This window comes from Stenotrophomonas sp. GW821-FHT02D01 (assembly GCF_059421765.1).
In genome coordinates this window covers 390,287-503,861 of the sequence record NZ_JBWKVP010000002.1, presented here as the reverse complement: position 1 = coordinate 503,861, position 113,575 = coordinate 390,287, and the positions used below count along the sequence as shown (strand labels likewise).

The following is a 113,575-nucleotide window of genomic DNA, read 5'->3' as shown; positions in this document are numbered from 1 at the left end:
CCACCACCAGCAGCAGCGGTATCGCCAGCAGGACCAGTACTGCCAGGACCAAGAGTGCTTCCATTCCTCGCCTTCCAATGCGATCCCGCGCCACGATGGCGGCGGTCGACGGGCCCATGCTACGTCAGGCCGGGCCCCTTAAACGACGAACCCCGGCCAGGCCGGGGTTCGCGCGACGATCTTCGCAGGCCTTACTTGGCTGCGACGACCTTGGCCATTTCCAGGCACTTGTTGGAATAGCCCCACTCGTTGTCGTACCACGACACGAGCTTGACGAAGGTGCCGTCCAGGGCGATGCCGGCGTCGGCGTCGAACACCGAGGTGTGGGTTTCACCGCGGAAATCGGTGGCCACCACCTTGTCTTCGGTGTAGCCCAGGATGCCCTTCAGCGCGCCTTCGCTCTGTGCCTTCACTTCGGCGCAGATCTCGGCGTAGGTGGCTTCCTTTTCCAGCTCGACGGTCAGGTCGACCACCGACACGTCCGAGGTCGGCACGCGGAAGCTCATGCCGGTCAGCTTCTTGTTCAGTTCCGGAATGACCACGCCGACGGCCTTGGCTGCACCGGTGGAGGACGGAATGATGTTCTCCAGGATGCCGCGGCCGCCGCGCCAGTCCTTGTTGGACGGGCCATCGACGGTCTTCTGCGTGGCGGTGGCCGCATGCACGGTGGTCATCAGGCCGCGCTTGATGCCCCACTTGTCATTGATGACCTTGGCCAGCGGCGCCAGGCAGTTGGTGGTGCACGAGGCGTTGGAGATGATCGCCTGCCCGGCATAGGTCTTGTCGTTCACACCGAACACGAACATCGGCGTGTCGTCCTTCGACGGTGCCGACAGGATGACCTTCTTGGCGCCGGCATCGATGTGCTTCTGCGCGCTGACCTTGTCCAGGAACAGGCCGGTGGCTTCGAGCACGACGTCGACGCCGACTTCGTCCCACTTCAGGTTGGACGGATCGCGTTCCTGGGTCAGGCGGATCTTCTTGCCGTTGACCAGCAGATCCTTGCCATCGACGGCTACGTCGGCCTTGAAACGGCCGTGCACGGAGTCGTACTTGAGCATGTAGGCCAGGTAATCCGGCTCCAGCAGATCGTTGATGGCCACGATTTCGATGTCGTCGCCGAAGTTCAGCACCGCCGAGCGCAGGACGTTACGCCCGATGCGACCGAAACCGTTGATACCAACCTTGATTGCCATGTTCTCAAGCTCCTGCAGCCGCGACAGGTGCGGCGGGGTGGATAGGGCCCACAAGTCTAGCAGGCCGGCCTTGACCACCGCCGGCCAAGCCCGCCGCCGGGACGGGGGCCGGACAGGATTTGATCCGGATCAAAGCGTTAGCGCGGCGTGAGGCCGAGACTGGCCACATCCACCCCGCAACGAGATCACCCCCATGCGCAAGACCTCCCCCCTGATCGTGGCCAGCCTGGCCGCCGCCCTGTCGTTGGCCGCCGCCCCGGCCATGGCCCAGTCCAAGGGCGACTGGACCCTTTCCGCTGGCGTGCACCAGGTCGCGCCGAAGTCGAACAACGGCTGGCTGGCCGGTGGCACCCTGAAGGTCGACGTCGACAACGACGTCAAGCCGACCATCACCGGTGAGTACTTCATCGCCGACAACCTGGGCATCGAAGTGCTGGCGGCGCTGCCGTTCAAGCACGACATCAACATCAACGGCCTCGGCCGCGTGGGCAGCACCAAGCAGCTGCCGCCGGTGGTCACCCTGCAGTACCACTTCAACAGCAAGGGCAAGGTGTCGCCGTTCGTGGGCGCCGGCCTGAACTACACGACGTTCTTCAGCGAAGACACCACCGGTGCGCTGGCCAACAGCAAGCTGAAGCTGCAGGATTCTTGGGGCCTGGCCGCGCATGCGGGCATCGACTTCGCGATTGGCGAGAAGGGCGCCCTGCGCGTGGACATGCGCTGGATCGACATCGACAGCAAGGTGAAGCTGGATGGCGAGAAGATCGGCACGGTCAACATCGATCCGCTGGTCTACGGCGCGTCCTACGTCTTCAAGTTCTAAGGGGTTGATTGGCGGGGGCTGCGCCCCCGCTCCCCCGCTACAGGCAAAACCCTCGCAGCATGTTGCCCCGGTATGTGTGTGCCGGGGCTTTTTTGTTGGTGCAGAGCGCGGATCTGCGTTTGGGCGGGGCAAGTGAGTTGCTCAGGACACGCCGTAAATACGTCCATGTAGGCTCGATCGCCGCATCCATGCGGCGAACGGTCCTGAGCAACTCACTTGCCCCGCCCCTTCCATTTTTCCGCGCGCGCAGGCGCAAGCAGAAGCCAGCACCCGCATGACCCAGTTGCCATCGGCCGGATGCGATCCTGCATTTGACTCTGATTCTGCTTCTGACGTTTGCATCCGCCACCGCGGCCACGTTGGAGGTGTGCGGTCGGGGCAGGTAGAGCGGGACCGTTGGCGCCATGGATGGCGCCATCGAGCCCCCAAGCATGGGTTTACGGCGTGTCCCGCACTGCCTGCCCCGGCCGCACACACCCCGACGACAATGAACGCGCCGCTTTCCATCAACCACCCATCTCCCCCGCTGGCTAGAATGAGCGGATGAAAGCACTGCACTCCCTGTTCCTCGCCGCCGCCCTCGCGCCGGCCCTGCTGACCCTGTCCGCACCCGCCCATGCCTGGGGCGCGCAAGGCCACCGCCTGGTCGCCGAAGTCGCCGACAGCCGCCTCAACCCGACCACGCGCGCTGAAGTCGACCGCCTGCTGGCCACCGAACCCGGCGCCACCCTTGCCAGCATCGCGCCCTGGGCCGACCAGCTGCGCGCCAAGGACCCGGGCCTGGGCCGTCGCTCGGCCGGTTGGCACTACGTCAACATCGCCGAAGATGGCTGCCACTACGAGGCGCCGAAGCACTGCAAGAGCGGCAACTGCATCGTCGAAGCGCTGAAGGCGCAGAGCGCGATCCTCGGCGACCGCAGCCTGACCGATGGCGAGCGCCTGCAGGCACTGAAATTCGTCGTGCATCTGGTCGGTGACATCCACCAGCCGATGCACGCCGGCTACGGCCACGACAAGGGCGGCAACGATTTCCAGCTGCAGTTCGGCAACCGCGGTACCAACCTGCACTCGCTGTGGGACAGCGGCATGCTCAATACCCGCAAGGTCGACGATGCCGGTTACCTGCCGGTGCTGCGCGCACTGCCGGCGCCGAAGCTGGCGCGTCAGTCCAACCCGCAGCGCGATCCGGTCAGCTGGGCTGAAGCCAGCTGCCGCATTTCGGTGCAACCTGGCGTTTACCCTGCCTCGCGTAAGATCGGCGACGACTACACCACGCGCTACCGGCCGGTGGCCGAAGCGCAGCTGCGACTGGCCGGTGAAAACCTGGCGCAGTTGCTGAACCGCGTGCTCGCCACACGCTGAGGAGTGCCCGATGTCGGTCCAGGTGCAATCGTTCTTCCACCGTGACAGCAACACCTTCAGCTACCTGGTCAGCGACCCGGCCAGCAGCGAGGCCGCGCTGATCGACCCGGTACTGGATTACGACCCGGATACCGATGCCAGCAGCGAATCGCCGGTGCGCGCGATGCTCGATGCCATCGCGCAACAGCAGCTGCACGTGCGCTGGCTGCTGGAAACCCACGCCCATGCCGACCACGTGTCGGCAGGACGTCGGCTCAAGCAACGGTTCCCGGATGCGACGCTGGCCATCGGCGAAGGCATCCGTGCGGTGCAGGCCACGTTTGCACCACGCTATGGCCTGCAGCTGCCCGAGGAACATGCGGTCTTCGATCACCTGTTCGCCGATGGCGAGACTTTCGCACTGGGTGAACTGCAGGGGCGCATCATCGCCGTACCCGGCCACACCAGCGACAGCATCGCCTATCTGATCGACGATGCGCTGTTCACCGGCGATTCGTTGTTCATGCCCGATGGCGGCACCGCGCGCTGCGATTTCCCCGGCGGCGATGCTGCGCAGCTGTACCGCTCGATCCAGCGCCTGCTGGCCCTGCCCGATGCCACCCGCGTATTCGTCTGCCACGACTACGGCCCGGGCGGACGCGATTTCGCCAACGAAACCACCATTGGTGAACAGCGCGCGCACAACATCCACGTGCATGAAGGCGTGGCCGAGGCGGAGTTCGTCAGCGTGCGCCAGGCGCGTGATGCGACGCTGGCAGAACCGCAGCTGATGCAGCCGGCGGTGAAGGCCAACATCCAAGGCGGCGCGTAGGGCCCGCACGGTCGCCTCATCGCGCCAGCAATGACACCGCGTCATTTACCCTGCGTGCGCACCACATGCTGGCCCTTCACGATCTCGAAGGTGAAGGCATACAGCAGGCTCACCGGCACCGGTTCGACGCGCTCGGCGCCTTGGCAGTCGCCACGGTCGCTCGGCACCTCGCCGGGGGCGAAGTGGCATACCGCGGCGGGCGAATACTTCCACATCGCCACCGCCTCCTGCGCAGCCTGCAACAGCGGCGCATTCTCGCTCGCCGCGCCTGCAGCGCATTCGCTGCGGTCGACCAGCGCCAGACTTCGCTCGACAGCACCTTCAGCATCGATCACCACCTGCAGGCAGATCGTGGTCGGCGCCAGCTCGGTGCGCGGGTCACGATCACCAATCTGCGGATCCGGCGCCGCGTACAGCTGCGGCATCCGATAGCCTTCGGTCGCTCCCAGCGTGTACGCCTGCACCTGGCCGCTGCCGCCCTTCCCTTCCGCATGCAGGCGTTGATGGCCGACACTCTCATTGCGGGTATCGACGGTGGTCAACCGTTCCTGGGTGGCGCAGCCTGCCAGCATCCCCACTGCCAACAGCAGCGCGATGCGCATCACCTGGCGGTCTCCGTCACGTCGTCGCTCTCATCCATGGCGAAGGTGATCGGAATGCGTACAGCGCCCGCCACCGGCTTGCCGTTCTTCAGCGCCGGGCGATAGGTCCAGCTTCGCGCTGCTGCAATCGATACCGCTTCGAACACGCCCGGGTTGGTGGCACTCACTACACGCACATCGCTGACCGCGCCCTGCGCATCGACGTCGACGCGGAGCACCACCACGCCTGTCTGGCTCTGCTCGAACGCGCTCTTCGGGTAGCTCGGTGGTGGCATCTTGTCGACCCGGATCTCGCGATCCATGACGGCCACGGTTGGGCCGGCCGCCATTGCTCCACCCTGGCTGGCCCACGCCACTGCCCCCACGCCCAGGCACAACCCGACCACCAGCACCTGCCCCGACACCCACGGCAATGCCTTCCGCTTGGACTGCTTCAACATGGCGATACGCTCCTTCAACACGGGTTGGCTGCGCCAGTGGCATACCGCCGGCGCAACCGGGTGGACCAGCTGCGCCTTCAGCAGCGTGCTGGCGTAGAGGCCGCGCAGCGCAGGCTGCGGGGCAATGGTGCGGGCGTCGCAGGCCAGTTCCTGGTCACGCAGGAAACGGCGTGCGGCCCATGGCAGCAGCGGGTGGAACCAGAACACCGCGCGCATCAGCAGCAGTACGCCGTTGGCCCAGTGATCGCCATTGCGACGATGGCTGCGCTCGTGCTGCAGGATCAGTGCCTGCTCCTGTGCAGTGAACTGCTGGTCGAAATCGGGGCCGACCACGATGCGCGGCCGCCACAGGCCCACCAGCGCCGGCAGCCCGGGATCGCCACTGGCCTGCCAGCAGCCATCGGCGCGTGGCCGCAGGCCGCCCATGCCGCGTTCGAAGCGGCGTTGTGCGCGCAGGTCGCGCAACAGGCAGACGCCCGCGCCCAGCGCCCACACCACCAACAGCAGCAAGGGCCATTGCAGGGATGACGCAGGCAGGCCCTCGACCGCTTCGGGCACCACCTTCAGCGGCAAGGTCGGCACATGCTGCAACAGCGCGACCTGTGGCAGGGGAATCAACAGCGTGGCCAACATCAGGGGCAGCAGCCACCAGCTACGGTAGGCCAGCCCGGCGCCGCCCAATCGCACCAGCAACGGCCGTGTCACCGCCAGCAGGATCACGCCCACCGCCAACCACAAGCTGGCCTGCCACAGTCCGTCGAGCAGCTCATTCATTGTCCAGCTCCTGGATCAGCTTCTTCAGTTCGGCGATGTCCTGTGCGCTGAGCTGGCCGCGTTCGCTGAAGTGCGCGACCAGCGGTGCCACCCGGCCCTCGAAGACACGGCCGATGAAGTCCTGGCTCTGCGCCTCCACCCAGGCCTGGCGCTGCAGCAGCGGCCGGTACAGGTAGCGCCGGCCATCGCGCTCGGCGGCGATCGCGCCCTTGCTCAGCAGGCGGTTGAGCAGGGTCTTGATGGTCGGCTCAGCCCAGTCGCGGTGCGCCAGTGCGGCCACCACCTCGTCGGCGCTGCGCGGTGCCTGCTGCCACAGCACCTCCATCACAACGGCTTCGGCTTCGCTGATCGGGGTCATGGTTTACATCCGTAATCGACGATTCGATTACGCGCGTAATCGAATCGACTGTCAACCCCTCGACCGGTAATTCATCACGCCTGCGCCAGCATGGGGGCCTTCACCGCAGGTACCGGCATGAAGCCCTTGCGCAAACGTGACTTCCCGGTCGAGCAGGCTCGGCGTTTCCTCGAGCCCGGCCCCATCGTGCTGGTCAGCACCGCCTGGCAAGGCCAGCGCAACCTGATGACGATGGGCTGGCACATGGTGATGGGCTTCTCGCCCTCGCTGGTGGCCACCTACCTGTGGAACGAGAACCATAGCTTCAGCCTGGCCCGCAGCAGCGGCGAATGCGTGATCAACATCCCGGGCGTGGAGCTGCTGGACACCGTGGTGGACATCGGCAACTGCAGCGGCCGTGACGTGGACAAGTTCGAACGGTTCGGCCTGGATGCGATGCCAGCACGGCAGGTAGGAGCACCGCTGGTGGGCCAGTGCCATTCCAGCTTCGAGTGCCGCCTTTACGACGACAGCCAGGTCGAATCGAGCAACCTGTTCATCTGGGAAATCGTGCGCGCCCACGTTGCGCCTCGCCCAAAGCTGCCGCGCACGGTGCATTACCGGGGTGATGGGCAGTTCATGGTGTCCGGCGCCGAAGTCTCGCGTCGACGGCGGTTCAAGCCCGACATGCTGTAATGCCAGCACTCCCCCAAGCAGGACCGCCCCGGATGACCGAACACCTCACCGACCTCGACGCCGCCGTTGACTGGCTGTTTGCGCGCGTGGATGGGCCGCTGCGGATCGGTGCGCCGCTGGCGCTGGGTAAACCACACCGCCTGCTCAACGCCCTGTATGCGCGCGTCGAACACGACCCGTCGCGGCCGCTGCAGCTGTATACCGCGCTGTCACTGAACCCGCCGCAGGCAAAGGGCAACGGCCTGGAAGCGCGCTTTCTGGCACCGTTCGCGGCCCGCCACTTCGGTGAAGACTTCCCGCGCCTGGCCTACGCCGATGCGATCGCCCGCGATGCGTTGCCAGCGCATGTGCAGGTGGAAGAGTTCTACATGCAGTCCGGTGCCCTGCTCGGTTCGCGGCAGGCGCAATCCAGCTACACCAGCCTCAACTACACCCACGCTGCCGACGCCGTCGCCCAGCGTGCGCCGCAGGTGATCGTGCAGAAAGTGGCGATGCGCCCGGACGACCGGCGCCTTTCGCTGTCGTGCAACAACGACATCACCCAGGACACGCTGGACGCGATGACCGCACGCGGCCTGCCACGCCCGCTGCTGGTCGCCGAGATCGATCCGCAGCTGCCGTATCTGGGCGGCACCGCCACGGTCGACGTGTCCTTCTTCGATCTGGTCATCACCCCGCCAGCGCCGTATCCGGCGTTGTTCGGCCTGCCACGGCAACCGGTAGCCGACGCCGACTACGCCATCGGCCTGTATGCCAGCACCCTGGTGCGCGACGGTGGCACCCTGCAGATCGGCATCGGCACCCTGGCCGATGCACTCAGCCACGCATTGGTACTGCGCCACACCGACAACGCACGCTACCGCCGCGTGTTGAACGCGCTGGATCCGCAACTGGCCAGCCATCCGCTGGTACAGGAGATCGGCGGACTGGACCCGTTCGAGATCGGCCTGTACGGCTGCAGCGAAATGCTCAACGAGGGCTTCCGCCGGCTGGTGCAGACCGGTGTGATCAAGCGCAAGGTGCATGACGATCTGGCACTGATGCAGCGCATCGAGAACGGCAGCACGCTGTCCATCGACCATGCCACGCTGGAGGCCGAGGGCGAATACCTGCACGGCGCGTTCTACCTGGGCTCATCCGAATTCTACGAATGGCTGCGCACCCTGCCCGAGGACGAATGCCGGGCGATCGGCATGCGCCGCATCAGCGAGATCAACCAGCTGTACGGTGGCAACGAAACGCTGGAGCGCCTGCAGCGGCGTCACGCCCGCTTCTTCAATTCCTGCATGATGGCCACCGCGCTTGGCGCGGCAGTATCCGATGCACTGGAAGATGGCCGTGTGGTTTCCGGCGTGGGCGGCCAGTACAACTTCGTGGCGATGGCGCACGCCCTGCCGGAAGCGCGCAGTGTGCTGATGTTCCGCGCTGCCCGTGATGACCGCGGCCAGCGCGAATCCAACGTGCGCTGGAACTACGGGCACACGACCATTCCGCGCCACCTGCGTGACATCTATCTCAACGAGTACGGCATCGCCGACGTGCGTGGCCTGACCGACGACGACTGTGTGCACGCGATGGCGGCCATCACCGAAGCGCCGTTCCAGGGCGCGCTGCTGCAGCAGGCCTTTTCGGCACGCAAGCTGGCCGCTACGGCGCAACCTGATGCGCAGCGGCGCCAGCGCAATACACCCCTGGCCCTGGCGGCGGCGCTGGCGCCGTTCCGCAACGATGGCACCCTGCCCGATTACCCGTTGGGCAGCGACTTCACCGAGATCGAACAGGTGCTGGTGAAGGCACTAGGCTGGTTGAAGGCCAATACACAGACGCGCGGCAGCAAGCTGCGTACCGTGTGGGACGCGCTGTGGCAGCCTGCAGGTGATGGTGACGCGGTGTATCTGCAGCGGATGGAACTGCAGTCGCCCAAGGACTTCGGCGAACGGCTCAATGCAAGGTTGTTGAGGCTGGCCCTGGCGCGCACCGCGTGATCGCGCGGAGGGTAGCGCCGGGCCATGCCCGGCGGACAACGACCAGTGCCAACCAAGGTTGGCACCTGCCGCAGTAGCGCAGCGCGCTATCCTGTACCGATGAACGACGATTCCCGTTTTCTGCATGATCTGCAACGCCGCCAGGCCGATGGCGAGCACCTGCGTTATCTGTGCTTCTGGGGCCACCAGCCGCCGCGCATGGGCGTGGCGGCGTCGTGTTTCAGCCAGTGGTACGACGCGGGTTTCAACATCGACGGCGTGCACTACCCCACTGCCGAGCACTTCATGATGGCCGGCAAAGCGCGACTGTTTGGTGCCACCGACATCCTCGAACAGGTTCTCGCCAGCCGCAAGCCTGACAAGGTGAAAGCGCTGGGCCGGAAGATCGAGGGCTTCGATGAGGCTCTCTGGGCGCAGGCGCGCTACGCCCTGGTGGTCGAAGGCAATCGGGCCAAGTTCTCGCAGAATGCGGCGCTGGGCGATTTCCTGCGCGCCACGGAAGATCAGGTACTGGTCGAAGCCAGTCCGGTGGATTTTGTCTGGGGAATCGGCCTGGCCAAGGATCACGCCGACGCGCACAACCCGGCGCAGTGGCGCGGACTGAATCTGCTGGGCTTTGCGCTGATGGAAGTGCGGGACACGATGTAACGCGCATCCACGCGTGGCGTGGATCTACGGGCACGGCGGGCGATCCGTTTCGCCCCGCAAAGAAAAGGCCGGCTTTCGCCGGCCTTTTCCCTAATTCCATTGCAGCGGGACTTACAGCGCCTTGGCTGCTTCCACCACGTGCGCGGTGGTGATGCCGAAGTGCTGGTACAGCTTGTCGGCCGGGGCCGAGGCACCGAAGGTGTCGATACCGATCACTGCACCGTCCAGGCCGACGAACTGGCGCCAGAAGCCGGTGACGCCAGCTTCGATGGCCACGCGCTTGCGCACGGCGTTCGGCAGCACCGATTCGCGGTAGGCCGCATCCTGGCGCAGGAACACATCGGTGGACGGCATCGAGACCACGCGGGTCTTCAGGCCGGCCGCATCCAGCTGTGCCTTCGCTTCGGTCGCCAGCGAGACTTCCGAACCGGTGGCGATCAGGATCACGTCCGGAGTGCCGGCAGCATCGGCCAGCACGTAACCACCGCGCTCGATCTGTGCGATCTGCTCAGCGTCGCGCGGCTGGTGCGGCAGGTTCTGGCGGCTGAACACCAGGCAGCTCGGGCCGTCCTGGCGGGTGATCGCAGCCTTCCAGCTCACGGCCGACTCGACGGCATCGCACGGGCGCCACACGTCATTGTTCGGGATGTAGCGCAGCGAGGCCAGATGCTCCACCGGCTGGTGGGTCGGGCCGTCTTCGCCCAGGCCGATCGAGTCGTGGGTGTAGACGTGGATGGCGTGGGCCGGGATCAGCGCGCTCATGCGCACGGCATTGCGGGCGTAATCGCTGAACACCAGGAAGGTGGCGTCGAACGGGATGAAACCACCGTGCAGGGCCAGGCCATTGGCGATCGCGGTCATGCCGAACTCGCGCACACCGTAGTACACGTAGTTGGCATTGGCATCGTCGGTTGCGACGGATTTGCTGCCCTTCCACAGGGTCAGGTTCGAGTGCGCCAGATCGGCCGATCCGCCCACGATTTCCGGCAGCAGCGGGGCGAACGCCTCGATGGCCAGCTGCGACGCCTTGCGCGACGCAATGGTCTGGCCTTCGGCGGCAACCTGGGCGATGTAGGCGTCGGCCTTGGCGATGAAGTCGGCCGGCAGATCGCCATGCGAGCGGCGGGTCAGTTCAGCGGCTTCGGCCGGGTACTGCGCAGCATACTTGTCGAACTGCTGCTCCCACTCGGCCTGGCGCAGGGTGCCGGTACCGCCGGCACGCCAGCCGGCGTAGATCTCTTCGGGAATCTCGAACGGGCCGTAGTTCCAGTCCAGCGCCTTGCGGGTGGCTTCCAGTTCGTCCTTGCCCAGCGGTGCGCCGTGGCTGGATTCCTTGCCGGACTTGTTCGGCGAGCCGAAACCAATGGTGGTGCGGCAGCAGATCAGGGTCGGCTTGCCGTCCTGCGACAGGGCCGCTTCGATACCGGCCTTGATGCTCTCCGGATCATGGCCATCGACGCCGCGGACCACGTTCCAGCCATAGGCCTCGAAACGCTCCGGGGTGTTGTCGGTGAACCAGCCTTCGGTGTTGCCGTCGATGGAGATGTGGTTGTCATCCCAGAAGCAGACCAGCTTGTGCAGGCCCCAGGTGCCGGCCAGCGAGGCGGCTTCGTGGGAAATGCCTTCCATCAGGCAGCCATCGCCCATGAACACCCAGGTGCGGTGGTCGACGATTTCCAGCTCCGGGCGGTTGAAGCGCTGTGCCAGCAGCTTCTCGGCCAAGGCAAAACCGACGGCGTTGGCGAAACCCTGGCCCAGCGGACCGGTGGTGGTCTCCACGCCCGGGGTCTCGTGACGCTCCGGATGGCCAGCGGTGTGGCTGCCCAGCTGGCGGAATGCCTTCAGCTGCTCGATCGGCAGGTCATACCCGCTCAGGTGCAACAGCGCGTACTGCAGCATCGAGCCGTGGCCGTTGGACAGCACGAAGCGGTCGCGGTTGAACCACTGCGGGTTGTTCGGGTTGTGACGGTGGTAGTCGTTCCAGAGGACTTCGGCGATGTCGGCCATGCCCATGGGCATGCCGGGATGGCCGGACTTTGCGGTTTCAACCGCATCGGCGGCGAGGAAGCGGATGGCGTTGGCCAACTGGCGACGGGTAGGCTGCGTCATGGTTCTGTCGGAATCGGGAGGCGGCCGCGGAACTGCGGGCGGCCTATTGTCCCACAGACGCCCGGCAGGGTCAGGTCGACCAGGGCATTAGTGCCGGCCGTTGGCCGGCAACGTCGTGATCTGCGCTGGATTCCGCATATGAAGAGGGGTCGGATCCCCTTCCTGCGGAAAGGGATCCGACCCCGATCAGGCATTGCCTGGGTCAGTTGTCCAGACGGGCCGCGGCGGCAGCGGCCTCGGCCGGAGTGTCCGGCGCTTCGCCCTTGGCCACCAGCGTGGTCAGGGCCAGGTCGCCGGTCACGTTCAGCGCGGTGCGGCACATGTCCAGGAAGTGGTTCACGCCCAGGATCAGGCCGATGCCCAGCGGATTGACGCCGACCATCGCACAGATCATCGCCACCACCGGCAGCGAGCCGGACGGCACACCGGCCGTACCGATACCACCAAGGATGCAGACCGCCATCACCATGACCTGCTGGCCGATGCTCAGGTCGACACCGAAGAACTGGGCCAGGAAGATCACCGTCACGCCCTCGAACAGCGCCGTGCCGTTCTGGTTGGCGGTGGCGCCCACGGTCAGCACGAAGCGCGACACGCGCTGCGGCAGGCCCATCTGGTCGGCCACGCGCAGCGCGGTCGGCAGGGTGGCGTTGCTGGAGGCGGTGGAGAAGGCCATCACCGTGGCCTCCTGGGTCTGGCGGAAGAACGCCAGCGGTGAACGCCCCGACAGCCACACCGCGGTGCCGTAGGTCACCACCATGTGCAGGCCCAACGCCAGCACCACCACGCCCACGTAGGCGCCGAGGCGGATGATCAGATCGAAACCGAACAGCGCGGCCAGGTTGAACATGAAGCAGGCCACTGCATACGGCGCCAGGCGGATGACCAGGTTGATCAGGGTCATCGAGATCTCAAACACGCCTTCGATGGCGCGACGCAGCGGGGCGACCTTGGCCTCGTCGGTCAGCACCATGCCGATGCCGAACATCAGCGCGAAGAACATCAGCGACAGGATCGCGCCATTGTCGGACGCGGCCTGCAGCACGTTGCTCGGCACGATCGACAGCAGCATGTCCATGCCCTTCGGCGTGCCATGGATGCCAGCAACGATTTCCTTGCTGCGCTCGGCGTTCTCCGACAGCATCAGCGCGGCCACCTGCGGGTCGACGCCGGCACCGGGCTTGAGCAGGTTGACCAGCACCAGGCCGATACCCACCGCGATGCCGGACAGCAGCACGGTGTAGGCCAGCGTCTTCCAGCCGATGCGGCCAAGGGCGCGGATGTCGCCCATCTCCGACACACCCATGATCAGCGCCGAGAAGATCAGCGGCACGATCAGCATGAAGATCAGGTTGAGGAACAGGCCCGACGCCGGGGTGGTTACGTAGTCCATTACCCACTTGGCACCGGTCTGCAGGCCTTCGACGCTGCCGCCCAGGGCATGCACGATCAGTCCCAGGATCAGGCCGATCGCAAAGCCGATGCCCATCTTCCAATGCAGGGGCAACTTCTTCTTGTCGGCAGCAGCTGCTGTCATGCGCGGGATTCCTCGAAAAATGAATCTACTCTAACAAAGCGCGCAAGCCGCGCCGGTTCAGGGTTGCCGCGGCGGATACAGCGGCGGCAGCCCAGTGTCGACGGCGCCGGTGGCAGCCGACCAGTGCGGTCCGTCACGGAAGCTTTCGCGCAGGCGGGCTCGCAGCGCGCTGACATCACCCATCCCGCCCCAGCGCCCCTGCTGCAACGCCTGCAGGGTCTGCCGCTGGGCCGGATCGGCGAGCCGCTCGATCACCTGCTCCAGGCGTTCCACGCCGGCCATTGAACACAGCAGCGCCTCTACCTGGTCGAAGCCCTCGCCATCGATGGCCCGGCGCAGCTCGGCCACGCTGGCACGCGACGACGCCGCAGGAGCAATGGGCCCTGGCCGGGGAACCGGGCGGGTGTGGACGACGGCACGGCGGCCACGTCGCCATCCCCATGCCAGGGTCAACAGCCATAGCAGCGCCAGGCCTGCGGCGGCAGCCATCCACGGCCACGGCCGGGGACCTGCTGCGGTGGGTGCAAGAGAGGATGCAGCGGCGGGTGCGGCGTCTCCCGGCAACGCGGCATCGGTATCGATCGGTTGGGGCACCGGCGCGCCGGCCCGGCCTGCGGCCACGGCCAGTTCCAGATCCGGCAGGCTGGCCTGCTGGGCACTGCCACTGTCCACGTTCCACCAGGCCACGCGCGGCCCCGGCACACGCAGCGATCCAACCTGCCGCGGCACGATCGAGTAGCGACGGGTGATCTTCAGGCGTGGCGTGCTGCCGCTGAAGGTCTCCTCGTACTGGGCAGGTTCGGCGAACACCTGTGCGGCGTCGCCGAGGTCGGGTACGGGCAGATCGGTGAACTGGGCCCGGGTAGCGCCGTTGGCGATCGCTTCGACCATCACGGTGGCCGCTTCGCCCGTGCGCGCACTGCTGGGTGCGGCGGTGTAGCGCAATTGCAGGCTGTGCAGGGGCAGCCACGGCTGCACGGCCTGCGCCGGTTGCGCCTGCACCTGCAACGTGCGTTCGGCACCGACGGCATTCATGCGGCCATCGCCACCGCTCCCGAAGAAGTCATCGAAGAAGCCACCTGCACTGCGGCCGGTGAAGCGCGCGCCCGGCAGGCGCAACGCCCCGCTGCGCTCGGGGATCAGCAGGAAGCGACGTTCGACCACGTTGTAGCGACGGCCGTTGACCTGGCGCACGTCGCTGCGATCCTCCCCCACCCGCTGCAGCGAAGCGCCACTGGGTGTGTCGAGCACCAGTTCGCCCGACGCCAGCTGCGAGGCGAAGTACAGCCTGACCACCACGCCCACGCTCTGCTGCACGTAGGGCGTCGGGTCATCCACCTCGGTTTCGATGAAGGCGGTGGCATTGCTCTGCGGGGTGGCCACCACGGCATCACTTACCTGCAGCACCAAGGGCACCGTGCGTGCTGCGCCTACCTGTAATGAAGGCACCTGCAGCGTACCGGTGCGGCGCGGCGTCAACGCAACCGTATAGAGGTTGCGCTGCTGGACGCCGCCATTGCTCCACTGCACCTGGCGGTTGCTGCTCTGCGCGCTGAGCACGAAATCGGCATTCAACGGTGCATAGTCCGGAGCGCCCTGATCGGTCTCGATGTGCAGGGTGACCGCATCACCGGCGGCGATGCTGTCCTGCTCCAGCCAGGCGCGCGTCTGCGCCATGGCCACCATCGGCAGCCACAGCAGCAGCATCGCCAGCACAGGCAAAGGCCACCGGATTTGCCTGCTCGCCATGCCTGTCATCGCCCTTCCCTCTTTCTACGTTCGTTTTCCAACTGGAACTTGGCCCGCAGCAGTGCCCCCGGGTCGTCCGGCACGCGTCGCATCCACGCCTCTACGGCCTGCTGTTCCTCACGCTGTTGCGGTGTGCCGCCATCGCCGCGCACTGCTGCCTTGCCGGCTTCGCCGGCACGCGCCTGCTGCAGGGCCTGCTGCATGCGCTGACGCTGCTGGGCATCGGCCTGCGCCTGGGCCTGCGCGTCGGCTGCCTGCGGTGGCTCCTGCTTCGCCCCCTGCTGGCCGGAACCTGCAGACGCCGGGTTCTGCTGGCCCTTCTGGCTCTGCGGTTCCTGCTGGCCTTGTTGGCCTTGTTGGCCTTGTTGGCCTTGTTGGCCTTGTTGGCCCTGCTGGCCTTGCTGGCTTTGCTGGCCCTGCTGCGGCTGATTCTGCTGACCTTGCTGGCCCTGCTGCTGATTCTGCTGACCTTGCTGGCCTCGTTGGCCCTGCTGGTTCTGCTGCTGTCCCTGCTGCGGCTTCTGCTGCCCCTTGCCCTGCCCCTGGCTGTTGTTCGACGACGACTTGCGCTTGCGCGCGGCGTCGACCACCGCACGGTTGGCGACGGCGTCGGCCATCTGCGGGTGGCGCGCCAATGCCTTGTCGTAGGCGGCGATGGCACCGTCGTAGTCGCCCTGGCGGGCAAGCACATTGCCGAGGTTGTACCAGCCCGCATCGCTGTCGATGCCTTCGAACTGCTTGCGGGCCGTGGCGAAATCACCTTGACGGTACGCCTGCACGCCCTCAGCCAGGCGTGCATGCTCACGCTGGTCGGCTCGTTCCCACAACGTGCCCGCGGCCGGCGCAGCTGTGGGCGCGCGCGGCTGCGCCTGCAACTGCCCGCTCAAGGGCAGCAGACCCACGGCCAGCACCGCCGCAAGCACCGCGCGACGGCGGAACGCCAGCAGTGCCAGCAGCATCACCGGCGGCAACAACCAATAGCCTTCGTCCTGCCATTGCCGGGCCTGCCCGGGCCGCTCCAGTGCGCCACCTTCGCTGGCATCCTGCACGTCCAGTGCCTCCAGATCGCGATCATCGCTGGCGATGCGCTGGTAACGCCCGCCGCCTGCGGTGGCGACGGCACGCAGGCTGGTTTCATCCAGCGCGGCCTGTGCGATCTGGCCTTGACCATCGCGATAAGCGGCGCCGGACGGCGTGCCCAGGCCCAGCACCGACACCTGCAGGCCGAGGCCGCGCGCCTGCGTCGCCGCAAGCACCGCTTCGCTGTCGGCTTGGTCGCTGATCAGGAGAATCCGGCCGCGCAGGGCACCGGTCTGCCGCAGCAACCGCACCGCCCAGTCGATGCCACGGTCAGCGCGCTGGCCATCACGTGGCATCACCTCCGGCGACAGCGCGTCCAGGTACAGCGCTACGTTGGCAGCGTCGTCAGTCAACGGCGCCACGGTATACGCGTCTTCGGCATACACCACCAAACCCACCTGCCCGCCTTGACGGGCGCGCAGCAGAGCGCCGATCTTTGCCCGCGCCTGCAGCAGGCGCGAGGGTGGCAGGTCGGTCGCGGTGATGCGGCTGGAGAGATCCATCACGACCACCAACGGCGCACTGGCCTGATAGACCGGCTGCGCCTGCTGGCGCCAGCTGGGGCCAGCCATCGCCAGTGCGGCCAGGGCCCAGCCCAGCAGCAACGCCCATGGCAGGCGCACGCGCCGCTTTCCCTCGCCAGCCAGCAAGTGCGACAACAGGTGGGCATCGACCGCCTGCCGCCACGCATCGCTGCGCCGTTGCCGGTATACGGCCACCGCCACGATCAGCGGCAGTGTCGCCAGCATCCACAACCAATCCGGGCGCAGGAAATGCAGCGCGCTCCAATCGAACGTGCTCCACTCGAACGCGCTCCAGTCGGGCATCTTCAGAAAAGTGGCGCTCATCGGCGACGCTCCGGCCATACCCACGCCAACGCACCCAGCAGCAACGCGACAGCCAGCGGCCACGCATAGCGCTCGTTGCGCGGACGCAGTGTCGGTCCCTTCTCGGCGATCGGCTCCAGCCTGTCCAGTTCGGCATAGATGCCAACCAACTGGTCGGTATCACGCGCACGGAAGAATCGGCCGCCGGTCATCTCGGCGATCCTGCGCAGCGTTGCCTCATCCACCGGGTCGCGATCAGCGGCTACGGGAATGCCGAAGAACCGCGCACTACCGTCGCTGCCAAAGGCCACGGTGTGCACGCGCACGCCTTCGGCACGTGCCAGCTCGGCCGCGCGCAGGGGTTCCAGCACGCCGGCGTTGCTGACACCGTCGGTCAACAGGATCAGTACACGCTGCCCTTCGGGCTGGCTGCGCAGACGTTTGACCGCCAGCGCGATGGCGTCACCAATGGCCGTCTCGCGCCCGGCCAGGCCAACCACGCTGTCGCGCAGTTGATCGCGCACGCTGGACAGATCGGCGGTCAACGGTGTGAGAGTGTAGGCACGGTCACCGAACACCAGCAGGCCGACGCGATCGCCGGCACGACGGTCCAGGAAATCGGCCAATACCGCCTTGGCAGCGGTCAGTCGCTCCACCGCCTGTGCGCCGAGCACCATGTCCGGCTCGCTCATGCTGCCGGACACGTCCATCGCCAGCATCATCTGCCGGCCTTCCTGTGGCGGAGTGATCGCCTCACCCAGTTGCTGTGGTCGCGCCATCGCCAGGCACAGCGCCAGCCAGCCCAGCCAAAGCAGTCCACTGCGCAGCCAGGAAACGCCGACACGACCGCCACCGGCCAGTGCTTCCAGTTCGGCAGCGGCGTAGGGCACACGCAGCGCGGCGCCCGGGTCGGCGCGCCGTTTCCACGCAAACATCAGGATCGGCAACGGCAGAGCCAGCAGTGCCAGCGGCCACGCCAGCTGCAGATCCGGCCAGGGCCAGTAAGCTGCCAGCGCGCTCATCGGCGGCGCTCCTGCAGCAACGCCAGGTAGCGTGCCCGCGCCCACGCGCGCACGTCGGCCACGGCAGCGGCATCCACGCTTGGACGATACGCCCCCTCGGCCAGCAGGTTGCGCTGCGCGAGCGACAGGGTGTCCTTGGGATCGACGTACTGCCACCACGCGTCATCGCGCAGGGCTTCGCTACCGGGGCGTGCCTGACGCGCGGCACGCCGCAGCAGGCTGGCGATGACCGCCAGTTCCGACGGCGCGCCGGTCACTGCTGCAATCTCCTGGTCGAACACATGCAACCACTGTCGTCGGCGTCGACGCCGACGCCATGCCACCGCAGCAACGATTGCCAGCAACAACAGAACCAGTGCGATCAGCATCAGCCAGCCAGGTGCCGGCGGCCACCACGTTGGCGAGGCCGGCAACTGCACATCACGCAGCGGCAGGGAGGGACTCATGCCGGCACCTCCGTCGGTGCCGGTGCCAGCCAGGCGTCGCTGGCCGCATCGGTGGAAAGCACCTGCACATCGACGCGACGCGCAGCAAGCTGCGTGCGCAGCTGCTGCAGGGGTTCGACAAAATGCGCCTGCCAGTGCGCCTGCACATCGTGGCGGCGCAGGTCCAAACCGATGCGTTGCTGTGCGGCGAGAAACTGCAAGGGAGCCGCTGGCGGTTGCAGCTCCAGCGGATCAACCAGCAGCAGCAGACTCAGGTCATGGTGTTGGGCCAGTGCGCTCCAGCGCGCCGGCGGAATGCGGATCGCCTGCTGCGGATCGGCCAGCACCAGCATCCGCGCGCCGGGGCGCAGCACCCGCCCGGCATGGTCCAGCGCGCGCTCCAGGCCGAGATCATCGGCGGGTGGCTGCGCGTACCAGCGCGTAAGGGCGTCGAGTACGCGCAATACACCTCGGGCACCGCCGGCCGGCGCGATCGGCGCCTCGCGCTCACTGCCGCGCAATGCACCGATGCGGTCGCCGCGACGCTGTGCAGACCATGCCGCGACGGCACCCGCGCGCGCCGCCTGCACGGACTTGAAGCGCACGCGGGTACCGAAGTACAGCGCAGGCGAAGTATCGGCAACGATCAGGGTGACCCGCTCGCGTTCTGCCTGGAACAGCTTGGTGTGCGTGCGGCCGGTGCGCGCGGTGACGCGCCAGTCGATGTGACGCGCGTCGTCGCCCGCCACGTACTCGCGTGATTCGGCATATTCCATGCCGCGCCCGCGCAGTGGTGAAGGTGCTTGCCCGGCGCTGCCCGCCCGCCCACGACGAGGCGGCGGCGGGCGCTGCGCCAGGCGGCGCAATGCCACCAGCTCGGCAAGCTGCGGTCGCAGACCATCGCCATCACTGGTGCTCGGAGCAGGTTCCTTGGTCGTGCCGGTCATGCGCGCACTCAGGGTGCCGGTACCCGGGCCAGCAGTTCCTGCACCAGACGTTCGCCATCCCAGCCTTCGGCGGTGGCTTCATAGCTGGGCAGAACCCGGTGGCGCAGCACATCGGCAGCCACGGCACGCACGTCATCGGGGGTGACGAAATCACGTCCTGCCAACCACGCCCGCGCCCGTGCGCACCGCTCCAGTGCGATGGAGCCACGCGGGCTGGCGCCCCACGCGATGCGGCGCGCCAGCGAGGTGTCATAGCGCGAAGGGTCGCGTGAGGCCAGTACCAGCTCGATCAGATAGCGCTCCAGCGCGGGGGCCATGTGCAGCTCCAGCACCTCGCGGCGCGCATCGAAGACATCCTGCATCGGCAGCTTTTCCGGCGCCGCTGCGGCCTCGCCAAGCGCGCCGCGGGCACGCTCGCGGGCCAGCCGCAGGATCTCCGACTCGGCCGTCTGGTCTGGATAGCCAATGCGTACATGCATCAGGAAACGATCCAGCTGCGCTTCCGGCAGCGGGAAGGTGCCTTCCTGCTCGATCGGGTTCTGCGTGGCCATCACCAGGAACAGCGACGGCAGTGCGTAGGTGTGGCGGCCAACGGTCACTTGGCGTTCGCCCATCGCTTCCAGCAGCGCGGACTGCACTTTGGCCGGCGCACGGTTGATCTCGTCAGCCAGCAGGATCGGGTGGAAGATCGGCCCCGGTACGAACTCGAAACGACCTTCCTGAGGGCGCCAGATCTCGGTGCCGGTCAGGTCCGAAGGCAGCAGATCCGGAGTGAACTGCACACGTGCGAAGTCTGCTTCCAGCCGTGCCGCCAAGGCCCGGATGGCCGTGGTCTTGGCCAGGCCCGGCGCACCTTCCACCAGCAGGTGGCCATCGGCCAGCAAGGCGATCAGCAGGCGTTCGACCAGCGCCGCCTGGCCGACGATCTCAGCCGACAGTGCATCGCGCAGGTCGCTGAAGGCCGCATGCAGGCGCGAAGTGACGGGGGCAGGCGGTGGAGAAATGGATTCGGGCATCGGCGGAGGCAGGTTCATGGGGGCCTTTGACCGGCGCGGGATGGCTCGGGTTCCCCACATCATCGCAGGCCGCCCGGCTGCTGGCATCAAGAACGGCTGAACAGCCTCCACGCATGGCGTGGATCTACTCGGAGAGGCATGTCGTGGATCTAGCTGCGATGGCGCAAACGACGCGGGGCCGCACGTGGCGGCCCCGGTCGGATACAGCGGCTGCGGCGCCTCAGTTCTGGCGAGCCACGCGCAGGACCTTCGGGGTCACGAACACCAGCAGTTCAGCCTTGTCCTTGTTGCGGCCACGCTTCTTGAACAGGTTGCCGAGGAACGGCACATCGCCCAGGAACGGCACCTTGCTGACACTGTTGCGGTCGGTGAACTCATACACGCCACCGATCACCACGGTCTGGCCATCTTCCACCAGCACGGCGGTGTTGACCTCGCGGCGGTTGATGGACGGCACAGTGCCGTAGCCCTGCAACTGGATCAGCTGATCAACCTCGTCCTTCTTCACCGCCATGTTGAGGAACACGCGGTTGTCGTTGGTGATCGTCGGCGTGACCTTCAGCTCCAGCACTACTTCCTTGAACTGCACGTTCGGGGTCTGTGCGCCGCCAGTACCGCCGCCACTGATGGTCACATAGCCGATTTCCTTGCCCTGCTTGATCAGCGCCTCGCGCTGGTTGGTGGTCACCACGCGCGGATTGGAAATCACTTCACCACGCGACTCTTCCTGCATGGCCGACAATTCCACATCAAGCAGATAGCCCGCGTTGAGGATCGACAGTGCCAGCGAACCCGGGTTGCTGGCCGCTGCCACCGGCAGGTTCCAGTTCAGGCCACGGGTGATCGTAGGACCCACCGGCACCGGTGCCGGCCCGGTCCTGCCACCGGCCACCCATTGATTGAACGCGGTCTGGTTGGCAATGGACGTAGCCACTTCCGACTCGCGGTTCTTCGCATTGGATGCGAGGTCACCGCTGAAGTAGACGTTGTCACGGCTGCCGCTGATGCCGAACTTGGCGCCCAGTTCGCGCGCGAACGTGTCGGTAGCGATGACGATGCGTGCTTCGATCAGTACCTGGTCGACCGGGCGGTCGATGACACTGATCAACTCGCGCATGCGCGCGATCTTCTTCGGAATGTCGCTGATCATCAGCGTGTTGGTGCGCTCGTCGGCGACAATGCGGCCGCGTGCCGACAGGAAACCACTTTCTTCCTGCGAACTGCCACCACCACCGCCACCGCCACCGCCGCCACCACCGCCGATGCCCTTGGCCTCGGTCAGCGCTTTGAAGATCTGCGTGGCGCTGTGGTAGTTGATCTGGACATAGTCGGTCATCAGGTCTTCGCGGTTCTCGATCGCGATGCGCGCGTCTTCCTTCTCCTGTTCGAACTTGGCCAGCTCGGACTGCGGCGCAACCCACACGACGCTGCCGTCACGACGCTTGTCCAGACCCTTGGCACGCAGCACGATATCCAGCGCCTGGTCCCACGGCACGTTGACCAGACGCAGGGTCACATTGCCCTGCACCGAATCAGAGGCCACCACGTTCAGATTCGACTCTTCGGCGATCAGCTGCAGCACGGTGCGCACGGGCACGTCCTGGAAGTTGAAAGTCACCGGTTTGCCGGTGAAGCCGCGCTGCGGGACGCCCTTGGCAGCCTGGGTCACGCTGCCGGCAGTGACTGCGCCAACGGCGGCCTGCGCCTGCCGCGGGCTGATCTCCACCACATACTCGTTGCCACTCTGGTAGGCCAGCGACTCGACCGGACCGCCCGTGCTCAGCACCAGCTGGGTGCCGGCCCCGGACGGCTTGGCGTCGATGCGCTGCACCGGGGTGGCGAAGTCGGTGACGTTCATCGGCTTCTGCAGGTTGGCCGGCAGGCGCGCGTTGCCGACATCGACCACCACGCTGTTGCCCTGGCTACGCAGGTCGGGCATGGCGCCCTGGCCGTCGAACTGCAGGATCAGGCGGCCCGCGCCGTCATCGCCACGCTTGAAGTCGATACGCTGCACCGACAGGCCTGCCGGTGCAGTGGCCGACGTCGCAGCCAGCGCCGTGCCGGCCGGTTTTTCCGACGGTGCGGCAGCCAGCGCCGGAGCGCAGGCCAACATCAACGCGACTCCCAGCGCGCTGATGCGGTTCAAGGTAGAGCGCCGGATGGGACGCAGCCCCTTGGCTTGGTGAAAGGTCATCGTGCTATCCCCAGTAAACGATCATTGATCTTCAAGCGCGAGCGTTGCTGGACGTTCCAGCCAGCCACCCGCGCCATCCGGCACCAGTTCGATCAGCTCCACGCGGTCTTCGAAGACCGCGGTGACCCGCCCGTCGCTCTGCCCCAGGTACCCGCCGGGACGCACCCGATAGGTCACCTTGTCCGGCCCCATCACCAGCGCCACGGTGCCGGCGCCTGTTCCGATGGTGCCGACCATGTCCAGCGCGTCCAGCGGGAAGCCTTCCATCGGCTCCTTGCGCCGGTTTGGATCTGGCCGCAGTCCCCCATTCCCCTGCTGCGGGTTGGTCCAGGCATCGGTGAACGGATCGCGCATGCCCTGCGCGGAGTATTCGAAGGTCTCGAACTGCTGCATCACCGGCAGGGCCTCAATCGACTCCGCCGGTCGTGCGCGCTCGCTCTCGACCCATTTTTCCAGGTTGGGTGCATCACCCGGCGTGCTGGTCACGCCGCGACCGCAGGCGGCCAGCAGCAACACCGTCAATACCATCCCACCGCGTGCAATGAAGGAACCGGTCACTTCTTCTCCTCCTTGCCCGCTTCAGCCTTCTGCTGTTCCTCGACCTCGGCCTCATCCAGGTAACGGTAGGTCTTGACCGTACCGGACAACTCCAGCGCACCGGCGCGGACATTGCCACTGGTCTTGTCCTTCGGCTTGAGGTTGATGTCGTGCATGGTCAGGATCACCACCCGCGGCAACGAGGCCACGCCACTGACGAAGGCGCCGAACTGGTGGTAACTGCCCACCATCCGCAGCTTGATCGGCTTCTCGGCGTAGAACTCCTTGATCTGCTCCTGCTCCGGCTCGAACAACTCGTTGGACAGGCCGCTGGACAACGCGGTCTGCGAGATGTCGATGATCAGGTCGGGCATTTCGGTCTTGCTGGGCAGCTGCCGCAGCATCTGCTGCAGTACCTGCTCCATCTGTGCCAGCTGCTGTTTCAGCGGCTCCAGGTTGACCGCGCGCTTCTGTTCCTTGGTGAACTCCTCGCGCAGCGCGGTTTCCTGCGACTCCAGACTGGCCAGTTCATCGCGCTTGCCACTGATCAGCAGCATCCACGCCACGAACATGATCACCACCGCCAGCAATGCGCAGAAAACGATCTTGGCCTTCTGTGGCCAGTTGCCGATGTCGTTGAAATCGAGGTTCTTGATGTCGACTTTCTTGCTCATGCGCGATCCCCCTGCAGCGGGGCGTGGAAGGCCTGCGGCGGCTGCGCCAGGCGGCTGCCCTCAGGCTTGGTTGCCGGTGCGGCCTGCGCGGGCTTGGCCGGCGCAGGCGTTGCCGCCGGTGCCGGTGCCGTCCCCGACTGCGGTACGGCAGCGGCAGGCGCTGCGGCATCGGGCCCGGCACTGAGCGGTGCGACCGTCGGTGCCATCGGCGCCGTGCCCGCCACACTGCCATCAGGGTTCAGGCCCGGCGTAGTTGCCGCTTCCTCGCTCTGCGCGGGCAGCTTGACCTTGACCTTGAACACATACGGCAATGCCTTGATGTCCGCCACAGGACCGGTCGCGCGCCCTTCCTTGTCCTTTTCCGGCTCACGCGCCTCGATGATCGCCAGCTCCGGATTGGTCATCCAGCCAGAGACCTCAAGGTTGCGCATGTAGGCCGAGACACGCGCATTGGACTGGGTGCGGCCCTCCAGAGTCAGCACGTCGCCTTCCTGCTGCAGGGCGGTCAGCACCACGCCATCGGGGATGGTGCGGACCAACGCATCGAACAGGTGCACCATCTGCGAACGCTTGGCCTGCAGCTGTTCGATCACGGCCTTGCGGGCCAGCAATCGATTCTTCTGCTCGTCGAGGCGGTCGATTTCCTTGTTCTGCTCCTTGACCTTGTCGATCTCGGTCTGCAGGTAGGCGTTGCGATCGCTCTGCCCGCTGACCTGCATGTCGTAGTAGAACCAGATCAACAGCGACAGAAGCAGGCCACCCAGGGCGGCCATGCCCAGCATGATGCCGAACTCGCGCTGGCGTTGCTTGCGCCGTTCGGCGCGCCAGGGCAATAGATTGATGCGTGCCATCAGTCAAAGCTCCTCAGCGCCAGACCGGTCGCGATCATCAGCGCGGGGGCATCCTGGGCCAGCGCGTGCGCCTGTACCTTCGGCCCCAGGGTCATCTGTGCCAGCGGGTTGGCGACCACGGTCGGCACGCCCAGCTGTTCCTCGACCATCTCCGGCAGGCCTGCAAGGGCGGCACAGCCGCCGGCCAGCACGATGTGATCGACCCGGTTGAATTCGCTGCCGGCGTAGAAGAACTGCAGCAGGCGGCTGATCTGCTGGACCGTGGCTTCCTTGAACGGCTCCAGCACTTCCATCTCGTAGCTCTCCGGCAACCCGCCCTGGCGCTTGGCCAGACCGGCTTCCTCGTAGCTCAGGCCATAACGGCGCATGATCTCGTCGGTCAGCTGCTTGCCACCGAACACCTGTTCGCGGCTGTACAGGCTACGGCCACCGCGCAGTACGTTGAGGGTGGTCATGGTGGCGCCGATATCGACCAGCGCAACCACGCCCTCGGCCGAAACCGGCAGCTCGCTTGCCACCAGGGCGAAGGCGTTCTCGACCGCGAAGGCCTCCACGTCCATCACCTTGGCCTGCAGGCCACCCAGTTCCAGTGCGGACTGGCGCAGTTCCACATTTTCCGAACGCGAGGCAGCCAGCAGCACCTGGACCATTTCCGGGTTGTTCGGGATCGCCCCGATCACCTCGAAGTCCAGGTTCACTTCCTCGATCGGATACGGAATGTAGTTGACCGCTTCCAGCTCGATCTGGGCTTCCATGTCGTTCTCGTCCAGGTCGGCCGGCATCGGGATCACCTTGGTGATCACCGCCGAACCAGCCACCGCCGCAGCAGCCAGCTTGGCCTTGCTGCCGGAACGGTTCATCGCCCGGCGGATGGCCTCTCCCACGGCCTCCACTTCGACGATGTTCTTCTCCACCACCGCATTCGGCGGCAGCGGTTCCACGGCATAATGTTCCACACGGAAACGGTTGCCGCTGCGGGAAAGCTGCAACAGCTTTACCGCAGTCGAACTGATGTCGACGCCAATGAGCGGCGACTGACTTTTTGGGATGAGCCCCACGGTTTCTCCCCTGCCGACGGGCACTTGGACGCAAGAGCTGCGTCCGCGCATTAATAACGTATTCTTAGCAAATGGCAACCGCCCTGCTGTGACATCCCTCACAGGATGAACACGCAGCCCCTGGCGTCCCCTTGCACTCCCCAGTGCCGGCCCCAGCCGCCACCTTGCGTAATCTATACTCTGCGACCACGAAATTCGCAATCGGAATCTGACACAGATGACCCGTCTCCGCCGCTGGCTGCGCTGGATCTTTCTTGTTGTCCTGGTCCTGGCGCTGGTCGGAGCGGCCGCCGTTGGCGGCCTGTACTACGCCGTTTCTTCCAAGCTTCCCGACGTGCAGACCCTGCGCGACGTGGAAATGCAGGAGCCGATGTACGTCTACGCTGCCGACGGCAAGCTGATGGCGGTATTCGGTGAGACCCGGCGTACCCCCATCACCATGAAGGACGTCCCGGAGAAGCTGAAGCAGGCGTTCCTGGCCACCGAGGATGCCCGCTTCTACGAGCACGGCGGCGTGGACTACAAGGGCATCGGTCGCGCGGTGTGGCTGCTGGCCACCACCAACGACAAGCGCGTGCCCGGCGGCTCCACCATCACCCAGCAGGTGGCCCGCCAGTTCTTCCTCAGCTCCGAGTACAGCTATACCCGCAAGCTGGCCGAGATCCTGCTGGCGCGCAAGATCGAGTCCGAGCTGAGCAAGGACGAGATCTTCGAGCTGTACCTGAACAAGAGTTTCTTCGGCAACCGCGCCTACGGCGTGGCCGCCGCCGCCGAGTTCTACTACGGCAAGAAGCTGGGCGAGCTGGACCTGGACGAGATGGCCTCGCTGGCCGGCATCCCCAAGTTCCCGTCCTCGGGCAACCCGATCTCCAACCCGGAGCGCGCCCGCCAGCGTCGTGACAACTATGTGCTGCAGCGCATGGCCGACCTGAAGTTCGTCAGCCAGGCCGAGGCCGACGCGGCCAAGGCCGTGCCGATGCATGCCACTGCGCATGAGCCACCGGTGCAGGTCGATGCGCCCTACGTGGCCGAGCTGGTGCGCCAGGAAATGATCGCCCGCTTTGGTGGTGACGTGGTCAACAAGGGCTACCACGTGACCACCACCATCGATTCGACCCTGCAGACCGCCGCCAACCTGTCGGTGCGCGACGGCCTGCTGCTGTACGACCATCGCCACGGCTGGCACGGCGTGGAGAAGCAGGTGCAGTTGGGCGCCGGCGATGATGCCGCGGCCCTGGCCGAGCACCTGCGCGGCATGTTCGGCCAGGCCGGCCTGCTGCCGGCGATCGTCGCCAGCACCGGCGCCGACGGCAGCGCCACCGTGGTGCTGGCCAATCGCAGCGAGATCGTGCTGCCGGCCGGCGCCGCCAAGTGGGCCAACAAGAGCCCGGCCAAGCTGGTACAGCGTGGCGACATCGTGCGCGTGCGCGCCGGCGCCAAGGAGGGCGAGTGGCTGCTCGACCAGCTCCCGCGCGGCCAGTCCGCGCTGGTCTCACTGGACGCCCACAGCGGCGCCCTGAAGGCGCTGGTCGGCGGCTTCAGCTTCTCCGGCAACAAGTTCAACCGTGCCACCCAGGCCCGTCGCCAGCCCGGTTCGAGCTTCAAGCCGTTCGTCTATGCGGCCGCCTTCGACAAGGGTTACAACCCGGCCTCGATCGTGCTCGACGCCCCGGTCGTGTTCCGCGACCGCCGCGGCAAGACCTGGGCACCGCAGAACGACGGCGGCGGCTTCCGCGGCCCGATGCGCCTGCGTGAAGCGCTGGTGCAGTCACGCAACCTGGTCTCGGTGCGCCTGCTTGATGGCATGGGCGTGGACTACGCGCGCAAGTACATCAGCCAGTTCGGCTTTGCCGAATCCGAGCTGCCGCCGAACCTGTCGATGTCGCTGGGTACCGCCTCGCTGACCCCGCTGTCGGTGGCCCGCGGCTATGCCGTGTTCGCCAACGGCGGCTCGCGCGTGGACACCTGGCTGATCGACCAGGTCAACGACCGCGATGGCAACCTGGTGTTCAAGGAAAACCCGGCGATGGCCTGCCGCGACTGCGCCGGCAGCAGCGACCAGCCGGTGAACCAGGTCGTGGACGGCTTCAACTTCGGCGCCCCGGCACCCAAGGTCGATGCCACCGCCGCTGCCAAGCCGGAAGCCAAGACCGAAACGCCGGCCGCACCGGTCAACCCGGATGCGCGTACCGCACCGCGTGCGATCGACGCCCGTACCGCCTACCAGCTGGTGTCGATGATGCGCGACGTGGTCCAGCGCGGCACCGGCGCGCAGGCCAAGGTACTCGGCCGCGAAGACGTGGGCGGCAAGACCGGCTCCACCAACGACCACCGTGACGCCTGGTTCTCCGGCTTCGGCGGCCCGTACGTGACCACCGTGTGGGTGGGCCGCGACGACTTCCGCTCGCTCGGCTACCGCGAATACGGTGGCAAGGCCGCCCTGCCGATCTGGATCGACTACATGCGCACTGCGCTGAAGGACACCCCGATCGCACAGAACGAACCGCCGAGCGGGATGGTCCAGGCCACTCTCAACGGTGCGGTGGAGTGGGTGAAGGTGGAAGACATGGACCGCCTGACCGACTACGACCTCAACCTGCAGAGCACCCCGCAGGCTGACGCGGCCGCGTTCGATATCTTCTGAAGCCAGGCTGGGTGGGTGCCAACCGCTGGTTGGCACCATGGCCCGACGTTGCCCTGGGAGTCGCCAACCTTGGTTGGCGCCGATGCATCCGCCGGGCATGGCCCGGCGCTACCATGCCGCACCCGTCGGGCGCCCTCTCCCGGTAGCGCCGGGCCATGCCCGGCGAGCGCAGCGGCACCTCTGCGAAATACCCACGCAGATGTCACACGCCTGCGCTAGTCTGTGGCCAGGTCGCAACAGGGAGTCATCGCATGCACCGCGCTCACCAGCATGCTGCCAGCCAGACCCGCGAACGGCGTCATCGCCTCGCCCACGAAGCCGCCCGGCTGATGGCCGAAGGTGGAATCCGCGACTTCCACCAGGCCAAACTCAAGGCTGCCAGCCGCCTTGGCATCCACGACGATGCTTCCCTGCCCCGCAACGTCGAGATCGAACAGGCCCTGCGCGAGTACCAGCGGCTGTTCTCCGGCCCACAGCACGGCAGCGAGCTGCAGCGGCGGCGCGAGTCCGCGTTGCGGGCGCTGGAGTTCCTGCACGGGTTTTCGCCGCGCCTGGCCGGACCGGTGCTGGACGGCACCGCCGATGCCAACAGCCCCGTGCAATTGCACCTGCACAGTGACGACCCGGAGGCCGTGCATCGCTTCCTGGACGAACATCGCATCCCCGCCGAATCGCGTACGCGGCGCCTGCGGATGGACCGTGAGCGCAATCTGGATGTACCGGTGTGGGTGTTCAGTGCCGAAGACCTGACCTTCGACCTGGCCGTCCTGCCCTACGATGCGTTGCGCCAGGCCCCGCTGTCGCCGGTGGATGAGAAACCCATGCGGCGGGCGTCGGCCACGCAGTTGCGGCAGCTGCTGGCCGAGATGGAGATCACCGCCTACATCGGCGGTTGATCATGGCAGAGCCGGGCCCACGCCCGGCTCTGCGCCAAGAGCAGTCGAGCATGGCCCGGCGCTACGGGAAGATCAGCTGTTCCTGGGCAGGGGTTGCCAATCGTGCCAGCCACGGCACCGCCGCACGGTACGGGTACTCGGCCATCATGCGCGCATGCATCTTCTGCAGGTCATGCAGGTTCCAGGCATGCGAATACACATCCTGGAAGTCATCCGCCCAGCCACTGCGCACGCGCGTGCGTTCGCCATCAAGGTTCGGCACCAGGTACCACGGCACCTGCAGGATCTCGGCCAGTGCCTTGTTGCGTACCGCACTCTCGTGCCCCGACCGCTGCAGCTGTTCGATGCGGAAACTCACGCGGCGGCAAGGAAAGGGCATGCAGGCACCGGTAGCGTTGATGTAGTCAGCGATGTCGGCGTACATGTCCGCCTGCAGCTTCATCGCCACCGGGTCCTGCAGGGTCTGCCGGACCCGAAGCGTGCGCTGGGTGCTGCCGCGGATCTCCGCAGCACTGTAGAAGGGATCACCCGGCGTCGTACCGCCGTGACGCACCAGCACGATGCGGTGGATCGCTTCGTCGGTCAGCACTTCCACCCGCACGGCAGCGGCCTCCGGATGGATTCGGGGCTGCGGCACGTTCACCACGCGCCAGAACCCCCACACCATCAACCCCATGCAGAGCATCAGCACCAGGCAGGCCAGCGTCCACGTATCCATGTCGTGGGTGAAATAGCGGATGCGGGCGCGCCACAGGTAGTAGCGCCGATAGGTCATGAAGCGGCTCATGAAGCGGTACATTGCAACCTCCTGTGCAATGGCCCCGGCGCGGCGGGGCTCGTTACGCGCACCACACCGGGGCGCCATGGCTTACCAGCCGATGCCCACACCCACGCCCATGCTGCGCTCACCGCTGTTGGTGAAGGCACCATTGAGGCTGAAGGTGGCTGAGCCCTTTTCGTTGAGAACGCGCTGGTAGCCCACCGCCATCGCCGACTCGCCCTCGGCGTAGCCCACACCCGCACCCAGGCGGTTGTAGGTGGCCAGGCCGGCCGTGTTCATGGCCATGGCCGTCTGCGCGCTGCTCATCGCCGCCATGCGGTTGAAGCGCTTGTCCATCTTGTCCAGGCGGCGCTCGAAATTGCTGATCGCCCCATCGGTGTACTCGTTGGCGCGAGCCAGCATCTTCTCCAGATCAGCGGTGTCCACCTGCGGGGTCGGCGCCGGCGCGTCGGCCGGCGCAGGCGTGCCACCGCCGTCAGCACTGGCGATGCCGCCACCGGCACGGCCTGCGGAAGCCGCCGCCGGATCACCCGATGCGCCGGCAGGGCCCTCGGCCTCCGGCGCGGCCGGCGCCGTCGGTGCACTGGCCGACGCCAGCGCCCTGCCCTCCGGCGTGGCATCAACGCGCTGCTCCAGCCCATCGATGCGACCGTCCAGGCGCTGCTCCATGGCATGCAGCTGACCACCGTTGACCGCATCGCGGCTGCCCGGTGCAATCAGGCCGTTGGCCACGTTGCCCAGCACCATGCCGTTGGCGCCGGCGAGGTTGAGCTGGTTGAGGCCATCGCTGCGGGTGGCGGGGCTTTCCTGGAAGACCGAGCGCAGTTGGTTTTCGACCCGATCAACCCGGGTGCCAGCGGTGATCACTGCGCCGTCGAGCGCGTTGAGGGCATCACCCAGGGTGTGCTGCGAGCCGCCCTGCACGTTGAAGGTGGGGCCGACGATGTTGCCGTTGGCATCGACATCACTACCCAGGGTTGCTAGTGCGCCGCGAAGCTGACCGACGGTGGCGGCGTCGTTGGCGTTGCGGCCATTGGCTACGTTTACGATGCGACGCTTGAGCGTGAGGTTGCCCACGGACAACACATTTTGCTCCAGCGCTTCGGAGTACGAGCCCAACGCTACCGAGTTTAGCGCGCCCGACCGCACCTTCGCATAAGGCCCAAGCGCAACACCAAACCGTTGATCGGACTCGGAAGCGCCGCCGATCGCTATACCCAACTGAGCATCTTTTGTAACGAGCGCTCCTCTTCCGACTGCTACAGAGTTGATCGAGAGTGCTGAGGTGTAGCTACCGATAGCGGTACCACCCTCGCTACCTGGTGACGCTATGGCTCCTGCGCCAACAGCCACACCGAACCAACTCGATTCCGCAACATCCGAAGCAATCCCTTCGCCGACAGCAACGTAGCGACTCGCATCCTCAACAGCATTCAATCTCCTATTCGTAGCAAAGAGCTGAGATCCATTAACTACATCCGTGCTGCTCTCTTCGAGTCGACCTTCGGCCACCCCTACCAACCTAGCCCCGCCAAAATCAACGCTTCCGGAAATTTCTGCCTCCGAGAAAGCAGCGGCACCACTCGGCCCGCGACGGAGCTCATCGAGATCGTTTCGATTGCGCTCGATCTTCTGTTCGGCAGCGTAGAGCTGACCACCGTTGACCGCATCGCGGCTGCCCGGGGCAATCAGGCCGTTGGCCACGTTGCCAAGCACCATGCCGTTGGCGCCGGCGAGGTTGAGCTGGCTCAGACCATCGCTGCGGGTGGCGGGGCTGTCCTGGAACACCGAGCGCAGTTGGTTCTCGACCTGATCAACCCGTGAGCCAGCGGTGATCACCGCGCCGTCGAGGACGGCCAGCGCGTCGGCCACATTGTTCTGCGTAGCTCCCTGCATGCGATAGGTAGGCGCAACCACGTTACCGCTTGCATCCATTCCTGCACCGCCACCCAGCGTACCCAGTGCTTCGTGCAACTGTTCTACGGTGGATGCGTCTCCACTCCCCAAGCCGCGGCCGACATTGACGATACGACGCTTCACCCATTCACTACCCACTGACACAGTGTTGGGCTGGTCTGCATAAGAGCCATAGCCCAACGCGACCCCGTTGGTAGCCGTTGCCTTGACCTGGGAGTAAGCACCCAAGGCCACTCCGCCCTCAATTTCGACCCGTGAGCTGGCTCCGAGGGCGAACCCATCTGTGGCATTTACAAGAACGTGGGCTGCTCTGCCGAGCGCCACTGAATTGGTACCCATTGCCTTGGAGAAGCTTCCCACTGCGGTACCGCCCTCCTTTCCGGGGGCAGGCGATGCCTCTGCAGACTCACCGATCGCAACGCCGAACCACCCTGCATCTGCATCCTCACTGAGCGAATCCGTTCCAATCTTGAAGAACCGACGTTGGTGCTCAATGGCCTCCACCCGCTGATTGGTGACGAACAGCTGCCCACCGTTCACAGCATCGGTACTCCCCGCCGAACTGATATCGCCCGCTGCCACGCCGCGTACCTTGCCGCCGTCCATATCGATCGAACCGTCGGCTGCGTAACGGACCACGCCTTCCAGGTCGGGGGCGAAGTTGTCAAACTCGGTACGCAGGTCATCCAGATCCCGTCGGTTGCCGGCAATACGCGCCTCGTGTCCAGCCAGCTCGGTGGCGTGGCTGGCGAGCAGAGACTGATTCGCAGTGACCTTCTGATCGACGGCGAATACCTGTTTGCCCGTTACTGCATCGGTGCTGCTGGTGCTGAGCGTTGCGTCGGCCACGCCCGTCAGCTTGCGATTGGCATTGGACTTGTTGCGCACGTCCAGCACCGTACCGGTGTTTTCACCACCCAGGCGCACGTTACCCGTGGCCGATACCTGGCCGACCAATCCGCCGAGCACATCCGCTTTGGCCAGCGCATTATCGGCGGTCGTCTTGGCAGCGTTGGCCGTCGTTTGCGCGCTGGTGGCTGTGGTGCGAACCGACGCCACTTCCACGTTCGTCGCATTGAGCTGCTTGCCGGTCACCGCCTCCGTGCTGCTGGTGCTCAGCGCGCCATCGGCCAGGTTGACGATCTTCCGCTTCAGGGTACCGTTGCCCACCGATATCTGGTTTGCTGCGGTGGTCTGGGAGCCATTCCCCAGTGCCACGCTACCGGCGTGGGCCGCTACCGCGCGGTCACCCAGTGCCACGGCGCTTTCCGCGCGGGCACTGGCCTGGTTACCCAGCGCCACCGAAAACGTGCCCGATGCAGACGCTTCACGACCGATGGCCGTCGCCTGGCTGGCGCTCGCGGTAGCTTTGTAGCCCGCTGCGGTTGCGTGGGTGGCCGCAGCGTTCGCATCGTTGCCCAGCGCCACTGCGCGGTCGCCGATGGCGCTCGCACGCAACCCGGTGGCGACCGCCCCATTCCCACTGCGGCTGAGTGCGCCAATGGCGACTGCGCCACTGGCCGTGCTCTTGTCCCCCTTGTCATTCACGCCGGCACGGGCGTCGGCGCCCATTGCTACGCCGCTGCCGTTGTACGCCTTGGCCGCCGAACCCAGTGCGGCACTGGCTGTGCTTCCGCTGCCTTCGGCCACGGCCGCTTGACCCAGGGCCACTGCCGCAGCGCCGATACGACCTATGGCAGCATCCGCCGATGCTTTCGCGGCATTGGCGGTGCTGGTGGCGGTGCTCACGCTCTGGTTGGTGGCGTACAGTTGCTGGCCCGTCACCGCATCGGTGCTGCCAGCGCTCACTGCACCATTGGCAACGTTCTGGATGCGGCGCGCCGTACCGTTCCTGTTGGAAACATCAACGATCGTGCCGGTGTTGTCGATACCGACCCGAATCGCGCTGCTCGGGGACGTTTGCGTAACCAACCGGCTGTTGGCAATCGCCTGATCGGCCCTTGTCAGTGCAGTGTTGGCGGTAGCTCGTGCGTTTTCAGCCGTATTGAAGGCGCTATCCGCTCTGCTTTTCACCGAATTCAGCTGCCTGCCGTTGACCGCTTCCGTGCTGGACGTGGTGACGGCACCGTCAGCCAGGTTGACGATCTTGCGCTGCAGCGTGCTGTTACCAACGGAAATCTGATTTGCTGCGGAGGTCGCCGAATTCGCTCCGAGCGCGACCGAGTTCGCGTGACTCGCGTTGGCCTCGGCCCCGAGCGCCATGGCTTTGCCGGTTCCGTGTGCACGCGCTGAACGTCCAAGCGCGATGCTGTCTGCGTACCCCCCTGCAGAAGCCCGGTTGCCGATGGCGATGGAGTGCCGTGAACTTCCATTGGCCACCTCGGCGAAATCGCCCAGTACAATAGCGCCTTCCGCACGGGCCTTGGTGTCCCCGCCGACCGCAATGGCGCCGCTGCCAAGAGCGTAAGCACCACTGCCCAACGCCATTGAGTTGTGTCCCTCAGCACGCGACGCGTTGCCGAGAGAAACCGATCCAACGGAGTGGGCGCGGCTGCCAAAGCCGACGGCCACTGCATGAGAGCCATAGGTCTCGGCTCGGTTACCAACTGCCACACTGTTCGGGCCGGCAGCTTTGGAACGAATGCCTACCGCGATGCTCTCCACGCCACCGGCTTGTGCCTCGGCGCCTACCGCCATCGTCTCCGCTGCCGTTACCAAGCTCCAGCCGGAGGCCGATGTATTGTTGTACACATCCAGCCGATGAACCGCGTTGGTACCTGCCGAGGCTGGCGCTACAGTTCGGGGCTGGAATGCGCTCAGCGTTTGTCGCTCCCACCACTCAAGCTCGTCCTCACTGACGGCACCCTCCACAGCACCCGCTGTCAAAGGCGACGCTGCAAGCGCAGCCGCTAGTGCGGCACCACAACGCACGGTCTGCGCGCGCTTGCCCCGGGTAAACGTCAGTTCACTGGCCACCACCCAGCATTGCCGTGCAGTGGACCATAGGCGACGGTAGATCTTGTTCATCGAACTCTCCTTAACAACGATGTCAACAACGCACCCGCCACGGGAATCTGCGTAGCGGGCGTGGAAAAATCAGGGGGTGAGAGTGGTCACGTGTTCGCGATAGCCATCGCGCGTGAGCCGATAGCGCAGCTGCACGGTGTGGCCGGGCACCACCGTGAAAGGCAGCGCAAGGGAACTGCCGGGATACAGGCTGTGGGATACGTCATGGGCGGTGCAGCGGCTGCCCTCGCAATCGGCGATGCTGGTGATGCCCAGGCGCAGCGTGCCGTCGTTGTAGAGCGCATCGCCCTGCACCCTTGGCTGCACGGTGCCCTCGGCCGGCAGCACATTGACCAGCGCACCCCAGACCAGATTCACACCGATACTGGCCTGCGCACCGTCACCGTCCTCTATGCTGGCTTCCTCGGGCCCACGCACCCCTTCAAAGTAGACGCGGTACGCTGTCTCGGCTTCCACCGGCTGCAGCGGAATCAACCGGATCAGCCGATTGCCGCCGCCAGCCAAGGCGAATTTTCCGGGTGTGATGGCGATGGCCGCCTCGCCCGGCTCGACCTCCACCTCGTGCTCCTGGTCGCTGGCCGGATCTACGATGCGCCGCAACGAGGCCTGGATGTACTGCGGTTGGGTGGACTGTGAATAGATGCGCATCTGGGTGCTGCGCTTGCCATCCACCGAGGCGCGCATTGGATGCACGGTGAGATTGGCCTGGGCCGGCAATGCCAGCAGCAGCGTCAACGGGATGAGGCAGGCGGCGAGTCGTTTCATGCGGCTTCCTGGTGGGATCAGGGGGTGGTGGTGGGCACACGCAGCTCCACCTGCAGCTCGCCGAAGTAAGTGCCGGCCTGCTGGGTGGAAATGGGGACGCGGGGAATATCGAAGGTGATTGGCGTGGGCACGCAGAACACCGGCTGGCTCATGCCCGGCAGGATCACCAGGCGCAACTGGGCACTGTCGATGCCGTGCAGTTGCTGTTCCACGCCGTTGGGCATCCGCACCGTCGCGCCGCTATGGGCGAGGCTGACGGTGTAGTCCAGGCGTCGTGTGTCGTCGGTACCGCCATCGGTGTGCCAGAGCGAGTAGCCGCTGGGACCGGGGGGATGTCCGCCACGATCGCGGACCGTCACGCCGAGATACTGCGCCTGCGAACCGAGGCCGTCGTACAGGCACATGTCCAGCACCGTGCGTCCACCCACGGTCTGCCCGATGGGGTCGTAGGCAGCGTTGAGCTGTACCAGCGGACTAACGTTGTGAAATGCGGGGAAGTAGATCGAAACGGCGTTTCGATCCGTGATCGTCAGGTCGAACGTGAAGGTGAGCGTGGCCAGATCATGGAAGCGCGGCGTACGCACCTGCAGCTCCAACGTGGCAGACCAGACGCCTGCGACCAACTTGCTGAGTTCTCTCCGGCTCAGGCTTAGTTGCCCACCCGTACCTACTGGCCAGTCGAATGCGCAGTTCATGCTGTAATGCGACCAAGGGGCGTAGATTCCGTTGTGCCAGAAGTCCCCAAGGCAGGACCGTCCAGAAAGCGCTCTCTCCACGCCACCTTGGACGGACAGTTCGGTTCGCATTCCTGAACGACGCTCAGTGAACGTCAGTCTGATGTCTCGCAGCCCGAGCGACTGTTCAGCTGTGCCTTCCGTGGGACATGCCACGCGGTCGCTCTCAGACTGTGATCGACACACCAAGTGCAACTCACCGTACTCAAGTGCGCGATCTGTTTGGTGGTAGCCCAGCACGGTCCGCGGCGGCATAAGCTCCACATCAGCCGGTATGCCCGAACGATCCCACGTCATCACGATGTTCTGCGTGGCACTCACCGGGTGGGTTTCCGGCGGCCGCTGCCCCCACGCCTTCGGCATCACCAGCAGCAACGCCATCACCAGCATCACCACCCACACAGCACGCCGGTTCATGGCGTACCTCCAGCGGCGGCGGTCTGCGGCACGGCGGCGATCAGCGCCTGCTCCTGCAGCAGGCGGGTGACCCGTGCCTGCTGGCGGATATCGGCGGGCAGCTGGGCCACGCTCAATGGCGCGCACTCCACCTGGCCCACCAGCATCACGACATTGCGGCGCTCGCGAACCTCCAGCGGGCACTGCAGCAGGTTGTCGTCCTGCAGCAGGTACAGGGTGCGTTCGCGGCGCGGGAAATCGGCGACGAAGCCGCCGTTGGCGCCGGTACCGGGCACCGGCGCATTGAGGATGCGTGCGCCGCGCAGTGGCGCGCCGGCGATGTCGCGGGCGCTGCCGATGAAGGTGTAGGTCACCTCGATCGGTACCGGCATCTGCACCAGCCGGCCGGGAGAGAGGAACAACGGCCTGGCGCCGCCGACGCCGGTCACGCGGATGGCGGCATCGCTGGTCAGCGCGCTCGCATCCTGCACTTCGGCGCGGTGGGTCTGGTAGGCCGGCAGCGGCAGCAGGCGGCGCTCGCCCAGCGCCAGGCGCTGCCGGCGCAACCCGCCCACCTGCAGCTCGGCGGCCACGCCGGTCAGTTCCAGGTCGTCGGTGTCATCCACCTGTACGGCCAGGCCGGCGTCGGCGCCCAGGCCGCCGCCCCAGTAGAAGCCGCGGCGGCCCAGGGCCAGCCCGGAGCTGTGCGTGGCGCTGTAGGCCATCTCGTTGCCACCGCGCTGCTGGTAGTGCGCGAGAGTGGCGCCGGTGTGGCCGATGCTGTTCTGCAGCTGGGCACTGAGCGCGGCACTGTAGCGGTCGTTGTTGTTGCCGCGCAGGTCCAGCGAGGCCTCGCGGTACTGCGTGTCCATCTCCTGGCGCACGGTCTGGCCGGCGCTGTAGTTGACGTCCGGCCGCAGGTGCTGCGGCTGCCGGAAGTCGATGCCATAGCGGCGTTGCGAACTACCGCGGTCGCCGCGTTGCAGGCGGGTCAGGCTGACGTTGAGGTAGATGCCGCGGTCGCGGCCGTCGCGCAGGCTGCTGCGCGTATCCTGCTGCCACAGACCGAGCCGGGTGGAGACACTGAAGTCCTGCCAGCGCTGCACGCGGCTGTAGCTGGCCTGCCAGGTGCGGCTGAGCTGCGGCTCGCGCGTGTAGCGCTGCTGCCACGGGGGCAGCAGCGGGTCGAGCCCGCCCATCGGGTCGTCGATGTCGCCCGGCAGCAGCGAGCCACGGCTCCAGGTCTGGCGGCGGGTATAGGCCATGTAGGCGCTGCCACCGGCAACCGGCAGCGCGACAGAAGCGCTCAGCGAATCGGCGCAGCCCAGGCGGTCGCGCGCGTCATCCTCGAACACACAGGCCTTGCCGCGTACCCGCTGCTGATAGAGATTCCACGAGGCGTGGCGGCGATAGGAGAGCTGGTGCTGCTGGCCGCTGCTGCCGTCGCTGCCCTGCAGGCCGCTGAAGGTGGCGCGGATATCCTGGGTGGCGAAGGCATGGCGCAGGTCCACACGCAGCTCGCCATAGCTGAAGCCGCCGAGGTCGGCGACGCCGGCGGTGACCGCCGTGGTGCGGCCCAGTGGCACGCGCAGGCCGGCCATGGCGGCCATCTCGCCGTCGAAGCGGTCGCTGCGGCGCTCGTTGCGGCGGCCGCCCTGCAGGAACCACTGCACGCTGCTGTTGGTCCAGTCGCCGCCCTTGTCGAACGGCGCGTCTTCGCTGCGCACCAGCACGCCATCTTCATAGATGCGCAGGCTGACGGTGTAGTTGCCGAACGGGAACCGGCGGGTGTCGAGCTCGTTGATGCCGGCCGGCAGGTAGAAGGTCTGCAGCAGACGCTCGCCATCGAAGGCGTCCACCCGCGCATCGCGCGCCAGCAGCACCGTCAGCGGCAGTGCCTGCACGGCGGCATCGGCATCCACGTAGGCCTGGGTGGTGCCCACGCGCAGGCCGGCGAAGCGATCCATCGGCAGCATGCTGAAACTGAAGGTGCCGCCCTGCGGGCTGGACAGGTTGCGGCGGTCCATGCGCCCGGCCTGCAGATAATGCTGCTGGCCCAGGTCATGGCGGTAATAGGCGTTGTCGAACTGGAAATCATCGTGGCGGCGGCCACCGCGGTACTGCTGGCTGTTGAAGTTCCAGTCCACGGCGATGTGGCCACGCTGCAGCACACCCAGCGCACCCGCACCCTGGGCGGTCAGTGCCTGGTAGCCGCGACCACCGCTGAAATTGAGGGTCTGCTGGTGCAGGAACGCGTTCTCGGCGTTGCTGCTGACCTGATGGAAGCGCTCGGCGGCCGGCTCGGCCGCGATCCACTGGCGGGCGACGAACAGGCGCACCGCGCCCTCGCCTTCGTCATAGAGGGCACGCACGGTGTTGGAGTCCTCGGGGGGATCGAGATAGCCACAGCCGGCACTGCCCCCGCCATAGCGGCAGGCGAGATGGCTGTTGCGCGGCAACGGCTGCGACAGCGCGGGCAGCAACGCCGCCTGCGCCTCGGGGGAAAGATCCAGCGCCTGCAGCACGCGCGCGGGGTCTTCCAGCTGCACGTGTTCCAGGGTCACGCGCACCGGCGAGAGCCCGGCCGAGCGACCGAACAGGCGCACGTCGAGTTGTTCGATCTGGCCTTCAACCAGATCCTCGAAGCCGATGGGAACGCCGCGGGCCGCGACCAGCGGCGTGGCCAACGACAAGGCGAGCGCGACCGCCAGCCGAGTGACGGCCGGTACAGGAACTTTCATGGGTGTCATGCCTGAGGCGGCCGGCCCGTTGCCGGGCCGGCGCGGGGTGTTACGGCGAAGCGGTCTTCTGCTTCATGGCGATGCTGACGATGCCCTCGTAGGCACCGGCGACGGTCAGCGGGGCCTTGGTGGCCTGGGCGATATCCAGGTCCATGATGAACGAGGCGCCCGGCAGCGCACCGTCGAAGATTTCCGAGGCCAGGAAGTCCTTCGGCGCTACGGTCAACGGTGTCTTGTTGAGGCTGACGCGCAGCGGCACCGCTGGCGCAGTACCGCTCTGAATGACAAGCATCGGGTCGTGCATCACATTGACTTCAATGTCCTTGCTCTCGTCATTGGTGAAGACACGAACGCGCTCGGTGATGGTGCGCAGGCCATCACCCGGGATATGCGTCATTTCCATCATGTCGGGCAGCGGGCTGCCATCAGCCTTCAGCAGGGCCAGCGACAGGTCGACGTTGGTGTAGACCTTGATGTGGGATTCGGCGGCATTCGCGGACAGCGAAGCGGTGGCCAGCGCTGCAGCGAGCGCGGCCTTCTTGAGAATGGCATGCATGTGTGTCTCTCTCGGACAGGGGGAATATGTAGAGCTCCCCTCCCAAGGAGTAAGGGAGGAAAGCGCCGCCCGTGGAGGTGGTCACGGGCGACGAGAGAATGGTAGGTAGGCCTACCGCACGCTGACCATTCAAGGATTCCTAAATAACTGAACGTTAAGAAGAATCCTTGAAGTCACTCAATGTTTAGGGGTTATGCAATCTTCCTCATGCCGCGTTTGCAACAACCCTCATTGCGGGAGATGCCCTTTGTAGAAACGCACAATGCTCGACGCACGCGTGCACTACCGCCGCCTCAACGCGTGCCGACGATCCGCACATGATCCACGTCGATGTCGGTGGGCTTGAAGCGGTGCGTATCCACTTCACCGTGCAGTTCCACCACGGTGGTCGCGCTGACGGCCTGGTGGCTGGGCAGATCCTTGTCGTCGATTTCCACATCGATCTCGCCGGTTGCGTCCTTGAAGCGGTAGCGCTCGTGGCCGATCTTGGCCACCAGCGTGCCCTGCAGCACCACCGGCTGATCGTCACGCTGGTCGCGCGCCTCGGCAACCGTGGTGACGGCACTGGTGGCGCCCGGGCCGGTGTACTGGGCGAAGGCGCAAGCGCTGGGCAGGCTCAAGGAGGTGGCGATGAGCGCAAGGGTGAGTCGTCGGTTCATGGGGGTCTCCATGCAGGGATCTGTGCCCTCAGCTTCTATCGCCTCGAATGTGATGCCCATGCAATAGATCCGAAAAGATGTGAAAACGACATCCCGTGTCAGAACCATTCATCCCGAACCCGACGCCTCTTTCAGGAACGATTCCATGGCCGCCACCAGGGCCAGCGGCGTCTCGTTCATCGGGTAATGCCCGGCATCCTGCAGGACCGCCATCGTGGCCTGCCGGTAGCGGCGCAGATAGGTGCGCTCCATCAGTGCGCGGTTGAAGGTGGGATCGTGCCCACCCACCAGCACCTTCAACCAATGATTGCCGACGATCTCATTGCTGAAATCGGTATCCGCCCATGCTGGAAGATAGGCGGCAAATGCTGCAGGTGAAGCATGTGCCGCCGAATACGCGGCCTTCCAGTCGAGCCATTGCGCCGGCAGCCGTCCGCCGGTACTGCGATCGATGATGGTCCGACGCACGCCTACGTCCCCGGCTGCCGTTTCCAGCAGGCTTCGCGTCGCGGCGTCATAGGCAATGCCGCCGCAGGGCACCGGCGCAATGGCCACCATGCCGCGTACCCGTTCCGGCGCAAGCACGGCCATGCGTTCAATGGCCACGCCGCCCATCGAATGACCTGCCACGCTGAAGCGCTCGTGGCCCAGGGCGGTCATCAGATCCAATGCATCGGACGCAATCTCGCCGATGGTATAGGCCCCCCGTACATCGCGCATGCCGCCGTAGCCACGACAGTCCATGAAGATGTAGCTGAAGTCGTCGCGCGACAGCCATGGCTCGATGGGCTCGAACGCATGCGCGTCGCCGAACCAGCCGTGCAGCACCAGGACAGCATGGGGTCCGTGTCCCACGCGATGGAAAGTATTGGTCATGTGGCTCCATTACAGCTGAGGGGAGCGTTGATGCTAGACAGCGCGGATCCGGCCCACCGTCGATGACGGGTCAATAGTTATAGAATCCGGGCCATGCGCAATTCGCTGCTTGAACCCTACGAAGACCTGCCACGCGATGTCGTGGTCACCTCGAACGACTACGCAGCCGAGTTCACGTTTCCCCGCCATGCCCATCGGCGCGGGCAGTTCGCGTTCGCTGCGCGCGGCACCATCAGTGTGGCCACGCCGCAGGGGCGGTGGCTGGTTCCCCCACGGCGCGCCTGCTGGGTACCTGCAGGCCTGACGCATGAGATGACCATGCGGGGGCCAGTGACGATGCTCAACGCCTTCCTCTCCGCCGAGGCGGCCGACGCAGTCGCGCTGCCGGCGCACTGCCGGGTGTTCGCGGTCTCTGCGCTGCTGCAGCAGCTGCTGGAGGCGGCGGTGGACCTGCCCCCGCTGTACGACGAGGACGGGCGCGCAGGCAAACTGATGCAGCTGCTGGTGGCGGAAATCGCATCGATGCCGACACTTTCCCTGCATGCACCGCTGCCCGCCGATGCACGTCTCGCACGCGTCTGCCGCGCATTGCTCGACGTTCCTTCGCTGACAGCCCGCCTCGATGACGTTGCCGCCGAAGCAGGCATGAGCCGGCGCACGTTCACGCGCCTGTTCCGCGCCGATACCGGGGTGGGTTTTGCCGAGTGGCGGCAGCAGGTGTGCCTGCTGGTGGCCATCGAGCGGCTGGGACAGGGCCAGACGGTGACGCGTGTGGCATTGGACCTGGGCTATGCAAGCCCGAGCGCGTTTTCTGCTGCCTTCCGGCGTGTGCTGGGATGTTCGCCGAGCCGGTACGCAGAGGCGTAGTACTGGGCCGGTGATTGGCTGTTGTGTGCGCTGCGCGCGTGGGTCGAGCGTGGCTCGACGCTGTAAATGTCCATGCGCAACTGGATGGCATCAGGCCGCCTCGCGGCGGCCTGATGGATCTCACTCAACGACACGATCTCAGAAGAAGATCGCGTACAGGATCAACAGCGGAATCGGCACGCCCAAGAACCAGAGCAGAAGTGTTTTCATGGTAGGTCTCCTTGCATCAGATGCGGGTTACAGGTCGCGGCGACGGCCGCCCCAGGTGGCGCTGAGGCTGGCGAAGAACGCGCCGATCAGCAGGGTGATGAACAGCCACAGTGCGGCATAGGCCGTTGCCTTGCGCGCATCATCGGCAGCTTGCTTGGCGGTGTTCTTGGCCTTTTCCAGCGCAGCACGCATGCGGGTCTGCACGTCGGTCACACGGGCCTGCGCTTCAGCCGGACTCATGCCCGTCTCGCGTGCGATCAGCTGCGACAGGTACTGGGTATCGGCCGGGTCCAGGCCATCCCCCTGCAGACTGTTGACGATGATGCGGTTCACTTCGGCACGGACTTCGCGGCGGTCGCCCATCGGGCCATTGCCCGGCATCGGGCGCGGCGGCGGGGCCGTGCGGGCGTCACGTGGGCCAACGCTGGCGGCGGCCGGGGGCGGCGGCGGTGCGGCCGGGTCCATCGGGCTGGTACCCGGCGCTGCGCCCGCTGCCGGCGCAACCGGAGGTGCACCGGCAGCGTCCGGGCCCGCCATGGTGGCACTGCGGAACAGCGAATCCACCCAGTAGTTGAGGTCGCTCTCCGGTGCGCCTGCAGCAGCGCTGCCAGCTCCGGCCACGGCAGCACCGGCAGTGGTGGCAGCGGCGCCTGCGGTCGCGCCGGCAACCTTTGCGCCGGCGCCCAGCACGCCACCGATGGCCGAGGTCAACAGGCCAGCAGTTAGCAGGGTCGCCACAGCCCAGGACACGAAGCCGTGCGCGGTGTCGCGGAAGTAGGTTTCATCACCGTGCAGCTGCGTCCACTTGGTGCGCAGGCGACCGGCCAGATAACCGCCCAGACCGGAAGCGGCCAGCGCGGTGAAGGTCAACCACGCGACGCTGGTCCAGCCGAAGGTTTCCTTGGACACCCCTTCGAAGGACCAGGGGGACACCGAGGACAGGCCGAGGCCAACGCCCAGGATCAGCAGGATCAGCGACAGTGCGGCGGCCGCAACGGCGCCGGCGAAAATGGCGCTCCAGGACACCGCGCTTTCGCTGGGCGGTGGCACGATGGGAGTGGCCACCACGGTGGCGATGTCAGGACCGAGTGGATCGCGCTCGGGCAGGTCGAAACGGGTACTCATGGGTTGGACGCTCCGTATCAGTGCTGCAGGTGCAGCTGGCGTCCTGAGGCTGCGCGAGCGCTTGTGAAGCTGGTGAGACCCTTGAATCACGCGGCCTTGGCGCGGCGAACATCGTGCCAAGCGCCCGGGCGCAGGAGATCCACGCCATGCGTGGATGGGAAAGCGTGCCAACCAAGGTTGGCCCCCACCAAAGCCGGAGCGCAGTAGATCCACGCCATGCGTGGATGATGTTTCGCGGACGCCGAAAGCTTGCCAACCAAGGTTGGCATCTACCAAAAGCGAAAAAAAAACGCCCCGCAATCGCGGGGCGTCTTCAGCACAACCTACCGCAGGCAATCAGCCCTGGTAGTCACGCACGTCGTGACCGGTGTAGACCTGGCGCGGACGGCCGATCTTCATTTCCGGGTCGACCTGCTGTTCCAGCCAATGCGAGACCCAGCCGGAGGTGCGGCCCAGGGCAAACATGACGGTGAACATCTCGGTCGGGATCTGCAGCGCCTTGTAGATGATGCCGCTGTAGAAATCGACGTTCGGGTACAGCTTGCGGGCGACGAAGTACTCGTCCTGCAGCGCGGCCTGTTCCAGCTTCACGGCCACGTCCAGCAGCGGATCCTGCACGCCCAGCTGCTTGAGCACCTTGCCGGTCATCTCACCGATGACCTTCGCGCGCGGATCGAAGTTCTTGTACACGCGGTGGCCGAAGCCCATCAGGCGGAAGCCGGAAGTCTTGTCCTTGGCCTTCAGCACGGCCGATTCGACGTTGTCGGCCGAACCGATCTCTTCCAGCATCTTCAGCACGGCTTCGTTGGCACCGCCGTGGGCCGGACCCCACAGCGCGGTGACGCCAGCGGCGACCGACGCATACGGGTTGGCACCGGTCGAACCGACCAGACGCACGGTCGAGGTCGACGCGTTCTGCTCGTGGTCGGCGTGCAGGATGAACAGCAGGTCCAGTGCCTTGACCACGTCCTGGTTCAGTTCGTACTTGCCGTCAGCCGACTCGAAGGTCTGCTTCAGGAAGCGGCTGACGTAGTCCAGCGAGGTGTCCGGCTTGTTGGCCGGCAGGCCCTTGCCGTGGCGGTAGATCAGCGCCGACAGGGTCGGGACCTTGGCGATCAGGCGCACGGCGGCCTGGCGGCGCTGTTCGGCGTCGGACAGGTCCAGCGAGGCGTGGTAGATGCCCGACAGCTGCGCGATGGCGGCGGTCAGGATGGCCATCGGATGGGCATCCTTGGCGAAGCTGCCGATCAGGGTGTTGATCGACTCATCGACGTTGGCTTCGGCAGCCAGCTCGTCGGTGAAGGCCTTCAGCTGCTCGGCGCTCGGGCGCTCGCCGTTGATCAGCAGGTAGGCCACTTCGACGTAGCTCGACTTTTCCGACAGCTGCTCGATCGGGTAGCCGCGATACAGCAGCACGCCCTTGTCGCCGTCGATGTAGGTGATGGCGGACTTGCAGCTGGCCGTCGCGGTGAAACCGGAATCGTAGGTGAAATACCCCGTTTCCTTGGTCAGCTTCGCGATGTCGACGCAGTCGTTGCCGAGGGTGGGTTTGATGACGGGCAGAACGACCGACTTATCGCCGGCGTTGAGCGTGACCTGATCAAGATCGGACACTGTGTGCGCTCCTTCATGGGAAGGCGCCTGCCCAAGCGCATTGGTCAGGCACGTGAATGACGTCCTCGGCCTGTGCCGGGGATCAGGTCATTATCGCACAGCAGCATTTGCCGGGCGCTAGACAGAAGTCGTAGACGACAGGCAGCCGGCACCCTGCCAGCGAGCGGCCGGGATCGGCAAAAGCGTTGTCACAAGGACGCAGTGTTCCGTCCATCCAAACGCCCGTTGGGTAGGCGCTGGACAAAAACAAACGGCCGCGCAGAGCGCGGCCGTCGGTTCGAACCGGGTACGACGTATCAGCGCGCGTAGCGCTTCTGGAACTTGTCGATACGGCCCGAGGTGTCGATGACCTTGTGCTTGCCCGTGTAGAACGGATGCGAAGCCGAGGAAATTTCAACCTTCACCAGCGGGTAGTCGTTGCCGTCTTCCCACTTGATGGTTTCCTTCGTGCTCATGGTCGAGCGGGTCAGGATCTTGAAATCGGAGGTGACGTCATGGAAGACGACGTCGCGGTAGTTCGGATGGATATCGGCCTTCATGGGCTCACACCGTAAATGGGCTGGTGGTCAAGAGCGGCATTATAAGCACTGGTTGCCGCCCGGGGCAACCAGTGCGGGGGGCGGATCTCAGTCCGCGCCCAGGGCTTGGCGTACCAGGGCTTCGAAACGCCCTTGGTCGTAGGCCATCAGCAGATCGCAGTTGTCCGGCTGGCCGGTCTGGCGGTTCCAGTCGACGATGGTCGCGCCGCGGCTGAATGTGCCGTTCAGTTCCACATTCAGCGGCCGCGACTCGACCTGCAGCTGCCCTTCCGGGTTCAGCGCCCAGGCCATGGCCAGTGCGTCGGCGGTGTACCAACGGCCGCCCTTGCTGTCTTCGGACAGGCCACGGGTCTTGCGCGAGATCAGCTCATAGAAGCGCGCGCGATCGGAATCTGCGCCCAGCCACTGCTCGGCTTCGGTCAACGGCAGGCCATGGGCAACGGTGGCTTCCCAGTCCGACACCAGCAGGTGCGGGAACGCGGTGAACACCACATGCGCGGCTTCCGGGTCGAAGGCGATGTTGAATTCGGCGGCGGGGGTGATGTTGCCGTGGCAGGTGACTGCGCCACCCATCACCACGATGCGCTTGATGCGCTGGGGCAGGGTCGGATCGAGCTTCAGCGCCAGCGCCAGGTTGGTCAACGGGCCGAGCATCACCAGCATCAGTTCGCCGGCATGTTCGTGCGACAGGCGCAGGATGGCCAGCGCGGCGTGCTCGGCGTCAGCCTCGCGGCTCGGCGGCGGCAGGTCCACATCGCCATAGCCATCGCGGCCATGCACGTGGGCGGCGTCGACGGACGGATGCAGCAGCGGATCGGGGCTGCCGGCGAACACCGGCACGTCGGTGCGGCCGACGATGTCGCAGAGCTTGAGGGCGTTGCGGACGGTGTACTGCAGGCCTACGTTGCCGGCGGCGATGGTCAGGGCGACCACGTCATGCCGTTCATCGGCGAAGGCCATCAGCAGGGCCAGTGCGTCGTCGACACCGGGGTCGGTATCGATCAACAGCGGGATCTTCTTGGTCATCGTTGCCGTCTTCAGATCGGCAACGAAGTGTGGACCGGGAAGATGACCGTTGCAAGTATGGGGGTTCGGCAGGGCTGCGCCCTGCACCTGCAGAGGCGACGTCAACGTCAAAAGCCTGCATTCCGTGGGATGGCGGGGTGGGTCCGGTGGCAGGGGACGCTGCAAGTACGTCCATGTAAGCTCGGTCGCCGCATCCATGCGGCTCACGCCCCCGCAACCGGACCCACCCCGCCTTCGACAGATTTCCGCGGCCTGTCGGAACAGCGTCGTGTACTGGTAGGTGTCGACCTTGGTCGACACATCCACGAGATGGTCGAGAAGGCTGTCTGTAGAACGCGCGCAGCGCGCAGTAGATCCACGCCATGCGTGGATGAGCGCCAGGGCATGGGGTCAGAGCCCTTTGCCATGCAAAGGGATCCGACTCCACAGCTTACGCCGAGGCGTAGCGCACTGCCGTACCGATCCAGCGCTGCACCACGCGATCTGCAAGCGCGGGCTGCTGCGCCAGCAGGCGTTCTGCCAGCTCATGCACGCCCGGCAGCAGGCCGGCATCGCGGGCCAGATCGGCAATGCGGAAACCGGCCAGGCCAGTCTGCCGGGTGCCCAGCAGTTCGCCGGGCCCGCGCAGTTCCAGATCCTTCTCGGCGATGACGAAACCATCGTTGGTTTCGCGCATGGTCTGCAGGCGTTCGCGTGCCATCTGCGAAAGTGGCGCCTGGTACAGCAGCACGCAGCGCGACACCGCCGAACCACGGCCGACGCGGCCACGCAGCTGGTGCAGCTGGGCCAGGCCCAAGCGCTCGGCGTTCTCGATCACCATCAGCGAGGCATTGGGCACGTCCACGCCGACCTCGATCACGGTGGTGGCCACCAGCAGGTCGATGTCGCCGGCCTTGAACGCGACCATCGTCGCCAGCTTCTCGGCCGCTTTCAGCCGGCCATGCACCAGCCCCACGCGCACGCCGGGCAGCAGCGCCTGCAGCGATTCGTAGGTGGCCTGGGCCGGGGTGGCATCCAGTTCTTCGCTTTCTTCGATGAGCGTGCACACCCAGTACACCTGCCGCCCTTCGCGGCAGGCCAGGGCGATGCGCTCGATCAGCTCGGGACGGCGATCGTTGTTCAGTGCCACGGTCTGCACCGGCGTGCGGCCCGGCGGCAGTTCGTCGATGGCCGATACATCCAGATCGGCGTATTCGGACATCGCCAGCGTGCGCGGAATCGGCGTGGCGGTCATCACCAGCTGGTGCGGCACGTTGTTGCCGCCCTTGCCTTTGTCGCGCAGCGCCAGGCGCTGGTGAACGCCGAAGCGGTGCTGCTCATCGACGATGGCCAGCGCCAGATCGTGGAATACCACCGCCTCCTGCATCAGCGCGTGGGTACCCACGACCACCTGCGCTTCGCCGTTAGCGACCTGTTCCATCACCTTTGCGCGCGCCTTGCCGGTGACCTTGCCGGCCAGCCAGGCGATGCGCACGCCCAGCGGCTCCAGCCAGCCGCGCAGGTTGTTGAGATGCTGTTCGGCCAGCAGTTCGGTGGGGGCGGCCAGTGCGACCTGCTTGCCCTGCTCCACCGCCAGCATCGCTGCCAATGCCGCCACCACGGTCTTGCCCGAGCCGACATCGCCCTGCACCAGCCGCAGCATCGGGCTGGGGCGCGCAAGGTCTTCGCGGATCTGCTTGAACACGCGTGCCTGCGCGCCAGTCAAGGCGAACGGCAACTGCTTCAACAACGCCTTGGCCAGCTTGCCGGGACCGGCCAGCGGCGGCGCGTGATGCGCCTGCAGCGCAATGCGCTGGCGACGCAGGCTGAGGTGGTGCGCCAGCAGTTCTTCCATTGCCAGCCGGCGCTGCGCTGGATGGGTACCGGCGGCAAGTGCGGCCAGGTCTGCATCCGGCGGTGGCTGATGCACGGTCAGCAGCGCACTGCGCAGCGATGGCAGGCCGAGGCCCTCGAGCCAGCCGGTCGGCAGCAGTTCCAGCGTGCTTTCTTCCGGCAGGCGATCAAGCGCCTGGCCGATCAGCTTGCGCATCGTCATCGGGCCGACGCCTTCAACGGTGGGATACACCGGGTCGAGGCGGTCGCCGAGATCGGGATCGTCGTTGCGTCCCAGCACCTGGTAACTGGGATGGACAATTTCCAACCCGAGGTGCCCCGGTTTGGGCGTACCGAAGCAGCGCAGGCGGTTGCCGACCGCGAACTGGCCGACCTGCTGCTGGCGGAAATGGAAGAAGCGCAGCACCAGGGTGCCCTGCCCTTCGTCCTCCACCGCTACTTTCAGCATCGGCCGGTAGCGCATGCCGCGCTCGACGGCGACCACCCGCACTTCAACCTGCGCCGGAATGCCGTTGCGCAGGTCTTCGATGCGGGTCAGCCGGGTGCGGTCTTCATAGCGCAGCGGCAGGTGCAGCCAGAGATCCTGCAGGGTGGCCAGGCCACGCGCCTGCAGCTTGGCGGCCACGGCCGGCCCGACGCCGGCGAGCATCGCAAGCGATGCTTCACCGGACGGTGCCAGTGCCGGGGTGACCGCCGCCTTGCGTGCCACGTGGCGGTCAGTCGATGACCATCACCGCGTCGACCTCGAAGTTGGCGCCCTTCGGCAGGCCGGAGACTTCGATGGTGGAACGGGCCGGGAACGGGGCCTGGAAGTAGTCCTGCATCACCGCGTTGACCTTGGCGAATTCGGCCAGGTCGGTCAGGTACAGGCCCAGGCGCACGACCTTGTCCAGCGAACCGCCGGCGGCTTCGGCCACGGCCTTGAGGTTGTCGAAGGCACGACGGGCCTGCGCTTCGACGTCACCGACGCCGACGATGTCGCCGGTGGCCGGGTCGAGCGGAATCTGGCCGGAGAAATACACGGTGTTGCCGGCGCGCACGGCCTGCGAGTACGGGCCGATGGCGGCCGGGGCCTTTTCGGTGTTGATGATCTGGCGGGACATGGGTCGCTCCGGTGCGTTGGGGGAAAACAGAGCGGTGATTGTACCGGCTGGGGGCAATGTCGGCTGGGGTCGGATCCGTTTCCCGGCGGGAAACGGATCCGACCCCGTGCGTTGTGTGCGCGGAACGTCATCCACGCATGGCGTGGATCTACTGCCGGCGAACGGACTGCACGACCGACAGGCGACGCAGGCGACGCATCACTTCAGCCAGATGGTTGCGGTCGCGTACCTGGATGTTGAACGCCAGCACTGCGGCGTTGAAATCGCGGTCCAGGTAATCCACGCGCTCGATGTTGGAATGGCTCTGCGCGATCGCCGCGGCCAGCTGTGCAAGCACGCCGGTACCGTTCTCCACTTCCACCACCAGCGAGGTGTCGTAGTCGCCGGATACGGTGGTATCCCAGCCGATCAGCACCCATCGCTCGGGCGACTTGCGCAGTTCGGCCAGGTTCGGGCAATCCATGCGGTGCACCACGATGCCCTTGCCGGCCGTGTGGTAGCCCATGATGTCGTCGCCCGGAATGGGCTGGCAGCAGCCGGCAAAGGTGACCACGCCACGCTCGCTGCCGTTGATCAGGATCTTTTCCTGCGAACTGTGGCGCGAATGCGCGCCCCCGCGCAGTTCGGCGTAGGCCATCAGTGCCTGCGCGGCCTGGGTCGGCATCCAGTTGCCCAGCGCGACTTCAGCCAGCAGGGCTTCCAGACGCGGGAACCGATGCTCGGCCAGGAAGGCATCCAGGCGGCCCTTGGGCAGGCGTTCCAGCGAGCTGTCCATCGCTTCCAGCGCACGATCGAGCATACGGTGGCCCAGCTGCACGGCGTCTTCGTGCTCCAGCTGCTTGAGCTGGTGACGGATGGCGGTGCGCGCCTTGCTGGTCACCACGAATTCGAGCCACTGCGGCTTGGGCGTGGCCGAACGCGCGGTGATGATCTCCACCGACTGCCCCGACACCAGCTTGGTACGCAGCGGCACCAGTTTCTTGTCCACGCGCGAGGCCACGGCCATGTTGCCGACGTCGGTATGCACGGCGTAGGCGAAGTCGAGCGCGGTGGAATTGCGCGGCAGGGCCAGGATCTTGCCCTTGGGGGTGAACAGGTAGACCTCGTCCGGGAACAGGTCGACCTTGACGTTGTCGAGGAACTCCAGCGACGAACCGGCGGCCCGCTGCGAATCGATCAGTTCGACGATCCAGGCGTGGGCGCGGCTCTGCGCGCTGTTGGGCGAATCACCGCCGAACTTGTAGGTCCAGTGCGCAGCCACGCCGCGCTCGGCGATCAGGTCCATTTCCTCGGTGCGGATCTGCACCTCGATCGGCGAACCATACGGGCCGAACAGCACCGTGTGCAGCGACTGGTAGCCGTTGGCCTTGGGAATGGCGATGAAATCGCGGAAGCGCCCATCCAGCGGCTTGAACGCGGCATGCACCGCGCCCAGCGAGTGGTAGCACTGCGGTACGCCGCGCACCACCAGGCGGAAGCCGAACACATCCATCACCTGGTCGAAGGATTTGTTCTCGTCGCGCATCTTGTTGTAGATGCTCCACGGGGTCTTGATGCGGCTGACCAGGCGGTGCTCGATGCCCTCCTTGGCCAAGCGCTGCGACAGCTGCACTTCCACCTGCGCCAGCGCCTCGCGGCGCACGACCGGCTGGCTGCGGATATGCTTTTCCAGGATCGCGTGGCGCCACGGGTACAGCGCCTTGAAGCCGAGGTTCTGCAGTTCGCTCTTGACCAGGCTCATGCCCAGCCGCTGCGCGATCGGGGCGTAGATCTCAAGCGTCTCGCGGGCGATGCGGCCACGCGCTTCGCGGCTCTGCGCGCCCAGCGTGCGCATGTTGTGCAGGCGGTCGGCCAGCTTGATCATGATCACGCGCAGGTCGCGCGACATCGCCAGCAGCATCTTGCGGAAGCTTTCGGCGGCCGCTTCCTGGCGGTCGCGGAACTTCAGCTTGTCCAGCTTGGTGACGCCGTCCACCAGTTCGGCCACGGCTTCGCCGAACTCGGCCGACAGGGCCTCGCGGGTCAGCGGGGTGTCTTCGATGGTGTCGTGCAGGATCGCGGCGATCAGCGCTTCCACGTCCAGGCCGAGCTCGGCCAGCACCTGGGCCACGGCCACCGGATGGGTGATGTAGGGCTCGCCCGACTTGCGCGTCTGCCCAGCGTGCGCGGAGGCGCCGACTTCCCACGCACGGCGCAGCAGCGGCAGCTGCTCGGGCGGCAGGTAGTGGGCGGCGCGTTCGAGCTGGAGGACGTAATCGGGTACGGCGGCAGCGGGGACTGCGGCGACCTTGGCAGTGGGGCCTGGGTTCATGGCCAAAGCCTATGCCAGCGCGACGTTTACGGCAAACCCTGAATGCGAAACAGCCCGCACGGGGCGGGCTGTTCGGCGTATCCAGCAATGACGTTGATCGATGCGATCAATCGTCGTTCTTGGACATGTCTTCGTCGGCGACCACTTCGGCGGCGGCCCACTCCAGCGCTTCGCGCTCGGCGCGCTCACGCTCGGCCTTCTCGACTTCGTCGATCAGCGCGTTGTCGATCTTGCGGGCAGCGATCTCGCGCAGCGCCAGCACGGTCGGCTTGTCCTCGGTCTCGCTATTGTCCAGCGTGGCCTGCACGCCATTGGCGAGCTGGCGGGCGCGCTTGGAGGCCATCATCACCAGCTCGAAACGGTTGTTAACGACTTCCAGGCAATCTTCTACGGTAATGCGGGCCATACGGGCTCCCGGCGACCGGTCGGCCGCTCAGTCGAATGAGGGAAAGGGGACGGAGTGTACTGGCAGGGGCTGGACAAAATCAAGCCAACCCCCACCGGACCCTTTAGGAATCAATCAGTTGAACCCACATCCGGGGTCAACAGCGCCTGGATCAGGCCGGCATGGCGGACCTTCTGGGCGTCCCGGCGCAGGCGGCTGGCGGTGAAGATCGCGCACAGTTCGTCCACGGCGGTGTCGAACACTTCATTGACGATGACGTAGTCGAATTCGTTGAAGTGCAGCATCTCGTCACGGGCCGCGCCCAGGCGCTGGGCGATGACCGCCTCGCTGTCCTGGCCACGCTTACGCATGCGGTCCTGCAGGGCCTGCTTGGACGGCGGCAGGATGAACACCGTCACCGTGCCCGGCACCAGCTGGCGCACCTGCTGCGCGCCCTGCCAGTCGATTTCCAGCAGCACGTCCTGGCCGGCGTTCAGCTGCGGCTCCACCGACTGGCGGGCGGTGCCCTTCCAGTCACCATGCACCCAGGCGTGTTCGAAGAAGTCGCCGGCAGCGATCATCTCCTCGAACTTCTCCGCGCTGACGAAGTGGTAGTGCTGGCCGTTCACTTCACCCGGGCGCATGGCGCGCGAGGTGAACGAGATCGACAGGGCAATCTGCGGGTCGCGCGCCAGGGTGGCGTTGACGATGCTGCTCTTGCCGGCGCCGGAGGGGGCGGCAACGATGTACAGCGTGCCGCGTGCGATCGCGGCCGGGGGCGTGGAAATGCTCATTCGATGTTCTGCACCTGCTCGCGGATCTGGTCGATCAGCACCTTCAGCTCGACGGCGGCGTTGGACGTGCGGCTGTCCACCGACTTGGAGCCCAGCGTGTTGGCCTCGCGGTTGAACTCCTGCAGCAGGAAGTCCAGGCGGCGGCCGACCGGTTCACGCTGCTTGAGCACGCGGCGGATCTCGACGATATGGCTGGACAGGCGGTCCAGCTCCTCGTCCACGTCCAGCTTCTGCAGCCACATGACCAGTTCCTGCTCGGCGCGGCCCGGATCAACCGGATGCGGCAGGTCGGCCAGGCGGGCGGCGAGCTTGGTGCGCTGGCCGTCGCGAATGGCCGGAATCAGCGTGCGCACCTCGGCGGCGATGCGCTCGATGGCATCCACGCGCTCGGCGATGGCGGTGGCCAGCGTATTGCCTTCACGCTCGCGGGCGGCGATGAAGCCCTCCAGCACCTGGTCCAGCAGCGCCAGTGCTTCAATCTGCAGGGCTGCCGCATCGGTGGCCTCACCCTGCGTGACGCCCGGCAGCTGCAGCAGATCTGTGAAGCTGACCTGCAGGTTGGGGAAATCGGAGGTCAGCCGGTGTGCGAGCTGGCCCAGCTGGCCCAGCAGCACCTCGTTGACCTGCAGGCTGGCGGCCGAGTCCGGCGCGCGCAGGCGCATCACCAGATCCAGCTTGCCACGGCTCAGGCGCGCGGAAATGCGCTCGCGCAGCTGCGGTTCCAATGCGCGCAGTTCCTCGGGCAGGCGCGTGCCCACTTCCAGGAAGCGGTGGTTGACCGAGCGCAGCTCGCAGCCCAGCGTTCCCCACGGGGTGGAGCGCTCGCCGCCGGCATAGGCCGTCATGCTTCGAATCATGGATGTATCCGGTGCTTGCAAAGGGGGAATGGTACCCTAGCGGTCTCTTTTGAGCCCCTTTCCCCGCCCCGTGAAGGCCGCGGGGATGGTGGCGTACTCCCTTTCCCTACGGAACCTGCCCCATGTCCGATTTCCGCCCCAGTGGCCGTCAGCCCGATCAGCTGCGCCCGGTCGTCATCCAGCGCGGTTTCACCCGCCACGCCGAAGGTTCGGTGCTGGTCTGCTTCGGTGAAACCCGCGTGCTGTGCACGGCCAGCATCGAGAACCGGGTGCCGGGCTTCCTGCGCGGCAAGGGCGAAGGCTGGGTGACCGCCGAGTACGGCATGCTGCCGCGCGCCACCCACACCCGCAGCGACCGTGAAGCCGCACGTGGCAAGCAGGGCGGCCGCACGCTGGAGATCCAGCGCCTGATCGGTCGCAGCCTGCGCGCCTGCGTGGACCGCAACGCGCTGGGCGAACGCACCATCACCCTGGACTGCGACGTGCTGCAGGCCGACGGCGGCACCCGCACTGCGGCCATCACCGGCGCCTACGTGGCCCTGGTCGATGCGGTGAACGTGCTGATGAAGCGCGGCGACATCAAGCGCAATCCGATCCTCGGCGCGGTGGCGGCGGTATCGGTCGGCGTCTACCGCGGCGCCCCGGTGCTGGACCTGGACTACGCCGAAGACAGCGACTGCGACACCGACATGAACGTGGTGATGAACGACGGCGGCGGTTTCATCGAACTGCAGGGCACCGCCGAAGGCCATGCCTTCCGCCGTGACGAACTCGATGCGCTGCTGGGCCTGGCCGAGAAGGGCGTGACCGAGCTGCTGGCCGCGCAGCAGGCAGCGCTGTCGGCATGAACCGGCGCATCGCCCTGACCACCCTGGTGGTGGCCGACTATGACGAGGCCATCGCCTGGTACACCGGCAAGCTCGGCTTCCAGCTGTTGGACGACATCGACCAGGGCAGCAAGCGCTGGGTAGTGGTCGGCCCGACCGATGGCAGCGCCGCCGCCCTGCTGCTGGCCCGCGCCAGCGACGACGAGCAGCGCAGCCGTATCGGCAACCAGACGGGTGGTCGTGTCGGCTTCTTCCTCAACACCGATGACTTCCGCCGCGACCACGCGGCGATGCTGGCTGCCGGTGTCCAGTTCCTGGAAGAACCGCGCGAAGAACCCTACGCCACGGTCGCGGTGTTCCGCGATCTGTATGGCAACACCTGGGACCTGTTGGAGCCCCGCTGATGAAGAAGCTTGTCCTGGCCAGCCACAACGCTGGCAAGCTGGTGGAAATGCAGGAAATCCTCGCCGATCTGCCGCTGCAGATCACTTCGGCTGCCGAACTGGGCCTAGGCGATGTGGAAGAGACCGGCTTGACCTTCGTCGAGAACGCGCTGCTGAAGGCACGCGCCGCCTGCGAAGCAACCGGCCTGCCGGCGCTGGCCGATGATTCGGGCCTGATCGTCGATGCCCTCGGCGGTGCACCGGGCCTGTACAGCGCGCGCTATGCCGGTCACCCGACCAATGCGGCGGCCAACAATGCCAAGCTGCTGGAAGCGATGGCCGACATCGCCGATGGCCATCGCAGCGCCCGCTTCTACGCAGTGATCGTGCTGCTGCGCCATGCCACCGACCCGCAGCCGCTGATCTGCGAAGGCCGCTGGGAGGGGCAGATCATCCGCGAACTGCGCGGTACGAATGGATTCGGCTACAACCCGGTGTTCCTGGACACCACCCACGGCCTGACCGCTGCGGAAATGGAACCGGCGTTGAAGAACGCCATCAGCCATCGTGCCATCGCCCTGCAGCAGCTCAAGCAGCAGCTCGTGGCCTGGCTCTGATACCCCCCCGATCGACACAGGGAAGCCGGCCAGCGGCCGACACTACCGATGACCACCATGCCGCACGATCACGACCACGACCACTGCAATCACCAGCCCGGCGAGTCCTGCGACCACGACACCCCGCCACGTCTGGTCCCACCGCCGCTGGCACTGTACGTGCATCTGCCGTGGTGCGTGCGCAAGTGCCCGTACTGCGATTTCAACTCGCACCAGGCCAAGGGCGAACTGCCCTTCGATGCCTACATCGATGCGCTGGTGCGCGACCTCGACCAGGACCTGCCGCTGGTCTGGGGCCGGGTGGTCAGCAGCGTGTTCTTCGGTGGCGGCACGCCCAGCCTGTTCCCGCCCGAGGCGATCGACCGCTTCCTGCAGCAGGCCAGCGCCCGCCTGCGCTTCGCGCCGAATGCGGAGATCACCCTGGAAACCAACCCGGGCACCGCCGAGCACGGTCGCTTTGATCGTTACCGCGCGGCCGGGGTCAACCGCCTCAGCTTCGGCATCCAGAGTTTTGATGATGCCGCGCTGAAAAGACTGGGCCGCATCCACGACAGTGGCGAGGCCGAGCGCGCGGTGAAGATGGCGCAGGACGCGGGCTACGACAATTTCAACATCGACCTGATGTACGCACTGCCGGAACAGACCCTGGCCGGTGCCGAGACCGATCTGGAGCGCGCGTTCGCGTTGCAGCCGACCCACATCTCGCACTACCAGCTGACCCTGGAACCGAACACCGTGTTCTTCGCGCGGCCGCCGCAGGGCATCCCCGATGAAGACCATGCCTGGGACATGCAGGAACACTGCCAGGCGCTGCTGGCGCAGGCCGGTTTCGGCCAGTACGAGGTGAGCGCCTACGCCCGCCCCGGCCGGCAGAGTGCGCACAACCTGAATTACTGGCGTTTCGGTGACTACCTGGGCATCGGCGCCGGCGCGCACGGCAAGATCAGTTCCGGCGCCGAAGAACATGTGCTGCGACGCTGGAAGCACAAGCACCCGCAGACGTTCATGGATACCGCCGGCACGGCCGCATCGTTCGGTGGCGATGAGGTGATTGCCGCCGAGCGCCTGCCGTTCGAGTACATGCTCAACCTGCTGCGCCTGCACGAAGGTTTCAACCTGCGCGACTTCGAATCGCGGACCGGCCTGGCCCGCAACGTGCTGGATGTCCCATTGGCCGAAGCAGTGCAGCGCGGCTGGCTGGTCGTGGCGGACGGGTACGTGCAGCCGACCGAGCTCGGCCGGCGCTTCACCAACGATGTGGTCAGTCTGTTCCTGGAAGAATGATCCGCCTGCGGCGCAGCCATGGAAGGCTGCCCTGAATGAATCCATCGCTAAAGTAGCGCCTTCACCGGCCGACACGGTAGATTCCAAGATCGATCCGCGGGAATCCGGACCCCCTCGCCGATGTCAGCTGTCTTCTCTCTTTCCAGTGCCGACACTGCCCGCCTGGCCGCGGCCGACCTGCCGCCGCGTGTGCGCGAGTTGCTGGGCGCGTTGATCGGCCTGTGCCACCAGACCCTGACGGCGCCGTTGATCCTGACCGTGGAAGCGCTGGAGCAGACCCTGCTGCATGACGCCGACCATGCCCGCAACCCGCAACAGCAAGCCGATCTGCTGGGCCAGCGCGGCCAGCTGCATGCGTTCGCCGGCCACTTCAGCGATCGTATGCTCGATGCGCTGGCCGATGCGCTTGCGCGGCTGCGTGAACCGATCACCCCGGTCGTGGCTGCCGCCACACCACCGCCCTTGCCCGGCATGCTGGGGTTGACCCTGGTGGCCGAGCATGAAGTCGACCGCGACCTGCTGCTGACCGAAATGGTGCGCCGGGAAACCCTGCGCTCGGCCAACGCCTTGAACCTGCTGGGCCAGCGTCTGGGTGTTGTTGCCGGCGCACCAGCCTTTGAAGCCGACACCCTGCCCTTGGCACCGCAGGCCTTGTGCGCGATGGTGCGCAAGCTGGCCGAACAGGATGCCCTCAGCGCCGACGTGCAGATGGCGCTGTACCGCAGCTTCGAGCGGCAGGTGCTGGAGCGGCTGGGCGATGTGCTCGACCGTGCAAATGCGCTGCTGGCGCAGCACGGGATCCTGCCAGGCCTGGTCTACACCCCGTACCTGGCCCGTTCTTCAAGCACCCGCCGGATCATCACCCAGTCGGTCGGCAGCGGCCGCAGTGGACGCCCGTCACCGCGCGTGCCCACCCCGATGACCGGCTGGGGTGGGTCGGCACCGGCCGGCTCATGGTCGACGTTGATGCAGGACGCCTTCGCCGATGCGGATGCGCCCGGTGCGTCGGCCGGCATGACGGTACCGGCCAGCAGCGTGCTGCACGAGATGCTGCAACAGGCGCGGCAGACCCCGCAGCCAGCGGCGAATCCGGCGGCCCTGCCCAGTGCAGCGGTTGATGCCGTGCTGGCACGCCTGCAGGGGCAGGCCAGCGCCGCCAGCGCCATGACCGATCTGCAGGCCGCCGTGGTGGCCCAGCTGCGCAGCGAACATGGCGCGCAGGCAAGCATTGGCAGCCACGACCGCGACAATCTCGATCTGCTGCGCCTGCTGCTGCAGCAGGTTCAGCAGCAGCAACGGCCGGACCCGGTGCCGGCCGCCCTGCTCGCGCGCCTGCAGGTTCCTCTGGCGCGCGCAGCGATGGCTGACCCGGGGTTTTTCGTGCGCGACGAACACCCGGCGCGCGAACTGCTCAACCATGTCGCTGAAGCCGGCGCCAGCTGGCTCGGCGATGACGACGTCGATCCGCAGCTGCTGCAACGGCTGGCGCAGAGCGTGCAGGGCCTGCTGGGCAAGGATGCGCGCACGCCCGAGGCCTTTGCCGCCGCCAACGAAGAGATACAGCAGCATCAGCGTGCCGCCGCGCACCGCGCTGAACTGGCAGAGCGCCGTCACGTGGAAGCGGCACGCGGCAAGGAACGGCTGGAGCTTGCGCGCCGCCAGGCCAATGCGCAGATCGACCAGTGCTGCGACACGCAGGAACCGCCACGCTTCGTGCAGACACTGCTGCGCCAGGCCTGGGCGGACGCATTGACGCTGACCCGTCTGCGCCACGGTGATGATTCGCCGCAATGGCAGGAGCGCCTGCAGCAGACCGAACGCATCGCGACGATCACTGCCGAGGCTGCCAGCGAAAGCAGCGCGACCGACGCTCCGCTGGCCGCCGAGGTTGAATCGGCCCTGCTGCAGGTCGGCTACCACGCAGAGGAAGCCGCAGCGGTCGCGCGCCGCCTGTCCACGCCGGGTGGCGAAGACGAAAGCACCTCGCGCACCGAACTCAGTGCGCGCCTGAAGGCCCATGCGCGGCTGGGCGAACACGCAGGCGCGCAGACCCAGGCAAATGAGGCCGCGCCGCGCAGCGAGGCCGAGGAGACCAGCTATCAGCAACTGTGCACGCTGCCCTTCGGCAGCTGGTTCGATATCGACGATGGCGAAGGCACACTGCGCCGCCAGCGCCTGTCCTGGTACAGCCTGCTGACCGGCCATGTGCTGTTCGTCAACGCGCGTGGGCAGAAGATCGGCGAAACCACCCTGGATACGCTGGCCCGGCAGATGAGTGCCGGACGCGCGCAACTGGTCACCGAAGAAAAGGGCCGGCTGGTCGACCGCGCCTGGCAGGCGAGCCTGAGCGCACTGCGCGCGCTCGCCGGACGTCGACCGCAGGAGCCCAGCGCATGAGCACGCAACCGCCCGTTGATACCCGCCGCGCGCCGCGCCGGCAGGTCTCCGATCTGGTACCGGTGACCGACCAGATGCGCGACAGCGTGGTCGGCCGGCTTGGCAATGTGTCCGAGACCGGCATGCTGATGCTGGCCAGCGCCACGCTGCGCGACGATGCGCTGTATCAGTTGCGCTTCCCGCTGCCATCGGCCGATGGCCGCAGCGAGTGGATCGACGTCGGCGTACACCTGCTGTGGAGCGAACCGGCGCATGCACCCGGCCAGAGCTGGGCAGGCTTCCGCTTCCTGACCCTGTCACGCGAGCATCGGCAGCTGCTGCGCCGGTGGATCGGCGAAGACAACGACGAGGCACCGGTTTCGACGGGCTGAGTGCCGGTTCCGGCACAGCGGATTGCGTCGGTATCCGGCAGAATCTAGGGCCGTTTTCCGTGTCGAGCCACCGCAATGATCCAGCAAGACCCCGGCGCCCTGTATCCCGACCACCTGGCCGTGCTGTGCCGACGCGCCGAGCAGGCGCTGGCACGCGGCGGCTTCGACCACCTGGTGGTGCCCAGCGGCACCCTGCACTACCAGGTCTTCGACGACCGTGACTACCCGTATGCGGTCAACCCGCAGTTCAAGGCCTGGCTGCCGCTGACCCGTGTACCCAACAGCTGGATCGTGTTCACCCCGGGCAAGCGTCCGGCGGTGATCTTCCACCAGCCGTTCGACTACTGGCATGTGGTGCCGGATGCACCGAGCGGCTGGTGGGTCGAGCACTTCGACATCCACATCATCCGCACGCCGGACGAAGCGCTGGCACTGCTGCCGTCCGACCCGGCGCGCTGCGCGATCCTGGGTGAACCGCAGAGCGCGCTGGGCGCGTATGTGCCGAACAATCCGGCGCCGGTGGTGAACTACCTGGAATGGCATCGTGGCAGCAAGACGCCGTATGAAATCGCCCTGATGCGCCAGGCGCAGGTGCTGGGTGTGCGCGGCCATCGGGCAGCCGAAGCGGCGTTCCGCAACGGCGCCGACGAATTCAGCATCCACATGGCGTACTGCCAGGCCGTGGGCCAGGACGCCACCGAGCTGCCGTACGGCAACATCGTGGCCTTGAACGAGCATGCGGCGGTGCTGCATTACACCGAACTGGGCCGCAAGGCACCGCAGCCGCTGCGCAGCTTCCTGATCGACGCCGGCGCCAGCGCGCACGGTTATGCCAGCGACATCACCCGCACCTACGCCGCCGCCGGCCATGACGAGTTCGCGGCGATGATCGAAGCGGTCGATGCCGCGCAGCAGGCGATGTGCGCGGCCGTGCGCCCGGGCTTCGACTACAAGCAGCTGCACGTGGATGCGCACCTGTCGCTGATGGGCGTGCTGAAGGACTTTGGCGTGATCAAGGTGTCGCCGCAGACCGCGCTGGAAACCGGCGTCAGCGCCGCGTTCTTCCCGCATGGCATCGGCCACCTGATCGGCCTGCAGGTGCATGACGTGGCCGGTTTCGCGGCCAGCGATGAAGGCGGCCGCATCGAGCGTCCGACGGGTCATCCGTACCTGCGCCTGACCCGCGTGCTGGAGCCGGGCATGGTGGTGACGATCGAGCCGGGCCTGTACTTCATCGACATGCTGTTGAACGAAGTGAAGGACGCCGGTCATGGCGATGCAATCAACTGGGAGCGGGTGGACTTCTTCCGTCCGTACGGCGGCATCCGCATTGAAGACGAAGTGCTGTGCACTGATGGCGAGGCGGACAACCTGACGCGCCCGGTGTTTGCGGCGGCGAACGGCTGAGCCCCTCGTGGCTGGTCGCGAAATGCGTCCGGACTACGGAGACGTGACCGGGCGGGTGAGCTGCGCAGGGGACGCCGTAAATACGTCCTTGTAGGCTCGGGCGCGCCATCCATGGCGCTTACGCCCCTGCGCAGCCCACCCGCCCGGCCACGGACAGTTTCCTGAGCGCGGCCAGCCACGGAAAAGAAGAAAGAAAAGCAAAAGCGGGTCGCTTCGCTCGTGGTGACGACCAAGGTCGTCACCCACCAAGACAGCTCAGCCTCAGCATTTTTCGGTTCGTCCAGCAGTTGTCGGGAACGCCTCATCCACGCATGGCGTGGATCTACTGCAGCTCGCGGGAAACTGTCGAAGGCGGGGTACTGTGGGTTTGCGGGGTGTGAGCGGCATGGATGCCGCGACCAAGCCTACAAGGACGTACTTGCGGCGGCCCCGCAAACCCACAGTACCCCGCCATCCCACGGAATGCCGCTGTTGCTGTTGCTGTTGCTCTGGCCTGTAGCGGGTGCAGGGCTGCAAGCCCTGCAGAAACACCCTTACCCCGCCATCAACGCTTCGATCTCGTCGGCGCTGCGTTCCAGCCCTTCGGTCAACACCCGATGCCCGTCGTCGGTGATCAGCACGTCATCTTCGGTACGGATGCCGATGCCGCGCCAACGCGGTTCCACCGTCGTGTCGTCCACGCCGATGTACAGCCCCGGCTCGATGGTGAAGGCCATGCCCGGCTCCAGCAGGCGCGAATCGCCGGCCAGGCGGTAGTCACCTACGTCGTGCACATCCAGCCCGATCCAGTGCCCGGTCTTGTGCCGGTAGAAGCGCTGGTACAAGCCTTCGGTGAGATTCTTTTCCAGCGTGCCCTTCAACAGGCCCAGCTGCAGCAACCCCTCGGTGAGGGTCTGCACCGCCGCCAGATGGCCCATTTCGTACGCCACGCCCGGTTTGGCCTGGGCAAGTGCCGCCGCCTGCGCCGCACCCACCAGATCATGCAGCGCACGCTGCTCGGCGCTGAAACGACCATTGACCGGGAACGTACGGGTGATGTCACTGGCGTAGCCGCGGTACTCGGCGCCGGCATCGATCAACACCAGCTCACCGTCGCGCGAGCGTGCGTTGTTGTCGCGGTAATGCAGGATGCAGGCGTTGCGGCCGGCACCGACGATGCTGCAGTACGCAGGCACCGCGTCGCTGGCACGGAACACCCGCTCCAGCTCGGCCTGCAGTTCGTACTCGTGGATGCCCGCCTTCGCACTCTGCATGGCCGCACGATGCGCCAGCACACTGATGTCGGCCGCGCGCTGCATCAACGCCACCTCGGCACCGGACTTGAACAACCGCTGCTCGTGCAGCAGGTGGCCCAGTTCCAGGAACTCATGCGGTGGCTGCGCACCGTGGCGCACCTGCGAACGCACGCGGTTCACCCAGCCGATCAGCTTCAGGTCGAAGTCCGCATCGCGGCCGAAGTGGTAGTACACCCGCGACCGCCCTTCCAGCAGGCCCGGCAGGATGTCGTCCAGGTCGGTGATCGGGTACGCATCGTCCATCGCGAACTGCGCCACGGCGCCTTCCTGGCCGGCGCGACCGCCATCCCAGGCTTCGCGCTCGGGATCGCGCTCACGGCAGAACAGGATCGCTTCGCCGTGGCGACGGCCGGGAATCAGCACCAGCACCGCTTCCGGCTCCGGGAAGCCGCTCAGGTACTGGAAATCCGAATCCTGCCGGTACGGATAATGGGTATCAAGGCTGCGCACCTTCTCAGATGCCGCCGGCAGCACCAGGATCGCGTCTTCGCCCGCCATATCCATCAGCTGCCGGCGACGACGCTTGTACTCGCCGGCAGCGATGCCGGTGCGCTGCTTGATATCCATCAGTTCAGGCGCTGCCGATGGCGCGCGGCCAGCACCACGTCACCGTGCAGCAGCAGCACCGCCACGCGGATGAATTCTTCGATCTCCGACAGAGCTTCGTCGTCATCATCACCGCCCGCTTCAAAATCCTCGCTCGAGGCACGGGCCAGGCTGGCCAGGTCGTTCAGCGCCTCCTCGCCTTCTTCGGACAGGGTCGGCCGGTGGCCGCCACTGCCCAGGCCGAAACCGCCCAGGAAGGAGCGGGTCCAGCTGAACATGGCGTCCGCCTGCGCGGCCACGTCGCTGCTGTCGGTCAACAGCAGCTCGAAGGCGAAGTCCCGGTCTTCCAGCTGCTTGATGGTGGCCTCCAGCAACTGCGCCAGCGCACTGTCGGCAGCCACCTGCGGCAGATTGTCGTCGGCCAGCACGCGCGCCGGCCAATCGTTGCCAGGGGCACCGCCAGCGGCCAGCCAGCCGCACAGCCCGCCATGCAGCTCGGCAGCAGTGGCGCCCAGGCCCAGTTCCTGGCTGGCGCGGGTAACGTCGTCGACGGAGGGAAGTTCGGTCATCGTGCGGCTCGTTCGGAAGGGAAACTGCGGAGCGCGCACGCGCGCGCCCGTGAGCCGGGTAGTGTAGCAATCTGTCCGCCTGCTCTCCGTAGCCGCCGGGCCCTGCTGCGGCAGTGCTTGACCGCCCTGACCCGGCTTGCCTATCGTGCGGGCATGGAACCCGCCGATCCCCTTGCCCAGCTGCAGGCCTTCGCCGCCCGTGTGGAGGCGTTGCTCGACCGCAACCAGCGGCTGGCCGAGGAGAACCGCAGCCTGCGCCACCAGCAGGAACAGCTGGTGGCCGAGCGCTCGACGCTGCTGGCCAAGAACGAGCAGGCGCGTTCGCGGGTGGAAGCGATGATCACCCGGCTCAAATCCCTGGAGCAGCACACATGAGTGCCGAACCGGTCAGCGTCCGTATCCTCGACCGTGAATACACGGTCGGCGTTGGTGGTGATGAACGCGACAGCCTGATGGCGGCCGCCCGCCTGCTGGATGCGCGCATGCGCGAGATCCGTGGCAGCAACCGGATGGCCGCGGTGGACCGCATCGCGGTGCTGGCGGCACTCAACCTGGCGCACGAGCTGCAGCTGCTGCGCGACGAGAACGCCCGCCAGGCGGTCGCCCTGCAACAGACCCTGGCCGACCTGAACCGGCGCCTCGATCGCGCGATCGACAGCAGCACCTGAGATAGGCGCGGAATGCGCCTTCTCTTTTCTGAATTGGCACGCACTGTTGCCGACGAACGGCCTATCCAGATCACACGCGGTAGCTATAATGGCCACGCGTTCTCTGCGGTACTCGACGGCATGTGCAAACATTCGCCTTGTCCCTTAAGAACGACACCGGGAGCGCGACAGCGCCGGGAGTGCAGGTCCGCCTTGCAGCGGGAAGCCCGATGGTTCTCCAGCGTTCCCACTTGAGCCCCCGGGTTCAAGGTCGTTTCGCATGCATCGACATTGCGGAGAATGCAATATTCCAGCAAGGGCGGCGTCTTCGGGCGTCGCCCTTGTTCTTTCCGGCACAATGATGGCTGATCCTTGCCGCACGCTGCCATGAACGACCCGCGACAGGCCCTGCGCCACGACCTGCGGCAACGCCGCCGCGACCTTTCCGCCCCCGTCCGTATCGCCGCTGCCGAATCGCTGGCCGATGCGCTGCTCGCACTGCCGTTCGCCCCGCGCGAAGGCGCCGTGGCCGGCTACTGGGCGCTGGATGGCGAAATCGCCCTGCATCGCTGGCAACTGCAGCTGCCCGATCGATTGACCTACTGCTTGCCGGTACTGCACGGCGACGTGCTGCGCTTCGCGCCTTGGCGCCCCGGCCAACCCTTGACCAGCAACCGCTACGGCATCCCCGAACCGGACCTTGCCATCGAAGACACGCTGGAACCGGCACAGATGGCCTTGGTGGTGACGCCGCTGGTGGGCTTCGACGCACAGTGCCGGCGGCTGGGCATGGGAGGCGGCTGGTATGATCGCAGCTTCGCCTTCCGCCATGATCGGCCGGCGCCACCCTGGCTGGTTGGCGCGGCATTCTCGGTGCAGCAGGTCGAGTCCTTGCCGGTAGCGTCCTGGGACGTGCCGGTGGATGCGATCTGCACTGAAGCCGGCACCCTGCTCCCTTCCGCTGCCCCCGTGAACGCATGACCGCCCGCAAGCGCTACTGGCTGATGAAGTCCGAACCGGACGCTTTTTCCATCGATGACCTGGCCAAGGTCAAGGTTGAACCCTGGAACGGCGTGCGCAACTACCAGGCGCGCAATTTCATGCGCGATGGCATGCAGGTCGGTGACGGCATCCTGTTCTACCACTCCAATACCAAGGTGCCCGGCATCGTCGGCCTGGCCACGGTGGCCAGCGCGGCCTACCCCGATGACACCCAGTTCGACCCGAAATCCGACTACCACGATCCCAAGAGCACGCGCGAGAACCCGCGCTGGATGCTGGTGGACGTGGCCTTCGACCGCAAGCTCAAGCAGGTGATCGCGCTGGACGAGATCAAGCTGCATGCCGAGGAACTCGGCGAAGGCTTCCCGCTGGTTGCCAAGGGCAACCGCCTGTCGGTGTTCCCGGTGACCGCTGCGCAGTGGAAGCTGCTGCTGTCGCTGGAAAAGAAATCCTGATTCCCTGCCTGAGAGCTCTCCGCAATGTCTGAAGCCAAGCGCCTGGCCGCCGAAAAGGCCATCGAGTACGTCGAAGACGGCATGATCGTCGGTGTCGGTACCGGTTCCACCGTCGCCTATTTCATTGATGCGCTGGCCCGCATCCAGCATCGCATCAAGGGTGCGGTGTCCAGTTCCGAACAGAGCACCGCGCGCCTGAAGCAGCATGGCATCGAGGTGATCGAGCTGAACCACACCGGCACCCTGTCGCTGTACGTGGATGGCGCCGACGAGTGCGATCCCGGCAAGTGCCTGATCAAGGGCGGCGGCGCTGCGCTGACCCGCGAGAAGATCATCGCCGAGGCCAGCGAGCGCTTCGTCTGCATCGTCGACCCGAGCAAGCAGGTACCGGTGCTGGGCAGGTTCCCGCTGCCGGTGGAAGTGATCCCGATGGCACGCAGCCTGGTTGCCCGCCAGATCCGCGACATGACCGGCGGCCAGCCGACCTGGCGCGAGGGCGTGGTGACCGACAACGGCAACCAGATCCTGGACATCCACAACCTGCAGATCACCGATCCGGAAAAACTGGAGCGTGAGCTCAACCAGCTGCCGGGCGTGGTCTGCGTCGGCCTCTTCGCACGGCGCCGTGCCGATGTGGTGATCGTCGGCGGCGAACCGCCGATCGTGCTCTGACTCTTTCGAAGGACCCTGACGATGTCGTTGCTGCGCTCACTGCTGATGCTCCCGCTGCTGGCCCTGACCGGCTGCGCCACCGATGCTGCCCGCCACTGGGTGGAACTTGACGGTGCGCGCTATGACGTTGAACTGGCCACCAACGATGAAACCCGTGCGCGCGGGTTGATGTTCCGCGACCAGATGGCCGAGGACCACGGCATGCTGTTCGTGCATGACCGCGAGGAAATGCAGGCGTACTGGATGAAGAACACCAAGATCGCGCTGGACATCCTGTACTTCGACAGCGAGCGGCGGCTGGTGAGCCAGCAGCGCGACGTGCCGCCGTGCTCGGCTGGTGACATGTGCCCGCCCTACCCCAGCGGTGGCCCGGCACGCTTCGTGCTGGAACTCAATGCCGGCCAGGCGGAGAAGCTCAAGCTGAAGGATGGCACCGAGCTGATCTTCGGCCCGGGCATCGAGAAGTAGGGGGCGGCCGGGCTGCGCCCGGCACCCGCCGAATCAACATCAAAAGCAAGAGCTGGGTTATCGAGGCATGGTGGGGCGGTGTGGGCTTGCAGGACACGCCGTAAACCCATCCCTGGGGGCTCGTAGGCGCCATCCATGGCGCCTGCGGTCCTGCAAGCCCACACCACCCCACCTCTGACAGCTTCCTGCCGCTGTTGGTGGGTGTCGACCTTGGTCGACACGGTAGATCCACGCCATGCGTGGATGGGGAGACGTGGGGGATGATGAATTCACGCCGCACTGCTTGAAACCGCCTGCGATTGCCGCCAGTCTGTGGACATGCAGGACCGGATCACACTCCCCGACTGGGATGCACTGGCCGACTTCGACGACGAGGCGCTGCCACTGCTGCCGACCGCGCTGCTGATCGCGCGCGATGAATATCCCGATCTGCAGCCGTCGACCTACGATGCGCTGGTGCAGAGCCACGTCGAGCACCTGCGTGCCGAGGTGGACAGCATCGAGCACAGCCCCCTGAAGATGGCGGCCATCAACCGGCATCTGTTCGATGAGCTGGGCTACAGCGGCGACCACCAGGAGTACTACGACCCGCGCAACAGCTACCTCAACCAGGTCTTCGAGCGGCGTCTGGGCAATCCGATCTCGCTGGCACTGGTGCAGATGGAGGTGGCGCGACGGCTGGGCATTCCGTTGGACGGCGTGTCATTCCCCGGTCATTTCCTGGTGCGCCTGCCGGTTGACGATGGCGTGCTGGTGATGGACCCGTTCAATGGGGGCCGCCCACTGGACGTGGACGAACTGCGCGAACGCGCCAAGTCGCACCTGGGCGGGCAGATGCCCGACGACCAGGTGCTGGCGCAGATCCTCGACCCTGCACCGAGCCGCGCGATCCTGATCCGCATGCTGCGCAACCTGCATGGGGTCTATGCCGAGGCCAGCGAGTGGGACCGTGCCGCGCGCAGTGCCGACCGCCTGCTCAAGCTGGCCCCCGAACAGGACGATGCCCTGCGCGATCGCGGCCTAGCTTACCTGCAGCTGGACTACCTGGCCGGCGCGCGCAACGACCTGGGCCTGTACCTGAAGCGCAATCCCGAAGCCAGCGACGCGCAATGGCTGCGCGAGAAGCTGATCGACCTGGGCGGACCGGTACCGCGGCTGCATTGAGGTTGTCCGGTGTGCGGACCAACGGTCCGCACCCACAGGAAGGTCTGCACCCACAGACAGGTCCGATCAATCGATCTCGACCATCTCGAAATCGTCCTTGGTCACACCGCAATCCGGGCAGGTCCAGGTCTCGGGGATGTCTTCCCAGCGCGTGCCCGGGGCGATGCCCTCTTCCGGCAGCCCATCCGCTTCGCGGTACAGGAATCCGCAGACCACGCACATCCAGGTACGCAGGGTGGTGGGGGTGGCTTCGCTCATCGGATAATCAGGGCTGGATTCACGGGCCGCCATTGTCCCATCGCGGTCCACTCACCGGTAGCCATCGATGACTTCTGCTTCCCCGGCGCCCCGCGGCGTCTACCTGATCACCCCGGATGAACCCGATACCGCCCGCCTGCTGGCGCGCACCGCGCCGCTGCTCGCCGCCGGCGCCACCTGGCTGCAGTACCGCAACAAGACCGCCAGCGATGCCCTGCGGCGGGAACAGGCCACGGCGCTGCAGGCCTTGTGCGCCGCCCACGGCGTGCCGCTGATCGTCAACGACGACCCGGCGCTTGCCCAGGCCATCGGCGCGGCGGGCGTGCACCTGGGCGGTACCGACGGTGATATCGGCGCCGCACGCAGCCTGCTCGGCCCGGACGCCATCATCGGCGCCTCCTGCTACGACCAGCTGGCCAACGCCGAGCGTGCCGTGGCGGCCGGCGCCAGCTACGTGGCCTTCGGCGCGTTCTTCCCCACCACCACCAAGGTCACCAGCAGCCGCGCCCACCCCGACCTGCTGCGGCAAAGCGCCGCACTGGGCGTGCCGCGGGTGGCGATTGGTGGCCTGAGCCCGGACAATGTCGGTCCCATCATCGATGCCGGCGCCGACCTGCTGGCCGTGGTCAGCGGCATCTACGCCGCGCAGGACCCGGTCGCGACCCAGCGCGCCTACCTCGCCCGATTCGATACGCCGCAGTAATACCCAGGAAACCCCATGAACCACGACCTGTCCCACGCCCTGTTCTCCCGCGCCCAGGAATTGCTGCCCGGCGGCGTCAACTCACCGGTGCGCGCGTTCAAGTCGGTCGGCGGCGAACCCTTCTTCGTCGAACGCGCTGACGGCGCCTACCTGTACGACGTCGACGGCAACCGCTATATCGACTACGTGGGATCGTGGGGCCCGATGATCGTCGGCCACAACCACACCGCCGTACGCCAAGCGGTGAAGAAGGCGATCGACAACGGCCTGTCCTTCGGTGCGCCGTGCGCAGCGGAAGTGACCATGGCCGAGACCATTACCCGGCTGGTGCCGTCGTGCGAGATGGTGCGCATGGTCAACTCCGGTACCGAAGCCACCCTGTCGGCGATCCGCCTGGCGCGCGGTGCCACCGGCCGCAGCTGCATCGTCAAGTTCGAAGGGTGCTACCACGGCCACGGCGACTCGTTCCTGGTCAAGGCCGGCAGCGGCATGCTGACCCTGGGCGTGCCGACCTCGCCCGGCGTGCCGGCCGGCCTGAGCGAACTGACCCTGACCCTGCCCTACAACGACTTTGAGGCGGCCACCGCTCTGTTCGAGGCACGCGGCAGCGAGATCGCCGGCCTGATCATCGAGCCGGTGGTGGGCAACGCCAACTGCATTCCGCCCCGCGAAGGCTACCTGCAGCACCTGCGCGCGCTGTGCACACAGCATGGCGCGCTGCTGATCTTCGACGAAGTGATGACCGGTTTCCGCGTTGCCCTCGGCGGTGCGCAGGCGCACTACGGCATCACTCCGGACCTGACCACCTTCGGCAAGATCATCGGTGGCGGCATGCCGGTGGGCGCCTACGGCGGCCGCCGCGAGCTGATGCAGCAGATCGCACCGGCCGGCCCGATCTACCAGGCCGGCACGCTCAGCGGCAACCCGGTGGCGATGGCCGCCGGCCTGGCCATGCTGGAGCTGATCCAGCAGCCGGGTTTCCACGACGATCTGAGCGCGCGCGCCGCACGCCTGTGCGCGGGCCTGGAAGCCGCCGCCACCGATGCGGGCGTAGCGGTGACCACCACCCAGGTGGGCGCGATGTTCGGGCTGTTCTTCACCACTGAGAAGGTGGAGACCTATGCCCAGGCCACCGCCTGCGACATTCCCGCGTTCAACCGTTTCTTCCACGCGATGCTGGACCAGGGCGTGTTCCTGGCACCGTCGGCGTACGAGGCCGGTTTCCTGTCCAGCGCCCACGATGATGCCGTGATCGAGGCCACGCTGGCAGCGGCACGCGTGGCGTTCAAGGCGGCCAAGGGCTGAACCCCGGCCTGGTAGGCGCCGACCTTGGTCGGCACTGCCTGCCCTCATCCACGCATGGCGTGGATCTACTGGATCGATGTGCTTCATCCACGCATGGCGTGGATCTACTGAGCTGCGTCCCTGGAGTAGAGCCACGCCATGCGTGGCTGCTGCGCACTCAACCGAAGACGAACTTGCCCTTCATCATCGCGAAGTGGCCGGGGAACGAGCAGAAGAAGGTGTAATCGCCGCCCTTCTGCATGCCCTTCGTGGAAAAACGCACGCGGGCAGTCTCACCACCGCCGATCACCTTGGTGTGGGCCAGCACGCGCTTGTCGGCCTTCGGCAGGTAACTGTCGGCCAGGGTCATGCGCATGCCCGCCATCGCCACCGGCTGGTAGTCGGCGGTGCGGGTCAGCACCCAGTTGTGGCCCATCGCGGTGGCGGCCAGCCTGCCGGTGTGGCGCAGGGTCAGGTCGATTTCGCTGCAATCGGCGGCCACCTTGATCTCCCGGCTGCTGAAGCTCATCTGGTCGGTGCTGTCGATGCTCACCGCACATACGCGCGCCATCGCCGATGGCGCCAGCATCAGCGCACCCAGCCCCACCGCTACCATCCAAGCCTTCATCGTCGCGTCTCCTGCAGGTTCGGTGGTCATTCTAGGCAGACACCTAGCCACCCGGCTGCGACCGTGTGTCGCAGTGGTGGTCCAGGGTTTGCGCGGGGATACGGCAATGGCATGCTCGACCGATGCGGATCGATCTTCTCCTGCTCGATGTCGATGGCGTGCTGCTGCACTACCAGCGTGCACAGCGCGTGCTGCATCTGGCGCAGGCGCTGGGTGTGCCGACCGCGCACGTGCAGGCCGCGCTGTACGACAGCGGGCTCGAAGTGGCACACGACAGCGGCACGCTGGATGGCGCGCGCTATCTGGCCCAGCTGGGCGAACGGCTCGGCACAACGGTAACGCTGCAGACATGGATCGCCGCCCGGCACGCGGCCAGCCACCCGCAACACGCCGTGCTGCAACGGCTGCATGCCCTGCAGGCGCCGATGGCGGTGCTGACCAATAATGGTCCCTTGATGACGCAGGCGCTGCCGACGCTGCTGCCGGAGCTGTATCCCATGCTGCACGGCCGGGTGTTCTGCAGCGCGGACTTCGGCCTGCGCAAGCCTGCGCCGGAGGTGTTCCTGCGCACGCTCGCAGCCCTCGACGTGGCACCGGCGCACACGTTGTTCGTCGATGACCTGTTCGTCAACGTGCGCGGTGCACGCGCAGCGGGCCTGCACGCGGAAACCGTGCAGGACGGACGCGGACTGGGGAAGGTACTGAAGCGCTACGGGGTGCGGTAGCGCCGGGCCATGCCCGACTAGCGCAGCGGCAGCAACGGGGTCAGCGCCCTCTCCACAGGAGAGGGGTCCGACCCCGGCGTCGGGAATTCAGCGCGCGGCGACGAACGCGGCAATCGCCGCGCGCAGGCGCTTCAGGCCTTCCGCCACTTCTTCGTCACTGATGTTCAGCGACGGCACGAAGCGCAGCACGTCCGGGCCGGCCTGCAGGGTCAACAGGCCCTGTTCGGCGGCGTGGTCGAGGATGGCACCGGCCTGTCCAGCGAACGCCTTGCTCAGCACCGCGCCCAGCATCAGGCCGCGACCGCGGACTTCGCTGAACACCTTGAACTCATCGTTGATGCGGGCAAAGCCATCGCGCAGCGCCTTCGACTGGCGGCTGACATTGGCCGCGATCTCGGCCGAGGCCAGCTTGCGCAGCGCCACGCGGGCGACGGCCGCGGCCAGCGGATTGCCGCCGAAGGTGGTGCCGTGGGCACCGAACTGCATGGTCTCGGCCACCTTCGGGCCGGCCAGCATCGCGCCGATCGGGAAACCACCACCCAGCGCCTTGGCCAGGGTCACCATGTCCGGCACCACGTCATCCTGCCAATGCGCGAACAAGGTACCGGTACGGCCCATGCCAGCCTGGATCTCGTCCAGCACCAGCAGCGCGTTGTGCTGGTCGCACAGTTCGCGCACGCGCTTGAGGAAACCGGACTTGGCCGGCATCACCCCGCCCTCGCCCTGGATCGGCTCCAGCATCACCGCCGCCACGTCGCCGGCGGCCATCGCCGTTTCCAGCTGCACTTCATCGTTGAAGTCGATGTAGCGGAAGCCACCCGGCAGCGGCTCGTAGCCTTCCTGGTACTTCGGCTGCGCGGTAGCGGTCACCGCGCCCATGGTGCGGCCGTGGAAGCTGCCGCGGAAGGTGATGATCACGCGCTTGTCGGCCGGGCGGCCCTGGCTGGAGGCCCATTTGCGGACCATCTTGATCGCCACTTCGTTGGCTTCGGCGCCGGAGTTGCACAGGAACACGCGCTCGGCGAAGCGGCTGGCCTTCACCAGTTCCTCGGCCAGGTGCAGCGGCGGCGCGCTGTAGAACACGTTGCTGGTGTGCCACAGCTTGCCGGCCTGTTCGACCAGCGCGGCGACCAGGTCCGGGTCGTTGTGGCCCAGGCCACACACGGCAATGCCGGCGGCCAGGTCGATGAACTCACGGCCCTGGCTGTCCCACACGCGGGCGCCCTGGCCTCGCTCCAGCACCACCTGGCGGGGCTTGTACACCGGCAGGTAGTAGTGCGACAGGGAGATCAGCGGATCGGTAGCGGCGGTCATGGCGGTCAGCAGGGTTCAGGAATGCCCATTCTCGCGCTGGAACCCGTGCGGCACAATGCACGCATGCGACCGTTTTCCGCCCCCCAGCTGAACCCCGCCACCGAGACCGGCTGGCGCCGCCGGTGGTTCGACATCATCTACCGCCACGACAGCCGGCCCTCGCGCAATTTCGACCTGCTGCTGGTCTACGCGATCATCGCCAGCGTGCTGGTGGTGATGTTCGACAGCGTGCAGCGCTTCCACATCGCCCATGCCGACTGGCTGTACGTGCTGGAATGGGGCTTCACTGTGCTGTTCACCGCCGAATACGTGCTGCGCCTGGTGGTGGTCAAGCGCCCGCTGCGCTACGCGGTGAGCATCTGGGGCATCATCGACCTGGCCTCGATCCTGCCGACCTACCTGTCGCTGTTCATTCCCGGTGCGCAGAGCCTGCTGGTGGTGCGCGCACTGCGCATCCTGCGCGTGTTCCGCATCCTCAAGCTGACCCGCTACATCGAAGAAAGCGGCGTGCTGATGCAGTCGCTGTGGCGCAGCCGGCGCAAGATCCTGCTGTTCCTGTTCACGGTGGTCACCATCACCATCATCGCCGGCACGCTGATGTACGTGATCGAGGGACCGAACCACGGCTTCACCAGCATTCCCAGCAGCATGTACTGGGCGGTGGTAACGATGGCCACGGTCGGCTTCGGCGACATCGTGCCGCAGACCGTGCTCGGCCGCTTCGTCACCTCAGTGCTGATCCTGATCGGTTACAGCATCATCGCCGTGCCCACCGGCATCTACACCGCCGAACTGGCCAGCACCATGCGCGATGCCGAGCTGGCCGCGCGCCGCGATGCCCGTGGCTGCCCGCACTGCGGGCTGGAAGGCCACGAGCCGGATGCGCGGCACTGCCGCAAGTGTGGCGGACCGCTGCCGGATACGTTCAGCCACTGAGGGTGAGCCCGGCCGACGGCCGGTACCACCGTAGGCACAGTAGATCCACGCCATGCGTGGATGAAGCCCCACCGAAGCCAGCACAGTAGATCCACGCCATGCGTGGATGCTTCTGGCTCAATCCAGGAACAGATCCGGCAGCAACGGACGCGACGCATCCACCGCATACCCGGAAAGATCGGTCACGCCAGCTTCGGCCAGCACCTCGTCATCGATCAGGAAACGGCCGTGGAAACCGGCCGCCTCGCGCACCAGCACCGCGTGTGCCGCGTCGGCCATGATCTGCGGCGTGCGGCAGCCACCGACGTCCACGCCGGGAATCATGTTGATCGCATCGGTCGCAATGACCGTGCGCGGCCACAGCGCATTGACCGCCACGCCCTGCGGACCGAACTCGGCGGCCAGGCCGAGGGTGACAAAACTCATGCCCATCTTCGCCAGCGTGTAGCCGGTATGCGCGCCCCACCACTTGGGCTCGAGGCTCGGCGGCGGCGCGAGGGTCAGGATATGCGGGTTCGGCGCCTGCAGCAGGTACGGCAGGCAGGCCTGCGCGCACAGGAAGCTGCCGCGCGAATTGACCTGCTGCATCAGGTCGAAGCGCTTCATCGGCGTGTCCAGGGTGCCGCGCAACCAGATGGCGCTGGCGTTGTTGACCAGGATGTCGATGCCACCGAACGTGTCCACGGCGGCAGCAACGGCCGCCTGCACCTGGTCTTCTTCGCGGATGTCGCACTTCAGCGCAAGGCCCTGGCCACCGGCTGCAGTGACGGCCTCGGCAGCACTGTGGATGGTACCCGGCAGCTTCGGATTGGGCACCGACGACTTGGCGGCAATGGCGACGTTGGCGCCGTCGCGCGCGGCGCGCAACGCGATCGCCAGGCCGATGCCACGCGAGGCACCGGTGATGAAAAGGGTTTTGCCCTGCAGACTGCCCACGTTCCACACTCCAGCGTATGCAATGAGCCGCTAGTATGCCGCGCCGACGCGGAGTTCACCGCACGTTGACGATACTGGCGCCCCGGTCACTGCACGAGGTCCATGCCATGCGCTGTTCCCGCCTGTTGTTGCCTGCCCTGGGCCTGGCCCTGCTCACCGCCTGCCAGGGCCGCTCGCCCGAACCCGGCAGCGCGCCGGCCAAGGATGACGCCGCCAGCGTCGACAAGGCCACCGGTGATGGCAAGCTGCGCTGGAGCGAGGCCGTTGTCTGGGATGGTGACCTCAACGCCTGCCGCCAGGGCGACAGCGCGGCCACCCGCGATTGCCTGCGCGATGCGATGCAGTCCGGTGGGGCCAGTGCCGATGCGGTCACTGCGGCCGAGCAGCTGTCCACCGGTGGCGAACTGGCCTACGTGACCGCCTGGCATGAACACGACGGCCTGGGCGTGGCCACCGTCGAGTATCCGTTCCGCGCCAATACCAATGAAGGCACGCGCCTGGTCGATGCCGCAGGCAAGCGTATCGACGTGGATGCGGTGCAGCTGGACGACACGCTGCGCGCCGATCCCGGCGTGCAGGAGGTGCTCAAGGCGCATCCGCAGGCCACGCCGTTCGCGCCGGCGCAGGCCGCGGGTACCGCGGCGCTGGATGGGGGCGGCATCCGCCTGCTGTACCGCACGCCGCTGCGCGACTGCCATGCGTGCCCGGACGTGGGCCAGCTGCAGATCGGCTATGACTTCGATGGCAAGCGCAACTTCATCGGCCAGCAGGTGGTGCCGGTGACGCCGTAGGGGTTTGCCGCGCCATGCGGCAACGCGCATCCACGCATGGCGTGGATCTACTGATATCCGCGCACCTGCTTGCTCAGCAGGTGCGGCGCGATCCATCGATGCACCGGTGCCACCGGCAGCATGTACAGGCGGCCGAACGCGTTGTGGGTGTGCACCACCGTCGCCACTTCCAACATATCGCCGTGCCATTGCAGCGCCAGCTGCACGCGCAGATGGCGGTCGTTGTCTTCCAGCACGATGGCATCCTTGTCCAGCGCCTGCAGGGTGAAGATGCCGAGGCGTTGCCCGGGCTGCGGATCAGCGGTCTGCTGCACCACGCGCAGCGAGCCGAGATCCTTCATGCCCAGCAGCCGCATGCCTCTGTTGCGCAGCGCCATCAGTCCATCGAACCAGCCGGGCACCGTCGCTGCCATATCGCGGTAGGCCTGCAGTGCCGAGCGTCCGTTGCGTGGCGCCGCCGCCTGGCAGGCATGGACGAAATCGGCGCCCGGCAGTTGCGAACGCAGCACGCTGCCTTCGCTCAGAAGTGCGCTCATGGCTTGGGGCCCTGCCCTTCGTTGTCTTCCCAATGCAGGATGCGGCGGGTGACGAAGCGGTAGACCGGCTTGCCGGTGGCGAACCAGAGATCGCGCACCCACGAGGTGCGCTTGAGCACGCGCTTCTCCACCGGCGTCAGCGACTCCCGGCAGTACATGCGCTTGTGCTTGAGCAGGTGGCGCAGGTCTTCGCGCGCCAGCAAGCGCATCCAGCGCGAGCGCGGGTCGCCGATCACCGCCAGCTGGAAGTCGATCAGGGCCGGGCGACCGTCCTCGGTCACCAGCCAGTTGGCTTCCTTGGCCAGGTCGTTGTGGACCACACCGCGCCGATGCAGCTGCTGCAGCAGGCGGCGTGCGGCGCGGAACCAGGCCACGTCGCCGCGCGGCGGGCGCTGGTACATCGCATCGCCAGCCATGAAGCTGCGGTCGAGATGACGACCATTCCAGTCCAGCAGTTGCGGCACGTCGGCCATGCCGTGGATGTGCTTCAGCGCGCGCGCTTCGCGCCGCGCCAACCACCATGCAGGCAACCGCAGCCACAGCGGCGTGGCACCCAGATCGCGGCGCACGAAGGGGCCTTCTGGGCCCTGCACGAGGAGGATCCGGCCAAAGCTGTCGGCCTTCAGTGCATGCGTTGGCGCGTCGTTGGATACAGGCATGGCGACATTCTAGGCGATGGCGCCGGTTGCAAACGGTCACCAAGCGGCTGGGAACCAGTCACCTTCACGCCCCTATAATCGGGAAATGGACTCTTCATGGATCGACGCCACCCTCGCGTGGATTGCCGCTCATCCCGTGTTGGCGGGTGCGGTCATCTTTCTGATCGCCTTCTGCGATGCGGTCATCATTCTTGGCGCCATCGTGCCGGCGCTGCCGTTGCTGTTCGCCGTTGGCGTGTTCATCGGCCTGGGCCAGATCTCCGGGCCGTATGCGGTTGCAGCCGCAGCGCTGGGTGCGTTCGCCGGTGATGGCATCAGCTACTGGATAGGCCGGCGCTGGGGCGACCGCCTGCGTGGCGTCTGGCCGTTCAGCCGCTACCCGCAGCTGCTTGACCGGGGCGAGAACCTGTTCCGCCGCAATGCGTTCAAGAGCATCCTGATCGCCCGCTATGTCGGTGCCATCCGGCCATTCGTGCCCGCCATCGCCGGCATGATGAAAATGCCCGCGAGCCGTTATGTACAGGCCAGTGGCATCGCCAGTATTTCCTGGGCTGTGCTGTTCCTGGCCCCGGGCTGGATCCTCGGCGAGGCCTATGACACCGTCGCTGCGGTTGCCGGCCGGCTGGTCGTGGTGGCGGGCCTGCTGGCGGTGATCCTCAGCCTGGTCTGGGCCATCGTGCTGTACGGCTATCGCTGGTCGGCCGCACGCATGGACAACTGGCTGGCCCGCCTGCTCGACTGGTCCAACCGCCACCCGACACTCGGCCGCTACACCGTCGGGGTGCTCGATCCGAAGCGCCGCGAGTCGGTACCGCTGGCGATGCTGGCGCTGATGCTGCTGCTGTTGGGCTGGGGCTGGTTCGCGCTGTTGACCGTGGTGGTCGCCCATGGCGAACCCCTGGCAGTGGATCTGCTGGTGCACCAGGCAATGCTGGCCCTGCGCAATCCGCTGGCCGATTACCCGATGGCCGCGTTGGCGTCGCTGGGCGCATGGCAGGTGCTGCTGCCGGCAACCGCTGCAGCGATGGGCTACCTGGTCTGGCGCCGGCGCTGGATGGCGGCTGCACATTGGCTGGCCGCATTGGCCTTCGGCCTGGCCCTGACCAAACTGCTCGGCGCCACCGTCGATGTGGTGCGCCCGATCGATGCCAGCAGCGGCTTTGGCTTCCCGTCGGTGTCGGTGACCATGGCCACAATCACCTTCGGCTTCTTCGCGGTGCTGATCGCCCGCGAAATGCCCGGCCGCACCCGCGTCTGGCCGTACCTGGTATCGGGCATCGTGGTCAGCCTGATCGGCTTCTCGCGCTTGTACCTGGGCGCGCACTGGCTGAGCGACGTCATCGGCGGCATGTTGTTCGGCACCTTCTGGCTGCTGGTGCTGGGCATCGCCTACCGCCGCCGCTTCAACCGCTCGTTCTGGGTCAAACCGGTGGCATGGCTGTTCTACGGCGTCTTCGCGGTGGCGGCAATGTGGTACGCACCGCGCAACATCGCCATCAAGCTGGAACGCTTCGAGCCGACCCTTCCGGCGCCGCTGGCGATGGACGCGCAGGCCTGGTGGCAGCAGGACTGGGCGAAGCTGCCGGCACGCCGCAACGAATTCGACGATGACCAGCGCTGGCCGCTGGACGTGCAGGTGGCCGGTCCATTGGCGCCGCTGCAGGCGCAGCTGGAAGCGCGCGGCTGGCAGGTGCAGGCCCAGGCCGGCTGGCAGGAAGCACTGCTGATGCTGGACAAGAACACCGGCGCCGATGAACTGCCGGTGCTGCCGGCGACGCTGGATACGCGCGTCGAAGCACTGCTGATGGTGCGCCAGGGCGCGCAGGCCGATGAGCGCTACGTGCTGCGATTGTGGCAGGCGCCGGCGCAGCTGCAGCCGGGCGACACGCCGTTGTGGCTGGGCAGCGCGCAGACCCTGCGCTACGAGCGTCACTTCCAGTGGATCGGCATGTGGCACCCCGTGCGTGGGATCGATCCGGCGTTGAACGCCGTGAAGGAAGCGGTGCAGACGCTGCCTCAGCAGGAAGCCGTGCACCCGGAGACCGGCCTGCCGGTACTGCGGTTGAAGACCGCCACGCCGTAACGAACCCGCCGGGCATGGCCCGGCGCGACTGCTCCGCCTGGTAGTCGCCAACCTTGGTTGACGCTTTCGGAAAAGGCTGCCAACCAAGGTTGGCATCTACCGACGACGCCGGGCCATGCCCGGCGACCACAGCGGCCGGGTTTTACGGCATCCAGCCCAGCAGTTGCTGCAGGCGCTGGTGCGGGTCGTCCAGCTGCAGCAGCTGCAAGCGCTGCTGCTCGCTCAGCGGCAGCAGCTCGGCCAGCCGCCAGCTGACCCAGCTGGCCTGATCCATCAATGCCGGCGTAGCCGGTGCGAACGCCGTGCCCGCCTGCTCGATGATGTGGTCCAGTACCGTCGCCAGCAGCGCATGCTGCGGACGCAGTTCGTCATCGGGATCCTCATCGCACCAGCGCACATCGGCAACCACCAGCCCGTTGTCGCGCACGCGCGTGCGCTCGACGTGGAAACGGCGGGTACCGCGCAGTCGCAGCTGCAGCACGCCATCGGCACCGACATCGAAGTCCTCGATCTTCACCTGCACGCCAAAGGCGGCCGGCGTTGCCGGTGCCCCCACTTCGTGCCCTTCCAGGATCAGGCAGACACCGAAACCTTCGCCGCTGCGGCCGGTTTCGCGGACCAGATCCAGGTAGCGTGGCTCGAACACGCGCAGGCCGATGGCCGCGCCCGGAAGCAGCGTCGTATGCAGGGGGAACAGCGGCAGCGAACCCTCGCCGCTCATCGTGCCTGCAGTCCTGCAAGGAAGCGACGCGGCGCGCCGTCGAAGCCACCGTTGGACATGAACACCACATGGTCGCCGCTGCGCACGTCGGACTGCAGCTGCGCCAACAACGCATCGGTATCGGCCACCGCATGTGCCTGTCCACGCACTGCCGCGATCACCGCTGCCGCATCCCATGCCAGCTCCGGGCGGTGCAGGAACACCACCTCGTCGGCCAGCGCCAACGACGGTGCCAACGCTTGTGCGTGAGCGCCCAACCGCATCGAATTGCTGCGCGGCTCCATCGCCACCACGATGCGGGCATCACCGACCCTGGCACGCAGACCTTCGAGGGTGGTCGCAATCGCGGTCGGGTGATGGGCGAAGTCGTCGTAGACGGTGATGCCATCGTGGTTGCCGATCACTTCCATGCGCCGCTTGACGCTGCGGAAGCGCGCCAACGCCGGGATCACCTCGGCCGGCGCAACACCCACTGCGTGCGCAGCGGCCAGTGCAGCCAGGCCATTGAGCACATTGTGCCGGCCCAGCAGCGACCAGTGCACATCGCCCAGCGCCTGCCCGCGATGATGGACGCGGAACGCGCTGCCATCGGCGGCCAGCAGCTCGGCATGCCATTCCAGCGCGGGGTCGAAGCCGAAGCGTTCGACCGGGGTCCAGCAGCCCATCGCCAGCACTTCGGCCAGGTGCGCGTCTTCGCCATTGACGATCAGGCGGCCGCGCGCCGGCACGGTACGCACCAGGTGGTGGAACTGGCGCTGGATCGCCGCCACGTCGGGGAAGATGTCGGCGTGGTCGTATTCAAGGTTGTTGAGGATCGCCACCAGCGGCCGGTAGTGCACGAACTTGCTGCGCTTGTCGAAGAACGCGGTGTCGTACTCGTCGGCTTCGACAACGAACTCGCGGCCCTGGCCCAAGCGGGCGGACACGCCGAAGTCCTCGGCCACGCCGCCGATCAGGAAGCCGGGGGAGCGACCGGCATTCTCCAGCAGCCAGGTCAGGATGGTGGTGGTGGTGGTCTTGCCATGGGTACCGGCCACGGCCAGGGTGTCACGGCCCGGCAGGACCTGCTCGGACAGCCACTGGGCGCCGGAAATGTAGCGCTGGCCGGCGTCCAGGACGGCTTCGACGGCAGGATTGCCGCGCGACAGCGCGTTGCCGATCACCACCTGCCCGGTGCCCTCCGGCACGCTGTCGGCGCGGTAGCCCTGGTCCAGAGTGATGCCCAGCTGCTCGAGCTGGGTCGACATCGGCGGATAGATGGCCTGGTCGCTGCCACTGACCGTATGGCCCAGTTCCCGCGCCAGGGCGGCCACGCCACCCATGAAGGTGCCGGCGATTGCAAGGATATGTACGCTGCTCATGACCGGGGATTGTGACCGATCACGGCTGTATAGGGCCATTGTCAGCACCGGGGTAAGAGAACCCCTACAGCTGCTGTGAGAAAACTCCAGCCACATGTCAGGGAATTCCTGATAGCGATGTTCTGTGAACCCGGACACAATTCAGGATGCCAGCCGCAGTACCCGAACCGGTCCTACTCCCCAAGAGGCCATCCCCAAGGGAGCTCATGCTGTGGGGGCCCTGAGCAAGCCCTTTGCTGGCACCTATGAAACGAAACAGGCCTGATCCTCGCGGATCAGGCCCGTTTTTTTTGCGCCTGCGGTGGCCGGCATCAACCGGCCACACGAGGGTCAGCGCTTGATCGCCGCCAGGATGCGGGCTTCGATCTCGTCCAGTTCGCCGACGCCATCGACGCGGGCCAGGGTGCCCCGGCCGGAGTAGAAGTCCACCACCGGAGCAGTCTGCTCGGTGTAGACCTGCAGGCGCTTGCGCACCGATTCCGGATTGTCGTCAGCGCGGCCCTGCTCCTGCGCACGGCCGGCGATGCGCTCGACCAGCAGCTCGGTGGCCACGTCCAGCTGCACCACGGCATCCAGCGGCTGGCCGATCTCGGCCAGCATGCCGTCCAGCGCGTTGGCCTGGGCCACATTGCGCGGATAGCCGTCAAGGATGAAGCCCTTGGCGACATCGGCCTGGGCCAGGCGCGACTTCAGCATGCCCAGCAGGATCTCATCGGACACCAGGTTGCCGGCATCCATCACCGACTTGGCCTGCTTGCCCAGCTCCGAGCCGGCGGCAATTTCAGCGCGCAGCATGTCGCCAGTGGAAATGTGGGCGATCTCGAGCTTTTCCTTCAGGCGCGTCGCCTGTGTCCCCTTGCCCGAACCGGGCGGTCCCAACAGAACCAATCGCATTGACCTGACTCCAACGTGTTGAAAATAAAGAAGGTTCGCGCCCCGGACGGTCCGGTATCGCTGCACCGCAATAGCGCCACTTTAGCGCATCCGGGTAATGTCCCTGCAATGTCCCCTCCCCCGAACAGGTAGAAGCATGCGCAATGGCACCCTCCTTTACGCCCAGTCCGGCGGCGTCACCGCCGTCATCAACGCCACTGCCGCGGCGGTGATCGAACAGGCCCGCGCCAAGGGAATCAAGGTCCTGGCTGCGCGCAACGGCATCCTCGGCGCCCTGCGCGAGGAGCTGATCGACACCAGCAAGGAGAGTGCTGCAGCCATCCGCGCCCTGGCCCACACCCCCGGCGGCGCGTTCGGCTCGTGCCGGGTCAAGCTGAAATCGCTGGAGGCCGACCGTGCACGTTACGACCGCCTGCTGGAGGTCCTGCGCGCCCATGACGTGCGCTGGTTCCTCTACAACGGCGGCAACGACTCGGCCGATACCGCACTGAAGGTGTCGCAGCTGGCAAAAAGCTCCGGCTACGACCTGACCTGCATCGGCGTGCCCAAGACCATCGACAACGACCTGGCGGTGACCGACACCTGCCCCGGCTTCGGCTCGGCGGCCAAGTACACGGCCGTGTCCGTGCGCGAAGCGGCGTTGGACGTGGCGGCGATGGCCGAGACCTCCACCCGCGTCTTCATCTACGAGGCGATGGGCCGCCACGCCGGCTGGCTGGCCGCGGCCGCCGGCCTGGCCGGCACCGGCGAGGACGACGCCCCGCACATCATCCTGCTGCCCGAGCGCGCCTATGACGAGGCCGCGTTCCTGGCCAAGGTCAAGGCCGTGGTCGCGCGCGTGGGCTACTGCGTGGTGGTGGCGTCGGAAGGCATCGCCACCGCCGATGGCCGCTTCGTCGCCGACGCCGGCGGCGGCAAGGACTCCTTCGGCCATTCGCAGCTGGGCGGCGTGGCCGCGCATCTGGCCGGGAGGGTCAAGGACCAGCTGGGGCTGAAGGTGCACTGGGCCCTGCCCGACTACCTGCAGCGATCGGCCCGCCACCTGGCCAGCAAAACCGACTGGGAACAGGCCCAGGCGGTGGGCAAAGCCGCCGTGCAGCTGGCGCTGAAGGGCCAGAACGGGGTGATGCCGGTGATCGTACGCAGCAGTGATGCACCGTATCGCTGGAAGATCGAAGCCGCACCGCTGTCGAAGATCGCCAACCACGAGAAGAAGATGCCGGCCAGCTTCATCCGTCGCGATGGCTTCGGCATCACGGCCAAGGCGCGCGCCTACCTGCAGCCGTTGATCAAGGGCGAAGCACCGTTGCCGTACGGTAGCGATGGCCTGCCGAAGTACGTGACGCTGAAGAACGTGGCGGTGAAGCAGAAGCTGCCAGCGTTCGAAGGCTGAAGCCGTAAAGGGGACGGAGGGGATTAAGTCGTATACGCCCTTCCGTCACCTCCACCAGTGTCAGCGGCGGGTCGGATACGACTTAATCCCCTCCGTCCCCTTTTTGCGAGGAATGCCATGGCGTTGCGTGTTGTTCGACTTGGCTCTCCGCGTGCGCCCGGTGAAGGCCTGCGCATCGGCACTGTGCGGCGCCCGCCGCGCGGTGTGCCGCGCAGCGAATTTGCCCGGCAGGACTGGTACGACGTGTGGTTCCCGACGCTGTCACCCAGCGCCGAGCTGGTGAAACAGGCGCATGAGGCGAAGAGCGCTGCCGATTGGAATGCGTTCTTCCGCCACTACAAAGCCGAGATGAAGGCGCCTGATGCGGCGCATGCGCTGAATCTGCTGGCCGCACTATCGCAGCACAGCGATATCGCGGTGGGCTGCTATTGCGAGGACGAGGCGCAGTGCCACAGATCGGCACTGCGCGAGCTGCTGGTGGCGCGTGGAGCGAGGCTTGCGGATTGATCGCGGGGTTGCCGGCCAGCGGCCGGCACTACCCGGGTCTCCCTTCCAGTAGATCCACGCCATGCGTGGATGCCTGGCCTCAATTGCAGGCCTTGCCCAGGTCTCCCTCCCAGTAGATCCACGCCATGCGTGGATGCTCAGCCTCAATTGCAGGCCTTGCCTTCCATCTGCAGCTGCGCGGCGAACATCGTCACCTGCGGGATCTTGCCGGCGGCGGCCTGCTTCTTGGCTTCTTCCAGATAGATGCGCGACTGTCCCTGCCCATCCAGCGCCTGCGCGTTGTTCACCGGAAGGCGCCATACGCGCACCACCGCCTGCTGTGCCGGGCAGGCGGCATTCGGAACACGGATCACATCATTGAGTTTCCAGCCCTTGTCTGCGCTTGGTTGCGCCTTGCTGTAGTCGACAAAGCGGGCACGCGGCTGGCACTGCTCGCTGGTACGCACCGCCGAGAAACGATAGGGCTCGGCGGCCTGGCCGGTGAACTCGCCTTCCAGGCGGGCACAGGCTTCGGGAATCTGCCGCAACGTATGCACGGCGCCGACCGCTTGTGGTGCACCAACCGCTCGCTGCAGTTCCGGTGCTTCCGCCGCGAAGGCAGGCAGGGCCGGGGCCAGAACGGCAAGCATCAACAGGGACAGGCGCATGGGGATTCTCCGACGGGACTGCGCGCAGGCTTGCAGAGGTTGGCTTAACGGGGTGCAAAGGTGGCGATGGGGACGACGGATATCGCGTCGGTGCAGCAACCGCTGCGCTCGCCGGGCGCGGCCCGGCGCTACCATCCGGGCGCAGGTGCACGCATACTGCGGAAACCAGGGAATGCTGAACACCGCCATACGTCGGACGACCACCAAGGTCGGTACGGGTTGGTTCCAGGCTGCAGCCCGTCGTCCCCCTCGTGGTGCCGTTCATCGCCACTGGATGCTTGTCCATCCATTCTGCGGAGGGGTCTAATGCTGGAACGTCACGGGCTGTCATTGGCGCTGGGCTGCGCCATTCTCGCGATCCTGTACGGAATCGTCTCGGCGCGCTGGATCCTGCGCCAACCCACCGGCAATGAACGCATGGTCGCCATCGCCACGGCCATCCAGGAAGGTGCGCGCGCCTACCTCAACCGCCAGTACCTGACCATCGGCATCGCCGGCGTGGTGCTGTTCGTGCTGGTCGGCGTCTTCCTGAGCTGGTACACCGCGATCGGCTTCGCGGTCGGTGCGGTGCTGTCCGGTGCCGCGGGCTACATCGGCATGAACGTGTCGGTGCGCGCCAACGTACGCACCGCAGAGGCAGCGCGCCACGGCATCAGCGCGGCAATGGACGTGGCCTTCCGCGGCGGCGCGATCACCGGCATGCTGGTGGTCGGCCTGGGCCTGCTCGGCGTGGCCGGCTACTACGCGCTGCTGCTGCGGCTGGGCCTACCGATGGAACAGGCACTGCATGCGCTGGTCGGCCTGGCCTTTGGTTCATCGCTGATCTCGATCTTCGCGCGCTTGGGCGGCGGCATCTTCACCAAGGGTGCCGATGTCGGCGCCGATCTGGTCGGCAAGGTCGAAGCAGGCATTCCCGAGGACGACCCGCGCAACCCGGCGGTGATCGCCGACAACGTCGGCGACAACGTGGGCGACTGCGCGGGCATGGCCGCCGATCTGTTTGAAACCTATGCCGTCACCGTGATCGCCACCATGTTGCTGGGCAGCCTGATGCTGGCCGAAGCTGGTGCCAATGCGGTGCTGTATCCGCTGGTGCTGGGTGGTGTTTCGATCATCGCTTCGATCATCGGCGCGCTGTTTGTGAAGGTGAAGCCCGGTGGTTCGATCATGGGAGCGCTGTACAAGGGGGTGATCGTCTCCGGTGTGTTGGCAGCGATCGCGTTCTACCCCATCACCACCGGACTGATGAGTGACAACGTGCACGGGCCGATGGCGCTGTATGGCTGTGCGCTGATCGGCCTGGTATTGACCGGCCTGATCGTGTGGATCACCGAGTACTACACCGGCACCCAGTACAAGCCGGTGCAGCATGTTGCGCAGGCCTCGACCACCGGCCACGGCACCAACATCATTGCCGGCCTCGGCATCTCGATGAAGTCCACCGCGCTACCTGTGATCGCCGTCTGCGCGGCGATCTGGGGCGCGCACGCACTGGCCGGGTTGTACGGCATCGCCATCGCCGCCACTGCAATGCTGTCGATGGCGGGCATGATCGTCGCACTCGATGCCTACGGGCCGATCACCGACAACGCCGGTGGCATCGCCGAGATGGCCGAGCTGCCCTCGGAGATCCGCGACATCACCGATCCGCTCGATGCAGTGGGCAACACCACCAAGGCGGTAACCAAGGGCTATGCCATCGGCTCGGCGGCACTGGCCGCACTGGTGTTGTTCGCCGACTACACGCACAACCTGCAGGCGGCCAATCCCGGCCAGGAGTTCCGCTTCGACCTCAGCGACCACACCGTGATCATCGGCCTGCTGATCGGTGGCCTGATTCCCTACCTGTTCGGTGCGATGGCAATGGAAGCCGTCGGTCGCGCGGCCGGCGCGGTCGTGGAGGAAGTGCGGCGGCAGTTCCGCGAGATTCCCGGCATCATGCAGGGCACCGCCAAGCCGCAGTACGACAAGGCGGTGGACATGCTGACCCGCTCGGCAATCCGCGAAATGATCGTGCCGTCGCTGCTGCCGGTGGCGGTGCCGGTGGTGGTCGGCCTGCTGCTGGGGCCACGCGCGCTGGGCGGGCTGCTGATCGGTACGATCGTCACCGGGCTGTTCGTGGCCATTTCGATGACCACCGGTGGTGGTGCCTGGGACAACGCCAAGAAGTACATCGAGGACGGCCACTTCGGTGGCAAGGGCAGCGAGGCGCACAAGGCAGCGGTGACCGGTGACACCGTGGGTGATCCGTACAAGGACACCGCCGGCCCGGCGATCAACCCGCTGATCAAGATCATCAACATCGTGGCGCTGCTGCTGGTGCCGTTGCTGTAGATCCACGCCATGCGTGGATGTCGGCTCCGATGGGGTCAGAGCCCTTTCCTGCGGAAAGGGATCCGACCCCGCTGCAGACCCTGCCGACGGTCAGCGCCCACGCAGGAAGAACGACACCGGCACCATCACGTCCACCGGGTCGCCGGCCACTTCGGCCGGCGGCGCCGGTACCGGGCTGGCGCGCTGCACGGTGTCCAGCGTCTCCTGGTCGAGCAGTGCGAAGCCGCTGCTGCGGCCCAGCCTCACGCCGGAGATTGCTCCATCACGGGCCACCGCGAAGCGCACGTAGACCACTCCCTGCTGGCGCAGTCGTTCGGCCTGGCGTGGATAGCGCCGATGCTTCTGCAGGTGCCCGAGCAGGCGTCCTTCCCAGGTCGCCTCGGCACGGTTGCGCTCACCGGACGTGGTCTGAGGTGCCGTGTAGCGCGTGGCCGCATCGGCGCCCACCTGTGGTGGTGCGCTGGTCTGTGCGACGTTGGCTTCGGCGGCGTCCGGCGAGGGCACCGGTTCCGGTGTACGCGGCGGTGGCAGGTCACCCTGCGGCTGCAACGGCACCTTGGGTTGCTCGCGCGGGGCGGGTTTCGGCGCCTGCCGCTGCTGTTGCTGCTGCAGCGGCCCCGTGGCGACCTCGCGTGGCGACACCGATGGTGCCTGTGCCATCGGTGCCAGTTCCAGCATCAGCGCTGCGGGCGGCGCAGTGGCCGCCAGAGCCGGCGCACGTGCCGCCCACCAGCAGGCCGTGCCGATCAGCAGTGCATGCACCAGCAGCACGATCACCAGGCTGGTCGCCCAGCGCCGCAGTCCTTTCATCGCGCGCCCTGCTCCAGGCCGACCAGCGCTACCTTCAGGTAGCCTGCCGCACGCAGTGCATCCAGTGTCGCCATCAATTCGCCGTAAGGCACCTGGGTATCGGCGCGCAGGAAGATGCGCTGCGCGGTGTCATCGTGGGTAGCTGCCTGCAACGCAGCCGCCAGTCCATCACGCGCCACCGCCTGCTCGCCGACGCGCAGAGAGAGATCGGCCTGCACGGTCACATACACCGGCGCCTGTTCCGACGGCGTGGCACTGGCGCTGCTGGCCGGCAGCTGCACCGGCACCGACACGGTAGCCAGCGGTGCGGCCACCATGAAGATGATCAACAGCACCAGCATCACGTCGATGAAGGGCGTGACGTTGATCTCGTGGGCTTCTTCCGGCGTGTCGTCGCGGCCGGACGCGGTCCTGATCGCCATCGTCGCCCCTCAGTGCACCGCGCGCAGCGGCGCGGCGGCTGCACGTGGAACGGCGCGATCGAGATCACGCGAGACCAGTTGCTGCACCGCCGCCGACAGATCGCCGAGCAGGCCGCGCAGGCCGGCCAGTACGCGGCTGAAGTGGTTGTAGACCAGTACTGCGGGAATCGCCGCTACCAGGCCGAGCGCGGTCGCCAGCAGGGCCTCGGCGATGCCCGGCGCAACCACCGCCAGGTTGGTGGTGTTGCTGTGTGCGATGCCGATGAAGCTGTTCATGATGCCCCACACGGTGCCGAACAGGCCGACGAACGGGGCCACCGCGCCGATGCTGGCCAGGACACCAATGCCACGCCGCTGCACGCGCGCGGTTTCCAGTTCGATCCGGTCCAGGCGTGAGGCAACACGCTCCTTGATGCCCTCGCGACCATCCAGATCCTGCGACAGGTGCAGTTCGATCCGCGCGGCATCCAGCATCACCCGCGCGGTACCCTGCTGCACGCAGGCATCGGCGTGTTCGTTGGGCAGGCTCGCCGCCTGCAGCAACAGCGCGCGCGCCGCTCGCAGCTGCCGCGCTTGCCGGCCCAGTTCCCAGCCCTTGGCGAGCAGCACGGTCCAGGTGGCCAGCGACGCCAAGGCGAGCGCGATCATCACCGCTTTCACCACCACATCGGCAGCCAGGTACATGCCCCACGGGGTCAGTGCGGGGGCGGCCACAGGAGCCAGGTCAGCAGGCAGCATCATCTCGGGTTCCATCAGAATCAGGGGACACGGCACGGCGGCGAGCCGTGCGCGGATCATGGGTGTCGTCCACTTCCACCAGCGGCGTGGGCTCCATACGTGGTGCTGGTCGACTGAGCACATAGCCGGCGCTGACCGCGAAGAACAGGCCCACGCCCAGCAGCAGACGCCATGAGGGATGGGCGCCCCACCAGAACATCGCGAACCCCACCGCCATGCCGGCGCTGGCGAACGCCTTGCCCTTGCGCGACACCGCGCCCTGCTCACGCCACAACCGCAACGAGGGGCCATAGCGCGGATGCGCCAGCAGGCGCTGCTCGAACTTCGGCGAGCTGCGCGCAAAGCAGCCCACCGCCAGGATCAGGAAGATGGTGGTCGGCATCACTGGCAACAGCGCGCCGATCACGCCGAGGCCGACCATCACCCAGCCCAGCGCAAACCAGAGCCAGCGCATCAACCCTGCGCCTGCACGCGGTCGGCGTTCATCAGGCGAATTCCACTTCGACGTGGCCGTGCACGCTGCGGAACGCGGCATCGGCCGCATCGATCACCTGCTGCTCCTGCGCGGCACTCAGCGGTACCGCGTCCAGCGCAGCAGTGAACTCACGCCAGTGGCGCGCGGCACCGTCTGGATGCGCCGCCAGGTGACGGGCGCCGAAGTCGCGGTCCAGGCCGAGCTTGGCAGCCATTTTGTACAGCACGGTGCCGCCCAGGTTGGAGCCTTCGGCCACGTACAGCCAGCCCAGCGCTGCCGGCAGCGCCAGATGCAACGGCAGTGCGGGGATGTCGGCATCCGGCAGGGTCTGTTCCAGATCCTGCAGGTCACGCGCGACCTGTGTCAGGCGGCGGCGTTCATCGAGATCAGGCAGCAGTGCGTCCAGCGCGGGGTTGGCATACAGCGCATCGATGCTGCGGTGAAAGCGGTACTGCACGCGCAGGAAGCGGGCAAAGTTGCTGCGGTCGGCGAAGATGTCGCCGGCCATGATGCGCTTGTCCAGCGCGCCGTGGCTGTCGCGGGTGGCGGCCTTGAGCCGCAGGCTGCGGCTGTCTTCGGGAGCGATGTGTGCGTTCATGGGGGAATGCCAGGAGGGTCGTCCTGCTGTAGACGTTCACCGCGGGGCTTTCCCCAAGCTCGTGTGCACCGATAATGGGCCATCCCCTTCTTCCACCCGGAACCGACGATGATCACCACCGAACCGCGCATGACCAACCTGTTCCTGCAGCTGGGCCTGGATGCCAGCGCCGAGGGGATCGCCCGCTTCATCCGCGAGCACCAGCTGGCCACCGATGTGGAAGTGGCCGAGGCACCCTACTGGAACGATGCCCAGCGCCAGTTCCTGTCCGAATCGCTGCAGGCCGACGCGGCGTGGAGCACCGTGGTGGACGAACTGAACGAGGCGCTGCACGAAGAGGCGGTGAAGGCAGCGACCGGGTTGTAAGCAGACGCCGGGCATGGACCGGCGCTACCGCTTCATTACCCGATGGGGTCAGAGCCCTTTCCGCAGGAAAGGGATCCGACCCCGTCGATCACAGGAAATGGCTCTGACCCCGTCGATCAGTACTTCCAGGTCAACGCCAATCGCGCGGTCCGGCCCGGTGCCGGCATCACGCCCAGGGCAAGTGGATCGAGGTAGTAGCGGTCGGTCAGGTTGTCCACGCCCGCCTCCACCGACAACTGGTCGTTGAAGCTCCAACTCGCAAACAGATCCACCAGCGTGGTCGGTCGGTACAACTGCTGGATCGCCGACAGGCCTACGTTCCAGTCCTTGTCCAGCTTGCTGATCGGACCAGCGTTGTGAACCACGCGGGTACCGAAGGTCAGCCGCTCGTCGAACAGGCGCGCCCCCAGGGTCAGGTTGACCATGTAGCGCGGCGGGTTCTGCGTGTTGGTGTAAGAACCCTCGAAGCCACCATCCACGCAGTTGGGCGTGTTGACCAGCTCGTCATTCTTCCGCTGTCCGCCGTAGGCGCGACGCTCTGCGGCGATGTCCGGTGCGCAGGTCTTGGCCTTGAAGTAGTAGTGCGCGGACAGGTCGGCAAACACCTTGCCGCTGTCATAGCTGGACTGGAACTCCATGCCCGAGACCTTGAACTGGTCGACGTTGCGGATCAGGCCGGCCGACAACGTGCGGTAGTCACGGGTGATCAGGTCGTCGATGCGGGTATCGAAATAGGCCAGCTTCAGCGCCAGGCGGTCACCGTTGGTGAACAGGTCATAGCGGATGGTACTGGCACCGATCTCCCAGCTGCGCGCACGTTCCGGCTTCAGTTCTCCCACCGGCTTGGCGGCGGTGAACAGGCCCAGCGTGGTCTCGAACAGGCTCGGCAGCTTGGTGCCTTCGGCGTACTTCACGTAGACCATGGTGTCTTCGCTGAAGCGATAGGCCACGCTGGCGGTCGGCGAGAACGCGGTGTCGCGACGGCGGATCGGCTGCGACCAGGTCCAGCTGACCGGCACTTCCAGATCCTGCGCCTTGCCGGCGTCGTAGAAGTTCCAACCACCGATGTCGCCGACCGTGCCCTTCTTGTACGGAGAGGCCAGCAGCGATTCCTGGGTGAAATTGCCGTTCGCATCCGGATACCAGTTCAGCAGCGCGATGCGCTTTGCGCGCCACGACGGCAGCTTGGGGTTGCCGTTGAGCAGCTCGGTGTAGCGGTACTGGCCCTGCACCTCGTAGGCGTCAGGCGTGGCCAGGCGGTTGCGGTCGTGCACATCCACCCGGTTCAAGCGGCCACCGGCCAACAGCTCCCAGTGTTCGTCGGGCTGCCACTTCAACGACGCCACGGCACTGTATTCCTTGCGCTCGGCATTGCGCAGGAAGCGGTTGTTGACCAGGTCGTCGTGCATGATCGGGCCGGAGCTGCCCGGGGCGATGTCTTCGTCACTGTAGGACAGGCCGTAGTCAAGGGTGAACGCACCGGCGCGGGTGTCGAACGTCGAGGTATTGCTGGCGTCCAGGTTGAAGCGCTTCTGCCGCAGCGGGTTGCGGTAGGCATCCTTGTAGCCGGGGTCGCCGCTGAAGCTGGGTGCGTCGTACCACTCGGTGCGGCGGTCGAAGTACCACGGCGTGATGCCGGTCAGGCTGTTGTACATCACGCTGTCAGTGTCGGTGTACGAAGCGTTGATGCGCAGGTCGACCAGGTCGCTGTCCGGGTTGAAGCGGTAGCGCAGGCTGTAGTTGTCCATGTCGACGTGGCCTGGATCCCATTGCGGGATGCGGTCACGTTCGACGCGGATGATCTGCGAGGCCATGATCTCGCCGGCGGTGCCTTCGTAGCGGCGATAGCCGGCTTCCAGCGTCTGCGCGTCATCAATGCGCCAAGTGCCCTTGAGCAGCGCTGACTTCGAGCGCGAAGAAGTATTGAACACCTCGGTACGTGGCGGATTCAGTGGCGCCAGCGTCCGCCGGGTCTGCGGGAAGTCGTCGTAGCCATGCTTGCCGGAGAAGTAGTTGCCGTTGTCGCGATACGCATAGGCCGCGACCAGATCGAAGCGGTCCCAGTGACCTGCCGCAGCCACGTTGAAGAACTGGCTGCCGGTGGCGCTGCGATCGGTACGCGGCGCGGCACTGTAGGCCGGCAGGTTGTTGGCACTGGCGTTGGCCAGGCCGCCACGTACGCGCACGCCGAAGTCGCGGCCCTCGCGCAGCACGTCGCCGATCTTCAGCGTCTCCATTTCGACCACGCCACCGATGCCACCGGAGGCATTGGCCTGCAGGCTCGGGCCCTTGGTGATGGTCAGGCTGGAGATCAGATCCGGGTCGAGATAGGTGCGCTGCGACTGGCCGGCATAGCCCCGATAGGTATCCATGCTTGACTGGCCACCGTCGATGATCACCGGTACGCGGCCCTGGCCCTGGATGCCGCGGATGTTGACGTCGAAGCCGTTGCCCACGCGTGGGTCTCCCGCAGTGACGCCGGCCACACCTTTGACGATATCGCCGTTGGAGGTACCGCGGAAGCGCTCCAGGTGCGCGCGGTTGAGCGTGGTGGTGGAGCCGACACTGCGATAGCTGTCGAGCAGGCGCGCTTCGTCGCTGGTGGCGCCACTGTCAACACGGTCGCCGGCCACACTGAGCGTGTCGGTGACGATCACACCGCTGCCGGCCTGCACCGGCGTTGCCGCTTCCAGGGTGACCGCATCGGCGCTGACCCTGCGCATTGCCAGGCCCGTGCCCTGCAGCAGGTGCTGCAGCGCCTCGCTGGCCGACAGGCTGCCACTGACCGCGCGCGAGGTTGCACCCTGCGCCAGCGATGCGGGGTACACCACCTGCACGCCGGACTGGCGCATGTAGCTGCGCAACGCTTCGTCCAGTGGCTGCGCCGGAATGTCGAAGCGCTGAACGGCAACGTGGTCGCCGCTGACGCTCTGCGCCAGTACGGAGGGTGCGGCACTGGCCAGGCCGGCAGCCAGCAATGCGATGCACAGGCGGGACGGGCGCAGCATGCGGCCCGGGCGGTGGGAGTCGAACATGGGGGAACCTGTCAGGTAATCGGTGCCGCGAACGCGGCGTCATCCGCAACACAGGCGGACACGGCGACGTACGTGGCGGCGGCGAGTACGTTCGCGGGGTAAGACGGATGGGCGCGCGACAACCCCAAGAGGAATTTGCGGTCGCGGTGGGTGCCGACCGTCGATCGGCATGCCGGGATGGTTCGCACTGATCATCCACGCATGGCGTGGATCTACTGCACGATGGCGACGCCGAACGGAAGACGGGTAACCTGCAACCCTGCTGTTGCGGCCAGCGCGTCCAGCGCCTGTTCCGGGCGATCGATGCGCAGCGCCGCGCTCACCGCCGGCAGCCGCGACAGATCGCCACGCACGAAGGTCGGACCGGCGCGATATCGCCCCACCCAGTGCACGGCATCGGCGACGCTGGCCTGGTCCAGCAGCAGTTCGCCCTGCCGCCATGCACCCACGCTGTCGGCCGGCACGTCCTCCAGACGCATCACACCGCTGTGCTCGCCATAGGCCGCACGCTGGCCCACCTGCAGGTACGTCCAGCCGCCGTCAGCCGGGCTGGCCACGCGTACCCTGCCCTGCCCGACCTGCGTTTCCACCCGGTCATCGCCGCGCGCGACGGTGAACGCGGTCGAGATGTCCTCGATCACCCCATTGCCCGCGTGCACGCTGAAGCGTCGCTGCGCATCCGGACTGACCTCGAACCAGGCACGCCCGCGCAGCAGCTCGATCTGGCGTGCCTCCGCATCGAAGCGCACGGCGATTGCACTGTCCGCATCCAGCACGGCACGGCTGCCATCAGGCAGCTGCACGCTCTGCACGACATGCGTGCTGCGGTGATCGGCCTGCAGGCGCAACCACGCTTCCGGCCAGGCCACCAGCATCACCAGCGCGGCCGTGGCCGCCATTGCCCAGCGCAGGCGATGTGGTCTGCGTCGCTCGACGGTCGCAGCCTGCGGGCGTGGGCCCACGCTGCGCCACAGCGCGCGCTCGTGCTCGAAGGCCCGACGGTGTCCCGGCAGTTGCAGCCAGTGCTCGAACTCGTGCATGCGCGCATCGCAGATATCACCGGATGCCAGCCATGCGATCCAGCCCTGGGCCTGTTCGGCCAGGGCATCGTCATTGGCGGCGGGCAGCATGTTCGGCGGGCTCATCGGCTGGCAGACAGGCGCATTCAAGCGCGGGCGGGGGAACTAGACCGCATCCGCGGTCCAGTAATCAAGACGTTTCAGCGAAGCTCATCCCCAAGTCCGGGCGATCATCGACCAGTGCGCGCCCAGGCCAGGCGTTGCAGCGCGCCACGCACATGGTTCTCGACCGTGGTCACCGATACGCCAAGACGCCGGGCGATGTCGGCCTGGGTCAGGCCCTGCAGGCGATTGAGCCGGAAGATGGTGCGGGTCGGCTCCGGCAGGTGCCCCGCCGCGTCAAGCACGCGCTGCAGCTCGTCCTGTGCCATCGCCTGTTCCTCGGTCGAAATCACCTCGTCCGGCCCCCACAGGTAGTGATCGGCCAGCAGACGGTTGCGCCGGGTCGACTCGCGGCCGTGGTCCGTGGCCAGATTGGTCGCCAGCCGAAACAGGTAGGCACGCGGGTTGTCGATGGCCTGACTGTCGTCGACCCCGCGGGCCTTGAACCACACCGCCTGGATCACATCCTCGGCACCATTGTCGCCGCCGAGGATGCGTTGCACCCGGCGCAGCAGTGCCGGCCGCTCGCGGATCAGCAGTTCGGTGAGAGAGGCGGCATTGGAGGACATGCGCGGAACCGGGACGACAGACGGGAGGCGCCGCGGATGCTACTCCGTTAATGAGAATCAGTCACGTTCTCATCAATGAATGCAGTCGGTCAGGCCATCATAGGTACTCCGCGAGGTACCGGGCAGCGGGTCATGCAGCGGGTTGCGGGCGGCGAGTGCGGTGTGGAAGGCCTCCACCGGAGTACCCGGCATCAGCGGAAGGCGGCACAACCAGGTCGGCTGCCGGGCCTCCACTGTACCGTCGTTCCGGGAGACCTCCAGATCGCTGGCGGCAAACGCCCACAGGCATTCGTGGACGGTGCCGCGTACCGCATCCACCGAACAGCGAAGGCGCAGGGCACGGATATCGCTGTACTCGCCCTCGCAGAAGGTGTCGCCGCAGATCGCGTCGAAGCCATGCTGCAGACGGCCCTCCAGGGCAAAGAAGCGGTCCCAGTTGGCTTCCTTATGCGGGTAGTCGATCAGATCGACGTAGGGGAAGGCCTGGGCCGAAGGCGCGGCCAGCAACGCACAGAACAGGCCAAATGGCAGGGCGAACACGTTCATGCGGGAACTCCTCGGGAAGGTGCGTCCAGCCTGCCGGGCTGGCCGCGCCGCCCCCATCGGTGAACCCCGGCCGACGGCGTGGGCCCCTGCCGCGCCGTGCCGTCAGCCCCCCACCCTGCACAGCGACCGGCAAAGGCATAAAATGGAGAGCTATCCGTCTACATCCCCCACCTGGAGCACACCATGGGTCTGGAACTCGTCTCGCCCGGCAAGAACCCGCCGGAAGAAATCAACGTCATCATCGAGATCCCGAAGGATTCCGAGCCGGTGAAGTACGAAGTGGACAAGGAAACCGGCGCGATCTTCGTCGACCGCATCCTTTCCACCCCGATGCGCTACCCCTGCAACTACGGCTACGTGCCGAGCACCCTGTGCGGCGACGGCGATCCGGCCGACGTGCTGGTGGTGCTGCCGCTGCCGCTGGTCCCGGGTTCGGTGGTGCGCTGCCGTCCGGTCGGCGTGCTGAAGATGAGCGATGAGGCAGGCAGCGACGAGAAGATCCTGGCCGTGCCGGTTTCGAAGATCTTCAGCGGCTATGCCCACGTCGAGGACATCGCCCAGGTGTCCAGCCACTGGCTGGAGCGCATCGGTCACTTCTTCGAGCACTACAAGGACCTGGAGAAGGGCAAGTGGGTCAAGCTGGACGGTTGGGGCGGCGCGGCCGAGGCCAAGCAGATCCTGATCGAGGCGCACCAGCGCCACCTCGACAGCAAGGCCTGAGACTGAACAGCATTGCTCCGGCGCACGGCGTCGGAGCGATGCGGGTCACGTTTCATGACGGCGGCACATCACCTTTGCCGCCGTATTAGGTAAATTGCGTCACTTCACACGTCTTCGACATCAACCGTCGAGACAGCCAGGGGAATGTGTCGTGCGTATTCTGCTTGTTGGGGATACAGCCAGCCTGCCGGCTGAGCTGACCGAATTCATTGCCGATCTTGGGGAAGACTGGCAGCCGTTGACCGCCACCGATGGCCATGCCGCGATGACCGCGGTCGCCACCCAGGGCGTGGACGCGGTGATCGTCTGCCCACAGTTGCCCGATCTCAACGCGACCACGTTGCTGGGACAGATCCGCACCTTGCGCCCGGAGACCATCCGCATCGCACTGGTCGATGCACAGCATGGCAACCGGCCGCCGCCGGCACGCCTGATCGGGGTCGCCCATCGCTTCCTGCCATTGCCGTTGGCACCGGAAGTGCTGCTGGAGGCATTGACCAGCCTGGAAGAGCTGCGCGAAGTGCTGGACAGCCCACGCCTGCGCGACGCCATCGGCCGCATCGAGAAGCTGCCCTCGCCGCCGCACCTGTACCTGAGCCTGACCCAGGCACTGGAACATGACGACGACGCCGACAGCGCCGATGTCGCCAAGCTGGTCGCCGCCGATCCGGCGATCGCGGCCAAGGTGCTGCAGCTTTCCAATTCGGCGTTCTTCAGCCAGGGCCGCACCATCGCCGACCTGCGCACCGCCGTGACCCGGCTGGGCCTGGCCACGCTGCGCGACCTGGTGCTGGCCAGCGAGGTGTTCTCCGCACCGACCTTGTCCGGCGCCGAACGCAATTCGCTGCAGCAGCGCGCCTTGATGGCCTCGCGATTGGCCGCACGCCTGCTGCCCGACTCCAGCGCCGAACTCGGTGCCACCGCCGCCCTGCTGGCCGACATCGGCCTGCTGCTGCCGGGCGTACGCAACGAGCGCAGCGAACCGGAGCCGGCCGATGATGATCGCCCCGGGCATGCCGAAGCCGGCGCCTATCTGCTGGGCCTGTGGGGGCTGCCGATGCCGATCATCGAGGCAGTGGCGTTCCATCTGCAGCCGCAGCGCGCCAACACCCGCAGCTTCTGGGTGACCGGTGCGGTGCACGTGGCACTGGCGCTGGTCAACGGTGACCCCGTGGATGAAGAGTATCTGCAGCGCGCCGGTGTGCTGAACAAGCTGCCGCAGTGGCGCGAGCACGCCAACAGCCTGATGGGGCTGGTGCCCAGCGATGCCTGAGGCGTAGCGGCGGACGAGCGTAAAGCGAATGGGGGCAGGCCGGGTGGCCTGCCCTTTTTCGTTGTGCCGGAAGATTCATCCACGCATGGCGTGGATCTACTGGAAGCGACCGGAGATTCGGCGGCGCGGGGCGTGGATCACCCTCTGGTGACCGGGGGTTCGTCCACGCGGGGCATGAATCAATCGCAAGGGACCGTAGGTGCGCCATCGCACGGCGTGGACAGCCGCGTTGCCCGACCGCACAAACAAGAAGGGCGGACCTTGCGGCCCGCCCTCCCCTTTCTGCTGTCACGCTTCGATGGATCAGAAGCGCTGGGTGTACTTCATGTAGTAGTAACGACCGATGTCGAAGCCACCGTAGTACGAGAAGCTCGAGTTCGGCTGGCTGTACATGACCGGGCCTTCGTGGTTGAACACGTTGTTGGCACCGACCGAGACCGTGGCCTGCCACGGCAGGGTGTAACGCACCTGCACATCGTGGAAGGTGTTCGAACCGACCTTGCGGGTCGGCTGGCCCAGGGTGTAGGCCGAGTTGAAGTCAGGCAGGTTGCACTCGGTGTCGTAGGAGCACGGCTCCTTCATGCTCGAGTAGTAACGCACGGCCCAGTTGACGCCCAGGTTGCCCAGGCTCCAATCGACATTCAGGTTCGAACGGACGCGGAAGTTCGCACCCCAGTCGCCGGTTGCCCAGCTGGTGTGCTGCTCGACCGGAGTCTCGGCTTCGTTGTCGCGCTTGTACTCGAGGTAATCGACGTAGGTGGTCTTCCAGTCAACCACGATCTTGCCGAAGGAGAACTCCGGCAGGCGGTACTTGATGCCCAGGTCGTAACCTGCGGTTTCCTGGTAACCACCGTTGATCAGGGTACGGGTAACGTCGACCACCTGGTTGACGGTGCGGCCTTCGGTACCGCGGCTGAAGCGGTCACACGCCGACGCCACGCCCAGTACGTAGCACTGGTTGAGGATCGAGGTCACCGACTCGGCGGCGATCACGTTGTCGATGCGGATCTTCCACCAGTCCAGGCTGACGTCCAGGCCCTGCACGAAGTTCGGGCTGTAGACCAGGCCAGCAGTCCAGGTCTTGGAGGTTTCCGGCTGCAGTTCCGGGTTGGAACCCGACTCGAAGGCGCTGTAGGACTGGGTGCCCGGGCCGGTCGACTGTGCGCCACCGGAGGTGATCTGGCGGAAGTTCGCCGGAACGCCACGTGCGCCGCAGGCCGCGGCAACCGACGGGTTGCGCGAAGCCGAACCGAAGCTGCTGTCGCACGGATCGGTGTAGGCGTCGAAGGTCTGCGAGGTGCCGCCGTACATGTTGGCGATGTTCGGCGCGCGGAAGCCCGTCGAATAGGTCGCACGCACCAGCAGGTCGTCGATCGGCTTCCACTTCAGGCCGAACTTGCTGTTGATGGTGTCGCCGAAGGTGTTGTAGTCCGAATAGCGACCGGCCATGTCGAGCGACAGTTCCTTGGCGAACGGCATGTCGGCCAGCACCGGCACGTTCAGTTCGACGTAGAACTCGTCGAGCTTGTAGCTGCCCTTGGTCGGCGCGCCGGCCAGGTCGGTGCTCAGGCCCGACTGCAGCAGTGCATCCGGGTTGTACTCACCGCTTTCCTGGCGGTGCTCGTAACCGGCGGCGATGGCCAGGTCACCGGCCGGCAGCGTGAACAGCGAGCCGGAGATGTTGGCGCTGTAAGCCTTGGTGGTGTTGGTGTAGGTGTCGTGGCTCGGCAGGAACAGGTAGGCCTGCAGTGCCGGGTCAGCCAGCGAACCGTTGCCGGTGGAGCCGTACGGTGCGAGCGGGTTCCACGGGGTGCAACCAGCGATCACCTTGCCCGGGGTGCCGCAACGGGCAACGTCGCCGTCCATGAAGGACGGACCGACGGCGTTCTGCACGTTCGGAATGAACAGGTTGCCGGTGCCGGTCTTGACGCCCTTGTTCTGGTTGTAGACGTAGCCCACGTCCCAATCCCAGAACTTGTCAGCGAACTCGAACGAACCCTCCAGGCCGGCCGAGAAGCGGAAGGTTTCCTGCTCGGATTCGGTCTGGCGCGGGAATTCGGAGGTGCGACGGATGAAGTTCGCGTCCTTGCCCAGCGGGTTGTAGATGCTGTCGGCCGACAGCGGGGTGCCGTAGACCTCGGACTGGTACGGGTAGCCGGCAATCTGCGAGGTCGCGGTGCGCTTGGTGTACAGCACGTTCGCGGTGGCGCGGATGTTGTCGGTCAGGTCGTAGTTGCCGTTGGCAAAGACCGAGCGACGGGTCAGCTTGTTCTGCAGCCACATTTCCTGGCTGGCATTGGTGTAGTCGGCGGTGCCGAACTCACGGAAGTCGCCCATGCCGTTGCCGGCACCGGTATTGGCACGGGTGTACCAGATATCGTCGTTGGCGTCCTTCGGGGTACCCATGTCGTCGATCAGCACGCCATGGTTGGAAGCCGGCGACCAGCCATTGGCATCGTCGTCGGTCGGGAACGGGTGGAAGCGGCCATTCGGGTAGCGGCTGAAGGAACGATCCTTGGCCTGGACCTCATCTTCCTTGCTGTATTCGGCGCCGAAGGTGATCGAACCGCGCTCACCGGTCTGGCCGTAGACGAAGTTGTAGACCTGCTTCTGGCCGTCGCCCTGGCCGTACTGGCCACCGTAGACGCTGGCTTCCAGGCCGTCGAAGTTCTTGCGGGTGATGATGTTGACCACGCCGGCGATGGCGTCGGAACCATAGATGGCCGATGCACCGTCGGTCAGCACTTCGATGCGTTCCACGACCGAGGTCGGGATCGAGGCCAGGTCGGTGTAGCCGCCGGTGCTGGTGCCCATGCGCTTGCCGTCCAGCAGCACCAGGGTGCGCTCCGGGCCGAGGTTGCGCAGGTCGACGTACTGGCCGCCGACTTCTTCGCCCGAGGTCAGGGCGTCGGCGCGGCTGATTGCCGGAGAACCGGTTGCCGACAGGTTCTGCACGATGTCGGCAACGCTGGTGAAGCCCTGCTTTTCAATGTCGGCGCGCTGCAGCGCGATCACCGGCTGCGCGGTTTCCATGCTCGCCTGGCGGATGCGCGAACCGGTGACCGAAATGCGGTCCAGGTCGGTCGTGCCGCCGGCAGCTGCGTCCTGCGCCGAAGCGAAGGACGGTGCCAAGGCAAGCGCAATGCCGGCCGGCAGCAAGCCGAGCCGCACTGCGGGAATACGAACGTTCATCAATCTCTCCAAGGTACGTGTTAGTAGCGTGTTAAAACGCCGTAGCACGTTACGATTGCGTTGCAGCGCTGTATTTGCGCGACACAACCGGAGACTTTGCGGAGTGTGGCGGAAGCTGTCCGTCGTTCTCGCGGAAGCGCGAGGCGGACTGGCCGTAGCGGGCGCGGAAGGCGCGCGCGAAGCTGCAGCAGTTGTCGAAACCGCTGGCGGCAGCGACCTCGCCGACCATCATGTCGGTGTCGCGCAGCAGATCGGCTGCGCGCTCGAGACGCAACCGTGCCGAAAGCGACTGCGGGCTTTCCTCGTACAGGCTCTGGAACGTCTTGGAGAGATACCAGCTGGAGAAGTTGGTCAGCTCGGCCAGTTCGCCGATGCGCACCACACGGTGGCTGTTGCCTTCCAGATACAGGCGCGCACGCTGCATGCGACCGAACACCTGGCGCTTGCGGCTGCGCGAGCGGCCCGGGCAACGCTGTACGTTGTCGGCCAGGCTGCGCTGCAGACCGGCCAGATGCAGCAGCAACGGACGTAGTGCCTGCGCCGGCTGCCCGCTGGCGAGGGCGTCCCGCCACAGGCGCAATGCCACCCGCGCATCAGCGCGGTTCATCTGGCCACGACCGGCGTACAGGCCGCAGTCGGCCATTTCGGTCAGCACGCGCAGCGCTTCCACGTTCAGGTTCATGCCCACGCACAAGCCGTTGCGTCCGGCCTGGACCAGTGGCCTGGACTCCTTCTCGAACGCGATCCACTCGCCCTGGCGCAGCCGGAACCGCCCTTCCTTGGCTTCCACCCACGAGGTGCCGCGCACCTGCATCCAGACGCTGAAACTGGTGCCGGCGGTCTGCAGGCTGCCGAGGCGGGCAACCCCCATGCAGGTCGGCGCGACATCGTCGATCGCCTTGTCCAGGGATACGGTTTGGCCACGATCAGCCAGCGAGAGTTGACGCATAGGGGCACCACGGATTTGCCAAGTACAGGCCTCCGTTTTGCCAAATGAGGTGACAGCGCGTCAGGAAAGACTGCCGAGATCGCCACGAATTCGCGGCGAGATCGTCACGAAGAAATTACGAAGGCCCTTTCTCGTTCAAGATCAATAATTTGGAGAATGCCGGGAACAGTGCGGGCGGTTGTTCGGGCAATCGCATCACACCGATGTCGGCACCATCGCTGATGGCCAGGGCCAGGTACAGGCTGTTTCCGTCGGCACTGGCGCTCAGTCCATTGCCCGCGCTCAGCCGCTGGGCGTCCAGGCAACGCTCGGCTTCTTCGCGTCCGGACTGGATACGGACCAAGGTCGTGCCACAGCTGGCACTGCTGCCGAGGTAGTCGATGCTGCCGTTGCCGGCCACCGTCCAGGTCCGGTAGCGCCAACGGCTGGGCCGGTCCTCACTGACCTGCTGCACGCTGACAGGGGTCAACGCTGCGTCCACCGACCACAGCCCACCGGCTGCCAGCCGGGTGAAAAGCACCCGCCCGGTACTGCGGTCGAAGCGCGCCTGCGATACGCCTTCCAGGCTGGCCAACCGACGCCATGGCTGCGCGCTGCGGTCGAACAGGCTCAAGCGGGTGTGCTGGTCGGCATCACGTTCAACCACCAGCAGCTGCTCCGCGTCTGCGCCGTACAACGCCTGCAATGGCTGCTCGGCGGGAACCGGAAGGCGATGCAGTTGTTCATCGCGCGGTGCGATCTCGTAGACAACCGCTTCGCCATGCTCATCGCGGCCCACCACCAGCAGATGCCGGCTGTCGGCCGACCAGTCGGGCGCCTGCCGTGCCTCGGGCTTCAGCCCCTCGATCGGCCGCAGCGACTCCGGCCGCTGCATGTCGGCCCACCACAGGGCGAAGCTGCCGGAACGATCGGAACTGAACACCAGTTGCCGCCCATCCGGTGCCACCATCGGTTGCCCGTCGCGGCCACTGGAGGCGAACAGGCGCTCACCGGCACCGCCCTGCGCGGGCATCCTGAACATCCCGAACTGCGCGCGCCGATGCACGAACGCCAGCATGTCGCCGCGGCGGGACACTGCCGGCCACTGCGCATCGTCGAGCCCAGCGTCGCGCAACGTGCGGCGCTCGACGTCGAGGTAGTACAGGCGTGCTTCGCTGTCCACGCGGCGACCGAACACGATATGCCGACCGTCGCCCAGCCACGCCCAACCACGCAGTTCGGCCGATTCGGTGGTCAACTGCTCGGGCGTGCCGCCGCTGGCAGGCATCCGCCACAGGTCGCCCAGCTGAGGGTTGCGGACAAACACCAGCCATCGGCCATCCGGGGAATAGCGCGGGGCGTAGTCGAAATCATCCTCGTCGACAGCGTACTCCAGCGCACGCCATTGGCCGGTGGCCAGATCGAGCACGCGGATGCCGCGATGGGCATAGCGACCGACCATGCTGCCGAAGACCAGACCACGACCATCGGGCGTCCAGTCGAAACTGAGCAGCTCGGTGCCGTCGCAGCGCGTGGCCTGGCGCACGGCGCCGCCGGTGGCGCTGGCGATCAGCACCTGGCAGCTGGCATCGGCACCAAAGCGGGCGAAGGCGATTTCGCGGCCATCGGGCGACCAGTTCGGAAAGCGGTCGCTGGCACCTGCCGGTGGCGATAGCAGTTGGCGCGCGGGGGCATTGCCGGAGGTCTGCACCTTGATGGCGTTGCCGCCCGTGCCATCATCGTTGGCACCCTCATAGGCGACCTGCGATCCGTCAGGCGAAAGTGTGGGATAGGTCTCAAAACCGGCCGTGGCGGTAATCAATCGATACGGTCGCTCCGGACTTCCGATCACCCGCGTGCCGTTCTCCACTGCCGCATCCACCGGAGAATTCACCGGCGCCGGGCGGCGCAGCAGCAGTACGCTCAACACCACCAGCGCAAGCAGCATCACCACGCCCAGCGCCAGCAGCAGGCGACGGCGCAGACGGCGCCAGCGGCGGCTCCCGCGTTCAACCACGGGCGCGGCTGCGGGGGCCACGGCGTTCGGCGCAGGCGACTGCGGTGCGGACGATTCCTCTGCAACAGCCATCGCATCGGTCTCGTGGTCCGGCAACGGCTGCACCGGCACCAGCAGGCGGTAGCCGGTCTTGGCAATGGTCTCGATGTACGCCTGGCCATTGTCGTCGTCGACGCTGAACGCCTTGCGCAGCTGGGTAACAGCCTGGGTCAGCACATCGTTGGTCGGCAGCGTGTCCGGCCACACTTCGGCGAACAGCTCGTCACGGGTCACCACCCGCCCCGGCTGCCGCATCAACATGCGCAGCACGCCCAGCGCCTTGGGCGTCAAACGGCGTGTACGGCGGGCACCGGCGACTTCGACCTCACGCGAGGACAAAGTAACGATGCACTCACCGACGCGGACGCGGTCGGATTCAGGCGACTGGATTTCGCTGTTGATCATTCGTTGCTATGGGGCTGAAACAGGCCGCAAACACTGTTCACCATCGATCCCTTCCCATCCTTGGCACAGCAAGAAGCCAGATTCCGCACAAAGCATCGGCGCATACCGCAAAAAAAACGAAGCCTCCGGATATTAGCCTATGCGGGTTACCTCGCCTATCGCGTGGTCGACATCAGGCTCTCTCTCGCCGACGCATTCACATAATACGCATCATCATTCGCGCCCTTTTGGGCGCGATATTTTTATCTGGCGTTCATTTTCAGAAGCGTTTCAGCATGGTCAGGCCAACCAGCCGCGAAACCACCAGCGCTACGTACATGACGCCGGAAAACTGCTCCAGCATTACCAGCGCGCGGGCCTGCGGATGCAGTGGCACGACGTCGCTGAGACCTACCCCGGACAATAAGCTGAAGCTCAGATAAAGCAGCTCCATCCATGTGCGCTGCGCGCCGCCACTGGCGCCCTGGAAACTGCCCGGATACCACTGCTGACATACGGCAAAGGTAAAAGCGAATGCCCATGCCAGCAGAGTGAACGTGGCACCGGCGGCGAACAGCTCGTCGCGCGTCACTTTGTGGTCCTGCAGCATGTAAGCGATCAGCGCTCCGGCGGTGTAGAAATACAGCAGGCTTTCCAGCAGCTGCGCGGTGATGCCCAGTGCAGGCCGGTCCAGCAGTGCCGCGGATAGGGAAAACACCACCGCCGGGATGGCCAGCACCAACGCCAGCCATGTCCCCAGCGGGCTGCGCTGCACCACCCACAGTGCCAGGCCGAGCAGGGCCATGCCGAATACGCCCACTGCCGCGCGCCCGGCAGCAGTTTCGTCCAACGCCGGGTACAGCAGTACCGACAGCAGCTGTGCTCCGAGCAGCCAGGCAGAGGGGTGACGGCGGGCGATGGCCAGCCAGCGGGTAGTTACGGCAATGGGCATGGTTCCTTATCCCCAGGGAACGTTGGGGCGAGGATAACGGCAAGGCTGTGAGATGGGGGACTGGACGGTGCCGGGCATGACCCGGCACTGCCCCTCTGCGATCAGCCCTGCTGGTACACCTCGGCGCCGGCTGCACGGAACTGTTCGGACTTCTCCTGCATGCCCTTCTCTGCGTACTCGCGCACGTCCTGGGTGATCTTCATCGAGCAGAAATGCGGGCCGCACATCGAACAGAAGTGGGCCAGCTTGTGCGCGTCCTTGGGCAGGGTCTCGTCGTGGAATTCCTTGGCCTTCTCCGGGTCCAGGCCGAGGTGGAACTGGTCTTCCCAGCGGAACTCGAAGCGTGCCTTGCTCAGCGCGTTGTCGCGCACCTGCGCCCCCGGATGCCCCTTGGCCAGATCAGCAGCATGGGCGGCGATGCGATACGCCATGATGCCGTCGCGCACGTCCTGGCGGTTGGGCAGGCCCAGATGCTCCTTCGGCGTGACATAGCAGAGCATGGCGGTACCGAACCAACCGATCATCGCCGCACCGATCGCGCTGGTGATGTGGTCGTAGCCCGGCGCGATGTCGGTGGTCAGCGGGCCAAGCGTGTAGAACGGTGCCTCGCCGCACTCGCGCAGCTGCTTTTCCATGTTCTCCTTGATGAGCTGCATCGGCACATGGCCGGGGCCTTCGATCATGGTCTGCACGTCGTGCTTCCAGGCAATCTTCGTCAACTCGCCCAGCGTTTCCAGCTCGCCGAACTGCGCCGCATCGTTGGCATCGGCAATGCAGCCGGGACGCAGGCCGTCACCCAGCGAGAAAGTCACGTCATAGGCCTTCATGATTTCGCAGATGTCTTCGAAATGCGTGTAGAGGAAGTTTTCCTTGTGGTGGGCCAGGCACCACTTGGCCATGATCGAACCGCCACGGCTGACGATGCCGGTAACCCGCTTGGCAGTGAGTGGCACATAGCGCAGCAGTACCCCGGCATGGATGGTGAAGTAGTCCACGCCCTGCTCTGCCTGTTCGATCAGGGTGTCGCGGAAAATCTCCCAGGTCAGCGCTTCGGCGCGGCCATCGACCTTCTCCAGCGCTTGGTAGATCGGCACCGTACCGATCGCCACCGGCGAATTGCGGATGATCCATTCGCGCGTTTCGTGGATGTGCTTGCCGGTGGACAGGTCCATCACCGTGTCACCGCCCCAGCGGATCGCCCACACCAGCTTTTCCACTTCCTCGGCAATGCCCGAGGACACCGCGCTGTTGCCGATGTTGGCGTTGATCTTGGTCAGGAAGTTGCGGCCGATGATCATCGGCTCGCTTTCCGGGTGATTGATGTTGTTGGGCAGCACCGCACGGCCGCGGGCGATTTCCTCGCGCACGAATTCCGGAGTGATGATCTGCTGGATCGACGCACCGAATGCCTCGCCAGGATGCTGCTGCAGCAGTGCGGCATCGCGGATCGCGTCCAGCCGCTGGTTTTCGCGGATCGCCACGAATTCCATTTCCGGGGTGATGATGCCGCGGCGCGCATAGTGCATCTGGGTGACGTTGGCGCCGGCCCGCGCGCGACGTGGCAGGCTGCGCGCGGGGAAGCGCACCGGGTCCAGCTTCGGATCATGTTCGCGCGCGCGGCCAAACGAGGAGCTGAGGCCGTCGAGCTGTTCGGTGTCGTTGCGCTCCTCCACCCAGCCACGCCGCAATGCCGGCAGGCCCGCAGACAGGTCGATGCGCACGTCCGGATCGGTGTACGGGCCGGAGGTGTCGTAGACGGTGACCGGTGCGTTCTCTTCGCCACCGAACACGGTGGGCGTGCGGGTCAGCGCGATCTCACGCATCGGCACCTGCAGATCCGGGCGCGAGCCGGGCACGTGGATCTTGCGCGAGCCGGGTATGGGCCGGGTCACGGACTCGGAGAGTTGCTGGGCCTGTTGCTGCAGGGCGGAGAGCTGTGCGTTCATCGGGCATCGTCCAGGAAGGTCAGGGACGAAGCGGCGGCGCACTGCCCCCGCGCCCGGACGGCACCAAGGCGCTCCTTGGGCAGGTTCCGGGTACGGCTGCATTGCAAAGCTTCCCTACGCCGGTATGAGCCGGATCAGGTTCCAAGGGACTATCTCAACCGTGGCCACAAGGCCGCGGTACCCCCGCTTCTTGGTGGGCATTAGAGCATAGAAACCACTCGGTCTCCTGGCCGATCGCCCACGCAGGGCGCGGATCTACCGCGCCTGCGTTAACAGAACCGTGACGTCGCATTCAGTAACGTGCACGCGCGCCGCACCATTGCACGCGGCGCTTTCCCTGCCGCCATAGCGGTACCTGTCCGGTGCGCACACTTTCGCCGGCCCACTCCCTGCAAGCTTTCGCTCGCTCCCCTCAATCCCTTGATCGGAGAAGCTCCTTCATGGTGTTTCGCATTTCCATCGCACTGGTGCTTGCCCTGGTGCTGCTCGCCGGCCTCGCGCCCGGCCCCTTCAATACCGTCGTGCAGGCGGCGCTGGGTGATGTCATCCGCAGCGTCGGTTGGCTGTACCTGCTGGTGGTATTCCTGGCGCTGGTGTTCCTGATGTACCTGGCCTTCGGCCGCTTCGGCAACCTGCGCATCGGTGGCGAAGACGCCGAGCCCGAGTTCTCGCGCGCCAGCTGGATGTCGATGCTGTTCGCTGCCGGCATGGGCATCGGCCTGGTGTTCTGGGGCGCGGCCGAGCCGATCTCACACTTCACCAAGCCACCGGAAGGAATTGAACCGCAGAGCATGGATGCCGCGCGTGCATCGATGCGCTATGCGTTCTTCCACTGGGGCCTGCATCCGTGGGCGATCTATGCACTGATCGGCCTGGCGATGGCCTGGTTCCAGTTCAACCGCAATGGACGCGGGCTGGTCAGCGATATGCTGCAGCCGATCATCGGCCGCCACCATCGCGGCTGGATCGGCCGTGTCGTCAACATCGCGGCGGTGGTCGCCACGGCGATCGGCGTGGCGACGACGCTCGGCTTCGGCACCATCCAGATCGCTGCAGGCGTGGAGCGCGTATTTGGCCTGCAGGCGACTGTACCGGTGCAGATGACCATCATCGCCATTGCCTTCGTGCTGTACATGGCCTCGACCGCCAGCGGTGTGGAGCGCGGCGTGAAGTGGCTGTCCAACTTCAACCTGGCACTGGCTGCATTGCTGGCCGCGACCGTACTTGTGCTGGGGCCGACTGGCTTCATCTTCGATACGTTCACCACCACGCTGGGTTCCTACCTCAACCAGTTGGTGACCATGAGCCTGCGCATGTCACCGTTCTCCGGCAGCACGTGGGTGGCCGACTGGACGATCTTCTACTGGGCCTGGTGGATTTCGTGGGCCCCGTTCGTGGGTTCCTTCATCGCGCGCATCTCGCGCGGCCGCAGCGTGCGCGAGTTCGTGATCGGCGTGGTGTTGGCACCGACCCTGCTGGGCTTCTTCTGGTTCGCCGTGTTTGGGGGAACGGCATTGTGGGCGCAGATCTTCGGCCACGCCGACCTTGTGCAGGCGCTGGGCAATGGCTATGAGACGGTGCTGTTCACCCTGTTCGACAGCCTGCCGGCGTCGCTGATGCTGTCGGCAGTGGCGTTGGTGCTGTTGATGATCTTCTTCGTGACCTCGGCCGATTCGGCGGTTCTGGTACTGGCCAGCATGTCCACCGACGAAGCCGGGGATCCGCCGCTGAAGCGCAAGCTGGCCTGGGGCATCGCGGTAGCGTTGATTGCGGCGGCATTGCTGCTGGCGGGCGGGCTGGATGCGCTGCAGGGCATGATCACGATTGCCGCGTTGCCGTTCGCGCTGCTGATGGTGCTGGTGATGGTGTCGCTGTACCGGGTCCTGGACCAGGAGTACACGCGGGAGCGGCGGCAGGCGCAGCGCCAGCGACGCATGATCGATGCGTGGATCGCACGCGAGATGGCAGCGCAGGAAGAGACCCAGGCGGAGGCAGCACGCGCGCAGGATCAGGATTGAGGGTGTTTTGCAGCCTGCGGCTGCACCGCTTTTTTCAGGCAAAGGCAACGGCCGAAGCCAAGGCGGCTCTGGGTTGTTGCTGGTTGGGCGGGGCGGTGTGGGTGGGCAGGACACGCCGTAAACCCATCCCTGGGGGCTCGATGGCGCCATCCATGGCGCCAACGGTCCTGCCCACCCACACCGCCCCGCCCCCGACAATTTCCCGGTGACGGCAGTAGATCCACGCCATGCGTGGATGAAGGTGTATCGGAAAACAAGAAGGGGTCGGATCCGTTTTCCAAAGGAAAACGGATCCGACCCCAACCATCAGCACGCGGCTGTTGCTGCTGCCTTTGCTTTTGATCTTCTTCTTTCTCTTACTGCGGTGGCGGCCACGGAAACTGTCCGTGGCCGGGTGGGTAGGTTGGCTGGGGGCGTGAGCGCCATGGATGGCGCGCCCGAGCCTACAAGGACGTACTTGCGGCGTCCCCCAGGCAACCTACCCACCCGGCCAACCACAGCATTGCTGCCAACACCGCAGAGGGGGCTCAGCCCGTTGGCCGGGAAACCTCAGTAGCCCGCCGCCTGCCCATCCTTGCGGCTCTCCGATGCGCCGTAATACACGCCCGTTTCCGGATCACGCAGGATCGCCTGATAACCACCATACGGACCATCGGCGAACACCACCCGGTGCCCCTTGCGCATCAGCGCCCGCACCGTCTCGTACGGGAACCCGGTTTCCAGATTGACCTCGCCACCATCGGTCATCGCCGTCGCCTGACCGGTCGGCTCGGTCGATCCCTCATGCTGGATTCGGGGGGCATCACCAGCCTCCTGCAGGTTCATGCCGAAGTCCACCAGGTTCATCACGATCTGTGCGTGCCCCTGCGGCTGCATCGCACCGCCCATCACGCCGAAGCTTGCATAAGGCTTGCCGCCCTTGGTGACGAAGGCCGGAATGATGGTCTGGAAGGGACGCTTGCCCGGTGCGTAACCGTTGGGGTGGTTCTTCTGCAGCACGAACATCTCGCCGCGATCCTGCAGGATGAAACCCAGCCCCGGCGGGGCCATGCCGCTGCCCATGCCACGGTAGTTGGACTGGATCAGTGACACCATCATGCCGTCGGCATCGGCCACGGTCATGTAGATCGTGTCGCCCTCTTCCAGCTGCTTGGGCGTACCCGGCTGCACTTCCTTCAGCGCCTTGTCCATCGAGATCAGCGCGCGACGCTGCGCGGCGTACTCCTTGGAAATCAGCTTCTGTACCGGTGCAGGCTGGAACGCCATGTCGGCGTAGAAGCGCGCACGATCGGCGAAGGCCAGCTTCTTTGCTTCCACGAACAGATGCACGTGCTCGGGTGAGCCGAACGGAATCTTCGAGAAGTCGTAGCCTTCCAGTACGTTGAGGATCTGCAGCGCGGCGATGCCCTGGCTGTTGGGCGGCAGCTCCCACACGTCGTAGCCGCGGTAGTTGCTGCTGACCGGCTCGACCCACTCGCCATGATGGTCGGCCATGTCCTGGTAGCTCAGGTAGCCACCGTTCTTCTTGAAGTAATCGCCGATGGTGTGGGCGATGTCGCCCTTGTAGAAGGCATCACGGCCGCCGTCGGCAATCTTCTGCAGGGTGTCGGCAAGGTTGGGGTTCTTCCACATCTCGCCCTTGCGCGGCGCGTGGCCATCGATCGTGAACTGTTCCTTGAAACCCGGATACTGCGACAGCTTCGGCACCGAGCGATCCCAGTAATAGGCGATCACTTCGGCAACGGGATGACCGTCGCGCGCGTAGCGGATGGCCGGGGCCAGGTTGTCGGCCATCGGCTTGCGGCCGAAGCGCTCGTGCAGCGCGAACCAGCCGTCAACGGCGCCCGGCACCGATACCGGCAGCGGACCGGTCGCGGGGATCTCCTTCAGGCCCCGGCGCTGGAACTCGGCCAGGGTGAGCGACTTCGGCGAGCGGCCCGAGCCGTTGTAGCCGTAGAGCTTCTGCGTCTTCGGGTCCCACACGATGGCGAACAGGTCGCCGCCGACGCCATTGCCGGTGGGCTCCATCAGGCCCAGCGCTGCGTTGGCAGCAATGGCGGCATCGACGGCCGAGCCACCGGCCTTCATCACGTCCAGCGCGATCTGGGTAGCCAGCGGCTGCGAGGTGGCGGCCATCGCATGCGGGGCGATCACCTCCGAACGGGTGGCGAAGGTGTGGCCGGTAACGCGGTCGGCGGCCTGGGACAGCATGGGCACGGCAGCCAGCACGGCAGCAGCCAGCAGGGAACGGGCAAGACGTCGGGACACGGTCAGGTTCCGAGGGAAGGGGTGGTGACCCGATCTTCGCCGCTACCGCGACCGGGGGCCATCGGGCATAGGTCATGGGGCGCCTCATGGAGCCACGGGCGCCATTGCCACGAACGCATCGCAATGCGCGCGGAACTTCCCGCGGCACACGGGGCGCTGCACGACCCGGCGAGCGCAGCTGGTATCGCCGGAATCCGCGCAAAAAACCCATTGGAAAGAGTGAATTCGGGTTCACCGAAACACTTTCAGCAGCAACCATCCTTGTGCCACAAGCGATTGCACTGCATGCAGCGGAAACTGACGGGAATAGTGCTGCGAGGGTTGACACAGCGGAAATGGCTGTGGTTTTCTCGATCACATGTTGCATCACAACACACCACCGCGAACCCACATCGAAGCCGCCGATACCGGCGCCGCCTCGCTGCGTTCGATTCTTGTGCTCGTACTTATTACCCAACCAACAGGTGCGGGACGAGCCAGCGTGTAAGCAACAAACACACCGGAACTCTTCAAAAACCCGCACCCGCCCAGGTGCGGGTTTTTTCATTTCAGGACCTGGTTTCAGACGCAACCACCATGACCACCGCCTCCTCCACAACCTGGACCTGCTGCACCACGAACTCTCGTGGTGGCAGTACCTGTGCGATGCGCGGCGCTGCCCTCCCCACTTTTCCCTGACCGGCCGGTACGTCGCTTCGACTGCCGGCCGTCTTTTTTCTTCCCACCCGCAAGGAACCTCCCCCATGAGCACCAACGAACTGCCCCAGACCAAGATCGCCGTCATCGGCTACGGCAGCCAGGGCCGCGCGCACGCGCTGAACCTGCGTGAATCCGGCTTCGATGTGGTGGTAGGCCTGCGTCCGGGCGGCCCCACCGAGGTCAAGGCACAGGCCGATGGCTTCACCGTGAAGGCACCGGCCGATGCGGTGAAGGATGCCGACCTGGTCGCGGTGCTGACCCCGGACATGGTGCAGAAGAAGCTGTACGAGGACGTGCTGGCGTCGAACATGAAGCAGGGCGCGGTGCTGCTGTTCGCGCATGGTCTGAACGTGCACTTCGACATGATCAAGCCGCGCGAAGACCTGGACGTCGTGCTGGTCGCACCGAAGGGCCCGGGTGCACTGGTCCGTCGCGAATATGAAATCGGCCGCGGTGTGCCATGCATCTGGGCGGTCTACCAGGACAAGAGCGGCAAGGCCGCCGAGTACGCGCTCGCCTATGCGGCCGGCCTGGGTGGTGCGCGCGCCAACCTGATCCAGACCACCTTTAAGGAAGAAACCGAAACCGATCTGTTCGGCGAGCAGGCAGTGCTGTGCGGCGGCGCTTCGGCACTGGTGCAGGCTGGCTTCGAAACGCTGGTGGAAGCCGGTTACCAGCCGGAAATCGCCTACTACGAAGTGCTGCACGAACTGAAGCTGATCGTCGACCTGTTCTACGAAGGCGGCATCTCGCGGATGCTGGAGTTCATCTCCGAGACCGCGCAGTACGGCGACTACGTCAGCGGCCCGCGGGTGATCGACGCCGGTACCAAGGCGCGCATGAAGGAAGTGCTGAAGGACATCCAGGACGGCACCTTCACCAAGAACTGGGTGGCCGAGTACGAAGCGGGCCTGCCGAACTACAACAAGTTCAAGCAGGCCGACCTGGAGCACCCGATCGAGAAGGTAGGCAAGGAACTGCGCGCCAAGATGGTCTGGTTGCAAGGTCAAGCCGCGTAACAACGCGGCACCCCCACCCGCTCTGCAAGGTTCCCCCATGAACTCTCCCACACACCGCAGCGAGCCGCCCAACGGCGCGCGCTGGCTGACCCAGGCGCTGGAGGCCGAGGGTGTCCGTACGCTGTTCGGCTATCCGGGCGGCACCATCATGCCGTTCTACGACGCGCTGGTGGATTCGTCGCTGAAGCACATCCTGGTGCGCCATGAGCAGGGCGCGGCACTGGCCGCCAACGGCTTTGCGCGCGCCAG

The 113,575-nt window shown here is 66.2% G+C and carries 101 protein-coding genes, 1 other RNA gene and 1 riboswitch (2 of these 103 cut by a window edge); of the genes, 39 read left to right on the top strand and 63 right to left on the bottom strand.

Translation table 11 applies throughout. The features are described 5' to 3' along the window. Together AC07UW_RS07125 and gap are read right to left on the bottom strand one after the other, a co-directional pair. Window positions 1-64, bottom strand: the 5' end (the start) of a protein-coding gene (locus AC07UW_RS07125; protein WP_495211719.1) for a DUF2339 domain-containing protein. It extends 2,618 nt beyond the left edge of the window; only the first 64 of its 2,682 coding nucleotides appear in the window; it begins with the start codon at window positions 62-64; the stop codon falls past the left edge of the window. Between the two features lie 127 nt (window positions 65-191). Continuing rightward, the gene (gap, locus tag AC07UW_RS07120) at window positions 192-1,196 is read right to left on the bottom strand and encodes a type I glyceraldehyde-3-phosphate dehydrogenase (protein WP_025874252.1); all 1,005 of its coding nucleotides are present in this window, start codon (window positions 1,194-1,196) and stop codon (window positions 192-194) included. A 193-nt stretch (window positions 1,197-1,389) separates the two neighbouring features. Between gap and AC07UW_RS07115 the strand changes: the two genes are divergently transcribed. From AC07UW_RS07115 to AC07UW_RS07105, 3 genes are all read left to right on the top strand, one after another. Further along, a complete protein-coding gene (locus tag AC07UW_RS07115; RefSeq protein ID WP_279208871.1) occupies window positions 1,390-2,019 on the top strand; it encodes an OmpW/AlkL family protein in 630 nt (209 codons plus the stop codon). A gap of 543 nt (window positions 2,020-2,562) precedes the next feature. Next, window positions 2,563-3,381: a S1/P1 nuclease gene (locus AC07UW_RS07110; protein ID WP_032977182.1), complete on the top strand. Its 819-nt coding sequence runs from the start codon at window positions 2,563-2,565 to the stop codon at window positions 3,379-3,381. Window positions 3,382-3,391: 10 nt separating this feature from the next. Continuing rightward, on the top strand, window positions 3,392-4,192 hold the full coding sequence (locus AC07UW_RS07105) for an MBL fold metallo-hydrolase (RefSeq protein ID WP_033831871.1): 801 nt from the start codon (window positions 3,392-3,394) through the stop codon (window positions 4,190-4,192). 41 nt (window positions 4,193-4,233) lie between these two features. Here AC07UW_RS07105 and AC07UW_RS07100 read toward each other — a convergent pair whose 3' ends face one another. The 3 genes from AC07UW_RS07100 to AC07UW_RS07090 are packed head-to-tail and all read right to left on the bottom strand — an operon-like array spanning window position 4,234 to window position 6,366. Then, on the bottom strand, window positions 4,234-4,794 hold the full coding sequence (locus AC07UW_RS07100) for a hypothetical protein (RefSeq protein ID WP_495211718.1): 561 nt from the start codon (window positions 4,792-4,794) through the stop codon (window positions 4,234-4,236). Beyond that, on the bottom strand, window positions 4,794-6,008 hold the full coding sequence (locus AC07UW_RS07095) for a M56 family metallopeptidase (RefSeq protein ID WP_495211717.1): 1,215 nt from the start codon (window positions 6,006-6,008) through the stop codon (window positions 4,794-4,796). Before AC07UW_RS07095 ends, AC07UW_RS07100 begins: the two co-directional genes overlap by 1 nt. After that, the gene (locus tag AC07UW_RS07090) at window positions 6,001-6,366 is read right to left on the bottom strand and encodes a BlaI/MecI/CopY family transcriptional regulator (RefSeq protein WP_495211716.1); all 366 of its coding nucleotides are present in this window, start codon (window positions 6,364-6,366) and stop codon (window positions 6,001-6,003) included. Before AC07UW_RS07090 ends, AC07UW_RS07095 begins: the two co-directional genes overlap by 8 nt. A gap of 117 nt (window positions 6,367-6,483) precedes the next feature. Between AC07UW_RS07090 and AC07UW_RS07085 the strand changes: the two genes are divergently transcribed. The 3 genes from AC07UW_RS07085 (at window position 6,484) to ybiA (ending at window position 9,674) form a co-directional block, all read left to right on the top strand. Continuing rightward, a complete protein-coding gene (locus AC07UW_RS07085) occupies window positions 6,484-7,041 on the top strand; it encodes a flavin reductase family protein (RefSeq protein WP_495211715.1) in 558 nt (185 codons plus the stop codon). Between the two features lie 32 nt (window positions 7,042-7,073). Then, a complete protein-coding gene (locus AC07UW_RS07080; protein WP_495211714.1) occupies window positions 7,074-9,026 on the top strand; it encodes an acetyl-CoA hydrolase/transferase C-terminal domain-containing protein in 1,953 nt (650 codons plus the stop codon). A gap of 99 nt (window positions 9,027-9,125) precedes the next feature. Then, window positions 9,126-9,674: a riboflavin biosynthesis intermediates N-glycosidase gene (gene ybiA / locus AC07UW_RS07075; RefSeq protein ID WP_495211713.1), complete on the top strand. Its 549-nt coding sequence runs from the start codon at window positions 9,126-9,128 to the stop codon at window positions 9,672-9,674. Window positions 9,675-9,785: 111 nt separating this feature from the next. Here ybiA and tkt read toward each other — a convergent pair whose 3' ends face one another. The 13 genes from tkt to AC07UW_RS07010 all read right to left on the bottom strand — a co-directional run bounded on the left by tkt (window position 9,786) and on the right by AC07UW_RS07010 (window position 25,700). Then, window positions 9,786-11,783, bottom strand: a complete 1,998-nt coding sequence (gene tkt / locus AC07UW_RS07070) for a transketolase (RefSeq protein WP_032977193.1) — start codon at window positions 11,781-11,783, stop codon at window positions 9,786-9,788. Window positions 11,784-11,985: 202 nt separating this feature from the next. Beyond that, window positions 11,986-13,320, bottom strand: a complete 1,335-nt coding sequence (locus AC07UW_RS07065; RefSeq protein WP_495211712.1) for a dicarboxylate/amino acid:cation symporter — start codon at window positions 13,318-13,320, stop codon at window positions 11,986-11,988. Window positions 13,321-13,377: 57 nt separating this feature from the next. Then, window positions 13,378-15,069, bottom strand: coding sequence for a BatD family protein (locus AC07UW_RS07060; RefSeq protein ID WP_495211711.1), 1,692 nt, complete (start codon window positions 15,067-15,069; stop codon window positions 13,378-13,380). Between the two features lie 5 nt (window positions 15,070-15,074). After that, on the bottom strand, window positions 15,075-16,976 hold the full coding sequence (locus tag AC07UW_RS07055; protein ID WP_495211750.1) for a tetratricopeptide repeat protein: 1,902 nt from the start codon (window positions 16,974-16,976) through the stop codon (window positions 15,075-15,077). 17 nt (window positions 16,977-16,993) lie between these two features. Then, window positions 16,994-17,998: a vWA domain-containing protein gene (locus AC07UW_RS07050; RefSeq protein ID WP_312113001.1), complete on the bottom strand. Its 1,005-nt coding sequence runs from the start codon at window positions 17,996-17,998 to the stop codon at window positions 16,994-16,996. Next, window positions 17,995-18,444 (bottom strand): DUF4381 domain-containing protein, encoded by a 450-nt coding sequence (locus tag AC07UW_RS07045; RefSeq protein ID WP_312787753.1) that lies wholly within the window; start codon window positions 18,442-18,444, stop codon window positions 17,995-17,997. The genes AC07UW_RS07050 and AC07UW_RS07045 overlap by 4 nt, the downstream gene beginning before the upstream one ends. Then, a complete protein-coding gene (locus AC07UW_RS07040) occupies window positions 18,441-19,370 on the bottom strand; it encodes a DUF58 domain-containing protein (protein WP_223496376.1) in 930 nt (309 codons plus the stop codon). The genes AC07UW_RS07045 and AC07UW_RS07040 overlap by 4 nt, the downstream gene beginning before the upstream one ends. A gap of 8 nt (window positions 19,371-19,378) precedes the next feature. Further along, on the bottom strand, window positions 19,379-20,404 hold the full coding sequence (locus AC07UW_RS07035) for an AAA family ATPase (RefSeq protein ID WP_132824317.1): 1,026 nt from the start codon (window positions 20,402-20,404) through the stop codon (window positions 19,379-19,381). A 202-nt stretch (window positions 20,405-20,606) separates the two neighbouring features. Further along, window positions 20,607-22,580: a type IV pilus secretin PilQ gene (locus AC07UW_RS07030; protein WP_394197471.1), complete on the bottom strand. Its 1,974-nt coding sequence runs from the start codon at window positions 22,578-22,580 to the stop codon at window positions 20,607-20,609. Window positions 22,581-22,601: 21 nt separating this feature from the next. Further along, window positions 22,602-23,108 (bottom strand): pilus assembly protein PilP, encoded by a 507-nt coding sequence (locus AC07UW_RS07025; protein WP_223497293.1) that lies wholly within the window; start codon window positions 23,106-23,108, stop codon window positions 22,602-22,604. Window positions 23,109-23,134: 26 nt separating this feature from the next. Then, on the bottom strand, window positions 23,135-23,791 hold the full coding sequence (locus AC07UW_RS07020) for a type IV pilus inner membrane component PilO (RefSeq protein ID WP_223496380.1): 657 nt from the start codon (window positions 23,789-23,791) through the stop codon (window positions 23,135-23,137). Continuing rightward, window positions 23,788-24,642 carry a PilN domain-containing protein gene (locus AC07UW_RS07015; protein WP_495211710.1) on the bottom strand — a complete coding sequence of 285 codons (855 nt, stop codon included), beginning with the start codon at window positions 24,640-24,642 and terminating at the stop codon, window positions 23,788-23,790. Before AC07UW_RS07015 ends, AC07UW_RS07020 begins: the two co-directional genes overlap by 4 nt. Then, window positions 24,642-25,700 (bottom strand): pilus assembly protein PilM, encoded by a 1,059-nt coding sequence (locus AC07UW_RS07010; protein ID WP_032951624.1) that lies wholly within the window; start codon window positions 25,698-25,700, stop codon window positions 24,642-24,644. Before AC07UW_RS07010 ends, AC07UW_RS07015 begins: the two co-directional genes overlap by 1 nt. Window positions 25,701-25,917: 217 nt before the next feature. Here AC07UW_RS07010 and AC07UW_RS07005 point away from each other — a divergent pair, with 217 nt between their 5' ends. Further along, window positions 25,918-28,344, top strand: coding sequence for a penicillin-binding protein 1A (locus AC07UW_RS07005; protein WP_263291957.1), 2,427 nt, complete (start codon window positions 25,918-25,920; stop codon window positions 28,342-28,344). A gap of 251 nt (window positions 28,345-28,595) precedes the next feature. Continuing rightward, window positions 28,596-29,240, top strand: a complete 645-nt coding sequence (locus AC07UW_RS07000) for a hypothetical protein (protein ID WP_033831892.1) — start codon at window positions 28,596-28,598, stop codon at window positions 29,238-29,240. Between the two features lie 61 nt (window positions 29,241-29,301). Here AC07UW_RS07000 and AC07UW_RS06995 read toward each other — a convergent pair whose 3' ends face one another. The 8 genes from AC07UW_RS06995 to AC07UW_RS06960 form a co-directional block, all read right to left on the bottom strand. Next, window positions 29,302-30,039 carry a hypothetical protein gene (locus AC07UW_RS06995; RefSeq protein WP_223496384.1) on the bottom strand — a complete coding sequence of 246 codons (738 nt, stop codon included), beginning with the start codon at window positions 30,037-30,039 and terminating at the stop codon, window positions 29,302-29,304. Window positions 30,040-30,108: 69 nt separating this feature from the next. Then, on the bottom strand, window positions 30,109-34,926 hold the full coding sequence (locus tag AC07UW_RS06990) for an ESPR-type extended signal peptide-containing protein (RefSeq protein ID WP_495211709.1): 4,818 nt from the start codon (window positions 34,924-34,926) through the stop codon (window positions 30,109-30,111). Window positions 34,927-34,995: 69 nt separating this feature from the next. After that, the gene (locus AC07UW_RS06985) at window positions 34,996-35,691 is read right to left on the bottom strand and encodes a pilus assembly protein (protein ID WP_336031799.1); all 696 of its coding nucleotides are present in this window, start codon (window positions 35,689-35,691) and stop codon (window positions 34,996-34,998) included. Window positions 35,692-35,708: 17 nt separating this feature from the next. Further along, on the bottom strand, window positions 35,709-36,842 hold the full coding sequence (locus AC07UW_RS06980) for a CblD like pilus biogenesis initiator family protein (protein ID WP_495211708.1): 1,134 nt from the start codon (window positions 36,840-36,842) through the stop codon (window positions 35,709-35,711). Further along, complete coding sequence (locus tag AC07UW_RS06975; RefSeq protein WP_495211707.1) at window positions 36,839-39,562, bottom strand: TcfC E-set like domain-containing protein; 2,724 nt, start codon at window positions 39,560-39,562, stop codon at window positions 36,839-36,841. The genes AC07UW_RS06980 and AC07UW_RS06975 overlap by 4 nt, the downstream gene beginning before the upstream one ends. Before the next feature lie 49 nt (window positions 39,563-39,611). Further along, on the bottom strand, window positions 39,612-40,118 hold the full coding sequence (locus tag AC07UW_RS06970; RefSeq protein WP_253079350.1) for a CS1 type fimbrial major subunit: 507 nt from the start codon (window positions 40,116-40,118) through the stop codon (window positions 39,612-39,614). A 293-nt stretch (window positions 40,119-40,411) separates the two neighbouring features. After that, on the bottom strand, window positions 40,412-40,777 hold the full coding sequence (locus tag AC07UW_RS06965) for a NirD/YgiW/YdeI family stress tolerance protein (protein WP_428709412.1): 366 nt from the start codon (window positions 40,775-40,777) through the stop codon (window positions 40,412-40,414). A gap of 108 nt (window positions 40,778-40,885) precedes the next feature. Next, window positions 40,886-41,653 (bottom strand): alpha/beta fold hydrolase, encoded by a 768-nt coding sequence (locus AC07UW_RS06960; protein ID WP_223496398.1) that lies wholly within the window; start codon window positions 41,651-41,653, stop codon window positions 40,886-40,888. Between the two features lie 93 nt (window positions 41,654-41,746). On the opposite strand from AC07UW_RS06960, the gene AC07UW_RS06955 reads away from it, so the two are divergent. Next, the gene (locus tag AC07UW_RS06955; protein WP_336031813.1) at window positions 41,747-42,520 is read left to right on the top strand and encodes an AraC family transcriptional regulator; all 774 of its coding nucleotides are present in this window, start codon (window positions 41,747-41,749) and stop codon (window positions 42,518-42,520) included. Window positions 42,521-42,757: 237 nt separating this feature from the next. On the opposite strand, the gene AC07UW_RS06950 is transcribed toward AC07UW_RS06955, so the two are convergent. The 10 genes from AC07UW_RS06950 to AC07UW_RS06905 all read right to left on the bottom strand — a co-directional run bounded on the left by AC07UW_RS06950 (window position 42,758) and on the right by AC07UW_RS06905 (window position 54,317). Then, window positions 42,758-43,855 carry a hypothetical protein gene (locus AC07UW_RS06950; RefSeq protein WP_495211706.1) on the bottom strand — a complete coding sequence of 366 codons (1,098 nt, stop codon included), beginning with the start codon at window positions 43,853-43,855 and terminating at the stop codon, window positions 42,758-42,760. A gap of 336 nt (window positions 43,856-44,191) precedes the next feature. Then, window positions 44,192-45,469 carry a citrate synthase gene (locus tag AC07UW_RS06945; protein ID WP_025874217.1) on the bottom strand — a complete coding sequence of 426 codons (1,278 nt, stop codon included), beginning with the start codon at window positions 45,467-45,469 and terminating at the stop codon, window positions 44,192-44,194. Window positions 45,470-45,765: 296 nt separating this feature from the next. Continuing rightward, window positions 45,766-46,008 (bottom strand): type B 50S ribosomal protein L31, encoded by a 243-nt coding sequence (locus AC07UW_RS06940; RefSeq protein WP_006389217.1) that lies wholly within the window; start codon window positions 46,006-46,008, stop codon window positions 45,766-45,768. 87 nt (window positions 46,009-46,095) lie between these two features. Continuing rightward, on the bottom strand, window positions 46,096-47,034 hold the full coding sequence (locus tag AC07UW_RS06935; RefSeq protein WP_223496401.1) for a nucleoside hydrolase: 939 nt from the start codon (window positions 47,032-47,034) through the stop codon (window positions 46,096-46,098). Between the two features lie 430 nt (window positions 47,035-47,464). Then, window positions 47,465-49,576, bottom strand: a complete 2,112-nt coding sequence (recG, locus tag AC07UW_RS06930) for an ATP-dependent DNA helicase RecG (RefSeq protein WP_046987315.1) — start codon at window positions 49,574-49,576, stop codon at window positions 47,465-47,467. A 7-nt stretch (window positions 49,577-49,583) separates the two neighbouring features. After that, window positions 49,584-49,970, bottom strand: a complete 387-nt coding sequence (locus AC07UW_RS06925; protein ID WP_025874214.1) for a RidA family protein — start codon at window positions 49,968-49,970, stop codon at window positions 49,584-49,586. A 148-nt stretch (window positions 49,971-50,118) separates the two neighbouring features. Then, window positions 50,119-52,281, bottom strand: a complete 2,163-nt coding sequence (locus AC07UW_RS06920; RefSeq protein ID WP_495211705.1) for a RelA/SpoT family protein — start codon at window positions 52,279-52,281, stop codon at window positions 50,119-50,121. A gap of 106 nt (window positions 52,282-52,387) precedes the next feature. Continuing rightward, window positions 52,388-52,687, bottom strand: coding sequence for a DNA-directed RNA polymerase subunit omega (rpoZ, locus tag AC07UW_RS06915; protein WP_005410877.1), 300 nt, complete (start codon window positions 52,685-52,687; stop codon window positions 52,388-52,390). Window positions 52,688-52,797: 110 nt separating this feature from the next. Continuing rightward, entirely contained in the window at window positions 52,798-53,460 is a 663-nt protein-coding gene (gene gmk, locus AC07UW_RS06910; protein ID WP_312786537.1) for a guanylate kinase, read from the bottom strand. After that, window positions 53,457-54,317, bottom strand: coding sequence for a YicC/YloC family endoribonuclease (locus AC07UW_RS06905; RefSeq protein WP_032976986.1), 861 nt, complete (start codon window positions 54,315-54,317; stop codon window positions 53,457-53,459). The genes gmk and AC07UW_RS06905 overlap by 4 nt, the downstream gene beginning before the upstream one ends. Before the next feature lie 122 nt (window positions 54,318-54,439). Here AC07UW_RS06905 and rph point away from each other — a divergent pair, with 122 nt between their 5' ends. From rph to pepQ, 7 genes are all read left to right on the top strand, one after another. Beyond that, window positions 54,440-55,165: a ribonuclease PH gene (gene rph, locus AC07UW_RS06900; protein WP_132824302.1), complete on the top strand. Its 726-nt coding sequence runs from the start codon at window positions 54,440-54,442 to the stop codon at window positions 55,163-55,165. Continuing rightward, a complete protein-coding gene (locus tag AC07UW_RS06895) occupies window positions 55,162-55,548 on the top strand; it encodes a VOC family protein (protein ID WP_025874209.1) in 387 nt (128 codons plus the stop codon). Before rph ends, AC07UW_RS06895 begins: the two co-directional genes overlap by 4 nt. Continuing rightward, complete coding sequence (gene rdgB, locus AC07UW_RS06890) at window positions 55,548-56,144, top strand: RdgB/HAM1 family non-canonical purine NTP pyrophosphatase (RefSeq protein WP_495211704.1); 597 nt, start codon at window positions 55,548-55,550, stop codon at window positions 56,142-56,144. Before AC07UW_RS06895 ends, rdgB begins: the two co-directional genes overlap by 1 nt. A gap of 57 nt (window positions 56,145-56,201) precedes the next feature. After that, a complete protein-coding gene (gene hemW / locus AC07UW_RS06885) occupies window positions 56,202-57,428 on the top strand; it encodes a radical SAM family heme chaperone HemW (protein ID WP_495211703.1) in 1,227 nt (408 codons plus the stop codon). Between the two features lie 120 nt (window positions 57,429-57,548). Beyond that, the gene (locus AC07UW_RS06880; RefSeq protein ID WP_495211702.1) at window positions 57,549-59,825 is read left to right on the top strand and encodes a DUF1631 family protein; all 2,277 of its coding nucleotides are present in this window, start codon (window positions 57,549-57,551) and stop codon (window positions 59,823-59,825) included. Beyond that, complete coding sequence (locus AC07UW_RS06875) at window positions 59,822-60,196, top strand: PilZ domain-containing protein (protein ID WP_313249878.1); 375 nt, start codon at window positions 59,822-59,824, stop codon at window positions 60,194-60,196. Before AC07UW_RS06880 ends, AC07UW_RS06875 begins: the two co-directional genes overlap by 4 nt. Before the next feature lie 75 nt (window positions 60,197-60,271). Further along, window positions 60,272-61,603 (top strand): Xaa-Pro dipeptidase, encoded by a 1,332-nt coding sequence (gene pepQ, locus AC07UW_RS06870; protein WP_495211701.1) that lies wholly within the window; start codon window positions 60,272-60,274, stop codon window positions 61,601-61,603. 533 nt (window positions 61,604-62,136) lie between these two features. Here the strand turns inward: pepQ and AC07UW_RS06865 are convergent. Together AC07UW_RS06865 and AC07UW_RS06860 are read right to left on the bottom strand one after the other, a co-directional pair. Further along, window positions 62,137-63,459: an aminopeptidase P N-terminal domain-containing protein gene (locus AC07UW_RS06865; protein WP_152543229.1), complete on the bottom strand. Its 1,323-nt coding sequence runs from the start codon at window positions 63,457-63,459 to the stop codon at window positions 62,137-62,139. A gap of 5 nt (window positions 63,460-63,464) precedes the next feature. Continuing rightward, window positions 63,465-64,013, bottom strand: coding sequence for a YecA/YgfB family protein (locus AC07UW_RS06860; RefSeq protein ID WP_089236676.1), 549 nt, complete (start codon window positions 64,011-64,013; stop codon window positions 63,465-63,467). 153 nt (window positions 64,014-64,166) lie between these two features. Here AC07UW_RS06860 and AC07UW_RS06855 point away from each other — a divergent pair, with 153 nt between their 5' ends. The 8 genes from AC07UW_RS06855 (at window position 64,167) to AC07UW_RS06820 (ending at window position 68,421) form a co-directional block, all read left to right on the top strand. Beyond that, a complete protein-coding gene (locus AC07UW_RS06855) occupies window positions 64,167-64,388 on the top strand; it encodes a TIGR02449 family protein (RefSeq protein ID WP_025874200.1) in 222 nt (73 codons plus the stop codon). Then, window positions 64,385-64,681 (top strand): cell division protein ZapA, encoded by a 297-nt coding sequence (locus tag AC07UW_RS06850; RefSeq protein ID WP_025874199.1) that lies wholly within the window; start codon window positions 64,385-64,387, stop codon window positions 64,679-64,681. The genes AC07UW_RS06855 and AC07UW_RS06850 overlap by 4 nt, the downstream gene beginning before the upstream one ends. 97 nt (window positions 64,682-64,778) lie before the next feature. After that, window positions 64,779-64,964, top strand: a non-coding RNA gene (ssrS, locus tag AC07UW_RS06845) — 6S RNA. 83 nt (window positions 64,965-65,047) lie between these two features. Further along, window positions 65,048-65,641: a 5-formyltetrahydrofolate cyclo-ligase gene (locus tag AC07UW_RS06840; protein WP_312786908.1), complete on the top strand. Its 594-nt coding sequence runs from the start codon at window positions 65,048-65,050 to the stop codon at window positions 65,639-65,641. Beyond that, entirely contained in the window at window positions 65,638-66,117 is a 480-nt protein-coding gene (locus tag AC07UW_RS06835) for an EVE domain-containing protein (protein WP_025874197.1), read from the top strand. Before AC07UW_RS06840 ends, AC07UW_RS06835 begins: the two co-directional genes overlap by 4 nt. Before the next feature lie 24 nt (window positions 66,118-66,141). Further along, complete coding sequence (rpiA, locus tag AC07UW_RS06830) at window positions 66,142-66,789, top strand: ribose-5-phosphate isomerase RpiA (protein WP_032976728.1); 648 nt, start codon at window positions 66,142-66,144, stop codon at window positions 66,787-66,789. A 21-nt stretch (window positions 66,790-66,810) separates the two neighbouring features. Next, complete coding sequence (locus AC07UW_RS06825; protein ID WP_025874195.1) at window positions 66,811-67,257, top strand: DUF192 domain-containing protein; 447 nt, start codon at window positions 66,811-66,813, stop codon at window positions 67,255-67,257. Window positions 67,258-67,575: 318 nt separating this feature from the next. After that, on the top strand, window positions 67,576-68,421 hold the full coding sequence (locus AC07UW_RS06820; protein ID WP_025874194.1) for a SirB1 family protein: 846 nt from the start codon (window positions 67,576-67,578) through the stop codon (window positions 68,419-68,421). Between the two features lie 66 nt (window positions 68,422-68,487). Here AC07UW_RS06820 and AC07UW_RS06815 read toward each other — a convergent pair whose 3' ends face one another. Next, window positions 68,488-68,712 carry a rubredoxin gene (locus AC07UW_RS06815; protein ID WP_025874193.1) on the bottom strand — a complete coding sequence of 75 codons (225 nt, stop codon included), beginning with the start codon at window positions 68,710-68,712 and terminating at the stop codon, window positions 68,488-68,490. A gap of 34 nt (window positions 68,713-68,746) precedes the next feature. On the opposite strand from AC07UW_RS06815, the gene thiE reads away from it, so the two are divergent. Together thiE and hemL are read left to right on the top strand one after the other, a co-directional pair. Beyond that, window positions 68,747-69,382: a thiamine phosphate synthase gene (gene thiE, locus AC07UW_RS06810; protein WP_313249875.1), complete on the top strand. Its 636-nt coding sequence runs from the start codon at window positions 68,747-68,749 to the stop codon at window positions 69,380-69,382. A 15-nt stretch (window positions 69,383-69,397) separates the two neighbouring features. Further along, entirely contained in the window at window positions 69,398-70,687 is a 1,290-nt protein-coding gene (gene hemL, locus AC07UW_RS06805; protein WP_495211700.1) for a glutamate-1-semialdehyde 2,1-aminomutase, read from the top strand. 157 nt (window positions 70,688-70,844) lie between these two features. On the opposite strand, the gene azu is transcribed toward hemL, so the two are convergent. Then, the gene (gene azu, locus AC07UW_RS06800) at window positions 70,845-71,294 is read right to left on the bottom strand and encodes an azurin (protein ID WP_033831930.1); all 450 of its coding nucleotides are present in this window, start codon (window positions 71,292-71,294) and stop codon (window positions 70,845-70,847) included. A 122-nt stretch (window positions 71,295-71,416) separates the two neighbouring features. On the opposite strand from azu, the gene AC07UW_RS06795 reads away from it, so the two are divergent. After that, window positions 71,417-72,019, top strand: a complete 603-nt coding sequence (locus AC07UW_RS06795) for an HAD-IA family hydrolase (RefSeq protein WP_495211699.1) — start codon at window positions 71,417-71,419, stop codon at window positions 72,017-72,019. Between the two features lie 87 nt (window positions 72,020-72,106). On the opposite strand, the gene AC07UW_RS06790 is transcribed toward AC07UW_RS06795, so the two are convergent. After that, window positions 72,107-73,333, bottom strand: coding sequence for an acetylornithine transaminase (locus AC07UW_RS06790; protein ID WP_495211698.1), 1,227 nt, complete (start codon window positions 73,331-73,333; stop codon window positions 72,107-72,109). A 63-nt stretch (window positions 73,334-73,396) separates the two neighbouring features. Here AC07UW_RS06790 and AC07UW_RS06785 point away from each other — a divergent pair, with 63 nt between their 5' ends. Further along, window positions 73,397-74,269 carry an ion transporter gene (locus tag AC07UW_RS06785; protein ID WP_108266329.1) on the top strand — a complete coding sequence of 291 codons (873 nt, stop codon included), beginning with the start codon at window positions 73,397-73,399 and terminating at the stop codon, window positions 74,267-74,269. 117 nt (window positions 74,270-74,386) lie between these two features. On the opposite strand, the gene AC07UW_RS06780 is transcribed toward AC07UW_RS06785, so the two are convergent. After that, a complete protein-coding gene (locus AC07UW_RS06780; RefSeq protein WP_059065008.1) occupies window positions 74,387-75,205 on the bottom strand; it encodes an SDR family oxidoreductase in 819 nt (272 codons plus the stop codon). Window positions 75,206-75,312: 107 nt separating this feature from the next. Between AC07UW_RS06780 and AC07UW_RS06775 the strand changes: the two genes are divergently transcribed. Next, window positions 75,313-75,996: a hypothetical protein gene (locus AC07UW_RS06775; protein ID WP_495211697.1), complete on the top strand. Its 684-nt coding sequence runs from the start codon at window positions 75,313-75,315 to the stop codon at window positions 75,994-75,996. Between the two features lie 47 nt (window positions 75,997-76,043). Here the strand turns inward: AC07UW_RS06775 and AC07UW_RS06770 are convergent, their stop codons facing one another. Then, window positions 76,044-76,532, bottom strand: coding sequence for a DUF2867 domain-containing protein (locus AC07UW_RS06770; protein ID WP_363731800.1), 489 nt, complete (start codon window positions 76,530-76,532; stop codon window positions 76,044-76,046). Beyond that, on the bottom strand, window positions 76,529-77,191 hold the full coding sequence (locus AC07UW_RS06765) for a serine/threonine-protein kinase (RefSeq protein WP_223496428.1): 663 nt from the start codon (window positions 77,189-77,191) through the stop codon (window positions 76,529-76,531). The genes AC07UW_RS06770 and AC07UW_RS06765 overlap by 4 nt, the downstream gene beginning before the upstream one ends. Window positions 77,192-77,276: 85 nt before the next feature. Here AC07UW_RS06765 and AC07UW_RS06760 point away from each other — a divergent pair, with 85 nt between their 5' ends. Continuing rightward, complete coding sequence (locus tag AC07UW_RS06760) at window positions 77,277-79,274, top strand: bifunctional DedA family/phosphatase PAP2 family protein (protein WP_495211696.1); 1,998 nt, start codon at window positions 77,277-77,279, stop codon at window positions 79,272-79,274. 142 nt (window positions 79,275-79,416) lie between these two features. Here AC07UW_RS06760 and AC07UW_RS06755 read toward each other — a convergent pair whose 3' ends face one another. The 3 genes from AC07UW_RS06755 to AC07UW_RS06745 form a co-directional block, all read right to left on the bottom strand. Continuing rightward, complete coding sequence (locus AC07UW_RS06755; RefSeq protein ID WP_099821613.1) at window positions 79,417-79,995, bottom strand: LON peptidase substrate-binding domain-containing protein; 579 nt, start codon at window positions 79,993-79,995, stop codon at window positions 79,417-79,419. Then, window positions 79,992-81,356, bottom strand: a complete 1,365-nt coding sequence (gene mpl, locus AC07UW_RS06750; protein ID WP_495211695.1) for a UDP-N-acetylmuramate:L-alanyl-gamma-D-glutamyl-meso-diaminopimelate ligase — start codon at window positions 81,354-81,356, stop codon at window positions 79,992-79,994. The genes AC07UW_RS06755 and mpl overlap by 4 nt, the downstream gene beginning before the upstream one ends. Before the next feature lie 330 nt (window positions 81,357-81,686). Next, on the bottom strand, window positions 81,687-82,250 hold the full coding sequence (locus tag AC07UW_RS06745) for an adenylate kinase (protein WP_495211694.1): 564 nt from the start codon (window positions 82,248-82,250) through the stop codon (window positions 81,687-81,689). 136 nt (window positions 82,251-82,386) lie between these two features. On the opposite strand from AC07UW_RS06745, the gene AC07UW_RS06740 reads away from it, so the two are divergent. Then, window positions 82,387-83,643, top strand: a complete 1,257-nt coding sequence (locus AC07UW_RS06740) for a 6-phosphofructokinase (protein WP_025874176.1) — start codon at window positions 82,387-82,389, stop codon at window positions 83,641-83,643. A gap of 117 nt (window positions 83,644-83,760) precedes the next feature. Then, window positions 83,761-84,150 (top strand): DUF488 domain-containing protein, encoded by a 390-nt coding sequence (locus AC07UW_RS06735; protein ID WP_495211693.1) that lies wholly within the window; start codon window positions 83,761-83,763, stop codon window positions 84,148-84,150. A 143-nt stretch (window positions 84,151-84,293) separates the two neighbouring features. Here the strand turns inward: AC07UW_RS06735 and AC07UW_RS06730 are convergent, their stop codons facing one another. Next, window positions 84,294-84,797: a hypothetical protein gene (locus AC07UW_RS06730; protein ID WP_495211692.1), complete on the bottom strand. Its 504-nt coding sequence runs from the start codon at window positions 84,795-84,797 to the stop codon at window positions 84,294-84,296. 306 nt (window positions 84,798-85,103) lie between these two features. Between AC07UW_RS06730 and AC07UW_RS06725 the strand changes: the two genes are divergently transcribed. Then, window positions 85,104-87,131: a sodium-translocating pyrophosphatase gene (locus tag AC07UW_RS06725; protein WP_313249861.1), complete on the top strand. Its 2,028-nt coding sequence runs from the start codon at window positions 85,104-85,106 to the stop codon at window positions 87,129-87,131. A gap of 90 nt (window positions 87,132-87,221) precedes the next feature. Here the strand turns inward: AC07UW_RS06725 and AC07UW_RS06720 are convergent, their stop codons facing one another. The 5 genes from AC07UW_RS06720 to AC07UW_RS06700 are packed head-to-tail and all read right to left on the bottom strand — an operon-like array spanning window position 87,222 to window position 90,174. Next, a complete protein-coding gene (locus AC07UW_RS06720; RefSeq protein ID WP_495211691.1) occupies window positions 87,222-87,941 on the bottom strand; it encodes an energy transducer TonB in 720 nt (239 codons plus the stop codon). Beyond that, window positions 87,938-88,363: a TonB system transport protein ExbD gene (gene exbD / locus AC07UW_RS06715; RefSeq protein ID WP_313249858.1), complete on the bottom strand. Its 426-nt coding sequence runs from the start codon at window positions 88,361-88,363 to the stop codon at window positions 87,938-87,940. Before exbD ends, AC07UW_RS06720 begins: the two co-directional genes overlap by 4 nt. 9 nt (window positions 88,364-88,372) lie before the next feature. Next, window positions 88,373-89,101 carry a tonB-system energizer ExbB gene (gene exbB, locus AC07UW_RS06710; protein ID WP_336032826.1) on the bottom strand — a complete coding sequence of 243 codons (729 nt, stop codon included), beginning with the start codon at window positions 89,099-89,101 and terminating at the stop codon, window positions 88,373-88,375. Further along, window positions 89,088-89,555 carry a YbaN family protein gene (locus AC07UW_RS06705; RefSeq protein ID WP_336031951.1) on the bottom strand — a complete coding sequence of 156 codons (468 nt, stop codon included), beginning with the start codon at window positions 89,553-89,555 and terminating at the stop codon, window positions 89,088-89,090. Before AC07UW_RS06705 ends, exbB begins: the two co-directional genes overlap by 14 nt. Window positions 89,556-89,586: 31 nt before the next feature. Further along, window positions 89,587-90,174 carry a biliverdin-producing heme oxygenase gene (locus AC07UW_RS06700; protein ID WP_495211690.1) on the bottom strand — a complete coding sequence of 196 codons (588 nt, stop codon included), beginning with the start codon at window positions 90,172-90,174 and terminating at the stop codon, window positions 89,587-89,589. Window positions 90,175-90,282: 108 nt separating this feature from the next. Between AC07UW_RS06700 and AC07UW_RS06695 the strand changes: the two genes are divergently transcribed. Continuing rightward, the gene (locus tag AC07UW_RS06695; protein WP_223496451.1) at window positions 90,283-90,540 is read left to right on the top strand and encodes a DUF2789 domain-containing protein; all 258 of its coding nucleotides are present in this window, start codon (window positions 90,283-90,285) and stop codon (window positions 90,538-90,540) included. 116 nt (window positions 90,541-90,656) lie between these two features. On the opposite strand, the gene AC07UW_RS06690 is transcribed toward AC07UW_RS06695, so the two are convergent. The 4 genes from AC07UW_RS06690 to AC07UW_RS06675 all read right to left on the bottom strand — a co-directional run bounded on the left by AC07UW_RS06690 (window position 90,657) and on the right by AC07UW_RS06675 (window position 95,871). Beyond that, on the bottom strand, window positions 90,657-93,575 hold the full coding sequence (locus AC07UW_RS06690; protein WP_495211689.1) for a TonB-dependent receptor: 2,919 nt from the start codon (window positions 93,573-93,575) through the stop codon (window positions 90,657-90,659). Window positions 93,576-93,787: 212 nt separating this feature from the next. Further along, window positions 93,788-94,720, bottom strand: coding sequence for a FecR family protein (locus tag AC07UW_RS06685; protein WP_394198385.1), 933 nt, complete (start codon window positions 94,718-94,720; stop codon window positions 93,788-93,790). A gap of 104 nt (window positions 94,721-94,824) precedes the next feature. Further along, a complete protein-coding gene (locus AC07UW_RS06680; RefSeq protein ID WP_495211688.1) occupies window positions 94,825-95,325 on the bottom strand; it encodes an RNA polymerase sigma factor in 501 nt (166 codons plus the stop codon). 72 nt (window positions 95,326-95,397) lie between these two features. Next, a complete protein-coding gene (locus tag AC07UW_RS06675) occupies window positions 95,398-95,871 on the bottom strand; it encodes a hypothetical protein (RefSeq protein WP_495211687.1) in 474 nt (157 codons plus the stop codon). Window positions 95,872-96,054: 183 nt separating this feature from the next. Here AC07UW_RS06675 and ppa point away from each other — a divergent pair, with 183 nt between their 5' ends. Both ppa and AC07UW_RS06665 read left to right on the top strand, forming a co-directional pair. Further along, on the top strand, window positions 96,055-96,591 hold the full coding sequence (gene ppa / locus AC07UW_RS06670; RefSeq protein ID WP_005410935.1) for an inorganic diphosphatase: 537 nt from the start codon (window positions 96,055-96,057) through the stop codon (window positions 96,589-96,591). A 151-nt stretch (window positions 96,592-96,742) separates the two neighbouring features. Next, window positions 96,743-97,864, top strand: coding sequence for an HDOD domain-containing protein (locus AC07UW_RS06665; protein ID WP_312786317.1), 1,122 nt, complete (start codon window positions 96,743-96,745; stop codon window positions 97,862-97,864). A 303-nt stretch (window positions 97,865-98,167) separates the two neighbouring features. On the opposite strand, the gene AC07UW_RS06660 is transcribed toward AC07UW_RS06665, so the two are convergent. From AC07UW_RS06660 to thiC, 5 genes are all read right to left on the bottom strand, one after another. Then, a complete protein-coding gene (locus tag AC07UW_RS06660; RefSeq protein ID WP_495211686.1) occupies window positions 98,168-101,056 on the bottom strand; it encodes a TonB-dependent receptor in 2,889 nt (962 codons plus the stop codon). 49 nt (window positions 101,057-101,105) lie between these two features. Continuing rightward, window positions 101,106-102,005, bottom strand: coding sequence for a helix-turn-helix transcriptional regulator (locus AC07UW_RS06655; protein ID WP_025874158.1), 900 nt, complete (start codon window positions 102,003-102,005; stop codon window positions 101,106-101,108). A gap of 115 nt (window positions 102,006-102,120) precedes the next feature. Continuing rightward, the gene (locus tag AC07UW_RS06650; RefSeq protein WP_495211685.1) at window positions 102,121-104,445 is read right to left on the bottom strand and encodes a winged helix-turn-helix domain-containing protein; all 2,325 of its coding nucleotides are present in this window, start codon (window positions 104,443-104,445) and stop codon (window positions 102,121-102,123) included. Window positions 104,446-104,704: 259 nt separating this feature from the next. Next, complete coding sequence (locus tag AC07UW_RS06645) at window positions 104,705-105,376, bottom strand: ion channel (protein WP_495211684.1); 672 nt, start codon at window positions 105,374-105,376, stop codon at window positions 104,705-104,707. A gap of 101 nt (window positions 105,377-105,477) precedes the next feature. Then, window positions 105,478-107,322, bottom strand: coding sequence for a phosphomethylpyrimidine synthase ThiC (gene thiC, locus AC07UW_RS06640; protein WP_336031997.1), 1,845 nt, complete (start codon window positions 107,320-107,322; stop codon window positions 105,478-105,480). 93 nt (window positions 107,323-107,415) lie between these two features. Continuing rightward, a riboswitch (TPP riboswitch) is annotated at window positions 107,416-107,517 on the bottom strand. A gap of 245 nt (window positions 107,518-107,762) precedes the next feature. On the opposite strand from thiC, the gene AC07UW_RS06635 reads away from it, so the two are divergent. Beyond that, window positions 107,763-109,340, top strand: a complete 1,578-nt coding sequence (locus tag AC07UW_RS06635) for a BCCT family transporter (RefSeq protein WP_223496468.1) — start codon at window positions 107,763-107,765, stop codon at window positions 109,338-109,340. A gap of 549 nt (window positions 109,341-109,889) precedes the next feature. Here the strand turns inward: AC07UW_RS06635 and ggt are convergent. Continuing rightward, window positions 109,890-111,551, bottom strand: coding sequence for a gamma-glutamyltransferase (gene ggt, locus AC07UW_RS06630; RefSeq protein ID WP_495211749.1), 1,662 nt, complete (start codon window positions 111,549-111,551; stop codon window positions 109,890-109,892). An 800-nt stretch (window positions 111,552-112,351) separates the two neighbouring features. On the opposite strand from ggt, the gene ilvC reads away from it, so the two are divergent. Beyond that, window positions 112,352-113,326, top strand: a complete 975-nt coding sequence (gene ilvC / locus AC07UW_RS06625; protein WP_025874152.1) for a ketol-acid reductoisomerase — start codon at window positions 112,352-112,354, stop codon at window positions 113,324-113,326. Between the two features lie 37 nt (window positions 113,327-113,363). After that, window positions 113,364-113,575, top strand: the 5' end (the start) of a protein-coding gene (gene ilvG / locus AC07UW_RS06620) for an acetolactate synthase 2 catalytic subunit (protein ID WP_495211683.1). 1,525 nt of this gene lie beyond the right edge of the window; only the first 212 of its 1,737 coding nucleotides appear in the window; its start codon is at window positions 113,364-113,366; its stop codon lies beyond the right edge, outside the window.

Excerpts from the sequence above, each read along its gene's own strand:
- gap (WP_025874252.1), bottom strand. The coding sequence starts at position 1,196 with ATGGCAATCAAGGTTGGTATCAACGGTTTCGGTCGCATCGGGCGTAAC.
- AC07UW_RS07115 (WP_279208871.1), top strand. The coding sequence starts at position 1,390 with ATGCGCAAGACCTCCCCCCTGATCGTGGCCAGCCTGGCCGCCGCCCTG.
- AC07UW_RS07110 (WP_032977182.1), top strand. The coding sequence starts at position 2,563 with ATGAAAGCACTGCACTCCCTGTTCCTCGCCGCCGCCCTCGCGCCGGCC.
- AC07UW_RS07105 (WP_033831871.1), top strand. The coding sequence starts at position 3,392 with ATGTCGGTCCAGGTGCAATCGTTCTTCCACCGTGACAGCAACACCTTC.
- AC07UW_RS07100 (WP_495211718.1), bottom strand. The coding sequence starts at position 4,794 with ATGCGCATCGCGCTGCTGTTGGCAGTGGGGATGCTGGCAGGCTGCGCC.
- AC07UW_RS07095 (WP_495211717.1), bottom strand. The coding sequence starts at position 6,008 with ATGAATGAGCTGCTCGACGGACTGTGGCAGGCCAGCTTGTGGTTGGCG.
- AC07UW_RS07090 (WP_495211716.1), bottom strand. The coding sequence starts at position 6,366 with ATGACCCCGATCAGCGAAGCCGAAGCCGTTGTGATGGAGGTGCTGTGG.
- AC07UW_RS07085 (WP_495211715.1), top strand. The coding sequence starts at position 6,484 with ATGAAGCCCTTGCGCAAACGTGACTTCCCGGTCGAGCAGGCTCGGCGT.
- AC07UW_RS07080 (WP_495211714.1), top strand. The coding sequence starts at position 7,074 with ATGACCGAACACCTCACCGACCTCGACGCCGCCGTTGACTGGCTGTTT.
- ybiA (WP_495211713.1), top strand. The coding sequence starts at position 9,126 with ATGAACGACGATTCCCGTTTTCTGCATGATCTGCAACGCCGCCAGGCC.
- tkt (WP_032977193.1), bottom strand. The coding sequence starts at position 11,783 with ATGACGCAGCCTACCCGTCGCCAGTTGGCCAACGCCATCCGCTTCCTC.
- AC07UW_RS07065 (WP_495211712.1), bottom strand. The coding sequence starts at position 13,320 with ATGACAGCAGCTGCTGCCGACAAGAAGAAGTTGCCCCTGCATTGGAAG.
- AC07UW_RS07060 (WP_495211711.1), bottom strand. The coding sequence starts at position 15,069 with ATGGCGAGCAGGCAAATCCGGTGGCCTTTGCCTGTGCTGGCGATGCTG.
- AC07UW_RS07055 (WP_495211750.1), bottom strand. The coding sequence starts at position 16,976 with ATGCCCGACTGGAGCGCGTTCGAGTGGAGCACGTTCGATTGGAGCGCG.
- AC07UW_RS07050 (WP_312113001.1), bottom strand. The coding sequence starts at position 17,998 with ATGAGCGCGCTGGCAGCTTACTGGCCCTGGCCGGATCTGCAGCTGGCG.
- AC07UW_RS07045 (WP_312787753.1), bottom strand. The coding sequence starts at position 18,444 with ATGAGTCCCTCCCTGCCGCTGCGTGATGTGCAGTTGCCGGCCTCGCCA.
- AC07UW_RS07040 (WP_223496376.1), bottom strand. The coding sequence starts at position 19,370 with ATGACCGGCACGACCAAGGAACCTGCTCCGAGCACCAGTGATGGCGAT.
- AC07UW_RS07035 (WP_132824317.1), bottom strand. The coding sequence starts at position 20,404 with ATGAACCTGCCTCCGCCGATGCCCGAATCCATTTCTCCACCGCCTGCC.
- AC07UW_RS07030 (WP_394197471.1), bottom strand. The coding sequence starts at position 22,580 with ATGACCTTTCACCAAGCCAAGGGGCTGCGTCCCATCCGGCGCTCTACC.
- AC07UW_RS07025 (WP_223497293.1), bottom strand. The coding sequence starts at position 23,108 with ATGGTATTGACGGTGTTGCTGCTGGCCGCCTGCGGTCGCGGCGTGACC.
- AC07UW_RS07020 (WP_223496380.1), bottom strand. The coding sequence starts at position 23,791 with ATGAGCAAGAAAGTCGACATCAAGAACCTCGATTTCAACGACATCGGC.
- AC07UW_RS07015 (WP_495211710.1), bottom strand. The coding sequence starts at position 24,642 with ATGGCACGCATCAATCTATTGCCCTGGCGCGCCGAACGGCGCAAGCAA.
- AC07UW_RS07005 (WP_263291957.1), top strand. The coding sequence starts at position 25,918 with ATGACCCGTCTCCGCCGCTGGCTGCGCTGGATCTTTCTTGTTGTCCTG.
- AC07UW_RS07000 (WP_033831892.1), top strand. The coding sequence starts at position 28,596 with ATGCACCGCGCTCACCAGCATGCTGCCAGCCAGACCCGCGAACGGCGT.
- AC07UW_RS06995 (WP_223496384.1), bottom strand. The coding sequence starts at position 30,039 with ATGTACCGCTTCATGAGCCGCTTCATGACCTATCGGCGCTACTACCTG.
- AC07UW_RS06990 (WP_495211709.1), bottom strand. The coding sequence starts at position 34,926 with ATGAACAAGATCTACCGTCGCCTATGGTCCACTGCACGGCAATGCTGG.
- AC07UW_RS06985 (WP_336031799.1), bottom strand. The coding sequence starts at position 35,691 with ATGAAACGACTCGCCGCCTGCCTCATCCCGTTGACGCTGCTGCTGGCA.
- AC07UW_RS06980 (WP_495211708.1), bottom strand. The coding sequence starts at position 36,842 with ATGAACCGGCGTGCTGTGTGGGTGGTGATGCTGGTGATGGCGTTGCTG.
- AC07UW_RS06975 (WP_495211707.1), bottom strand. The coding sequence starts at position 39,562 with ATGAAAGTTCCTGTACCGGCCGTCACTCGGCTGGCGGTCGCGCTCGCC.
- AC07UW_RS06970 (WP_253079350.1), bottom strand. The coding sequence starts at position 40,118 with ATGCATGCCATTCTCAAGAAGGCCGCGCTCGCTGCAGCGCTGGCCACC.
- AC07UW_RS06965 (WP_428709412.1), bottom strand. The coding sequence starts at position 40,777 with ATGAACCGACGACTCACCCTTGCGCTCATCGCCACCTCCTTGAGCCTG.
- AC07UW_RS06960 (WP_223496398.1), bottom strand. The coding sequence starts at position 41,653 with ATGACCAATACTTTCCATCGCGTGGGACACGGACCCCATGCTGTCCTG.
- AC07UW_RS06955 (WP_336031813.1), top strand. The coding sequence starts at position 41,747 with ATGCGCAATTCGCTGCTTGAACCCTACGAAGACCTGCCACGCGATGTC.
- AC07UW_RS06950 (WP_495211706.1), bottom strand. The coding sequence starts at position 43,855 with ATGAGTACCCGTTTCGACCTGCCCGAGCGCGATCCACTCGGTCCTGAC.
- AC07UW_RS06940 (WP_006389217.1), bottom strand. The coding sequence starts at position 46,008 with ATGAAGGCCGATATCCATCCGAACTACCGCGACGTCGTCTTCCATGAC.
- AC07UW_RS06935 (WP_223496401.1), bottom strand. The coding sequence starts at position 47,034 with ATGACCAAGAAGATCCCGCTGTTGATCGATACCGACCCCGGTGTCGAC.
- AC07UW_RS06925 (WP_025874214.1), bottom strand. The coding sequence starts at position 49,970 with ATGTCCCGCCAGATCATCAACACCGAAAAGGCCCCGGCCGCCATCGGC.
- AC07UW_RS06920 (WP_495211705.1), bottom strand. The coding sequence starts at position 52,281 with ATGAACCCAGGCCCCACTGCCAAGGTCGCCGCAGTCCCCGCTGCCGCC.
- rpoZ (WP_005410877.1), bottom strand. The coding sequence starts at position 52,687 with ATGGCCCGCATTACCGTAGAAGATTGCCTGGAAGTCGTTAACAACCGT.
- gmk (WP_312786537.1), bottom strand. The coding sequence starts at position 53,460 with ATGAGCATTTCCACGCCCCCGGCCGCGATCGCACGCGGCACGCTGTAC.
- AC07UW_RS06905 (WP_032976986.1), bottom strand. The coding sequence starts at position 54,317 with ATGATTCGAAGCATGACGGCCTATGCCGGCGGCGAGCGCTCCACCCCG.
- rph (WP_132824302.1), top strand. The coding sequence starts at position 54,440 with ATGTCCGATTTCCGCCCCAGTGGCCGTCAGCCCGATCAGCTGCGCCCG.
- AC07UW_RS06895 (WP_025874209.1), top strand. The coding sequence starts at position 55,162 with ATGAACCGGCGCATCGCCCTGACCACCCTGGTGGTGGCCGACTATGAC.
- rdgB (WP_495211704.1), top strand. The coding sequence starts at position 55,548 with ATGAAGAAGCTTGTCCTGGCCAGCCACAACGCTGGCAAGCTGGTGGAA.
- hemW (WP_495211703.1), top strand. The coding sequence starts at position 56,202 with ATGCCGCACGATCACGACCACGACCACTGCAATCACCAGCCCGGCGAG.
- AC07UW_RS06880 (WP_495211702.1), top strand. The coding sequence starts at position 57,549 with ATGTCAGCTGTCTTCTCTCTTTCCAGTGCCGACACTGCCCGCCTGGCC.
- AC07UW_RS06875 (WP_313249878.1), top strand. The coding sequence starts at position 59,822 with ATGAGCACGCAACCGCCCGTTGATACCCGCCGCGCGCCGCGCCGGCAG.
- pepQ (WP_495211701.1), top strand. The coding sequence starts at position 60,272 with ATGATCCAGCAAGACCCCGGCGCCCTGTATCCCGACCACCTGGCCGTG.
- AC07UW_RS06860 (WP_089236676.1), bottom strand. The coding sequence starts at position 64,013 with ATGACCGAACTTCCCTCCGTCGACGACGTTACCCGCGCCAGCCAGGAA.
- AC07UW_RS06855 (WP_025874200.1), top strand. The coding sequence starts at position 64,167 with ATGGAACCCGCCGATCCCCTTGCCCAGCTGCAGGCCTTCGCCGCCCGT.
- AC07UW_RS06850 (WP_025874199.1), top strand. The coding sequence starts at position 64,385 with ATGAGTGCCGAACCGGTCAGCGTCCGTATCCTCGACCGTGAATACACG.
- AC07UW_RS06840 (WP_312786908.1), top strand. The coding sequence starts at position 65,048 with ATGAACGACCCGCGACAGGCCCTGCGCCACGACCTGCGGCAACGCCGC.
- AC07UW_RS06835 (WP_025874197.1), top strand. The coding sequence starts at position 65,638 with ATGACCGCCCGCAAGCGCTACTGGCTGATGAAGTCCGAACCGGACGCT.
- rpiA (WP_032976728.1), top strand. The coding sequence starts at position 66,142 with ATGTCTGAAGCCAAGCGCCTGGCCGCCGAAAAGGCCATCGAGTACGTC.
- AC07UW_RS06825 (WP_025874195.1), top strand. The coding sequence starts at position 66,811 with ATGTCGTTGCTGCGCTCACTGCTGATGCTCCCGCTGCTGGCCCTGACC.
- AC07UW_RS06820 (WP_025874194.1), top strand. The coding sequence starts at position 67,576 with ATGCAGGACCGGATCACACTCCCCGACTGGGATGCACTGGCCGACTTC.
- AC07UW_RS06815 (WP_025874193.1), bottom strand. The coding sequence starts at position 68,712 with ATGGCGGCCCGTGAATCCAGCCCTGATTATCCGATGAGCGAAGCCACC.
- thiE (WP_313249875.1), top strand. The coding sequence starts at position 68,747 with ATGACTTCTGCTTCCCCGGCGCCCCGCGGCGTCTACCTGATCACCCCG.
- hemL (WP_495211700.1), top strand. The coding sequence starts at position 69,398 with ATGAACCACGACCTGTCCCACGCCCTGTTCTCCCGCGCCCAGGAATTG.
- azu (WP_033831930.1), bottom strand. The coding sequence starts at position 71,294 with ATGAAGGCTTGGATGGTAGCGGTGGGGCTGGGTGCGCTGATGCTGGCG.
- AC07UW_RS06795 (WP_495211699.1), top strand. The coding sequence starts at position 71,417 with ATGCGGATCGATCTTCTCCTGCTCGATGTCGATGGCGTGCTGCTGCAC.
- AC07UW_RS06790 (WP_495211698.1), bottom strand. The coding sequence starts at position 73,333 with ATGACCGCCGCTACCGATCCGCTGATCTCCCTGTCGCACTACTACCTG.
- AC07UW_RS06785 (WP_108266329.1), top strand. The coding sequence starts at position 73,397 with ATGCGACCGTTTTCCGCCCCCCAGCTGAACCCCGCCACCGAGACCGGC.
- AC07UW_RS06775 (WP_495211697.1), top strand. The coding sequence starts at position 75,313 with ATGCGCTGTTCCCGCCTGTTGTTGCCTGCCCTGGGCCTGGCCCTGCTC.
- AC07UW_RS06770 (WP_363731800.1), bottom strand. The coding sequence starts at position 76,532 with ATGAGCGCACTTCTGAGCGAAGGCAGCGTGCTGCGTTCGCAACTGCCG.
- AC07UW_RS06765 (WP_223496428.1), bottom strand. The coding sequence starts at position 77,191 with ATGCCTGTATCCAACGACGCGCCAACGCATGCACTGAAGGCCGACAGC.
- AC07UW_RS06760 (WP_495211696.1), top strand. The coding sequence starts at position 77,277 with ATGGACTCTTCATGGATCGACGCCACCCTCGCGTGGATTGCCGCTCAT.
- AC07UW_RS06755 (WP_099821613.1), bottom strand. The coding sequence starts at position 79,995 with ATGAGCGGCGAGGGTTCGCTGCCGCTGTTCCCCCTGCATACGACGCTG.
- mpl (WP_495211695.1), bottom strand. The coding sequence starts at position 81,356 with ATGAGCAGCGTACATATCCTTGCAATCGCCGGCACCTTCATGGGTGGC.
- AC07UW_RS06745 (WP_495211694.1), bottom strand. The coding sequence starts at position 82,250 with ATGCGATTGGTTCTGTTGGGACCGCCCGGTTCGGGCAAGGGGACACAG.
- AC07UW_RS06740 (WP_025874176.1), top strand. The coding sequence starts at position 82,387 with ATGCGCAATGGCACCCTCCTTTACGCCCAGTCCGGCGGCGTCACCGCC.
- AC07UW_RS06735 (WP_495211693.1), top strand. The coding sequence starts at position 83,761 with ATGGCGTTGCGTGTTGTTCGACTTGGCTCTCCGCGTGCGCCCGGTGAA.
- AC07UW_RS06730 (WP_495211692.1), bottom strand. The coding sequence starts at position 84,797 with ATGCGCCTGTCCCTGTTGATGCTTGCCGTTCTGGCCCCGGCCCTGCCT.
- AC07UW_RS06725 (WP_313249861.1), top strand. The coding sequence starts at position 85,104 with ATGCTGGAACGTCACGGGCTGTCATTGGCGCTGGGCTGCGCCATTCTC.
- AC07UW_RS06720 (WP_495211691.1), bottom strand. The coding sequence starts at position 87,941 with ATGAAAGGACTGCGGCGCTGGGCGACCAGCCTGGTGATCGTGCTGCTG.
- exbD (WP_313249858.1), bottom strand. The coding sequence starts at position 88,363 with ATGGCGATCAGGACCGCGTCCGGCCGCGACGACACGCCGGAAGAAGCC.
- exbB (WP_336032826.1), bottom strand. The coding sequence starts at position 89,101 with ATGCTGCCTGCTGACCTGGCTCCTGTGGCCGCCCCCGCACTGACCCCG.
- AC07UW_RS06705 (WP_336031951.1), bottom strand. The coding sequence starts at position 89,555 with ATGCGCTGGCTCTGGTTTGCGCTGGGCTGGGTGATGGTCGGCCTCGGC.
- AC07UW_RS06700 (WP_495211690.1), bottom strand. The coding sequence starts at position 90,174 with ATGAACGCACACATCGCTCCCGAAGACAGCCGCAGCCTGCGGCTCAAG.
- AC07UW_RS06695 (WP_223496451.1), top strand. The coding sequence starts at position 90,283 with ATGATCACCACCGAACCGCGCATGACCAACCTGTTCCTGCAGCTGGGC.
- AC07UW_RS06690 (WP_495211689.1), bottom strand. The coding sequence starts at position 93,575 with ATGTTCGACTCCCACCGCCCGGGCCGCATGCTGCGCCCGTCCCGCCTG.
- AC07UW_RS06685 (WP_394198385.1), bottom strand. The coding sequence starts at position 94,720 with ATGAGCCCGCCGAACATGCTGCCCGCCGCCAATGACGATGCCCTGGCC.
- AC07UW_RS06680 (WP_495211688.1), bottom strand. The coding sequence starts at position 95,325 with ATGTCCTCCAATGCCGCCTCTCTCACCGAACTGCTGATCCGCGAGCGG.
- AC07UW_RS06675 (WP_495211687.1), bottom strand. The coding sequence starts at position 95,871 with ATGAACGTGTTCGCCCTGCCATTTGGCCTGTTCTGTGCGTTGCTGGCC.
- ppa (WP_005410935.1), top strand. The coding sequence starts at position 96,055 with ATGGGTCTGGAACTCGTCTCGCCCGGCAAGAACCCGCCGGAAGAAATC.
- AC07UW_RS06660 (WP_495211686.1), bottom strand. The coding sequence starts at position 101,056 with ATGAACGTTCGTATTCCCGCAGTGCGGCTCGGCTTGCTGCCGGCCGGC.
- AC07UW_RS06655 (WP_025874158.1), bottom strand. The coding sequence starts at position 102,005 with ATGCGTCAACTCTCGCTGGCTGATCGTGGCCAAACCGTATCCCTGGAC.
- AC07UW_RS06650 (WP_495211685.1), bottom strand. The coding sequence starts at position 104,445 with ATGATCAACAGCGAAATCCAGTCGCCTGAATCCGACCGCGTCCGCGTC.
- AC07UW_RS06645 (WP_495211684.1), bottom strand. The coding sequence starts at position 105,376 with ATGCCCATTGCCGTAACTACCCGCTGGCTGGCCATCGCCCGCCGTCAC.
- thiC (WP_336031997.1), bottom strand. The coding sequence starts at position 107,322 with ATGAACGCACAGCTCTCCGCCCTGCAGCAACAGGCCCAGCAACTCTCC.
- AC07UW_RS06635 (WP_223496468.1), top strand. The coding sequence starts at position 107,763 with ATGGTGTTTCGCATTTCCATCGCACTGGTGCTTGCCCTGGTGCTGCTC.
- ggt (WP_495211749.1), bottom strand. The coding sequence starts at position 111,551 with ATGCTGTCCCAGGCCGCCGACCGCGTTACCGGCCACACCTTCGCCACC.
- ilvC (WP_025874152.1), top strand. The coding sequence starts at position 112,352 with ATGAGCACCAACGAACTGCCCCAGACCAAGATCGCCGTCATCGGCTAC.